A 115,343-nucleotide genomic window follows, 5' to 3' on the forward strand; every position below is an offset into this window, starting at 1 on the left:
GCCTCACCGCCGGCGGCCCACCGCTCCGATAGGTTGGCCGGTGTGCTGGTCGACGGAAGAGACATCCCGGTCACCGGGAGCGTCCTGCAACCGTTGACCCGGCGAACGAGCGACATCCTGCGGGTCGTGACCGCGGCGATCGTCCTGGGGGCGATCGTCGTCGGTTCGTTGGTGACCCGCAACGAGTGGACAGCGCTGGAGCGCTCGATCTCCGACATCGTCGGCGTGCTCACCCCGAGCCAGTCCAATGCCGTCTATCTCGTGTACGGCGTCGCCATTCTGGCTCTCCCGTTCACCGTGCTCGCCGGACTGGTGGCGGCACGCCGCTGGCGGCTGCTCGCGGGTTACGTCGCTGCGGCCGTGGTGGCCGCACTGGCGTTGTCGGTCAGTGGCAGCGGGATCTCCGCGCCGAAGTGGCACATCGACGAATCGACGCGCCTGGACACCCTGCTCTCGCAGATCCTCGACGATCCGCGCTGGATCGCCATCGTCGCGGCCGTGCTCACCGTCTCCGGCCCGGGGCTGCCGATCCGCTGGAAGCGGACGTGGTGGGTGCTGCTGCTGGCTTTCGTCCCGATCCATCTGCTCATCAGCACCGTCGTCCCCGCGCGCTCGCTGCTCGGTCTCGCCGTGGGGTGGCTCGCCGGATCGCTCGTGATCTGGGTGGTGGGCACCCCGGCACTCGAGGTGCCGCTCGCCGAGGCCGTCCGTGCCCTGAAGCGCCGGGGAGTCGACATCGCCGGGTTCGTCGTTCTGCGCCCGGCGGGTTCGGGTCCCCTGGTGCTCTCGGGACGGATCGGGCCGGTGGGCCACGACGTCGTCGTCGAGCTGTTCGGTCCCAATCAGCGCAGCCGCGGCGCCCTGCGTCTGCTGCGCCGACTGGTGACTCTGCGGTCGTCGGAGAGCCCGCCCCTGCACGCCTCACAGCGCCGCGCGGTGGAGCACCGCGCGTTGATGGGCATCGCGCTGAACGACCTGGGCGTGGCGGCCTGTGTCCCGACGGCGGTGTCGGCCCTCGAGCGTGGCTGGGTCCTGTACGCCCACAGCGTTCCCCGCGGTCGGCGCGTGGACCCCGAGCGTCCGGAGGATGCGCACGCACTGTGGCGGACTCTGGGAGTGCTGCGCTCCCGGCAGATCTCGCACGGAGACCTCCGGGTCGACGACATCCGGATCGACGAGGACGGCACCGCATTGCTCGGTGGCTTCGACACCGCGGAACTCGGCGCGTCGCAGGCCCAGTTGCACTCGGACGCCGCGCAGCTGATGCTGACCACCGCATCGCTGTACGGGCCCGACGTCGCCGTCGACGCCGCGATCGACAGGCTCGGCCCGGCGGACGTTCTCACCGCCTCACGCCGGCTCACGCCGTCCGCCATCCCGACCCGCGTGCGCCGGGCGGTGCACGACGCCAAGGGGGTGCTCACGGCGACGCGCGACACGGTGCTGGCCCGGACCGGGACCTCGGCGATCGCCACCGAGCAGGTGACGCGGTTCTCGCGCAATCAGGTCGTGCAGTTGGTCCTGCTCATCGCGCTGGTCTACGTCGCGTATCCGTTCATCAGTCAGGTCCCGACCTTCGCCTCCGAGCTGGCCTCGATCGACTGGTGGTGGGCACTGGTCGGTCTCGCGATCTCCGCCGCGACCTATTTCGGAGCGGCCGCGGCGCTGTGGGCGTGCGCCTCGGGCGCCGTGGGTTTCCTGAACACGACGATCATGCAGGTGGCCAACACGTTCGCGGCGACGACGACTCCGGCGGGTGTCGGCGGACTGGCGCTGAGCGTCCGCTTCCTGCAGAAGGGCGGGTTGACGCTCACGCGCTCGACCGCCGCGGTGGCCCTGCAGCAACTGGTGCAGGTGATCTCACACGTGACGCTGCTCGTGGTGTTCAGCGTCGCGGCGGGCCAGTCCGCCGACCTGTCCCGCTTCGTCCCGAGCGCCACGATCCTGTACCTCATCGCCGGTGTCGCGTTCGGCGCCCTCGGCGCCTTCCTGTTCGTGCCCACCCTGCGGCGCTTCCTGCGCACCGCGGTGCGGCCTCAGCTCGCGGAGGTCTACTCGGACCTCTCGGAGCTCGTGCGGCATCCGGCACGCTTCACCGTCATCGTGCTGGGCTGCGCTGCAACCACTCTCGGTGCTGCCTTCGCGCTGTGGGTGAGCATCGAGGCGTTCGGCGGGGGCACCACCTTCATCACGGTCACCATCGTCACGATGATCGGTGGGACGCTCGCCTCCGCAGCCCCGACGCCGGGTGGCATCGGCGCCGTGGAAGCCGCTCTCATCGGCGGTCTGGCGGCGTTCGGGTTGCCCGCCACCATCGCGGTGCCGTCCGTTCTGCTCTATCGCGTGCTCACGTGCTGGATCCCGGTGTTCCTCGGCTGGCCGATCATGCGGTGGTTGGCGCGCAAGGACATGATCTGATCCCGGCCGTCACGACATCCGCAGTGCCAGATAGAAGTTCACGCGGTCCTCGAGTCCGGAGAGATCCCGACCGGTGAGTTCCTCGATGCGCTGGATGCGGTAGCGCACCGAGTTGACGTGCAGGTGCAGCCGGGTCGAGCACGCCGTCCACGATCCGTTGCAGTCGAGGAAGGCTCGCAGAGTCGGGACGAGATCGCTCTGATGGCGGTCGTCGTACTCCACGACCGGATCCAGCAGACGCGAGCGGAACAGCCGTCTCATCTCGTCCGGCACGCTCGCCAGGAGCAGCACCAGGTCCGCCAGTTCGTCGTGCCCCACGATGCGGACCCCGTCGCTGCGGCCGGCCGCGAGCCGGCGGGCATACCTGGCTTCGTCGACGGCGCCGCGGAGTTCGCCCGCCGTCACCGCGCCGCTGACGCCGAGCGAGACGTCGCTGCCGGCAAGTCCGGGACCGAGGCGATCCATCCCCGACCGCACTCGCGGCGTCAGGTCGTCGTCGGTGGGAACGATCGCGACCACCTCACCGTCCGTCACACCGATCGCGCCGCCGCTCGGGAGCAACTCGCGCAGGACCACCCGGAGTTCGCCGGGGCGGAGGGGGCCACTCGCGACGGCCGCGGCGACCACCGCGTACCGAGCGTCGGTGTCGAGGCCGACCACCGTCATCTGGGCGAGGGTGTCCGCGACCGATCCGCCCGCGGTGATCACGCGGATCAGCTGGTGCGCCGAGCGTCCGGACGACCCGAGGCGGTCGTCGGTGCGCTCACGTTCGAGCGCGACGATCGACGCCACGTCCTCGGCGAGGGCGAGCCGCTCGGGAGTCCAACTGCGCCAGTCGCTGCGGAAGGCCACCATCGCGTCGGCGACGCGCGACGTCCGGTCACCGTCGACGGCGAGGAGGGACAGGCCGTGGGACACCACGGGAAGTGTTCGTGCCGTGAGGAAGTCGTGCGCCAGATCGTCGGGACGGATCTCGTCGGGAAGCGGATGGGACGAGGCCACGACGCGCCCGCCGGGGGTGAGCACCCAGCACTCCAGTCCGAGATCCTCGGACACCAGGTCGAGAAGTGGCCCGATGCCGTCCCCGGCGCCGGCGCCCGACACCAGGCGGCGGTGCCGGTCGAGGACCGACCGGAGATCGGTCGCGCGCTCGCGCGAGAGCGAGCGCACCACGCTCTCCGTGATCGTCGCGAAGGCCACGGCGGCGGACACCCGGAACAGGGGCAGCCCGTGTCGGCGGCACGACTCGACGAGATCGGCGGGCACCACGCCGTCGTACGAGGCCGCCAGTGCGGCGACGCCGGCACCGGTGATCGCACGGACGAAGACGTCCGAATCCTCGGGTCTCGTGTGCCACATCAGTCCGGTGAGGACCAGTTCTCCGCCCTCGAGATAGCGACCGGGATCGAGCATGTCGGTCGTCACGACCCATCGGATGACCGTATCTCGTCCGTCGTCGGACACGAGGGGGTCGAGTCCGAGATGGGGCATGTCGAGTAGGTCGTGCACCTTCATTCGGAGGAACCTACAGTGAATCGCGTGTGATGCGGGTCATAGTCTGTCGTTCCTGCGTCTCGTCCGCCGGACGGCGGGCGGGTGTACTTCTCCCATGGACTTTCTTCGGCCTCAGACCTGGGCGGACGCACTCGCCGTCGCAGCCGATCGACCCGATGTCGTCCCCGTGCAGGGGGGTACCGACGTCATGGTCGAGATGAACTTCGATCTGCACAGACCGACGGCGCTGCTCGACCTGAACCCGATCACGGAGCTCACCACCTGGGAGGAAAATCCAGACGGGTCGCTCCGCGTCGGTGCCGGCATGCCGTACGTGCGGATCATCGCCGAACTGGGCGATCGGCTGCCGGGAATCGCGCAAGCTGCGCGCACGGTCGGTTCGCCCCAGATCCGCAACAGGGGGACGGTCGGCGGCAATCTCGGGGGCGCATCGCCCGCCGGCGATCTGCACGCGCCGCTGCTCGCCTGCGGCGCGATCGTCGAGGCCGAGTCGGCCGCTCGGGGCACACGCATGATTCCGGCCGAGGAGTTCTACGTCGGCGTCAAGCGTCACTGCCTGGAACCGGACGAGCTGATCCGCGCGTTCCACGTGCCGCCGGCCACCGGGCCGCAGTACTTCTCGAAGGTCGGCACGCGCAACGCCATGGTCATCGCGGTGTGTTCGTTCTCGCTCGCCCTGTTCCCGGCCGAGCGACGTGTCGGGACGGGCATCGGTTCGGCCGCCCCGACGCCGCGGCGGGCCACCGCCGCCGAGGAGTTCCTCGCTGCCGAACTCGACTGGAACGGCCCGCTCGACGACGCCGTCGCCCGCCGGTTCGGCGACCTGGTCCGTGAGGCGGCGAGCCCGATCGACGACGTACGCGGCACGGCCGACTATCGGCGACATGCGCTGGCGGTCATGGCGAGACGCACTCTCGCCTGGTCGTGGCGCGACCACAGGAACAACGGAGAGGCGGCGTGAGCATGAGAGTGAACTGCACGGTGAACGGCACCGACCAGAGCGCGGACGACGTGTGGGAGGGCGAGAGTCTTCTCTACGTGTTGCGCGAGCGCATGGGCCTGCCCGGATCGAAGAACGCGTGCGAGCAGGGGGAGTGCGGTTCCTGCACCGTCTATCTCGACGACGTGCCGGTGTGCTCGTGCCTGGTGGCGGCCGGCCAGGTCGAAGGTCGACGCGTGCGCACCGTGGAGGGACTCTCCGACGGGGAGGCGCTGGGCCCGATCCAGAAGGCCTTCGTGGAGTGCGGCGCCGTCCAGTGCGGCTTCTGCACACCCGGGCTGGTGGTCCAGGCGCACGACCTCGTCGAGCGGGTGCCCGATCCGTCCGATGCGGAGATCCGCGAGGCCCTCGCCGGAAACCTCTGCCGCTGCACCGGTTACGAGAAGATTCTCGACGCCGTCCGACTCGCCGCCTCACGAAGGGCCGATTCCCGATGAGTGTTCGCATCGTCACCAACGCCTACATCGCACCCGTGGTCGGTGCCGAGATCCCGCACGGGTACATCGTCGTCGACGGGCCGCTCGTGACCGCGATCGGCGCGGGTCCCGCGCCGATCGATCCCGGCGCCGAGATCATCGACGCGCGTGGCGGACTGGTCACGCCCGGTCTGGTCAATGCCCATCACCACCTGTACCAGTGGGCGTCGCAGGGACTGGCGAAGGACAGCACCCTCTTCGAGTGGCTCGTGACCCTCTACCGGCCCTGGGCGAAGATGGACGCCGAGGTGGTCGGCGGGGCCGCGCTGGCGGGGCTCGGCTGGCTCGCGAAGTCCGGGTGCACCACCAGCACCGATCACCACTACATTTTCCCGAAGGGACGGGGCGATCTGTTCGCCGCCGAGATCGACGCGGCGGCGCGGATCGGAGTGCGTTTCCACCCCTGCCGCGGGTCGATGGACCGGGGCGTGTCGGACGGCGGGCTCCCGCCCGACGAGGTGGTGGAGAAGCTCGACGACATCCTGACCGCCACCGCGGATGCGATCGACACGTACCACGACGCGTCGTTCGGGTCGATGCTGCGCATTGCCGTGGCGCCGTGCTCCCCGTTCTCGATCAGCAAGGACCTGCTCGTGGAATCGGCAAGCCTCGCCCGAGCGAAAAGTGTTCGGCTGCACACACATCTGTCAGAGACGGTGGACGAGGAGGAGCACTGCCTCACCCAGATGGGCTGCACGCCCGTGCAGTACATGGAACAGGTGGGGTGGCTGGGCGACGACGTGTGGTTCGCCCACGCCGTCCACCTCCACGATTCCGACATCACCTCGCTCGCGGCAACGGGTACCGGCGTCGCGCACTGCCCCAGTTCGAACGCGCGACTCGGCGCGGGAATCGCCCGTGTCGCCGATCTGCTGCACGCCGGCGCGCCGGTCGGTCTCGGCGTGGACGGATCGGCGTCCGCCGAGATGGTCTCGCTCGCCGGCGAGATCCGTCAGGCCGTGTACATGCAGCGGGCACGCTACGGGCCGACCGCGCTGAGTGCCCGCCAGGCTCTCGAGGCCGCGACACTCGGTGGCGCCACGGTCCTCGGCCGGCAGGACGAGATCGGGTCACTCGAGGTGGGCAAGCTCGCCGACCTCGCGATCTGGCGTACCGACGGCTTCTTCGCCGCGATAGACGATCCCGTCGTCGCGCTCGCGTACGGGCAGACGCCGCCACTGGGCCACCTCATGGTCGGCGGTCGGACGATCGTGGAGGACGACACGCTGATCAGCGTGTCGCAGGACGAGGCGGCGGCGGCCGGAGCGAACGCACACCGTCGTCTCATGGCTCTCGCGAAGGACGTCCTGTGAGCGCCCCCGGACGGACGCGCCCCGGCGCCTTCCCCGGACCCGTGGACGCACCGGGCCTCGGACGCGTGGGAGACAGTCCGCTCCGCCCCGACGGGACCCTGAAGGTCAAGGGAGAGTTCGCGTACTCGTCCGATCTGTTCATCGACGGCATGCTGCACGGCGCCACCCTGCGGAGTCCGCATCCCCGCGCGCGCATCGTGTCCGTGGACATCTCGGCGGCGCTCGCCCTCCCCGGCGTGGAGGCCGTGCTCACCCACGAGGACGTGCCGGGACGCCCGTGTTTCGGCCTCGACGGCACCTGGGACCAGCCTGTCCTCGCCTTCGGCGAGGTGCGTCACGAAGGCGAGCCCATCGTCCTCGTCGCGGCGGATCACCCCGAGACCGCGCGCCGGGCGATGGAACGGATCGAGGTGGTCTACGAGGTGCTCGAGCCACTGTGCGACGCCCGCCGTGCCGCACTGGATCCGACCTACCCGAAGGTGCAGGAGCGCGGCGGAATCGCACGCCACCAACCGGTGCGCGTCGGCGACGTGGCCGCTGCGCGTGCGCGGGCCGACGTGATCGTCAGCAGCGACTTCTCGGTCGGCATCCAAGACCAGGCCTTCCTCGGACCCGAATCGGGTCTCGCGGTTCCCGGCGACGACGGCGGGGTGGACCTGTACGTCGCGACGCAATGGATGCACAACGACCTCGAACAGATCGGGCCGTGCCTCGGACTGCCGAAGGAGAAGATCAGGATGACGCTCTCCGGCGTCGGGGGAGCGTTCGGCGGGCGCGAGGACCTGTCCATGCAGATCCACGCGGCCATGCTCGCGATGTACACGGGCAAGCCGGTCCGGATGGTCTACAACCGCTACGAGTCGTTCTTCGGGCATGTGCACCGGCACCCGGCGCAGATGCACTACGAGTACGGCGCCACGAGCGACGGCCGGCTGTTGTTCGCGGACGTCGAGATCATCCTCGACGGCGGCGCCTACACGTCGGCCACGCTGAACGTCGTCGGCAACGCTGCGTCGCTGGGCGTGGGACCATACGTGATCCCGAACATCGAGATCGACGCGTACGGCGTCTACACGAACAACCCGCCGTGCGGCGCGATGCGCGGATTCGGCGCCGTACAGGCATGTTTCGCGTACGAGTCGATGATGGACCAGCTCGCCGAGGCGTGCGGTCTGAGCCCGGTCGAGGTCCGCCGCGTCAACGCCGTCGCACAGGGTTCGCTCCTCGCCACCGGTCAGGTGATCGAGGCTCCCGCGCCCCTCGCCGAGATGCTCCTCCGGGCCGAGGCGATGCCCATGCCCGCGCCACTGGACACCTCCGACATCCGCAACCTTCCCGGAGGCGCGTCGCAGACCACGCACGGTGAGGGCGTCGTGCGGGGAGTCGGCTATGGAGTGGGACTCAAGAACATCTGCTTCTCCGAGAACTACGACGACTACTCGACGGCGCGGGTCCGACTCGAGGTCATCGGCGGCGAGGTCACCGCTCTGGTGCACACGGCCGCCGCCGAGGTGGGACAGGGCCTGGTGACACTCGAGGCGCAGATCGCCCGCACCGAGCTGGGGGTGTCGCGCGTGACGATCCATCCTGCCGACACCACCGTCGGGAACTCCGGGTCGTCGTCCGCGTCCCGCCAGTCCTACATGACCGGCGGTGCGGTGAAGGCCGCGTGCGAGGCGGTCCGGGAGGCCGTGTTCGTCCTCGCCGGACTGCATCTCGGTCGCGCCGCGACGGACCTGACTCTCGACGGCGGCAAGGTCGTCTCCCGCACCGACGGCGTCCTGGCCACGATCGAGGACGTTCTCGGCGACCGGGTGGTCGAGCAGACCCGCGAGTTCCACCACCGTCCCACCACCGGCATGGATCCCGTGACCGGGCAGGGCGCGAGCCACACCCAGCTCGCGCTGTGCGTGCACCGCGCGGTGGTCGACGTCGACGTCGAGCTCGGTCTGGTGAAGGTCGTCGAGATGGCCGCCGTCCAGGACGTCGGCAAGATCCTCAACCGGCTCTCCCTCGAGGGGCAGATCCACGGCGGATCGGCTCAGGGACTGGGCCTGGCCCTGATGGAGGAGATCGTCGTCGTGGACGGGCTGGTGAAGAACCCGTCGTTCACCGACTACCTCATCCCCACCATCCTCGACATGCCGCCGATGAAGCTCGACATCCTGGAGAACCCGGACCCGCTGGCGCCGTACGGCCTTCGCGGCGCCGGCGAGCCTCCGACCCTGTCCTCCACCCCCGCAGTCGTCGCTGCCGTTCGCGACGCCACCGGTCTCGCCCTCACACGAGTACCGATACGACCCGAACACATCACGGACCCGGGAAGGCCCTGACCTCATGACGAAACTCGATCCCGCGACGACGGTGGGCAGCGGCGGACGCCGCTCCCGACTCGACACCTTCTTCTCCATCACGATGCGCGGCTCCACGATCACCCGTGAGATCCGCGGTGGCATCACGACGTTCGTCGCGATGGCCTACCTGATCGTGCTGATCCCGCTCATCATCGGCGACGCGCAGGACGTCACCGGTGCGACCCTCGATCCGGCACAGTTGAGCACCATGGTCGCGCTGTCGGCGGGGCTGACGACCGTGCTGATGGGCGTGGTGGGCAATGCGCCGCTCGCCATGGCGGCAGGGCTGGGAGTGACGCCGATCGTGGTGTTCCAGGCCGCGCCGTTCATGACCTGGCCCCAGGCGATGGGTCTCGTCGTCCTCGAAGGTGTCATCATCGTCGTCCTCGCGCTGACCGGTGTCCGCCAACTCATCATGGACGCGATCCCGCGCGTGCTGAAGCAGGCCATCGGAGTGGGCATCGGAGCGTTCATCGCTCTCATCGGTCTCGTCGACGCCGGGTTCGTCGGCTACGGCGACAACGCCTCCACCGCAGTCACACTCGGAATCTTCGGCAAGCTCGCAGGCTGGCCGGTCCTCGTGTTCTGCGTCGGCCTCGTGGTCATGATGGTGCTGTTCGTCCGGCGCGTCCCCGGTGCGATGCTCATCGGCATCTTCGTCGCCACCAACCTCGCCATCGTGCTGAACTCCGTGGTCGACATCGACCCACGCGCATGGGGTCCCGTGGTGCCCTCGGTACCCGATTCCATCGTCGCCACACCGCGATTCGACCTGCTGTTCGAGGTGGACGTGTTCGGCGGCTTCGCCCGCGCCGGCGTCGTCACCGCCTCGGTCGTGCTGTTCACGCTGGTGCTCTCAGGCTTCTTCGACGCCATGGGAACCATCCTCGGAGTGGGGGAGGAGGCCGGGCTCGTCGACAAACAGGGGCGGCTGCCCGGACTGAGCCGCATCCTCACCGTCGACGGCATCGGTGCCATCCTCGGCGGCGCGATCAACGGGTCCGCGAACACCGCGGTGGTCGAATCGGCCGCCGGAGTCGCGGAGGGTGCTCGCACGGGACTGGCCAGCGTGGTCACCGGTGGGCTGCTCACCAGCCTCATCTTCTTCACACCACTCGCCGGCGTCGTCCCGGTCGGCGCGGCAGCTCCCGCGCTGGTCCTCGTCGGCGCGTTGATGATGACTCACGTCCGCAAGATCGACTGGGAGGACACCGAGATCGCGATCCCTGCCTTCCTGACCATCGTGCTCATGCCTTTCACGTACTCGATCACGGTTGGTGTGGCGGCAGGGGTGTTGTCCTACACGATCATTCGCCTCGCCAAGGGAAAGGTGCGGCAGACGCACTGGCTGCTGTACGTCATGAGCGCGGTGTTCGTCGTGTACTTCGCACTGCACCCCATCGAGGAAGCGCTGGGCATCTCCTGATGCGGGACATCGCGGACCGGCTGATGGCCTGGCGCGACGCGGGGCTGTCCTGCGCCGTCGCGACCGTCGTCGCCGTCTCGGGCAGCGCGCCCCGGTCACCCGGTGCCGCGATGGCCGTCGCCTCCGACGGACAGGTGGTGGGGAGCGTGTCGGGCGGCTGCGTCGAGGGTGCCGTCTATGCGCTCTGCGAGGAGGTCCTGGAGACCGGCGTCGCGGTCCGCCGGAGTTTCGGCTACAGCGACGACGACGCGTTCGCCGTCGGTCTCACCTGCGGGGGCGAGATCGAGGTGTTCGTCTCGCCGGCGCCCGACCCCGCGGTCCTGCGGTCGTTCGACGGCGCCGTCGCCACCGTTCAGCTCCTCGACTCCGTCGGCACGGTCCTGGCCGTGAGGCCGGACCGGCACCTCGGATCGACCGGCTTCGCCGACGTCGACCGGATCGCTGTCGACGAGGCCCGCGCGATGCTGGACGCCGGCAGCACCGGAATCCGTTCCGTCCGATGCCGGCCCGGAGTGGAGATGTTTGTCGTGTCGTACGCCCCACCGCCGCGGCTGCTCGTGTTCGGGGCGATCGACCATGCCGGCGCCCTCGCCCGGCTCGGTACCTTCCTCGGCTACCGCGTGACGGTGTGCGACGCGCGCCCGGTGTTCGCCACACGGGCACGGTTTCCGGACGCCGACGAGGTGATCGCCGAATGGCCGCACTCCTATCTCGCGCGCACGGACGTCGACGCGCGCACGGTGGTATGCGTCCTGACCCACGACGCGAAGTTCGACGTGCCGCTGCTCGAGGTCGCGCTCAGGTTGCCGGTGGCGTTCATCGGGGCGATGGGATCGAGGCGGACCCACCGTGACCGGCTGGCACGGCTGCGCGAGGTGGGGATGACCGAGACCGAGCTGTCTCGGCTGCGCTCGCCCGTCGGCCTAGACCTGGGTGCGAGTACGCCCGAGGAGACCGCGGTGGCCATCGCGGCGGAGTTCGTGGCAGCGCGGCGCGGAGGCAGCGGCATGTCCCTGACACTCGGGGACGGCCCGATCCACCACGCGACCGTGCCCGACCGTCGTCAGGCGTAGCCGAGTTGTGTGCAGTGATCCGCGGTGGGCGCGGATCACTGCACACAGGCGGACCGGGAACGACCGTGCCGCCCTGCGCGTCGAACCACTCGTGATCGACAGACTGCTCGCGGCTCAGGACGGCGTGGTCACGTCCGCACACGCTCGAGCTGCCGGCCTGAGCTCGGACGCTCTCGAACGACGAGTCCGCTCGGGACGGTGGCGACGGGTGAGTCCCGGCGTGTACGTCGCCCTCGACCGACCGTTCACCGACACAGCGCGGGTGCGGTGCGCAGTGTGGTCGACCACCAGCGGAGTGCTCACCGGGACGAGCGCCGCGTTCTGGTTGGGCCTGACGACGCATCTCCCGCCGCTGGTCGAGGTCACCGTTCCGCTCACCGCGTCGGGACGCCCCGCGCCGGGGGTTCGGTTGCGCCGCCGCACTCTCGATGCGGCAGACATCGTCGAGGTCCGCCGTGTCCGCGTCTCCGGTCTGGCGCTGACGGTGCTCGAGGCATCCGTCGTTCTCGGCCAGGAGGTCATGGACCGGCAGCTGCAGCGGCACGCGACTCTTCTGGGCCTACGGCGGGCGCAGGACCGCAATCGCGGACGACACGGCAGCACGAAAGCAGAGCGGTTGTTGCGGGCGGCCGAGTCCGGCGCTCGATCGGAGGCGGAGCGACTCGTTGTTCGCCTGCTCACCGTATCCGGGCTCCGCGGGTGGGTGGTGAACCATCCGTTCGGCGGGTACGTGCTCGACATCGCGTTCCCGTTGCAGCGCTTGGCGATCGAGATCGACGGGTGGGCATTCCACTCCGACACCGCGGCCTTCCAGCGTGACCGTATCCGGCAGAACGTGCTGAGCGCGTCGTGGACGGTGCTGCGCTACACCTGGCGCGACCTGACCGAGCGTCCCGGCGACGTGATCGCGGAGATCCGCGCGCTCGTCGATCGTGTGCAGTGATCCGCGGTATCCGCGGATCACTGCACACAAGCCAGCGCTACTCGGTGGGACGTGAGGACGACCAGCGTTCCCGGGCCGCGGTGGCCGAGGCGTCGTCGAGCTCACCGAACAGCCGCAGCCGCGACAGTCCGCCGTCCGGGTAGACGTCCAGACGCAGGTGCGTCGCGGCAGGCGAGGCATCCAGGGCGAACCGGTGCCGGGTGTCCGGAGCCACGGCCGTCCGCGGTAGCAGTTCGTGCCACGCGCCCTCGTCGTGGACGTCGGCGGTGCGCGCGTCCACGGTGGTGATCCGGACCCACCCGGGCGCGTTGCCGACGTAGTAGCTCGTGTCCACTTCGAGGTGGCGGGGAACACCCGCGGCCGCCAGTGCGAACACCGCGAAGTCGTTGCCTCCGTGTCGTCGTCGCGCGTTCTCCCAGCCCTCACCCATGTTGCGGGCGCGGCCCGGCATGATGATGTTGGCCGGCGAGGAGTAGAACGCGTCGGAGCACTCCGTCAGGACGGCGCCGTTCTCCGCGGCGAGCAGGTCGACCGTCCCCGTCAGGAACCTCGGGTCCGGGACCACCTCGCCGTGCACCCGGAGTCGGGCCACGCCCCCGTCGGGAAAGATGTTGAGGCGCACATGTGTCCACCGGTGATGATCGTCGACGCTGTAGGCGTTCGCGGTTCCGCCGAGTGCCGGCGATCTCTCGACGAGGGTGTGCCAGTCGGCCTTCTCCAGCTCCTCGCTCGACGGGTGGCCCTCGACGCAGGCTCCGTCGACGGACACGAACGGCGGGTAGTTGCCGAGGAAGTGTGCCGTGTCGACGATGACGCCGTGCACGATGCCGGCGGCACCGAGTCGAACGATCGCCCAGTCGTGTCCGTCGTCCCGGCGGCGACGGGTCTCCCACCCGTCGTAGACCTTGCCCTTGTGCCCGAAGTCGTGGGGATCGAAGAACGGGGGTTCCGGCCGGATCAGGTTCTCCCGCTGGGCGAACAGTTCGTCGTTCGCCGCGCTGACGCTTCCTCCCAGGGCGCGGGAGGCGAGGTCGACATGGGCGGTGAACGCAGCGGTGGTCATGAAACTCCTTCGGTGAGGTACGAGGTGGCGATGGTCGCGCCGATCCGCCGGAGCAGCGTCGGAGCGCGGCGCATCGACGCGGCGAGATCGGGTTCGAGATCGGCGAGCGAGTAGGAGCGGACGATGCCGTGGTCGAGTAGGCGATCTGGTGCGAGCGTGATTCGGCCGGCGACGGCGATCACCGGGATGCCTTCGTCGCGGGCGACGTGGGCGACGCCGACCGGGACTTTGCCGTGCAGGCTCTGCTCGTCCAGCGATCCCTCACCGGTGACCACGAGGTCCGCCGACGCCAGTCGGCGACGGAAGTCGACCAGGTCGAGCACGGTGTCAATTCCGGACCGCACCGTCGCTCCGAGCACTGCCATCGCGCCGAAGGCAGTTCCGCCGGCTGCGCCCGCACCGGGCCGATCGGCGTGGGCAGCGCCCGCGACCTCCGCCCATCGCGTCATCGCCTGCTCGAGGACACGCACTGCGTCCGGGCCGGCGCCCTTCTGTGGTGCGTACACGGCGGTGGCGCCCGCAGGGCCGAGCAGTGGATTGTCGACGTCGCACGCGAGTTGGAAGGAGACACCGGCCACCGCGGACGTCATCGCGTCGAGATCCAACGTCGCCGCCTCGCGCAACGCCTCACCGCCGCCGGTGATCTCACGGCCACGGGCGTCGAGGATACGCACACCCAGTCCGCGGAGCATGCCGGCGCCGCCGTCGGTGGAGGCGCTGCCGCCCAGCCCGATGACGATGGTCCGGGCGCCGTCGCCGAGAGCGTGTCGGATGACCGTCCCGAGTCCGAAAGTACTGGTGTCCAACGCGTTCGGGGCACCGCCGGGCAGTAGCGACAGTCCCACCGTCGACGCGAGTTCGACGACCGCGGTGGCTCCCCGCCGCGCGTACGAGGAGTCGACAGGCGTGCCCGTCGGACCGGTCGTGGACACGGGCACGCGGTCCCACCCGGCGGCGACGGCGGCGTCGACCGTGCCGTCGCCGCCGTCCGCCACCGGCAGTCGCACGACGTCCCACGACGGTGCGGCGGTCGCGATGCCCTCGGCCAGGGCATCGGCGACCTCGATCGCCGTCGCCGATCCCTTGAACTTGTCGGGCGAGAGGAGAACGCGCGGCATCCTCAGTCCAACATCAGCAGTGCCGTGGGTGCATCGGCGGACGATCGCGCGAGATCCTCGAACTCGCCGACATTGTCCAGCTCGGTGCCCATCGCGATGTTCGTGACGCGCTCCAACACGATCTCGACGACGACGGGGACCTTGTGCTCGGCCGCCAGGGTGCGGGCCGAGGCGAGTGCGTCCGCGATCGCATCCGGGTCGGTGACGCGCAACGCCTTGCAGCCCAGCCCCTCCGCGACGGCGACATGATCGACGCCGTAGCCCTTGGGGATGCCCGGTTCACCGTCGACCGGGTCGTGGTGATTGATGTTGTCGAAACCGAGCTGCACACAGAAGTCCATGTCGAAGGCACGCTGGGCCTGTCGGATCAGACCGAGGTACGAATTGTTCACCAGCACGTGCACGTAGGGCAGGTTGAACTGCGCGCCGACGGCCAACTCCTCGATCATGAACTGGAAGTCGTAGTCGCCCGAGAGACCCACGACGGGGGTGCTCGGGTCCGCCGCGACCACACCGAGCGCGGCGGGGATCGTCCACCCCAGTGGACCGGCCTGGCCACAGTTGATCCAGTTGCGCGGCTCGTACACGTGCAGGAACTGTCCGCCCGCGATCTGCGACAGCCCAATCGTCGTGACGTAGCGGGTGTCCCGGCCGAAGACGCGGTTCATCTCCTCGTACACGCGCTGCGGCTTGATCGGGACGTCGTCGAAGTGCGTGCGACGCTGCATGGTCCGCTTCCGCGTCGCGCACTCCTCCACCCAGCCCGTGAGGTCGCGGAGCGCACCGGCCGCGCGGCGGTCACGTGCGACGGCCACGAACTGTTCCAGTGCTGCCGCAGCGTCCGAGATGATGCCGTAGTCGGGGGCGAACACCCGTCCGATCTGAGTCGGCTCGATGTCGACGTGGACGAACGTCCGCGTCCCGCGGTAGGTGTCCAGGCCACCGGTGTGTCGGTTGGCCCACCGGTTCCCGATGCCGATGACGAAGTCCGAGGCGAGCAGCGTCGCGTTGCCGTAACGGTGCGAGGTCTGGAGCCCGACCATCCCCGCGGCGAGGCGATGATCGTCGGGAATGGTGCCCCAGCCCATCAGCGTGGGGATCACGGGGACGTTCAGGATCTCGGCCAACTCGACCAGGAGGTCCGATGCGTCGGCGTTGACGATGCCTCCGCCGGCGACGATCAACGGTCGCTCGGCGGCGAGCAGCATGTCGATCGCCCTCTCCGCCTGTGCCCGCGAGGCACGCGGCTTGTGCACCGGCAGTGACTGATACGTGTCGGGGTCGAACTCGATCTCGGCCATCTGCACATCGATGGGCAGGTCGATCAGGACGGGCCCCGGGCGCCCGGACCGCATCAGGTGGAACGCTTGCGCGAAAGCGCCGGGCACCTGCGCGGGCTCGAGGACCGTCATGGCCATCTTCGTCACCGGTGCGGCGATCGACGCGATGTCGACGGCCTGGAAGTCTTCCTTGTGCAGTCGGGCCGCCGGTGCCTGGCCCGTGATGGCCAGTACGGGAACGGAATCCGCCATCGCGGAGTAGAGACCGGTGATCATGTCGGTGCCGGCGGGCCCGGAGGTGCCGATGCAGATGCCGATGTTTCCGGCCTTCGCCCGCGTGAACCCCTCCGCCATGTGGGACGCGCCCTCGACGTGGCGGGCCAGCACGTGCCGGATGCCGCCGTGCGCCCGCATGGCCGAGTAGAAGGGGTTGATCGCAGCGCCGGGCAGACCGAACGCAGTGGTCGCACCCTCGAGTTCGAGAATCTTCACCGCGGCGTCGGCCGCGCGCATGCGGGTCATCGGCTCGCCTTCCCGGACAGCTGCTCGACGCCGCGGAACAGGGCCGAGTGGTCGAGTCCGCCGTCACCGTTCGCGCGTGCCGACGCCATCAGTTGGGCGAGCAGGGCACCCATCGGCGTGACGACACCCGCCTCGCGTGCCGCGGAGCCGACGATGCCGAGGTCCTTGTGGTGCAGGTCGATCCGGAACCCGGGCTCGAACGATCGGTCGAGCATCTTCTGTGCCTTCTGCTTCAGGACTGCCGATCCGGCGAGGCCGCCCCCCAGAACCTCGACGGCGGCGCGCATGTCGACGCCGTAGGCCTCGAGGAAGACGATCGCCTCCGCGAGCACCTGGATGTTGCCGGCCACGATCAATTGGTTGGCGGCCTTGACGGTCTGCCCGGAGCCGTTGGGTCCGACGTGGACGACGGTCGAGCCCACCACGTCGAGAATGGGTTTGGCCGACTCGACGTCCTCGGCGCTGCCGCCGACCATGATCGACAGAGCTCGGTTCTCGGCGCCGGCCTGACCGCCGGACACAGGCGCGTCGATGATGCGGAACCCTCGTGACCGGGCCTCCTGCGCCAGCGCGCTGGTGACGTCCGGTCGGATGCTGGAGAAGTCGATGATCAGGGCGTCTGCAGGTGCGTTGTCGAACACCCCGCCCTCGCCGGTGAGGACGTCCTGGACGTCGGGGGAGTCGGGCACCATGACCGCGATGACGTCCGCGCCGGTCACCGCCTTGGCGATCGATTCGGCCGCGGTGCCGCCGGCCTCGACCAGTGGTGCGGTGCGGTCGGGTGTGAGGTTGTACCCGACCACCTGATGGCCGGCATGTGCGAGGTGGACGGCCATGGGGCTGCCCATGATGCCGAGTCCGATGAATGCGATGGTGCTCATGGCGGATCCTTATGTGGAGTGCGAGTGGGTGAGCCAGTCGAAGGCGGTGTCCCGAGCGGCCTTGTATTCGAGTCCGATGACACCGCGGTAGCCGTTCTCGGCGAGGCGCGCGAGGTGCGCGTCCAGATCGAGGGCGCCGCTGCCGGGTGCACCGCGACCGGGCGAGTCAGCAATTTGGACGTGTCCGATCAGGGCGGCCCGGGTGTCGATGACCGCGGCGACGTCGTCACCGTTGACGTCGAGGTGGTACAGGTCGGCGAGCAGTCGGAGCGAGTCGACGCCGCGGGCGGCGACCCGATCGATCACGGCGACCGCGTCCGCGGCCGTCGTCAGCGGGTAGGCGGGAGCTCCGCTCACCGGCTCGATCAGGACGACTCCACCGAGTCGGGCGACGGCGGTGCCGGCGGCCACCAGGTTGTCGGTGGCGACGCGGTCCTGTTCGACGGGATCGACCCCCTCGAGCCGATTGCCGTAGAGCGCGTTGAACGCTCGGGTACCGAGTCGCTCACCGATTCCGACCGTGACGTCGATGTTGTCGCGGAACGCCGCGATCTGTGCCGTGTCTGACAGGATTCCCCGATCACCGGCCGGCATGTCGCCCGCGGCGAAGTTCAGCCCGGTCAGTCGGACCCCGGCATCCTCGACCGCGGTGACGAAGGCGTCCACCTCGCGGTCGGCGGGCACGGGAGAGGCGAAGGGCCACCAGAACTCGACGGCGTCGAATCCGAGATCCCGAGCGAGCCGAGGGCGCTCGAGGAGGGGCACCTCGGTCAACAGGATCGAGCAGTTGACCGCGTACGTCCACGTCTCGCCGCCGCTCACGAGACGTCGCCGGACGACGGGGCGGTGAGCCCGCGGTACCGCCGCCAGCTGCCGGCGGCGGTGATGTCCGTCAGGCCCGTGTGGTCGTCGAGCAGTATGCCGGGCCGAAGACCCACGGCGAGAACGGAATCACCGTTCTCGAGCTGCACGACCGTCAGTTCGAGCTCGGGTGGCTCGTCGGGCAGGAACCGAGCGCGGATGTCGTTCATCGGGACGTCGTACAGCTCACCCTCGATGGCGGCGCCGCCGTCCGGGGCGAGCATCAGGGCCGGGAACTCGTCCCGTACCGAGTAGAAGCGGTAGTCGGGTGTGGTGCGCACGGTGCCGAGGAAGGTGTGGGCGGCGACGTTGTGGTGCAGAACGCCACCACGCATAGCGTCGCCGTTGCAGAAGAGTCGAGCCATCGAATGGACCTCCAGAATCCGTATTGTGGAATAAATATTCCGCGGATGCGTCGAGTGTCACGGGTCACAGTGGGGATGTCAACCCCTGGACCGCGCCGTGCGAGGCGCTGCGGATCGAGGGTTGACAGCGCGTGTGACCGCTGTCACTCTTCGTTTTATGGAATTGCTGTTTCGCGATACGGAATCCAAGACCCCCGCGAATGACGGCGGAGAAGAGCACCTCCGTCACTGCCTCGACATCCCCCGGTGGGGCCGGGCGCTGCTCGCGCTGACGCCCTTCGCGGACGAGAGATCGCTGCACACCGCGGTGATGTCGGTGGCCGCCCCGTTCACGCCCGCCGAGATCGACGGTGCGCTCCGGCACCATCCGCGCATCGGGGACCGGCCCGTCGGTGACGACGCCGGCGCCGCGTTCGCACGCTCGGAGCAGTCCGGCGTGGACAGCTCCGATGCGCGGGTCGGCGCTCGGCTCGCAGCCGGCAACGAGGAGTACGAATCGCGATTCGGTCGGGTGTTCCTCGTCAGAGCGGCCGGCCGGAGTGCCGCCGACGTGCTCGCCGAGCTCGATCGGCGGCTGGGTCACGACGAGTCGACCGAACTCCGCGAAATCGAGGACGCTCTGCGTCAGATCGCCGCTGTGCGGCTCCTGGGACCGGGTGTCCTGTGACCGAGCCCGCTCACGTCACGACGCACGTACTCGATGCAGCCGATGGGGTTCCCGCACAGGGCGTGTCGGTCGTACTGGTGCGTGAACGCGACGGCGTGACCCTGGCCTCGCGCGTGACGGACGCGCAGGGGCGCATCACCGATCTCGGTCCCGCCCGCCTCGAACCGGGCGTCTACCGGCTGACCTTCGACACCGCGTCCTACTTCACGCGCGGGGGCCGTCCGACCTTCTACCCACGGATCGACATCGCCGTCGACATCCGTTCCGCCGACGAGCACTACCACGTACCGATTCTTCTCAGCCCGTTCGCGTACACGACCTATCGAGGGAGCTAGACATGAGCACGATCGTTCTCGGAGCCAACCAGTACGGCAAGGCCGAATGCCGCCTCGTGCGCATCGACAGGGAGACCCCGCGCCACCGCATCACCGACATCTCGGTCACGTCGCAGTTGCGAGGAGATCTGTCCGCGGCGCACACCGACGGCGACAACGGTCATGTCGTCGCGACCGACACACAGAAGAACACCGTGTACGCGTTCGCACGCCACGGGATCGGTGCCATCGAGGAGTTCGCGCTGCGTCTCGGGCGGCACTTCACCACCGATTTCGACTGGATCACCGGCGGCCGCTGGGAGATAGAGCAGTACTCGTGGGACCGCATCCCGACGGGACCGGAAGGGCACGATCATTCCTTCGTCCGTGCTGGCGACGAGAAGCGCACCACCATCGTGACCGTGGACGGCGACGACACCTGGATCGTCTCGGGCCTCAGCGATCTGGTGGTGCTCAAGTCGACGGGCTCGGAGTTCTGGGGCTTCCCCACCGACAGATACACCACTCTGCAGGAGACGACGGATCGCATCCTCGCCACCTCGGTGAGTGCACGGTGGCGGTACCTCACCACCGAGCTCGATTTCGACAAGACGTTCACCGACGTCCGCTCCATCATGCTCGAGACCTTCGCGACGGTGCATTCACTGGGGTTGCAGCAGAGCCTGTTCCAGATGGGGACGAACGTTCTGGAGGCGCATCCCGAGATCGGCGAGATCAGATTCTCGATGCCCAACAAACACCACTTCCTCGTCGACCTGGAACCGTTCGGGCTCGACAACCCCGGCGAGGTGTTCTACGCCGCGGACCGGCCCTACGGGCTCATCGAGGCCACCGTCGAACGTGACGACGCCCCCGACGCCGGCCGGGCGTGGGACACCGTTCCCGGATTCTGCTAGGAGACGGCGATGACACGCGCAGCGCACGATCCCGCCCGCCCGGAGGACGAGCGGCTGAGTCTCGGCAAGACGTACGTCTACGGCCTGCAACACATCCTGACGATGTACGGCGGGGTCATCGCGCCTCCGCTCATCGTCGGCGGCGCCGCCGGTCTGTCCGGTACCGACATCGCGATCCTGGTGTCGGCGGCCCTGTTCGTCAGCGGCGCGGCGACTCTGCTCCAGACACTCGGGTTGCCGTTCGTGGGCGCCAAGCTACCTCTGGTGCAGGGCATCTCGTTCGCCTCCGTGTCCACGATGGTGGCCGTCGCGAGTGGGCCCGGTGGGCTGAACGCGGTGTTCGGCGCCATCATCGCCGCCGGTGCCATCGGCATCCTCGTCACACCGTTCTTCAGCAGGATCGTCCGCTTCTTCCCACCGGTGGTCACCGGCACCATCATCACGGTCATCGGAATCTCGTTGCTGCCCGTGGCCTGTCGGTGGGCCATGGGTGGGACGGAGTCCGCGCCGGACTGGGGGTCGACCTCGAACATCGGGTTGGCCGGTGTCAGTCTCCTCGTCGTCCTCGTCGTCAGCCGGTTCGCGCAGGGCACAGTGTCGCGCCTGTCCATCCTGATCGGCATCGTCGTCGGCACGATCGTCGCGTCGCTCCTCGGCGAGGCCGACTTCGGTGACGTGGGCACGGGCGCGATCTTCAGTCTCCCGGAGCCGTTCGCCTTCGGGACGCCCGTCTTCCAGATCGGGGCGATCATCTCGATGGTCGTGGTCATCCTGGTGATCATGACCGAGACGACGGCCGACATCCTCGCGGTGGGCGAGATCGTCGGCACCGACGTCGATTCCCGCCGCGTCGGGGACGGTCTCCGGGCCGACATGCTCGCCACCACCGTTGCCCCGATCTTCGGGACGTTCCCCGCGAGTGCCTTCGCACAGAACGTCGGCCTCGTGGCGGTGACGGGCATCAAGAGCAGGTTCGTGGTGGCCGCCGGTGGATCGGTCCTGCTGGTGCTGGGGTTGTTTCCCGTCCTCGGACGTCTCGTCGCCGCGGTACCACTGCCCGTGCTGGGCGGCGCCGGCATCGTGTTGTTCGGTTCGGTGGCGGCGAGCGGCATTCGCACCCTGTCGAAGGTCGACTTCGACGGCAACCTGAATCTCGTGATCGTGGCCGTGGCCATCGGATTCGGCGTGCTTCCCATCGCCGTGCCCGGATTCTGGTCGGCGTTCCCGGAGTGGGTGCACGTGGTGTTCGACTCGGGAATCAGCGCGGCGAGCATCGTCGCGGTGATCCTCAACATCTTCTTCAACGAGATCACTGCCGGTCGACGGTCGTCGCCGTCGGTGGTCGCAGCGGCACCACCCATCGTGGTCGAGCGAAGGGAATGAGCCGTTTCTTCCGCCTGGTGGAATAGGCTCGGCGGCATGGAGTCCAGTGGCGGCGTGCAGTCGGTCGAGCGCGCGTTCGACCTTCTCGAGATCATGGCCGGTGCGGGCGGGTCGGTCGGTGTCAGCGAGCTGGCCGAGGCGGCCGAGCTGCCGATGCCGACCATCCACCGTCTGCTCAAGACCCTGGTGGCGCTGGGATACGCACGCCGACTCCCGTCGCGCCGGTACGCCCTGGGGACACGGCTCATCGCCCTCGGTGAGCGATCCGCCAAGCTCATCGGCTCGTGGGCTCGTCCCTATCTGGCGGAGCTCGTGTCGATCACGCACGAGACGTCCAACATGGCGTTCCTCGAGGACGACATGGCCGTGTACGTCGCGCAGGTGCCGTCCGAGCATGCGATGCGCATGTTCAACGAGGTGGGTCAGCGCGTGTTCCCGCACAGCACCGGGGTGGGAAAGGCGTTGCTCGCGCAGCTACCCGACGAGGAGGTGCTCGCACTGCTCGCCCGGACGGGGATGGCGCCGAAGACGGTGAACACCCACACCACACCCGCGGCGCTCCTCGCAGATCTCGCCGTGATCCGCGAGCGCGGGTACTCCGTGGACGAGGGGGAGCAGGAGGTGGGGGTGCGGTGCTTCGCGGTTCCGGTGATCGGCGCCCCGACACTCACCGCGATCTCGATCGCGGGCCCGTCCGCCCGCGTCACCCCCGACACCGCGAACGACTATGTGCCACTGCTCGTCTCGGCCGCCGAACGACTGGCGAAGGACCTGGCCGCGGACGGTCTCGGTCGCCGCTGACTAGACTCGATCCATGGCTGAACTGTGGGTCGATCGCACCGGGACACGTCGTTACACCGGCAAGAGTTCGCGCGGTGCCGAAGTGCTCATCGGGTCCGAGGACGTCGAGGGTGTCTTCACTCCCGGTGAGCTGCTCAAGATCGCTCTCGCGGCGTGCACGGGCATGAGCTCCGACCGTCCCCTCGCCCGCCGGCTCGGTGACGACTACGACGCGACCGTCCGGGTGTCGGGCGTCGCCGATCGTGACGAGGAGCGCTACCCGCGGCTCGAGGAGGTGCTGACGGTCGACCTCAGCGCCCTCGATCCGGAGGCCAGGGAACGGTTGCTCACCGTCGTCACCAAGGCCGTCGACAAGGTGTGCACGGTGGGGCGCACGTTGAAGGCGGGCACCGAGGTGGACCTCCGTATCGAGGTCGAGGAGTGACGGCAGTCGACCTCGAACGGCTGAGCGCGTGGGTCCACGGCAGTGTCCAGGGCGTCGGTTTCCGCTGGTGGACGCGGTCGCGCGCGTTGGAACTCGGGCTCGTCGGATCAGCGACCAACACGTCCGACGGCCGGGTGCACGTGGTCGCCGAGGGAGATCGAGCGGATCTCGAGGCGCTGCTCGCCGCACTGCGATCGGGTGACACCCCGGGCTCGGTGACCACCGTGGTGGACAACTGGGAATCCGCGCGCGGCGGACTCGACGGGTTCGTCGAACGCTGAGAGAGCAGGGCTGGGTAGTCTGAACCGCCATGCACCTCAAGAGTCTGACGCTGAAGGGCTTCAAGTCCTTCGCCTCGGCGACGACTCTGCGTTTCGAGCCCGGCATCACCTGCGTCGTGGGGCCCAACGGATCGGGCAAGTCGAATGTCGTCGACGCCCTGACCTGGGTCATGGGGGAGCAGGGCGCGAAGGCGCTGCGCGGCGGCAAGATGGAGGACGTCATCTTCGCCGGCACGTCCGGCCGCGCCCCGCTGGGCCGGGCCGAGGTGACGCTGACCATCGACAACAGCGACGGCGCGCTGCCGATCGACTACTCCGAGGTCTCGATCACCCGCCGCATGTTCCGCGACGGTGCCGGCGAGTACGAGATCAACGGCAGCTCGTGCCGACTGATGGACGTCCAGGAACTGCTCAGCGACTCGGGTATCGGCCGTGAGATGCACGTCATCGTCGGTCAGGGTCGACTCGCCGCCATTCTCGAGTCGCGGCCGGAGGACCGTCGCGCCTTCATCGAGGAGGCCGCCGGCGTCCTCAAGCACCGCAAGCGCAAAGAGAAGGCCGTCCGCAAGCTCGACTCCATGCAGGCCAACCTCGCGCGTCTGACGGACCTCACCACCGAACTGCGTCGGCAGCTCAAGCCCCTGGGCCGACAGGCCGAGGTGGCCCGGCGCGCGCAGACCGTGCAGGCGGACCTCCGCGACGCGCGCCTGCGCATCGCCGCCGACGATCTGGTGACACGCCGGACCGAACTGGCGGAACAGTCGCACGACGAGACGAAGGCTCGCGAGGAGTACGCCGCGGTCCAGGACGCGTTGGCCGAGGGCGAGGCGGTGCTGGCCGAGGGCGAGCAGGACCTCGCGCGACTCACCCCGAGCGCGGAGGCGGCGGCGCAGACGTGGTTCCAGCTGTCCGCTCTCGCCGAGCGTGTCGGCGCCACCGTGCGCATCGCGACCGAGCGGGCACGTCACCTCGGTGACGAGCCGGAGGACCGCCGCGGTCCCGACCCGGACGAGCTCGAGCAGCGTGCGGACCGGGTCGCCGAGGAGGAGCTGCAGCTGACCGAGGCGGTGGAGTTCGCGCGCGCCACCCTCGATGCCGCGAGGGAGCAGCTCGCGGAACGGGAAGCGGCCGCGGCGGACGCGGAGCGCGCCCACGCCGCTGCCGTGCGCGCCGTCGCCGACCGCAGGGAGGGCCTCGCGCGGCTCTCCGGTCAGGTGGACGGGCTGCGCGCTCGGGCCGAGTCGTACGACACGGAGGTGGCCCGTCTCGCGACCGCGATCGAGGACGCGAGGCACCGCGGCGACGCCGCACAGGCCGAGTTCGACATCGTCCAGGAGAAGGTCGGCGAACTCGACGCCGGTGAGGCGGGACTGGACTCGCAGCACGAGAATGCTGTCGAGGCACTGGCCATCGCCGACGCCCGCGTCGCGGAACTGCAGACGGGAGAACGGGAGTCGAGCCAGCGAGTGGCATCGCTGCGCGCCCGGATCGACGCTCTCACGATGAACCTGGAACGCGGCGACGGCGGTGCGTGGCTGGGGGAGAAGCAACAGCACGGCGTCGTCGGCAGGTTGGGCGATCACCTCACCGTGCGGCCGGGGTACGAGGTGGCTGTGGCCGTGGCGCTGGGAGCCGCGGCCGACGCCGTGGTGGTCTCGTCGGTCGAGAACGCCCGCGAGGCGGTGTCGGCGCTCAAGAGCGAGGACGCCGGCCGCGCGGCGATCGTCTACCCCACGGGCGCGGCGTCCGAGGAGCGGACGATCGGCTCCGGCACCTCGATCCTGTCGGTGATCGAGGCGTCCGAGTCGGCGCGCGGCGCGCTCGCCTCGTTGTTGGCGGGCACCAGCGTCGTCGACACGCTGGAGGAGGCCACCGCCCTGGTCGAGGACAGCGCCGACGTGCGCGTCGTGACACGCGGCGGCGACCTGGTGGGGCGCGGGTGGATCACCGGTGGGTCGGACCGCCGACCCAGCACGCTCGAGGTGCAGGCGGCCATCGACGAGTCGGTGACCGAACTGGCGGCGACGGAGCGTCGGACCGAGGAACTCGCCGCGGCGCTGTCCGGGGCGCTCGCCGAACAGGCGGACCGCCGGGAGGCCGCCGATCAGGCGTTGGCCGCGCTCACGGAGTCCGACGCCGCGATGTCCGCGGTGTACGAGCAACTCGGCCGACTGGGCCAGGTCGCCCGTGTCGCGCATGCCGAGTCGACCCGGCTGCAGTCCCAGCGCGAACGGGCCGAGCATCAGCGGGACGAGGCGGTGACCGCGCTCGCCGAACTGGAGGAGCGCGTGCGCCGGGCCGAGGACGACCAGGGCGGCGACGCCGACGGGGACGGTGAGGCGGAGGAGTGGGCGCGGGCCCGCGAGGACGCTGCCGCAGCGGTCACCGAGGTGCGGTCCGTCGAGGTCGACGCCAGATTGTCCCTACGCACCGCCGAGGAGCGCGCCGACTCGGTCCGCGGCAAGGCCGACCAGCTCCGTCGGCAGGCACGGATGGAACGAGAAGGCCGTGCGCGGGCCGAGCGGGCACGGGCACGCCGCGTGCAGTCCGCTGCGGTGGCCGCCGCGGTCGCCGAGGCCGGGACTCGTGTCGCCGGACGGCTGGAGCGCGTCGTGGCGGACGCTGCCGTGCGCCGCGACGAACTGGCTCGCCGTCGTTCCGACCGAGCGGCCGAGCTGGACCGGACGCGGGAACAGGTTCGCGCCCTCGCCGCGCGCGCCACGCAGTTGACCGACGCGGTGCACCGCGACGAGGTGGCCAAGGCGCAGGCGGTGCTCCGCATCGAGCAGCTCGAACAGAACGTGGTGGAGCAGTTCTCCATCGCGCCCGACGACCTGATCGCCGAGTACGGACCCGACGTCACGCTGCCGCCGACCGACCTCGAGATGGCGGAGTACGAGCAGGCGAAGGAACGCGGCGAGCAGGTGGTGGCCCCGGCCCCGATGCCGTTCGACCGCGCGGAGCAGGAGCGCCGGGTCAAGCGTGCGGAGAAGGACCTCGCGACGCTGGGCAAGGTCAACCCGCTGGCTCTCGAGGAGTTCGCCGCCCTGGAGGAGCGCTACAACTTCCTGTCCACCCAGCTCGAGGACGTGAAGTCGGCGCGCAAGGATCTGTTGGGCGTGGTCGCGGACGTCGACGCCCGCATCCTGCAGGTGTTCACCGAGGCCTACGCCGACGTCGAGCGCGAGTTCGTCGGCGTCTTCGCCAAGCTCTTCCCGGGCGGTGAGGGCCGACTGGTACTGACCGACCCCTCGGACATGCTCACCACCGGCATCGAGGTCGAGGCCCGTCCGCCGGGCAAGAAGGTCAAGAGGTTGTCGCTGCTGTCCGGCGGCGAGAAGTCGCTCACCGCGGTCGCGATGCTCGTCGCCATCTTCCGGGCCCGGCCGTCCCCGTTCTACGTCATGGACGAGGTCGAGGCGGCGCTGGACGACACGAACCTCCGTCGCCTCATCGGCCTGTTCGAGCAGCTGCGGGAGAAGTCGCAGCTCATCGTCATCACGCACCAGAAACCCACCATGGAGGTGGCCGACGCGCTGTACGGCGTGAGCATGCGCGGCGACGGCATCACGACGGTGATCTCGCAGCGGTTGCCCAAGCGTGCCGTCCTCGAGCCCGCGGGGGAGGTGGCGACTCCCGAGCCACCGTCCTGACAGGATGGTCGACGTGACTACCGAACTGTGGATCGTCGTGGCGGCCGTCCTCGCACTGCTCGTCGTCGTTCTCGTCGTCGGGTTGGTGTTGCAGCGTCGTCGCCGCATCTCCCTGGCCCGTCCGGACACCACCGAGCAGGTCCGCGAGGTCGACCGATCGGGTGGCTACAAGGCCGGGACCGGATTCGACTTCTCGCAGGGCACGGCGGCTCCGCCCACGCCGGCGCCCCGGAAACCGATCCCCGAACCCACCCTCGAGCGCACCGACACCGACGATCAGCCGCGGGTCGGTGACGACGCGTCGGTTCCTCGCGACGCACCCAAGCGGGGCATCACCGACATCTCGCTGCCGGACCCGGTGCTCGACGAGCCCGCTCCGGCCACGGAGGCACCGCCTGTCGAGACCCCGCCCGTGGTCGTCCCTCCGGTGCAGGAGGAGACGCCCGCAGAACCGGCGAGCTCCGCTCCGGTGCTCGACGAGATCGAGCCCACGTCGGGCCGCCTCACCAAACTGCGCGGTCGACTGTCTCGATCGCAGAACGCCGTGGGCCGGTCGTTGCTCGGACTGCTCGGTGGCGGCGACCTCGACGAGGACTCGTGGGAGGAGGTCGAGGACACCCTCCTCGTCGCCGACCTGGGGAGTGCGGCGACCGCCGAGATCGTCGCGACGCTGCGTGAACAGATGGCCGTGCGCAACGTGCGGACGGAGCCCGAGGCCCGCGCCCTGCTGCGAGAGGTGCTGATCGAGCAGCTCACCCCGTCGTTCGACCGCTCGATCCGTGCGCTGCCGCACGGTGACCGGCCGTCGGTCCTGCTCGTCGTCGGCGTCAACGGCACCGGCAAGACCACGACGACCGGCAAGCTCGCCCGCGTCCTGGTGGCGGACGGTCGTCGGGTCGTGCTGGGCGCGGCCGACACCTTCCGCGCCGCGGCGGCCGACCAGCTGCAGACGTGGGCCGAGCGCGTGGGCGCCGAGGTGGTGCGCGGCAAGGAGGGCGCGGATCCGGCCGCCGTCGCGTTCGACGCCGTGACGCGCGGCATCGCCGACGGAGTCGATGCCGTGCTCATCGACACGGCGGGCCGACTGCACACCAAGACCGGACTGATGGACGAGCTGGGCAAGGTCAAGCGCGTCATCGAGAAGAAGGCGCCCGTCGACGACGTCCTGCTCGTGCTCGACGCGACCATCGGTCAGAACGGTCTCGCGCAGGCCCGGGTCTTCGCTCAGGTCGTCGACATCACCGGCGTCGTGCTGACCAAGCTGGACGGCACCGCCAAGGGCGGCATCGTGTTCCAGGTGCAGCGTGAACTCGGTGTCCCGGTGAAGCTCGTGGGCCTCGGTGAGGGCGCCGACGACCTCGCTCCGTTCGAGCCCGGCGCGTTCGTCGACGCTCTTCTGGGCTGATCGCGAGCCCCGCTCGGGCCGCCGAGAATTCGACTCTCGTCGAGTCCTCGGCGGCCGAACCGGGCGAAAAGACCGAGACGCAACACGGTCGCAACATGATTCGGCTGTGCGTTCACACCGACGAAACACCGCAGTGTCGTCGCCGAAACGTCGAGTGAGCACCCTTCTCCTCAGGTCGTCAGCCGCCATCGGCTGGGGCGAGGAAGAAGGAGGAGGCTCAAGGTGGATTTTCCCACTATCGGTGCGCCCGACACCGGTGACACCGCATGGATGCTGACAAGCGCGGCATTCGTGTTGCTCATGGTTCCGGGTCTTGCGTTCTTCTACGGCGGCATGGTCCGCGCGAAGAGCGTGCTGAACATGATCATGATGAGCATCAGCGCGATGGGCGTCGTCGGCGTTCTCTGGGTGCTGTACGGCTACTCGGTCACGTTCGGCGAGGACAAGGGCAACCTGATCGGTGACCCGTTCCAGTACTTCGGGCTCAAGGGCCTGATCGGCGGAACGTACCTCGCGTCCGAGGACGAGGCCGGTGTGCTCACCGATGCCGCGATCCCGCTCGTCGGCACCATCCCCGCGACCGTGTTCGTCTCCTTCCAGGCCATGTTCGCGATCCTGACGGTCGCGCTCATCTCCGGCGCTGTCGCGGACCGCATGCGCTTCGGTCCGTGGCTGCTGTTCGCCGGACTGTGGGCGACCCTCGTCTACTTCCCGGTCGCGCACTGGGTCTTCTCCTTCGACGAGGTCACCACCACGACCGGTGGCTGGATCGCCAACAAGCTCGCGGCGGTCGACTTCGCCGGCGGTACCGCCGTCCACATCAACGCGGGTGCCGCGGGTCTGGTGCTCGCCGTCATCCTGGGCAAGCGCAAGGGATGGCCGGGTACTCCGTTCCGCCCCCACAACCTGCCGTTCGTCATGCTGGGTGCCGGCCTCCTCTGGTTCGGTTGGTTCGGCTTCAACGCCGGTTCCGCCGTCGGCTCCAACGGCATCGCCGGTGCCACCTTCGTCACCACCATCGCGGCCACGGCCGCAGCCATGCTGGCCTGGCTCCTCACGGAGCGCATCCGTGACGGGCACGCGACGAGTCTCGGTGGTGCATCGGGCATCGTCGCCGGACTCGTGGCCATCACCCCGGCCTGCTCCTCGGTCAACATCCTCGGTGCACTCGTCATCGGCGTCGTCGCCGGTGTGCTCTGCGCACTGGCCGTCGGCCTGAAGTTCAAGTTCGGTTTCGACGACTCGCTCGACGTCGTCGGCGTCCACCTCGTCGGCGGTCTGGTGGGCACGCTGCTCGTCGGACTGGTCGCCACCTCCGAGGCACCGGCCGGTGTCGAGGGGCTGTTCTACGGCGGCGGATTCGACCAGCTGTGGCGTCAGGCAGTCGGTGCCGGCGCGGTGCTGCTCTACTCTCTGGTGGGTACGACCATCGTCGCGCTCATCGTCAAGTACACCGTGGGCCTCCGGATCGACGACGATGGTGAATCCATGGGAGCCGACGAATCGGAACATGCCGAGACCGCCTACGACTTTGCGGCACTCGGTGGGTCAACACTGGGACGCGTTCCCAGCAAGGAGGCGTGAGACATGAAGTTGATCACTGCAATCGTCAAGCCGTTCACTCTCGAGGACGTCAAGACGGCTCTCGAGCAGGCAGGCGTTCTCGGTATGACCGTGAGCGAGGTACAGGGGTACGGCCGACAGAAGGGCCACACCGAGGTCTACCGCGGTGCCGAGTACTCCGTGGACTTCGTTCCCAAGGTGCGCGTCGAGGTCGTCGTGGACGATGCGGCCGTGGACAAGGTCGTCGAGGTCATCGTCGAGGCAGCCCGTACCGGCAAGATCGGTGACGGCAAGGTCTGGGTCTCGCCCGTGGAGGCCGTCGTGCGCGTGCGCACCGGCGAGCGTGGCTCCGACGCTCTCTAGTTCCCGTCAGTCCGGCCGCGGATCCGCCTCGTTCGACGGGGCGGATCCGCGGCCGATCTGTTTCTCGGCGACACGACACCAGAAGGAGTGAGCCCCGTGGGAGGTTCCGAAGCAGCGGCGGATCTCGTCCGAGCGCGCGAGCAACTGCTCGCCGGCCAGGGCCGGAATCGACGACTGGACGCGACGGCGCTGCGCCAGGCGCTCGTCGATCTCCACGAGTTCTGGCTGACCACCAAGGGTTCCGAGGTGGGTATCAAGCCGGACAGCGGATTCGCCATCGTCGCCGTCGGCGGGCTGGGTCGTCGCGAGATGCTGCCGTACTCGGACCTGGACCTGGTGCTGTTGCACGACGATCTCGATCCCGCGCTCGTCAGCAGTGTGGCCGACCAACTCTGGTACCCGCTGTGGGACGCGCACATCAAGCTCGATCACAGTGTCCGCACGGTTCCGCAGGCTCTGGACGTGGCCGCCCACGACATGACCGCGGCCCTCGGTCTGCTCGACGCCCGACACATCGTGGGCGACGCCGAACTCAGTTCGATGTTGATCGACGGGATCCGGCGTCAGTGGCGCATCGGGATCCGCGATCGGTTCGACGAGTTGCACGCGCTGACCCGCACTCGCTGGGGGCGTAGCGGCGAGATCGCCCACCGGGCCGAGCCCGATCTCAAGAGTGGACGCGGCGGACTGCGCGACGTGCAGCTGCTCGACGCGCTCTCCATCGCGCAGCTCACCGACGCGATGCCGGGCCTCGGGCCCGAATCACCGGGCGGTGGACTGGATTTCGCTCACCGACGGATCCTCGACGTCCGTACCGAGCTGCACCGGGTGGCGGGCCGTGCCCGTGATCAGCTGCGAGCGCAGGACGCGGACGAGATCGCCGCCGCGCTCCGAATCGGCGATCGGTTCGATCTCGCACGCGTACTGAGTGATTCGGCGCGCACCATCGTCTACTCGACGGACGTGGGCCTGCGTACCGCCGGGAATGCCATACCGCGACGCGGACTCTCGCGTCTCCGCCGGGTACCTGTGCGTCGGCCCCTGGACGAGGGGGTCGTCGAGCACGCCGGCGAGGTGGTGCTGGCGCGGGACGCCCGCCCCAACAAGGATCCGGGACTGATCATGCGTGTCGCAGCGGCCTCCGCGGTGACAGGGATGCCGATGTCCGCGTCGACCCTGGGCCGGCTGTCCGACAGTGCACCGGAACTGCGCGAGCCGTGGCCGAAGGAGGCACTGAACGACCTGCTGGTGGTCCTCGGATCCGGCCGCCGCGCCATCGACGCGATCGAGGCTCTGGACCGGACGGGCCTGTGGGGGCGTCTGCTTCCCGAGTGGGGGGCGGTGCGCGACCTGCCGCCGCGCGACGCCGTGCACACCTGGACCGTGGATCGCCATCTCGTCGAGACCGCCGCTCACGCGAGCGGTTTCACCACCCGGGTCGCGAGGCCCGACCTGCTGGTCCTCGGGGCACTGCTGCACGACATCGGCAAGGGCCGCGGGGGAGACCACAGCATCGTCGGCGCGGATCTGGCCACGCAGGTGGGCAAGCGGCTCGGTCTGTGGCCGTCGGACGTCCGGCTGCTCGAGGCGATGGTGCGCCACCATCTGCTCCTGCCGGACACCGCGACCCGACGCGACCTGGACGATCCCGCGACGGTGCAGCGGGTGGTCGACGCGCTGGACGGCGATCCGATCCTGCTCGAACTCCTGCACGCGCTGGCCGAGGCGGACTCGCTCGCGACGGGACCCGGTGTCTGGGGGGACTGGAAGTCCTCGCTCATCGGTGAGCTCGTGCGGCGCTGCCGCATGATCATGGCCGGTGAATCACTGCCGACGCCCGATCCGATCGACGCGGCGCTCGCGGCCCGCGCCGCCGAGGGCGGAGTCGACGTCGATCTGCAGCCGTCGGACAGTCCGCACACGTTCGAGGTGACGGTGACCGCGCCGGACAGGCTCGGCCTGCTGTCCAACGCGTCGGGCGTGCTCGCTCTGGCCGCGCTGCGGGTGCTGTCCGCGTCCGTGGTCAGCGCGAACGGGTTCGCGATCAACCGCTTCGTCGTCACGCCCACTTTCGGGGCGCCGCCCCAGCCCGGCCTGCTGCGCCAGGAGCTCATCCGGGCACTCGACGGGGACCTCGACCTGCTCGCGCAACTCGACCTCAAGGAGGCCGGGGCACGGATCGCCGCGTCGGACGGCGATCTCGGAGCGCTCGACTCGTCGGAGGTGCTGCTGTACGCGCAGGCGCCGCCGCGGGTGCTGTGGTTCGACGGTCCGGACGGTGACTCCGTGATCGTGGAGGTCCGCGCCGAGGATCGGCTCGGGCTGCTGTGCCGGCTCTCGTCCGTCTTCGAGAAGCACGGTGCCGACGTGCGCTGGGCCAAGGTCACCACCCGCGGATCCTCGGTGGTGGACGCGTTCTGCGTCGACACCAGCGGGGCGTCGGAGGGCGGCGCCGGATCGCGGGCACAGCGCGAGGAGCTCGAACGCGCGCTGCTGGCCGTCGTCCCCGCCCTGCGTCCGAAGGAGCCCGAGTCGGACGACTGAGGTACGCGTCGGGCCGGGCCACCGCCGGGTCGATCGACCGTTAGTCTGGTCGACGGAGTCTTCACTTCTCTCGCGATGTTCAGGAGTATCGGTGTTCGAATCACTGTCCGACAGATTGACCGGAAGCCTCAAGGATCTGAGAGGCAAGGGTCGGCTCTCGGGCGCCGACATCGATGCGGTGTGCCGCGAGATCCGCCTGGCACTGCTCGACGCCGACGTCGCGCTGCCGGTCGTGCGCGCTTTCATCACTCGGATCAAGGAGCGCGCGAAGGGCGCCGAGGTCTCCGCTGCTCTCAACCCCGCGCAGCAGGTCGTCAAGATCGTCAACGACGAGCTCGTCGGCATCCTCGGTGGCGAGACTCGGCGGGTGGAGTTCGCGAAGAACCCGCCGACCGTCATCATGCTGGCCGGTCTGCAGGGCTCCGGTAAGACGACACTCGCCGGCAAGCTCGCCAAGTGGCTCAAGGACCAGAACCACACCCCGCTCCTCGTGGCCTGCGACCTCCAGCGCCCCGGTGCGGTGAGTCAGCTCCAGATCGTCGGCGAGCGTGCGGGCGCCGCCGTCTTCGCGCCGCATCCGGGCACGTCGATCGGCGGCGGCGAGAATGCCCTCGGCGTGACCGCGGCCGATCCGGTGGAGGTCGCTCGCGCCGGTGTCGCGGAGGCCAGGGCCAAGCAGTACGACGTCGTCATCGTCGACACCGCGGGCCGTCTCGGTATCGACACCGAGCTCATGGGCCAGGCCGCCGGTATCCGCGACGCGACGAACCCCGACGAGATCCTGTTCGTGCTCGACGCGATGATCGGCCAGGACGCCGTCAGCACGGCGCAGGCCTTCCAGGACGGTGTCGGCTTCACCGGCGTCGTGCTGACCAAGCTCGACGGCGACGCCCGCGGTGGCGCCGCGCTGAGCGTCCGCGAGGTCACCGGTCGACCGATCATGTTCGCGTCGACGGGCGAGAAGCTCGAGGACTTCGAGATCTTCCACCCGGATCGCATGGCGAGCCGCATCCTCGGCATGGGCGACCTGCTCAGCCTCATCGAGCAGGCCGAGACCGTCTTCGACGCGAAGCAGGCGGAGGACACCGCCGCGAAGATCGGGTCCGGCCAGTTGACGCTCGAGGACTTCCTCGAGCAGATGATGGCGATCCGCAAGATGGGACCGATCGGCAACCTGCTCGGCATGCTGCCCGGTGCCGGTCAGATGAAGGACGCCCTCGCGTCGGTGGACGACAAGCAGCTCGACCGCGTGCAGGCCATCATCCGCGGTATGACACCCGCCGAGCGGGCCGATCCGAAGATGATCAACGCCTCCCGTCGTCTGCGCATCGCCAACGGTTCCGGTGTGAAGGTCTCCGACGTCAACCAGCTCGTCGACCGCTTCTTCGAGGCCCGCAAGATGATGGCGTCGATGGCCGGCCGCATGGGCATGCCCGGCGCGCGCAAGCAGGTTCAGCGCAGCAACAAGAAGGGCAAGAAGGGGAAGAAGGGCGGTCGCGGACCCACACCGCCGAAGGGCGTGCGGGGAGGCTTCCCCGGTATGCCGGGCGGAATGCCCGCGGGGATGCCCGATCTGTCCTCGATGCCGAAGGGCCTCGACCAGCTTCCGCCGGGCCTCGAGGGCATCGACCTGTCGCAGCTGAAGCTCCCCAAGAAGTAGGGCGGAGCACGCGGTGCGCATCTCGCCGAGTCTGCATCTGCGCGGCGTCGTGCTGCCCGGCCACGACGAGGTGGACGTCTGGGTGCGAGACGGCCTCATCTCACTGGATCCGGTTCCCGGTGCCACCACGGTGGCGCGGGGCGGCTGGATCGTTCCGGGTCTCGTCGACGCGCACTGCCATGTCGGTATCACGTACGGCGGCGGGCACGAGGATCACGACGGCACCGTCGCGCAGGCCACCACCGAGCGCGAGGTGGGTGCGCTGCTGCTGCGTGACGCGGGATCGCCCGTCGACACCCGCGCACTCGACGACCACGAGGATCTGCCGCGCATCATCCGTGCGGGTCGGCACATCGCGATGCCCAAGCGCTACATTCCCGGCCTCGCCGTCGATCTCGAGGACGAGTCGCAACTGCCCGAGGCCGTGGCTCAGCAGGCGCGCCTCGGCGACGGGTGGGTCAAGCTGGTCGGCGACTGGATCGACCGCGAGGTCGGCGACCTCGCACCCTTGTGGGACGACGCGGTCCTGCGCCGGGCCATCGACGCCGCCCACGCCGAGGGCGCCCGGGTCACTGCGCACGTCTTCGGCGAGGACGCGCTGCCCGGGCTGATCGGTGCCGGCATCGACTGCATCGAACACGGCACCGGCCTGACCGACGAGACCATCGAGATGATGGTCGAGCACGGAACCGCACTGGTGCCCACGCTCATCAACATCGAGACCTTTCCGTCGATCGCCGACTCGGCCACCCGCTATCCGCGCTACGCCGATCACATGCGCGATCTGCACGCCCGAGTGGCGGACACGGTGGGGCGCGCGCACGACGCCGGAGTCCCGATCTACGCGGGCACCGACGCGGGCGGCAGCATCGAGCACGGGCGGGTGGCCGACGAGGTGGCGGCGCTGGTGGGCGTGGGCCTGTCGCCGACCGACGCCCTGGGTGCGGCCAGTTGGACGGCGCGGCGGTGGCTCGGGCGTGCGGGCATCGAGCACGGCGCACCCGCGGATCTGGTGTTCTACTCCACGGACCCACGAACCGGGCCGGACGTCCTGTCGGCGCCGGACGTGGTGGTGTTGCGCGGCCGGATCTGGTGACCGGGCTGGGATTATGACGCTCGGGCGGTGTCTGGCAGAATAAGTCGCTGTTCGCCCGTCTCCGGTTCCGTACCGAGCGGCGGTCACAACACCCATCCACCGCAAAACCGGGTGCGCATGCCGTGCGCATCGCTGAATTGCGCCGTGACCAGCGGTCGCGTCCCGCGACCACATCGAAAGAGGCTTCGTTTCACATGGCAGTCAAGATCAAGCTCACCCGTCTCGGCAAGATCCGCAACCCGCAGTACCGCGTCGTCATCGCCGACGCGCGTACCCGTCGCGGTGGCCGTGCCATCGAGACCGTCGGCAAGTACCACCCGAAGGAAGAGCCGTCGCTGATCGAGATCGATTCCGATCGCGTGCAGCACTGGCTGAGCGTGGGCGCACAGCCCACCGAGCCCGTCGAGGCACTCCTCAAGATCACCGGTGACTGGCAGAAGTTCAAGGGCCTGCCGGGCGCCGAGGGCACGCTCCGCGTCAAGGAGCCGAAGCCGTCCAAGCTGGACCTGTTCAACGCTGCGCTCGCCGCCGCCGACAACGAGCCCGTCGCCGAGGCCACCACGCCGAAGAAGAAGAAGGCCGCCAAGGCCGACGACGCCGAGAGCGCACCGGCAGACGAGACCGCCGACGCCACCGCCGAGTCCACCGAGAAGTAGGACCCACCTGTGAGCACCATGGTCGCCGACGCCGTCGAGCATCTGGTTCGCGGCATCGTGTCCAATCCGGACGACGTTCGTGTCGAGATGATCACCGGTCGCCGTGGCCGGACCGTCGAGGTGCACGTGCACCCCGACGATCTGGGCAAGGTCATCGGCCGTGGCGGTCGTACCGCCACCGCGCTCCGTACCCTCGTCTCGGGTATCGGCGGCCGTGGGATCCGTGTCGACGTCGTCGACACCGATCGCTGATCACCGACGTGGAGCTCGTCGTGGGCCGCGTGGCCAAGTCGCACGGCATCAAGGGCGAGGTCGTCGTGGAGGTCCGCACGGACGATCCTGACGAGCGGTTCGCTCCGGGATCCGTTCTGCACGGCCGTGCGCGTCGCGACGACAGCACGACCGACTACACGGTGGAAGCCGCCCGGGAGCATTCCGGGCGGCTTCTGCTGCGTCTGAAGGGAATCGACGATCGCAGTACCGCCGACGCGATGCGCGGCACCCTGTTCGTCGTCGACACCGCGGATCTACCCCCGTCCGACGATCCGGACGAGTTCTACGACCACGAGCTCGAGGGCATGACGGTGCAGTTCGCTCCGGATCACCAGTCGGCGGGCACGGTGATCGGCACGGTCAGCGAGGTGCTGCACTCCGCTGCGGGGGAGTTGCTGTCGATCACGCCGGCCGACGAGAACGTCGGCCGCGAACTGCTCGTACCGTTCGTGTCCGCGATCGTGGTGTCGGTCTCCCGCGAGACGCGGACCGTCGAGATCGACCCGCCCGAAGGGCTTCTGGACGGCGAGTGACCATGCGTATCGACGTGGTGACGATCTTCCCCGAGTACCTCGAGCCCATGCGTACCGCGCTGCTGGGCAAGGCCGTGCAGAACGGTCTGGTGACCCTCGGTGTCCACGACCTCCGGGACTGGACACACGACGTGCACAAGGCGGTCGACGACTCGCCCTACGGCGGCGGCCCCGGCATGGTCATGAAGCCGACGGTGTGGGGAGACGCGTTGGACGACGTCATGCGCGACGCCGACCCGATCCTGGTGGTGCCCACGCCCGCCGGAGTGCCCTTCACCCAGCGCACCGCCGAGAGATGGTCACGCGAGGATCATCTGGTGTTCGCATGCGGCCGTTACGAGGGCATCGATCAGCGAGTCTTCGACGACGCGGCGACCCGGGTGCGCGTCGAGGAAGTCAGCATCGGGGACTATGTGCTCATCGGCGGCGAGGCCGCGGTGCTGGTGATGACCGAGGCCGTGACGCGGCTGCTGCCCGGCGTCCTGGGCAATCAGCTCTCGCACCAACAGGACTCGTTCTCCGACGGTCTCCTCGAGGGGCCGGGATACACCCGACCGGCCACGTGGCGCGGCCTGGACGTGCCGCCGGTCCTGTTGTCCGGCAACCACTCCCGCATCGAACAGTGGCGGCGGGAACAGTCGCTCGAGCGTACCGCTCAGCGCCGGCCCGACCTCCTGCCCTGACGCGATCTCTCAGGCGACGACCCCGGTGGGGAACAGGATCTTCAGCGCGCCGGTGACGGTGACGCGCGCGTGCTTGGCGCCGTCGTCGTCCGTCACCGCGGTGTCCGCCGTCGTCTCCGCGCTGCCGCCGTCCGCGCCGTACCAGGGATCCTCCCGCGAGAGCACCGCCACCACGTAGCGCTCCCCGTCGCCGACGAACCCGGTGCTCAGGTGGATCCACCGACCGTCGACGCAGCACATCCAGCCTTGCTTGACCCCGCGGACCGTCTCGCCCGGGAGTGCCCGCGGGATGCCGAAGGTCTGGGGATAGCCGTCTGCCCCCTCGGGGGTGAACGCCTCGAGGTCTCCGACGACGGTCGCCCGGTCCGCCGGGTTCAGTCCGCCGGTGCCGTCGAGGACGGCGTCGTAGTACCGCACCAGGTCGGCCGCGGTGGTCCGGGTGTTCCACCAGATCCCGTCCGCCGACGCGATTGTGGCGGGCAGGCCGTAGCGGCCGGCGACGCGTGCCACGACGTCGGATCCACCGGCGGCGTCCCACAGGACCTGCGCCGCACTGTCGTCCGACGACGAGAGCATCGGCGCGATGAGGGCACGGGACTCCTCGTCGAGGGCGAACTCGCCGCGCGACGAGCGGTAGAGCAGATCGTCGGCGATGAACAACTTGACCACCGACGCCGTCTCGATCGGATCGTTGTCACCGGAACCCATGTACGTCCCGGTCTCCCGGTCGAGGAAGCCGATGGAGAGCGTCGCGCCGCGCGCGGCCGCGCCGTCGAGTGCCTGCTGCAGGCGGCCGGTGAGGTCCGGTGCCATCGGCATCTCGGGTTCGGGGAACTCCGGTGCGACCGGGATCGTCGTCGCCGCCGGCTCGGCCGGCTGCGCGCAGGCCGCCGCCATCGTGGTGGCGAGCGCCACCGCCGCCAACATGGTGGAGGCTCGTCGCAGGCGCGCCGAGGGAGTTGTCACGTGACTACCGTTCTGTCATCGAGTGCCCCCACATTCGAGAGTGGACGTACCGGGCGCGTCGGCGCTCGGAACCCGGGGCGGCACCGTCACTCCACGGTACCGGCGCGGTAGGGTCCATCGCCGTGACGACCGCTGTGAAATCTGTCAATCGCCGGATCGCCGAGGAGCTCGACGTCGCGGAGGAGCGCGTACGCGCCGCCGTGGACCTGCTCGACGGGGGTGCGACGGTGCCGTTCATCGCGCGCTACCGCAAGGAGGTCACGGGCACGCTCGACGACACCCAGCTGCGCACGATCGACGAGCGACTGCGATACCTGCGCGAGCTCGACGAGCGCCGCGCCGCGATTCTCGAGTCCATCCGCTCGCAGGGCAAGCTCGACGACGCGCTCGAGGACTCGATCGTGCTCGCGGACACCAAGGCGCGCCTCGAAGACATCTACCTCCCGTTCAAACCGAAGCGCCGCACCAAGGCGCAGATCGCGCGCGAGGCCGGCCACCAGCCCGTGGCGGACGCCCTGCTGTCCGATCCGACCACCGATCCGAAGTCCTTCGGCGAGGAGCAGCTCGCCGGTGCGCGCGCGATCCTCGTCGAGCACTTCGCCGAGGACGCCGACCTCGTCGGGTCGCTGCGCGAGCTGATGTGGACCCGTGGCCGGTTGACCAGCGCGGTGCGACCGGGCAAGGAGACGGACGGTGCGAAGTTCTCCGACTACTTCGCGTTCTCCGAGTCCTTCACCTCCGTTCCGTCCCATCGAGTACTGGCAGTCCTGCGCGGGGAGAAGGAGGAGGTGCTCTCCCTCACGATGGATCCGGAGCCGAACACCGACGAACCCGCACCCGGTACCGCGTCGGTGTACGAGACCCGCATCGCGGCGCGCTTCGGTATCGGCGACCACGGCCGTGCGGCCGATCGGTGGCTCCTGGACACGGTGCGATGGGCGTGGCGGACCAAGCTTCTGGTCAGCCTGGGCATCGACACCCGCATGCGCCTGCGGCAGTCCGCGGAGGAGCGCGCGGTCGACGTCTTCGCCTCCAACCTTAAGGACCTGCTGTTGGCTGCGCCCGCCGGCAGTCGCACCACCATGGGCCTCGACCCCGGGTTCCGCACGGGAACCAAGGTCGCGATCGTGGACCCCACCGGCAAGGTCCTCGCGTACGACACCATCTATCCGCACAAGCCCCAGGGCAAGTGGAACGAGGCGCTCGCGACGCTGGCCGCACTGGCGGCGAAGCACCGTGTCGATCTGCTGGCCATCGGCAACGGCACCGCGTCGCGTGAGACCGACGCGCTGGCGGCGGAACTCATCGCGAAGTACCCGGACGCGAACCTGACCAAGGCGATGGTCTCCGAGGCCGGCGCCTCCGTGTACTCCGCGTCCGCCTACGGGTCGCGCGAACTGCCCGATCTCGACGTCTCGATCCGCGGCGCGGTCTCCATCGCCCGTCGTCTGCAGGATCCCCTCGCGGAACTGGTGAAGATCGACCCGAAGTCGATCGGCGTGGGGCAGTACCAGCACGACGTCTCGGAATCCATGTTGGCGCGTTCCCTGGGCGCCGTCGTCGAGGACGCGGTGAACGCGGTCGGCGTCGACGTCAACACCGCCAGCGTGCCTCTGCTCGCGCGCGTCTCCGGCGTGGCCACCACTCTCGCCGAGTCGATCGTCGCGCACCGCGACGAGAACGGCCCCTTCCGATCCCGATCCGCACTGCAGAAGGTTCCGCGGCTCGGGCCCAAGGCCTTCGAGCAGTGCGCCGGGTTCCTCCGCATCACCGACGGCGACGACCCCCTCGACCGGTCGAGCGTGCACCCCGAGGCGTATCCCGTGGTGCGCCGCATCGTCGACAGGGCCGGCATGGGAGTCCGTGAGGTGATCGGCAACGAGCGGGTGCTGAGGTCCCTGCGCCCGCAGGACTTCGTCGACGACCGGTTCGGACTCCCGACCGTCACCGACATCCTGTCCGAGCTCGAGAAGCCCGGCCGCGATCCGCGTCCGGAGTTCGCCACCGCCACCTTCGCGGCCGGTGTCGAGAAGGTCGCCGACCTCGAACCGGGCATGGTGCTCGAGGGAGTGGTGACCAACGTGGCGGCCTTCGGCGCCTTCGTCGACGTGGGCGTGCACCAGGACGGACTCGTCCACGTCTCGGCGATGTCCGACCGCTTCGTCTCGGACCCGCACGACGTCGTCAAGTCCGGACAGGTCGTGCGCGTGAAGGTCATGGAGGTCGACCTGCCGCGCCAACGGATCGGCCTGTCCCTGCGACTGACCGACGAGATCGGCGGTACGGCAGCGGCATCGGCTCCACGGGGCGGGTCGGGAGGCCAGGGCGCGCGGAACAGGCAGAAGACCGGAGCCGGACCACGCAAGGGAGCGCAGTCCTCGGCACCGGCCGCGGCAACGGGATCGATGGCCGATGCCCTGCGGAAGGCGGGCTTCGGAAAGTAGAGGGTGTCGCGGCGGCGCGGATAGACTTCCTCGTCACAGGACGGGCACGGCAGGAAGGCGCTGCGATGGAGCGGTGGATGCACCACGTCTCCGACGAGGGGCGCATCCCGCTGCTGTTCTTCCTCGTCGGGTTCATCGCCGGGTTCGTCTTCATCCGGTTCAGCGTCCGCATGATCCGCGCGCAGGTGTCCTGGTGGCCGGGCAACGTCACGCCGGGCGGACACCACGTGCATCATGTCGTGTTCGGTGTGGTCGCCATGCTGGTCTCGGGTATCGCGATGATCACCGTGTACGTCGACGGCACCCAGACCACGGGCGCGGCGCTCGCGGCGTTCTTCGGTATCGGTGCGGCACTGGTACTCGACGAGTTCGCGCTCATCTTCTATCTGGAGGACGTGTACTGGGCCGAGCAGGGCCGCACCTCCGTCGACGCGGTCTTCGTCGCCGTGGCCGCCACCGTCATGCTGCTGTTCGGTCTCAAACCGCTCGAGTTCTTCGACGTGGCCGGCTTCCGTGACGATCCCAGCGTCGCGGTGCGGAGCATCATCGTCGTCCTGGCCGCGCTCAATCTCCTCCTCGCCGCGATCGTCCTCGCGAAGGGCAAGATCTGGACCGGGCTCGCCGGCCTGTTCTTCCTGCCGCTGCTCGTGATCGGCGCGATCCGGATCGGCCGGCCGGGGTCACCCTGGGCGCGCTGGCGCTACACCCGACGCCCACGGCGGATGGAGAAGGCCCTGCGGCGCGAGCGCAACCTGCGCCGTCCCGTCGTCCGCGCGAAGATCTGGATGCAGGACGCCATCGCGGGCACGCCCGACGTCGCGCACGTGCGCGCCGCTGCCGAGGACGAACTCGATCGCATCGTCCTTCCGGCGCCGGCGCCGGGGGAGTCGCGCCCCGATCGCGAATCGGTCGGCGCGGGCTGATCCGGCCGATTTCGTCGGGCACCTGTTCTCTGGCACAATCGTGGGGTTGCCTGACACCGGGCGTGCTACTCGCATGCCCGGCATCCGGTGGACACCTATTCGGAGTACGAACCAGTCGAGCGTCGACGGCATCCGCCGACGGCAGCCGCTCGGGTCCTCTGCTCGAGATCTCGTCACAGCAAGGATGAACCATGAACACCCTGGATTTCCTGGACAAGCAGTCGCTGCGCAGCGACATCCCCGAGTTCCGCCCGGGCGACACACTGAACGTGCACGTGAAGGTCATCGAGGGCTCCAAGGAGCGCGTGCAGATCTTCAAGGGCGTCGTCATTCGACGTCAGGGTGGCGGCATCCGCGAGACCTTCACGGTCCGCAAGGTGTCCTTCGGCGTCGGCGTGGAGCGCACCTTCCCCGTCCACACCCCGAACATCGCCCAGATCGACGTGCTGACCCGCGGTGACGTGCGTCGCGCGAAGCTGTACTACCTGCGCGAGCTGCGCGGCAAGGCAGCCAAGATCAAGGAGAAGCGCTGATCTTCGGCGTTCCACTCGCTGGACGGCCGGACACAGGGGACTCGTTCCCCGGTGTCCGGCCGTTCTGCGTCCCGGCCGTTCTGCACCGCGGCGCTGCCGCTAATCTTGACCCGTGACGGACGAGCGCGCGGGCGACGACAACGACGAGGCGCAGCGAACCAAGAAGCCACGGTCCTTCTGGCGTGAGCTCCCGATTCTCATCCTGGTCGCCCTGGTGCTCAGCTTCCTCTTGCAGACCTTCGTCGCGAGGGTGTACCTGATCCCCTCGGAATCGATGGAGCCGACCTTGCACGGCTGCACTGGTTGCACCGGTGACCGCATCGTCGTGGAGAAGATCGGGTACCGCTTCGGCGATCCGACGGCCGGTGACGTCGTCGTGTTCCGCGGACCGCCGTCCTGGGACGGCGACTACGTCTCCACGCGGTCGTCCAACGTCGTCGTCCGCGGCGCCCAGGAACTCGGATCCCTCGTCGGCCTGGTCGCACCGGACGAGAACGATCTGGTCAAGCGCGTCATCGCCACCGGCGGTCAGACCGTCGAGTGCTGCGACGAGCAGGGACGCGTTCTCGTCGACGGCAAGCCGCTCGACGAGCCGTACATCACCATGGACTTCGACTTCGTGCCCGGCACGCTCACGTGCGACACCCCGATCCGTTCCGGGCGGTGCTTCGGGCCCGTCACCGTGCCCGAGGGCAACGTGTGGGTCATGGGTGACAACCGCAGCAACTCCGCCGACTCGCGCTTCCACGTCGCCGACGAACTGCAGGGAACCATCCCGCTGGACAACGTGATCGGCAAGGCGCAGGCCATCGTGCTGCCGCCCGGTCGCTGGGGTCTCATCGACGATCCGGACATCCAGGGGCAGTGAGTTCGGGGCCCATGAAGTCGACCACGCGGCTCTCCCGGACGTCGTGGCCGCCGCGCACCGTCATCCGGCGTGCGGGTGGCATGCGCACCATGGAGTCGGCCCTTCTCCGGTCGGGGCTCGGGCCCGTGGCGGGCGTGGACGAAGCGGGTCGTGGCGCCTGTGCGGGCCCACTGGTCATCGCCGCGTGCATCCTGGGCGATCGCGCCCGCGCCGCACTGGACCTTCTGGACGATTCGAAGAAGCTGAGCGAGAAGACGCGGGAGGCGTTGTTCCCGAAGGTGATTCGCTGGGCCACGGCATACTCGATTGTCACCGTCCCCGCGGCCGAGATCGACCGCATCGGCATCCACGTCGCCAACATCGAGGGCATGCGCCGCGCGGTCGCCGGACTGTCGGTCGACCCCGGGTACGTCCTGACCGACGGTTTTCGGGTGCCCGGGCTTCCCGCGCCGTCACTCCCGGTGATCGGTGGGGACGCCACCGCGGCCTGTATCGCCGCCGCGAGCGTGCTCGCCAAGGTGCATCGCGACCGCATCATGCGGTCACTCGACGGAGACATCCCCGGCTACGACTTCTCCGTACACAAGGGCTACAACACGACGCTGCACAAGGACGCCCTCGCCCGTCTCGGGGCGAGCCGGGAGCACCGTCGCTCGTGGTCGAACGTCGCCTGCCTCGAGGATGCCGGCGCCGCACCGACGGTGTCGCCGTAGGAGCGGGGTCGATGGGAACACGAGGGCGCCGATGCGCGATGATGGCGGCATGAGTGCCGAGGATCTCGAGAAGTACGAAACCGAGATGGAACTGTCGCTGTACCGGGAGTACCGCGACATCGTCGGCCAGTTCACCTACGTGGTGGAGACCGAGCGTCGCTTCTATCTCGCGAACTCGGTGGAGATGATCCCGCGGAACGCGGACGGCGAGATCTACTTCGAGGTGCGGATGTCCGATGCGTGGGTGTGGGACATGTACCGACCCGCGCGCTTCGTCAAGCACGTCCGGGTGATCACGTTCAAGGACGTCAACATCGAGGAACTCGACAAGCCGGATCTGAGACTTCCTGAGTGACGGGGACTTCCCGAGTGACGGGGACTTCCCGAGTGAATCAGCGCTGATCCGTTCCCAGGATCCGCGCGTTGAGGTGCCACCCCTCGTAGCCGTCGTCCACGCCGCCGCGCTGGTCGTGCTCGATCGACGCGCGCGGAATGGACAGGATGCGTGCCGTCCGTAGCGCCCACGAGTAGTCGCCGCACCCCACCTCCCTGGTCGATTCCCGACCCAGCGCATCGTTCGACGTCCACAGCAGTGCATAGGGGTGAGCGGGCCGCCGATCGTCCGGCACGCGGCGGAGAAGGAACTCACTGCCGGACGGCGTCCCGCTCGCCGACGAGTCGCGTGCAGTGTTCATGACCCGATCATCGCAAACCCCAGGGCCGAGCGCCGCGCAACAGGGGGTTTCGGTGGTCCGTCATCCCCGGGTCGAGCGTCGTCCCCGGGTTTTCTGCGGCCGCAGGTCGGCGCCGCGGCACGGTCGCCGCGTGCCTGCACAGTCGTGCTCCGACACCGGGGTGCCCACCACCGGGCACCGGGTCGGCGAGGGGAGCCATGGCGACGAACGCGGAAATGGGCAGAGCGGGCGAGGAGGCTGCCGCGTCGTATCTGACGACGGTGGGTCTGCGCATTCTCGACCGCAACTGGCGGTGCCGGCACGGCGAGGTCGACATCATCGGCGTGGACGGCGACACCGTCGTGTTCGTCGAGGTGAAGACCCGCTCCGGCGACGGGTACGGCACTCCGGCCGAGGCGGTCACGCCGGCGAAGGCACAGCGCATCCACCGGCTGGCCGGGCTGTGGCTCGCCGAGCGGTCCGGTCCGTGGGTGCCGGTGCGGTTCGACGTCGTGGAGGTCGTGATCGCCGACGGCCGGGGGCCTCTGCTCTCGCATCTGAGGGCGGCGTTCTGATGGCGCTGGGACGGACGTTCTCGGTCGCCGTCACGGGCATCGACGGCATCCTCGTGGAGATCGAGGCCGACGTGGGGCGGGGCCTGCCGGGCGTGCACGTGGTCGGACTCCCCGATGCGGCGCTGCAGGAGTCACGGGACCGAGTGCGGGCCGCGGTGAACAACTCCGGCCAGAGCTGGCCCGCGTCCAAGGTGGTGCTCGCGCTGTCGCCGGCCACACTCCCGAAAGTGGGATCCGTGTACGACCTGGCACTGGCGTGCGCGGTGCTCGGCGCCGCCAAGGTGGTGCCGCCGGGTCTGTTGGCCTCGACGGTGCTGGTGGGTGAGCTGGCACTCGACGGGCGGGTGCGGAGCGTGCGCGGGGTCCTTCCCGCCGTGCTCGCCGCACGCGGAGCGGGATGGACCCGCGTGGTGGTGCCGCAGGACAGCCTCGCCGAGGCGGGCCTGGTCGGCGGGATCGAGGTCCTCGGGGCCGCGCATCTGCGGCAGGTGATCGAGTGGCTCTCGCACCGGTGCACTCTCCCGGAACCGATGCCGACACGGCCGGGTCCGGAGCCCCGGTACGGCGATCTCGCCGACGTGGTCGGACAGTCCGAAGCACGCTGGGCTCTCGAGGTCGCGGCCGCCGGCGCACACCATCTGATGTTCACGGGGCCGCCCGGTATCGGCAAGACGATGCTCGCGGGTCGGCTGCCCGGACTGCTGCCGCCGCTGACGGAGGGTCAGGCCCTGGAGGTGACGGCGGTGCACTCCGTCGCGGGGACACTCACGGCGGAGTGTCCGTTGATCACCACCGCCCCGTTCATCGCGCCGCATCACACCACCTCGGTGGCGGCACTGGTGGGCGGCGGAAGCGGCATGGCGCGACCGGGTGCGGTGAGCCGGGCGCACCACGGCGTGCTCTTCCTCGACGAGTGTGCCGAGATGTCGGTGCGCGTGCTGGAGGCACTGCGTACCCCGCTGGAGGACGGCGAGGTGCGCATCGCGCGGCGCGACGGGGTCGCCCGCTATCCCGCTCGCTTCCAACTGGTGCTGGCGGCCAATCCGTGTCCGTGCGCCTCGCCGCGGACCGCCGACTGCGTGTGTGCGCCGAACGCCCGCCGGCGCTACCTCGGCAAGCTGTCCGGACCACTGCTCGACCGGGTGGACCTGCGGCTGTCGATGCAGCCCGCTGCGACCGGATTGTTGACCGACGACGTGGGGGAGACGACCGAGGTGGTGCGCGGCAGAGTGACGGCAGCGCGGCAGGCGGCGGCGGAGCGGTGGTCCGAGTTCGGCTGGCGAACCAATGCCGAGGTACCCGGATCAGCACTGCGCCAGCGCTTCCGGCTCGAACGCGAAGCATTGATTCCGATCGAACGGGCGCTGCGGCGCGGTGGCATCACGGCGCGGGGCGCGGACCGCATCCTGCGCTTGGCCTGGACGCTCGGCGACCTCGAGGGGCGGATGTCTCCGGGACCCGAGTGCGTGGCGTCGGCGATGAGTTTTCGCGAACAGGGGAGTGGCGTGTGAGTGGAGCGCAGAATCCGGAGACCCTGGCGTGGGCGTACGTCTCGACGGTGGTGCAGGGTCCGTCGCGCGCCGTCGAGCAGCTCATTGCCTCGCGCGGAGTGGTGGACGCCGCGGCGACGATGCGCACCGGGGACGTTCCGAAGGCGGTGTGGGACCGCGTGTCGGCGCGGGCACATCTCGACACCGCCGCGGCGAGCCTCGACCTGATGGCTGCGATGGACGGTCGACTGGTGGTGCCGTCGGACGAGGAGTGGCCCGCCTGGCGGTTCCTCGGATTCGAGCGGCCGGACGGGGCTCTGCCCACTCGCGACGGCGGTGCGCCGTTGGCGTTGTGGGTGGTGGGTCCGGCGCCGGTGGCGTCGTCCACGGAGCGGGCGGTGGCCGTGGTGGGAACGCGCGCCGCGACGAGCTACGGGGAGCACGTGACGGGTGAGATCGCGGGAGACCTGGCCGTGGACGGGTGGACGGTGGTCTCCGGCGGCGCGTACGGCATCGACGGTGCGGCGCATCGCGCCGCGCTGGGCGTGGGCGGCTGCACGGTGGCGGTGCTGGCGTGCGGCGTCGACCGGGCGTACCCGGCGGGGCACGAGCGTCTGCTGCGGAGAGTGTCGGAGACGGGTGCGGTGGTGTCGGAGTATCCGCCGGGCACACCACCCGCCCGGTACCGCTTCCTCTCCCGCAACAGGCTGGTGGCCGCACTGTGTGACGGCGTGGTCGTGGTCGAGGCGGGATGGCGCAGCGGGGCGCGTAACACGGCGTCGTGGGCACGGGCACTGGGGCGACCGGTCATGGCGGTACCGGGGCCGGTGACGTCCGCGTCGTCGACGGGGTGCCACCGGATGATCCGCGAGGGCGAAGCGCGTCTGGTGACGGGTGCCCGGGACGTGGTGGCCGAGGCGGGTGCGGTGGGTGCGGGTGTCGAGGACGACGACGACCGGGACGCCCTGTTCGGCCGCGATCTCGATCGCCTGCCGCAGACTCCCGCCCGCGTGCTGGACGCGTTCCCGGCCACGGGAGCCCGAACGGTGCAGCAACTGTCCGTGGACTCCGGCGTGCCCGTGTCGGCGGTGCGGTCAGCGCTGGTGGTCCTCGAGATCGAGGGACACGCCGGCCGCGACGAGGCGGGATGGGTGCGCATCGAGAAGATCCGGTGAGGGCTGTGCCGGGAGCAGGTCCTCTGCCCGCAGGGAGGTGCCGGGCAGGATCGCGTCGCGCAGGTCCGGCTTGACGCCGCTGATGATCCAGGTGCACAACGCGGCGAGCTGAGCGGACACGAGCGGCGGTACCGCGTCCCCGATGTGGCGGTACATGTTCGACAGCGATCGCGCGCGGAACACGTAGTCGTCCGGAAAACCGTTCAGCAGGGCCAACTCTCGCACCGTGCACAGCCGGTCCTGCTCGGGGTGGGTGTAGCGGCCGTTGCCGAAGTGGGCGCACTCCCGTTTGACGGTGGGCGCGGGACGGTCCCACCACAGTCGGCCGTAGACGTCGGGGTGCGACCCCAGGCGGCCGGCGGCGACGAGGCGCTGCATCGCGGGCGTCAGGTGGTCGTCGCCGCCGGGGGCGGACCTGAGGTCGAGCCAGGAACCGCCGTCGTGGGGGAGGGCGTGGAGGCGGCGGCGGGTCGACTCGCGACCGATGCTGGGCGAGAGGTGCATCGGATCGCCGGACGCCGTCTCACCGGCCTCGACGCGGGGCAGGTGGCCGATCGCGCGCCGCACCGTGATCGCCTCCGGTGCGATGGTCGTGCCCTCCCACAATTCGGAAAGAGTGTGCAATTCGTGATCGCGCCGCACCGCGACCACCAGGGATCTCTCGCGTCGTTGCGGTAAGCCGACCGAACTGAGCATGTGCACCGAGGCATCGACGTCGTAGCCGAGGTGATCCAACCGCAGAGCCAACGCGTCGAGATGACCACGGAAATTACCGCCGACCAATTCTCGTGCGTTTTCCATGACGAGGACGATCGGGCGCAGAGCCTCGACGGAGTCGGCGACACGGGTCACGAGCGAATTGCGTGGATCGTCGGTGAGATGATTTCGAGGATTTGCACGGGAGAAGCCGGTGCACGGCGGGCACGCGCTGAGTACGTCGAGTGGTCGTTCGTTCAGACGAGGGGCGAAGAGTCGCGCCAACTCGGCCCCGGTGACAGCGGAAAGATCCACGGCGTGCGGCACCGTTCCGATATTCGCCTCGTAGGACGCATTGCATTCGAGAGATCCGCGCGCACTGCTCGGTTTACCCAGTTGTGCGTCCGCCGCGCCGACGACCTCGAACGCGCCGTGTCGTGCGAAGCCGCAACTCATTCCGCCCGCACCGCTGAAGAGATCGACGAAGGTCAGCGAACCGGACGGTCTCGTCGTCGACGACACGGCACGCGTTTCCGAGAAACTCTGTGCGGTCATCCGTGAACCCTTCGTGGCCGACGTCGACGGGAGTGGCCGCGTCGAGTATGCGTCGTCACAGTACCGGCGACCGCGGTGAGCCCGATCGTCCCGTGTCGGTCACGAACAACAGGTCGTCGAATTCACGACCGAGATGTCGTGATTCGGATGTTGTCAGGGCGGTGTCGGGTCGGTGTCACGATGTCGACCATCTCGGCTGTTATCTTGGAGGAAATTCTTTCTCCACCCGGTATCGAGGAGCGCAGAACAATGGCACGACGCACCACCGTCCAAATGATCGACGATGTCGACGGTTCACTCATCAAGGACGGGCAGGGCGAGACGGTCGAGTTCGCGGTCGGAGGCGTGTCCTATTCGATCGATCTCAACAGCAAGCACGCCAACGAGTTGTACGACCAATTCGCATTCTGGATCGAACACGCGGAGAAGGTGGGCGGCAAGAAGTCTCGCCGGAACGGGTCCGCCGCGGCGCCGAAGAAGGGCCGCCAGAATCTGCAGGACGTGCGGGCGTGGGCCAAGGAGAACGGCTTCGAGGTCAGCACCCGCGGGCGCATCAGCCAGGAGATCCAGGACGCGTACGACGCCGCACACTGACCTGTAGTGGGGCCGTCGGCGAATTAGGGTAGGCTTACCACGTCTTGCGGCCCCACCGGCGGCAAGGCCCGTACCCGATGGAGGTGCCCTGTGGCGCGACGACTGACCACCCTGACCGTTCTCCGCACCGAGCGGCTCACCCCGCACATGGTGCGCGTGGTGCTCGGCGGTGCGAACTTCGACGAGTTCGCGCCGTCCGAGTTCACCGACAGCTACGTCAAGCTGCACTTCGGTGACGCCGACGAGCCGACGTTGCGCACCTACACGGTGCGATCGGTGGACACGCAGGCCCGCGAAGTCGCCATCGACTTCGTCGTCCACGGCGACGAGGGTGTCGCCGGCCCGTGGGCGCTGAGCGCCGCGGCGGGGGACCAGCTCTCGTTCTTCGGTCCCGCCGGCGCGTACTCGCCTCGTGCGGACGCCGACTGGCACCTTCTCGCCGGCGACGAGACGGGCGTGCCCGCCATCTCCGCAGCACTCGCGGCGCTTCCCGAGGGAGCCGTCGCGCGAGTGGTGCTCGAAGCAGCAAGTCCGGAGGACCGCGTCGAGATCGCGGCGCCGACCTCTGCCGACATCCGCTGGGTGTACCGCGACCAGGATCCGGGTGGCTCACCGCTGGCCGCCGCCGTCCGTGCGGTGGAGTGGCTGCCCGGTCAGCCTCATGTCTTCGTGCACGGTGAAGCGCAGTCCGTGATGCACGAGATCCGGCCTTACATCCGCAAAGAGCGTGGCGTGACTGCGGAATGGGCCTCGATATCGGGATACTGGCGTCGTGGCCGCACCGAGGAGGGATTCCGCACCTGGAAGCGAGAACTCGCTGCCAGCGAATCCTGACGATCTCGCGCTCCTCGCGAGATTCACCGAGCATCTCGCTCTGCAACGCAACCGCTCCGAGCACACCGTGCGCGCCTACGTCGGCGACGCCCGTGCTCTGATCGGCTTCTGTCGAGACGCGCACGGTGATCCGTCCGCGGCACTCGACGACGTGATCACTCTTCGCTCCCTGCGCTCGTGGCTCGCCTCGATGTCGGTCGCGGGAGTGTCCCGCTCGACTCTCGCGCGTCGAGCGAGTTCGGCGCGCACCTTCACCGCGTGGTCGTGCACCGTCGGAGCACTCACCGCGGACCCGGCGGTGCGGCTGTCGGCACCGCCGTCGCGTCGGACGCTCCCGGGCGTGCTGCGTGAGCGTGACGCTCGGGACGCGATGACGGCCGCGACATCCGGTGCCGAGCAACAGGATCCGATGGCCCTGCGCGACAGGGTCGTCGTCGAGCTCCTGTACGCGACCGGAATCCGGGTCGGCGAACTGTGCGGTCTCGACGTGGACGACGTGGATCTCGACAGACGGGTGCTCCGCGTCCTCGGCAAGGGCGACAAGGAGCGCGTCGTACCGTTCGGCGCGCCCGCGGAGGACGCGGTGGTGCAATGGTCGACCGTGGGCCGCCCCGCCCTGGTCACACCGGACTCCGGCGCGGCCCTGCTCCTGGGGCGTCGCGGCGGACGCCTGAACCAGCGGCAGGCGCGCTCGGTGGTGCACGAGGTGCTGTCCGCCGTGCCCGGTGCCCCGGACCTGGGTCCGCACGGCCTCCGACACTCCGCCGCGACCCACCTGCTCGAGGGCGGCGCCGATCTCCGCGTCGTGCAGGAACTGCTCGGGCACGCGTCGCTCGCCACGACGCAGATCTACACCCATGTCTCCGTGGAGCGGCTGCGCGCGGTCCACGATCAGGCACATCCGCGAGCCTGACGTCGGGTCCTGTCGACCACCTCGCACGCTCGTGCACGTTTGGTACCGTCTGCACGGGGGATGTGACCGTGCCGGCGCTGTGAACCACACCGTTCGTCCCTGATCGGCAATCGGAGCAGACCGTCGACAGGAGGGTGGGACCGTGGATCGTCGAGACGACAGCCCGCACTCCTCTGGTCCCGGCAGCCGGGCGGGTACGAACGGACCCTGGTCTCCGCCCGAACCGGAACGATTCTCTCGGCCGTCCGTTCCGCCCTCCCACGTTCCCGCACCGCACCATCCGGGCCTCGCCGATCCGCGACGCGACTCGGCCGCCTTCGGTGCGGAGAGTCCGGTGCGCCGACCCGGGTCGCCCTTCGTCTCGCCGGCCCCGTCCTCCACTCGGCCGGGGTGGCGCCGCGCCCTGGATCGCGTCCTAAGCAGTGGGCGACCGGGTGACCGTGGTGCGGTCGCCTCCGAGGCGGAGCGTCGCCACCAGATCGACCGCATCCGACAGCCGTTGCGAAGCGATTACCGGATCGCCTTCCTGTCCCTCAAGGGCGGGGTGGGCAAGACGACCGTCACCGTCGGGCTGGGGTCGGTGTTCGCCTCCCTGCGACGCGACGACGTCATCGCCGTCGACGCGAACCCCGACTTCGGAACGCTGGGGGAGCGCGTCCCGCGGCAGACGATGTCCACGGTGCGCGATCTCCTCGCTGCCCGGCCGACCATCCGGAGTTACGCCGACATCAGGGAGCACACCTCCCAGTCGTCGAGTCGTCTCGAGGTCGTCGCGGGGGAGCGTGACCCGGCCGCGTCGGAGGCGTTCACCGAACAGGACTACCGCGCGGTCATCGACACCCTCCGAGCGCACTACAACCTGATCCTCACCGACTGCGGCACGGGCATCATGCACTCGGCGATGGAGGGGGTGCTGTCGCTGGCGCACGCACTGGTGCTCGTCAGCTCGCCGGCGGTCGACGGCGCCAAGAGCGCCGCCGCGACCCTCGACTGGCTCGGGCTGCACGGGTACGCGCACCTCGTCGAGCGGACCGTCGTCGTCATCAGCGCCCACCGACCGGGCGCCGCGAGCATCGACATGGACGAACTCACCCGGCACTTCCTCGCGCGCTGCCGCGCCGTCGTGGTGATTCCCTTCGACGATCATCTGGCGGAGGGCTCCGTCGTCGATCTCGATCGACTGCGCCCCCGCACGCGCGCCGCCTTCATGGACCTGGCGGCGATGATGGCGGACGATTTTCCCGACGCGGAGGGCCGGCACGCGTCCGCGCCGCAGTCGATGCCGCAGCGTCACCGCGCGTACTGAACCCGCGTCACTCGGGCTCGGCCAGGGGTTTCAGCACCACCACACCGCGGTCGACGAGAGCCGTGGGATCGAGGTAGTCGCCGCCGCGACGCGCTCCCCAGTGCAGGCACCACGCGGCGACGCACCCCTGGTGACCTGCCTCGAGGACACCGATCGGCTGACCTCGTCGCAGCCGGGTGCCGACCGAGACGGTGGGCGTGACCGGTTCGTACGTGGTCCGGAGGCCGCCGGCATGGTCGATCGAGACGACGGGGCGGCCGGCGACCGCACCTGCGAACACGACGACGCCGTCCCCGGCCGCGACGACGGTGTGTGTCGGATCGGAGCCCGCGTCGAGGTCGACGCCGCGATGGCCCGGCAGCCACCGCTCGGGTGGCGGGTCGTACGGGGTCACCACGGCGGGACGGGGCTGCAGCGGCCAGTCGAACGGGCGTCCGTCCGTGTCCGCGGCGGCTACGGATCCGGACGCCAGCAGGGCTGCCGTCAGCGCCGCGGACACGAGCGCCGAACGCGGCGACCAACGGCGGGCGGAGCGGAGACAGGTCATCCCCGCACTCTCGCGGACCCGACGACAGTGGTCCCGCGTCGAGCCACCGCACCCGGGGACGGACCGTCCTCCGTGCACAGGCGGTCGACCCGGTTATGACCTGCGGCGTCGCGGACGTACACTGACTTCTGCGGCCTGTCCACACGGGTCGACTTCGCGCGCTCGTCGCGCTTCGGTACGGAACGGCACCTGTCGATCCTCCACCGGAGCACGGGTTCGTCGGCTGGTCCTGCACTGCAGGTCCGACGGACGACGAGCGCCAGGGCACGACACACCAGCGGTACGGCGGACCCACGGGTTCGGCGATCGACGGTGCTCGCGCATCAACCGGCACACGAAAGAGAGATCCACAGCTATGGCTGTCGTTACCATGAAGCAGCTGCTCGACAGCGGCACGCACTTCGGGCACCAGACCCGTCGTTGGAATCCGAAGATGAAGCGATTCATCTTCACCGATCGCAACGGCATCTACATCATCGACCTGCAGCAGACGCTGACGTACATCGATCAGGCGTACGAATTCGTCAAGGAGACCGTCGCCCACGGTGGCACCGTTCTCTTCGTCGGGACCAAGAAGCAGGCACAGGAGTCCATTGCGGCCGAGGCGACTCGGGTCGGAATGCCCTACGTGAACCAGCGCTGGCTCGGCGGCATGCTCACCAACTTCACCACTGTCCACAAGCGTCTGATCCGGCTCAAGGAACTCGAGTCGATGGAGCAGACCGGTGGCTTCGAGGGCCGCACGAAGAAGGAAATCCTCATGCTCACGCGTGAGATGACCAAGCTCGATCGCACCCTCGGTGGTATCCGGGACATGTCCAAGGTCCCGTCGGCGATCTGGATCGTCGACACCAACAAGGAGCACCTCGCGGTCGCCGAGGCTCGCAAGCTGAACATCCCGGTCATCGCGATCCTGGACACCAACTGCGACCCCGACGTCGTCGACTACCCGATCCCGGGCAACGACGACGCGATCCGTTCCGCAGCACTCCTCACCAAGGTCGTGGCGTCCGCCGTGGCCGAGGGCGTGCAGGCGCGTGCCGGCCGCAACGCCGGTACGGACGAGAAGCCCGAGGTCGGTGCCGGCGAGCCCCTGGCCGAGTGGGAGCTCGAGCAGCTCTCGCAGGCCTCCCCGGCCGCCGAGGCGACGCAGCAGGCCGCTGCCGAGACCCCGGCAACCACCGACGCACCTGTCACGGAGGCTCCGGCCGCCGAGGGCGCGAACGGTGCGGCGGCTCCCGCCGAGACCGAGGCACCCGTCGCGGACGTTCCCACCGCGCAGAATTGATCACGGTCGAGACCCGGTGTGCCCGTTAGTGGCGCACCGGGTCTCGTTCTGATTCACCCCCTCTCTCGTCACACACGAGACGCATCACCCGTGCGTCTCCACGAGCAATGCAAGGAGGCTCGCCCACGATGGCGAACTACACTGCCGCCGACGTCAAGCGGCTCCGTGAGCTGACCGGCTCCGGCATGTTGGACTGCAAGAACGCGCTCGCCGACAACGACGGCGACTTCGACAAGGCCGTCGAGCAGCTCCGTATCAAGGGCGCGAAGGACGTCGGCAAGCGCGCTGAGCGTTCCACCGCCGAGGGTCTCGTCGTCGCGAAGAACGGTGTCCTCCTCGAGATCAACTCGGAGACCGACTTCGTCGCCAAGAACGAGGAGTTTCAGAACTTCGCGCAGTCCATCGCGGACGTGGCGGCCGAGGGCAAGCCGGCCGACGTCGACGCCTTGAAGGCGCTGCAGCTCGACGGCAAGACCGTCGACGCCGCACTGCAGGAGCTCTCGGCCAAGATCGGCGAGAAGCTCGAGATCCGTCGCGTCGTCTCCTTCGACGGTCCGGTCGCGACCTACCTGCACAAGCGCAGCTCTGACCTCCCGCCCGCCGTCGGTGTCCTCGTCGAGTACACCGGTGAGGGCGAGGCCGCAGCCGAGGCCGCTCGCGGCGCAGCGATGCAGGTCGCCGCGCTCAAGGCCAAGTACGTCACCCGCGACGAGGTCCCCGCCGACATCGTCGAGGGCGAGCGACGCATCGCGGAGCAGACCGCCCGCGAGGAGGGCAAGCCCGAGCAGGCACTGCCCAAGATCATCGAGGGTCGCGTCAACGGCTACTACAAGGACGTCGTGCTGACCGAGCAGTCCTCGGTCCAGGACAGCAAGAAGACCGTCAAGGCTCTTCTCGCCGACGCCGGAGTCACCATCACGCGCTTCGTGCGTTTCGAGGTCGGCTCCAACTGAGCCTCGTGACACCCGAGTGACGTCATGACCGTGCCGTCCACCCCGATGGGTGGACGGCACAGTCATGTGCGCCCCGTGCCGACGCATGGGGCAAGATCAGGCGCAACAGTGTCGTGCGGACACCGACCCGCACACGCCCCACGGACAGGAGCCTTCATGACCGAGTCGTCGCCCGCCCGCACCGGATTCTCCCGAGTGCTGCTCAAACTGGGCGGTGAGATGTTCGGTGGTGGCCAGGTCGGGCTCGATCCCGACGTGGTGCAGAAGGTGGCGGAGGAGATCGCGGACGTCGTCCGTTCGGGTGTCCAGGTCGCCGTCGTCATCGGCGGCGGGAACTTCTTCCGCGGAGCCGAGCTCCAGGTGCGCGGTATGGACCGGTCCCGCTCCGACTACATGGGCATGCTGGGCACCGTCATGAACTGCCTCGCCCTGCAGGACTTCCTCGAGAAGCAGGGCATCACCACGCGCGTGCAGACGGCCATCACCATGGGGCAGGTCGCCGAGCCGTACATCCCGCTGCGCGCCGAACGCCACCTCGAGAAGGGGCGCGTGGTCATCTTCGGAGCCGGCATGGGCATGCCCTACTTCTCCACCGACACCACGGCGGCGCAGCGTGCGCTCGAGATCGGCGCGGAAGTGGTGTTGATGGCCAAGGGCGTCGACGGGGTCTACTCCGCGGACCCGCGAGAGGATCCGACCGCCACGATGTACACCGAGATCTCGCACCGCGAGGTCATCGAGAAGGGGCTGAAGGTGGCCGATGCCACAGCCTTCAGCCTCTGCATGGACAATGGGATGCCGATCATGGTCTTCAATCTGCTCACCGAGGGAAACATCGCGCGAGCGGTGTCGGGTGAGAAGATCGGAACCCTGGTCAAGTGAGTCACCACGTGCAGTCGCTGCACACTCGAGGTTTTCGGAAGGAACGGTCGTGATCGACGAAGCGCTCTTCGACGCCGAAGAGAGAATGGAAAAGGCCGTCACGGTCGCGCAGAACGATCTGTCGTCCATTCGGACGGGTCGCGCGAACCCGGGGATGTTCTCGAAGATCGTGGTCGAGTACTACGGCTCGCTGACCCCCATCACCCAGCTCGCGGGCATCAACGTGCCCGAGGCGCGCATGGTGATCGTCAAGCCGTACGAGCAGGCCCAGTTGGGCCCCATCGAGACTGCGATCCGCAACTCGGACCTGGGGTTCAACCCGTCCAACGACGGACACATCATCCGGATCTCGATCCCGCAGCTCACCGAGGAGCGGCGCCGCGAGTACGTCAAGCAGGCCAAGAGCAAGGGTGAGGACGCGAAGGTGTCCATCCGCAACGTCCGCCGCAAGGTGATGGACGAGCTCAAGCGCATCCAGAAGGACGGCGAGGCAGGCGAGGACGAGGTCACGCGTGCGGAGGCCGAGCTCGACAAGACCACCGCGAAGTACGTGGCGCAGGTGGACGAGATCGTGAAGAACAAGGAAGCGGAACTGATGGAGGTGTGACCTCCGCACGTCCCGGTGGCCCAGATGAAGTGAAACGAGAAGCAGTGTCCGTATCGGCCGACAACGGTTCGACCGCCGATCCCGCCCCGAAGACCTCGCGGGCGGGCCGCGACCTCCCCGCGGCGATCGCGGTCGGCGGCGCACTGGGCGTGTCGCTCATCGTCGTCCTGGTCCTGGTTCCGCTCGTGTTCATCGGCATCGCCGCGGCCGCGGTCGCCGTCGCCTCGTGGGAGGTGACGAAGCGGCTGCGGGAGTCCGACATCTCCGTGCCCCGGATCCCGGTGATCCTCGGAGGTCAGGCGATGATCTGGCTCGCGTGGCCGTTCGGCGCACTGGGCGCGCTCAGTGCGTTCGCCGCGACGGTACTTGTCACGATGGTCTGGCGCCTGTTGTCCGGTGGTCTGGACGTGGCACCGAAGAACTACCTGCGCGACTGCGCGATCTCGATCTTCGTCCTGTCGTGGCTGCCGCTGTTCGGTGCGTTCGCGGCGTTGCTGACCCTCGAGGACGACGGCGGCTCGCGCGTCCTCGTGCTCATGATCGCGGTGGTGTGTTCGGACGTCGGCGGCTACGCGGCCGGAGTCCTGTTCGGACGGCACGCGATGGCGCCGGCCATCAGCCCGAAGAAGTCCTGGGAGGGGCTCGGCGGATCGCTGCTCTTCAGTGTCGTCGGGTGCGTCCTCACCGTCACGTTCCTGCTGGACGCGAACCCGTTCGTGGGGGCCCTGCTGGGCGTGCTCATCGTCTTCTCCGCGACGCTCGGCGACCTGGTCGAGTCGCAGGTCAAGCGGGAGCTCGGGATCAAGGACATGGGGACGATGCTTCCCGGTCACGGCGGACTGATGGACCGCCTCGACTCCGTTCTGCCCAGCATCCTCGTGACGTGGATCGTTCTGACGATCTTCGTCTGATCCTGTGCCCGGTCGCGACGGCGTGATCGCCAGTCCGAACATCTGGAACTGGCCCGATGTGTACGAGGCCGAGAATCGCGCCCAGGACGTCACCGGCGAGATCGAGGCGGTGCTGCGGGATCTCACGCCGTGGGCGGGACGCGACGTCGTCGACGTCGGATGCGGAACCGGATTCCATCTGCCTTTGTTCGCCCGCGAGGCACGGTCCGTGGTCGGTGTCGAACCACACCCACCACTGATCGAGCGTGCTCGGCACCGGGTCGCGGGCTCGGCTGTGCGGGTGCTCCGGGGGACTGCGGATCGGCTGCCGCTGGAGGACTGCTCGGCGGACGTCCTGCACGCCAGGACGGCCTACTTCTTCGGGCCGGGATGCGGGCCGGGCATCACCGAGGCCATGCGCGTCCTGCGCCCCGGGGGTGTGGTGGTGGTGGTGGATCTCGACGCCACGGTCGATCCGTACGGAGGATGGATGCGCCGCGACCTGCCGCACTACGACCCCCTCACCGTCGAACGATTCTTCGCCGCGCAGGGTTTCGACCTGCGCCGGGTCCGGACGCGGTGGTCGTTCGCGGACCGCGAGGAGGCCGCTGCGGTGCTGGGAATCGAGTTCTCGCCGCGGGTGGCCGCTCGCGCGCTGCGGCAGCTCACCGGCACGTCCGTCGAGGTCGGATACCGGGTGCACACTCGTCGCAGACCGCATGGACTCGAGACGGCCTGAGCCGCCGCGTCGGCGATCAGGAATCGAGAAGCAGCCCCGATGCGCACCGGCTACCGTGTCCGCTGACCCGTTCGCTGCACCACGAAGGACATCAGCCATGGCCACGAAGTCGAGTACCGCACGGCACGTCGCCGACACCCACGATGTCATCCGGGTGCAGGGGGCGAGAGTCAACACTCTGCAGAACGTGAGCGTCGACCTCCCGAAGCGCCGTCTGACGGTCTTCACCGGCGTGTCCGGATCGGGCAAGAGTTCGTTGGTGTTCGGCACGATCGCCGCCGAGTCCCAGCGCATGATCAACGAGACGTACAGCGCGTTCGTGCAGGGGTTCATGCCCAGTCTCGCGCGGCCCGACGTGGATCTGCTCGACGGTCTGACGACGGCCATCATCGTGGACCAGCAGCGGCTCGGCGCCGATCCGAGGTCCACCGTCGGTACCGCCACCGACGCCAACGCGATGCTGCGCATCCTCTTCAGCCGTCTCGGACAGCCGTACGTGGGCTCCCCGCAGGCGTTCTCGTTCAACGTGGCGTCCATCTCCGGTGGGGGAGCGGTGACGGTGGAGAAGGGCGGACGTCAGACGAAGGAGAAGCGCACCTTCAGCATCACCGGCGGGATGTGTCCGCGGTGCGAGGGGCGCGGCTCCGTCTCCGACATCGACCTCACGGCGCTCTTCGACGACAGCAAGTCGCTCAACGAGGGTGCGATCACGATCCCCGGCTACAGCATGGAGGGGTGGTACGGGAGGATCTTCCGCGGCTCCGGCTACTTCGATCCGGACAAGCCCATCGCGAAGTTCACCAAGCGCCAGCGCGAGGACCTGCTGTACCGGGAGCCGACCAAGATCCAGGTGGACGGCATCAATCTCACGTACTCCGGTCTGATTCCCCAGATCCAGAAGTCGTTCCTGTCCAAGGACGTCGACGCGATGCAGCCGCACATCCGGGCGTTCGTCGAACGCGCGGTGACCTTCGCCGTGTGCCCGGAGTGCGACGGCACGCGGCTCAACGAGGGTGCACGGTCCTCGAAAATCGACGGCGTGTCGATCGCCGACGCGTGCGCCATGCAGATCAGCGATCTCGCGACGTGGATCCGCGGAGTGTCGGCACCGTCCGTGGCCCCGCTGCTCACCTCGCTGGGAGACACCCTCGACTCGTTCCGGGAGATCGGACTGGGCTATCTGAGTCTCGACCGGCCGGCGGGCACGCTCTCCGGTGGTGAAGCGCAGCGCACCAAGATGATCCGACACCTCGGATCGTCGCTCACCGACGTCACCTACGTCTTCGACGAACCCACCACCGGACTCCATCCCCACGACATCGCCAACATGAACGATCTGTTGATCCGGTTGCGCGACAAGGGAAACACGGTGCTCGTCGTCGAGCACAAGCCCGAGACGATCGTCATCGCCGACCACGTCGTCGATCTCGGACCCGGCGCCGGAACGGCCGGTGGCACGGTGTGCTTCGAGGGCACCGTCGAGGGGCTGCGGACGAGTGACACCATCACGGGCCGGCACTTCGACGACCGCGCCGCGGTGAAGGACGCGGTGCGCACGTCGACCGGAGCGGTGGAGATCCGCGGCGCCGATTCGCACAACCTGAAGTCGGTGGACGTCGACGTGCCCCTCGGTGTCCTGGTGGTCGTGACCGGGGTCGCCGGGTCGGGCAAGAGTTCGTTGATTCACGGCTCGCTCTCGGGCCGCGAGGACGTCGTGGCCGTCGATCAGGGCGCGATCCGCGGCTCGCGGCGCAGCAACCCCGCGACCTACACGGGCCTCCTCGAGCCGATCCGGAAGGCCTTCGCCAAGGTCAACGGAGTGAAGCCGGCTCTCTTCAGCGCGAATTCGGAGGGAGCGTGCCCGACGTGCAACGGCAACGGGGTGATCTACAGCGACCTCGCGATGATGGCCGGAGTCGCCACCGTGTGCGAGCTGTGCGAGGGCCGACGGTTCCAGAACTCGGTCCTCGAGTACCACCTCGGCGGCCGCGACATCAGCGAGGTGCTCGCGATGTCGGTGGCGCAGGCACAGGAGTTCTTCGCCGGCGGTGACGCTGCGCTACCGGCGGCGCATCGAATCCTGACCCGGCTGAACGACGTGGGCCTGGGCTATCTGAAGATCGGTCAGCCGCTGACCACACTGTCCGGCGGCGAGCGTCAGCGGCTGAAGCTGGCGACGCACATGGGGGACAAGGGCGGCATCCTGGTCCTCGACGAGCCCACGACGGGACTGCATCTCGCCGACGTCGAGCAGTTGCTCGCCCTGCTCGACAGGCTGGTGGACGCCGGGAAGTCGGTGATCGTCATCGAACATCACCAGGCCGTGATGGCCCATGCGGACTGGATCATCGACCTCGGACCGGGCGCCGGGCACGACGGTGGCACCGTGGTCTACGAAGGAACACCCGCGGACCTGGTCGCGGCACGGTCCACCCTCACGGGTGAACACCTCGCCGCGTACGTCGAGCGGTGACCGTCAGCCGATCGAGAAGACCGCGGCCTGAGCGGTGATCTTCTTCGCCTTGGCCAGGCGGGGGAGATCGCTGCCGTCGCGCACGCCGGAGCCGTCCTCACCGAGCTGGGCGATGACGTCCCGAGCCCACGCCACATCGGCAGCGCTGGGTGCGAGTTCGCGGTTGACGATGGGGCCCTGATCGGAGTGCATGCACAGCTTGCCGGTCATGCCCATGGAGACGGTGAGCTGGCTGTCGCGGCTCAGCATGCTGTCGTTGACGGCGAGGGTGGGGCCGTCGATGGGGCCGGGAAGCCGGGCGGCGCGGCTCGACACGACGAGCCGGGCGCGCGGGTAGGCCATCGCCATCGGGTCGTCGCTCATGCCGGTGTCGCGCCGGAAGTCGCCGCTGCCGAACGCCAGGCGGAAGGTGGCCTCGGCGCGCGCGATCTCGGGGGCAGCCTCGAGACCCATGGCCGACTCCACCAGCGCCACGATCCGGCAACCGTGACCCAATCGGTCGGCGGTGGCCTCGACCTGGCTTCCGCTCTCGGTCTTGGCGAGCATGACGCCCTCGAGGGTGTCGATGCCGCGCAGCGCGTCGAGATCGTCGGCCCAGTACGGCGTGGTGGCGTCGTTGATGCGTACCCAGGCGCGGCCGCCGGCACGGAGCCAGGACACGACGGCATCGCGTGCGGCGGGCTTCGCGCCCGGTGCGACGGCGTCCTCGATGTCCAGGATCACGGCGTCGACGGCGGACTCCGCGGCCGGGGTGAAGAGTTCCGGCTTGCTCGCAGGAACGAGAAGCCACGAGCGCGCCTTGTCGGCGGCCACTCCAGATAGCACGGGGTTCTCCAGGAAGGTCGTCACGTGTGCAGTCCTCGCTCGGTGTGTCGCTCGTGGGTCGCGTCGAGCTGCGACTCGTACCGTTCGACCACCACTGTGCACGGCAGACCACCACACGTGAAGGTTGTGTCAATAGTGTTCACGTGCGCGACGGAACACCGACGGCCGCGACGTGAGATCGCTCACGACGGCGGCCGAGAAACTACTTGCGCTTGGCGGCCCGGCGGACCTGCAGGATGCGCACTCCACCCGCGGTGGCCATGACGAGCGCACCGGCGACCGCGGCGAGGAGCATGCCGATGCCGATGGGCAGGTCGAAGGTCCAGCCGAACAGGTGAATCGGGACGCTGTCGAGGTTCTGGATGATGAACACCATCAGGACGACCAGGATGATCGCGCCCACCACGAGACCGGTGTAGAGCGCCGCCGCACGGGTGTGCTTGACGCCGTCGGGCGTCTTTCCCTGCGCCAGGCGGGTGTCCGTGGGCCCGGTCTGCTCGACGGGGAGACCCGCGGCGGTGGAGGAGGTGTCCAGAGGAGCGTCCGTGCCGGTCAGGGCGTTCGGATCGGATGCGTCGTGCGATGAGCGGGCCATGTACAGATCATGCTGTACGGAGGTGGCGAATGCACGTCTGCCCCGACCGTGCCCGACAGTGTCGCCGAACAGTGAGAGAATGGTGCTCACTATGGCACCCATCGCTCTCCCTCTCGTGTTCGACGCTCCCCGTCGCGGCATGCCCGCGAAGCACCTCGCCGACCTCGACGCGGACCAGCGTCGAGCGGCCGTCGCCGAGCTGGGCCTGCCGGCGTTCCGCGCCGACCAGCTGGCGCGGCAGTACTACTCCCGGCTGGAGGCGGACCCGGCGAAGATGACCGATCTTCCGGCGTCGGTCCGCGAGAAGGTCGGGGACGCGCTGTTCCCGACGCTGCTCACGCCCGTCAAGCACATCGCCTGCGACGGCGGGGACACGCGCAAGACGCTGTGGAAGGCCGCCGACGGCACACTGCTCGAGTCGGTTCTCATGCGGTACCCGGATCGCGCGACGCTGTGCATCTCGAGCCAGGCCGGGTGTGGCATGGCCTGCCCGTTCTGCGCCACCGGCCAGGCCGGCCTGCAACGCAACCTCTCCACGGCCGAGATCGTCGACCAGGTGCGGAGCGCTGCGGCGGATCTCCGCGACGGTGCGGTCGAGGGCGGCGAGGGGCGACTGTCCAACGTCGTCTTCATGGGGATGGGGGAGCCGCTCGCGAACTACAAGCGCGTCGTCGCGGCGGTCAAACGGATCGTCTCGCCCGCGCCGGAGGGCCTCGGCCTGTCACAGCGCTCGGTGACGGTGTCCACCGTCGGGCTCGCGCCCGCGATCCGCAAGCTGGCCGACGAGGGTCTGACGGTGACGCTGGCCGTGTCGCTGCACTGCCCGGACGACGAACTGCGCGACACGCTCGTCCCCGTCAACAACCGCTGGCCCATCGCCGAGGTCCTCGACGCGGCGCGCTACTACGCCGACACCACGGGGCGACGGGTCTCGATCGAGTACGCGCTGATCCGCGACATCAACGATCAGCCGTGGCGAGCGGACATGCTGGCCAAGAAGCTCAAGCGCGCCCTGGGGGCGCTGGTCCACGTGAACCTGATCCCGCTCAATCCGACACCCGGCAGCGAGTGGGACGCCAGTCCGAAGCCGGTGGAGCAGGAATTCGTGCGACGCGTCCGTGCGCACGGAGTCTCGTGCACCGTGCGTGACACGCGGGGTCAGGAGATCGCGGCGGCCTGCGGGCAGCTGGCCGCCGAGAACTGAGCCGTCAGGAGCGGCGCGGCTTGCGGCGGAGCAGGATGTCGCGGACCAGCAGGCCTGCGATGGCCACGGCGAAGCCGACGAGCCAGATGTCCTCGACCCGGCCCGTGTGGTTACCGATGATCATGACCAGCAGGATCGCGACGGTGACCCAGCCCGCGATGCGCGAGGTACGGGGGCCTTCGCCGCTCCACCCCCACTCCGCGGACGGCACCTCGGCGGTGCTGACCTTGGTCGTGGGAACGCGCTCGACGTCCGAAGCCTGGTTGCGGCTGATGTCGGTCACGGCCGATCCTCCTGAAAGTCTGTGATGCAGGTGGTCCCTGGTGGGCTGAATCCTAGCGCGCTGTACGACCGGCCGTCGTAGGGGCAGTCGCCACGACGTGTCAGGCGGTGAGGGCCGCTATGTAGCGACCGGTCGCGATGCGCTGGGTCGCCCTGTTGAGGGGCCCGCCCAGTGCGACGACCCTGTTGCCGGGCCGCGAGAAGGCGCGGATGTGGGCGGTCACGGCGTCGGTGACCGGATCGTGTCGGACGGTGAAGCGCTCCTCACCCGACTCGGGGTGACCCGGCAGCGTGCCGTACGCGAAGCCCCGGTGGTGCGACTCGTCGATCACCTCGACTACCCGGCACGGGATGCGGACCGGACCGAGTAGCAGGACCACCACGGTGTCGACGGTCGCCGACGCCGCGCTCGACCGCACCCGCAGCCCGGCGCCGCGATGCATGTCCCACTCGACGATGCGGCGTCCGGCCCGCTCGAAAAGTTCGAGGCCGGTCCCGATGCGCTTCTCTACGTCGACGTGGTGGTAACCCGCCGGCATCGACTCGTGCGCGGTCCCTCCGATCTCGGCGTACGTGAGGGGCGTCGAGAAGTACGAGTCCGGATCGGCGGACGGGAGCAGGGGCACGCCGTCCATCCTCACACGGTGAGCCGCAGTTGCCCGCTCACCGTGCTCTCAGTGAGGTCGTCCACACTGTCCAGGTGACGGAACAGAAGGCACGTGGGACCGACGGACCCGTGCGGGTGCTGGTGCTCGGCAGTACGGGGTCCATCGGCACCCAGGCGCTCGAGGTGATGGCGGCTCGACCGGACCGTTTCACCGTGGTCGGGCTGGCCGCCGGCGGAGGCAACGTCGATCTGTTGCGTCGACAGATCGCCGAGACCGGTGTCCGCGACGTGGCGGTGGCCGACGTCGACGCTGCGCGGACCGTGGACACGCCGGGGCTGCGCTCGGGGGCCGACGCGGCGACGTCGTTGGTCCGCGAGGTGCAGGCCGACGTGGTCCTCAACGCGCTCGTCGGGTCTCTCGGTCTGCCGCCGACGCTCGCTGCGCTGGAATCGGGAGCTCGACTGGCGTTGGCGAACAAGGAGTCTCTCGTGGCGGGCGGCTCGCTGGTCACGTCCGCGGCGGCTCCGGGCCAGATCGTTCCCGTCGACTCCGAGCACTCGGCTCTCGCCCAGTGCCTGCGCGGCGGTCGCGCCGACGAGGTGGCCCGACTGGTGGTCACGGCGTCCGGTGGGCCGTTCCGCGGCTGGGATCGCAAGGGCCTCGAGTCCGTGACGCCGGAGCAGGCCGGCAAGCACCCCACCTGGTCGATGGGGCCGATGAACACGTTGAACTCGGCCACCCTGGTGAACAAGGGCCTCGAGGTGATCGAGGCGCATCTGCTGTTCGGCATCCCGTACGACCGCATCGACGTCACCGTGCATCCGCAGTCCATCGTCCACTCGATGGTCACGTTCACCGACGGATCGACGCTCGCTCAGGCCAGCCCGCCGGACATGAAGCTGCCGATCGCGCTGGCACTCGGATGGCCTGATCGCATCGCCGGCGCCGCGACGGCCCTGGACTTCACCCGAGCCCACACGTGGGACTTCGAACCACTCGACGACGAGGTGTTCCCGGCGGTCGAGCTCGCGCGCACCGCCGGCGCGCTGGGCGGCTGCATGACGGCGGTCTACAACGCGGCGAACGAGATCGCCGCCGAGGCGTTCCTCGACGGGCGCCTGTCGTTCCCGCAGATCGTGGACGTCGTGTCCGACGTGGTCGACGCCGGACGCGGCGACTGGTCCGCTGAACCGTCTACGGTGGACGACGTTCTCGCAGCGGACACGTGGGCTCGGGGCACCGCCCGCACACTCGCCGCCACACGATCGAAAGGCTGAACGAGAAGATGGTGTTCGTTCTCGGTGTGATCGCCTTCGCGATCTGCATCGGCATCTCGATCGCGCTCCACGAGTGCGGGCACATGTGGGTGGCCAAGGCCACCGGCATGAAGGTGCGCCGCTACTACATCGGGTTCGGGCCCAAGATCTTCTCCTGGCGTCGCGGCGAGACCGAGTACGGACTCAAGGCGATCCCGGCCGGTGGCTTCTGCGACATCGCGGGCATGACGGCGGTCGACGAGCTCGCTCCCGACGAGGTCGAGCGCGCGATGTACAAGCAGAAGACCTGGAAGCGCCTCGCCGTGATGTTCGGCGGGATCGCGATGAACTTCGTGCTGGCGTTCGTGCTGGTGTACACCCTCGCCCTCGGCTGGGGTCTGCCCAATCGCGACACGACGGCCACCGTGGCGGGGACCCAGTGCGTGGCCCCGCAGAACGTCGAGGGCGACATGGCGCCCTGCTCGGGTCCCGGTCCCGCGGGTGCCGCGGGCATCCGGGACGGTGACGTCATCACCGCCGTGAACGGCGAGTCGACGCCCACGTTCGGCGACGTCGTCGCGGCGATCCAGGACGAGCGTGGATCGGTGTCCGTCACGGTCGAGCGGGCCGGTGAGACCCTCACCGTGCCCGTCGACGTGCAGGAGACGGACCGTCTCTTCGCCGTCGAGAACGGCGCACCCGACGCTACGGAGCTGCGCACGGTCGGCGCCATCGGCGTCGCCCGCACCCCACTCACCCTCGACTACGACGCGGTGTCCGCCATCGGCGGATCGGCCTCCTACACGGTGTTCATCGCGGGGCAGACGGTGCAGGCCATCGTCGATCTCCCCAGCAAGGTGGGGGCACTGTGGACGTCGATCACCGGTGGTGAGCGGGATCCGAACACTCCCATCAGCGTGGTCGGTGCCAGCGTCATCGGCGGTCAGGCGGCGGAACGCGGCCTGTGGGAGGTCTTCGTCACTCTGTTGGCGACCCTCAACTTCTTCCTCGGTGCCTTCAACCTGCTCCCGTTGCTCCCGCTCGACGGCGGTCACATCGCCGTGACCGTCTACGAGGGCATCCGGAACAAGATCCGCTCGCTGCGGGGGCTGGGCAAGGGTGCGCCCGTGAACTACCTCAAGCTGATGCCGGTGACGTACGTCGTCATTCTCATCGGCGGCGCGTTCATGCTCCTGACCCTCACCGCCGACATCGTGAACCCCATTCAGATCTTCCGCTAGAAGCGCAGGTCCGGCGTGACGGCGCGAACACACGGCGGTCCTCCGGGCGCGACTACAGTGGGGAGAGTCAGTCGGCACCAGATGCCGTCAGAAGCTCGAAAGGATCGAAGTGACCGTTGGACTGGGCATGCCGGCCGGACCCGTACCGGTGCTCACACCGCGACGGAAGACTCGTCAGCTTCAGGTGGGCAGCGTCGGTGTCGGCAGCGACTCGCCGATCTCGGTGCAGTCGATGTGCACCACCAAGACTCACGACATCAACTCCACCCTGCAGCAGATCGCCGAACTCACCGCCGCGGGATGCGACATCGTCCGCGTCGCGTGCCCGCGTCAGGAGGATGCGGACGCCCTGGCGACCATTGCGCGCAAGTCGCAGATCCCTGTCATCGCGGACATCCACTTCCAGCCGCGGTACATCTTCGCGGCCATCGATGCCGGGTGCGCCGCGGTGCGCGTGAACCCCGGCAACATCAAGGAGTTCGACGGCCGCGTCAAGGAGGTCGCGAAGGCGGCCGGTGACGCGGGCATCCCCATCCGTATCGGAGTCAACGCAGGATCCCTCGATCCGCGCCTGATGCAGAAGTACGGCAAGGCCACGCCCGAGGCGCTGGTGGAGTCGGCGCTGTGGGAGGCCGGCCTCTTCGAGGAGCACGGTTTCGGCGACATCAAGATCTCGGTCAAGCACAACGACCCGGTCATCATGGTCGAGGCCTACCGTCAGCTCGCCGCCAAGTGCGACTACCCGCTGCACCTCGGCGTGACCGAGGCCGGGCCGGCGTTCCAGGGCACCATCAAGTCCGCCGTCGCCTTCGGGTCGCTGCTGGCCGACGGCATCGGCGACACGATCCGCGTCTCGCTGTCCGCGCCGCCCAACGAGGAGATCAAGGTGGGGACGCAGATCCTGCAGTCCCTCAACCTCCGTCCCCGCAAGCTCGAGATCGTCTCCTGCCCGTCCTGCGGACGCGCACAGGTCGACGTCTACACCCTCGCCGACCAGGTGACGGCCGGACTCGAGGGCATGGAGATCCCGCTCCGCGTCGCCGTCATGGGTTGCGTCGTCAACGGTCCCGGTGAGGCGCGCGACGCCGATCTCGGTGTGGCGTCCGGAAACGGCAAGGGACAGATCTTCGTCAAGGGCGAGGTCATCAAGACGGTGCCCGAGGCGATGATCGTGGAGACCCTGATCGAGGAGGCGATGCGTATCGCCGAGTCGTACGAGTCCGACCAGGAAGCCGCCGGCGGATCGCCCGTCGTGTCGGTCAGCTGATTCTCCTCGTCTGCGGCGACATTTCCTGGCAGTGTCACCATGACAACGGGTGTGCTCGGTGTGGATCGGTGGTCACGGAGGTGGCGGGATGCTCAAGCTGCTCGGCGCTAAGGCGCTGACGAGCCGCGACACGAACGAGGTCGTCCGTGTGCTGCGCAGTGATCCCGTCGCATCGTGCATGGTGCTGGCACGTGTCGAGGAATCGGGCGTGGAGCCCCGCGACAACCACGGTGAACTGTGGTCACGCGGAGGTCCGGCATCGTCCCTGTGTTTCTCGGGAGCCAATCTCGTGCCGTTGTTCGGTACCTACGACGATCTCCGGAGTTTCGCCGAGCGCGCGTTGCGCTCTCCCCGCGTCTGCTCGTCGCTGGTGGGGCGAGCCGAACTGACGCTGCCGTTGTGGGACATGCTCGCCGCGGACTGGGGGACCCCGCGTGAGGTGCGTGCCGAGCAGCCACTGCTGGCGTTGACGAGCGCGCCCACCGCCGTGGACCCCTACGTCCGACGCGTCACCGTCGACGAGCTGGACGTGTACCTCACCGCTGCCGTGGCGATGTTCATCGAGGAGGTGGGCGTCGATCCGCGCGCGGGCGACGGCGGACGCGGCTATCGGCGGCGCATCGCCTCGTTGATCGCGGCGGGTCGCGCCTGGGCGAGGTTCGAGGAGGGCCGCGTCGTCTTCAAGGCCGAGGTCGGATCGCTGTCCACCTCGGTCGGTCAGATCCAGGGCGTGTGGGTGCACCCGCTCTACCGCGGGCGCGGGCTCGGCACCGCGGGAACCGCATCCGTGGCGGCCGCGGTGGTCGACAGCGGCCGCACGGCCAGCCTGTACGTCAACAGCTTCAACGTGCCCGCCCGCCGGGCCTACGAGCGTGTCGGGTTCGAGCGCGTCGCCACCTTCTCCACCGTTCTGCTCGACTGACACGCTGTCAGGGTGAGGGCCGCGGGCGTCCCGTCGCCCTACGATGAGGATCGATGACCTCTCGTGAACACGGCCGTGCCACCCGCGTCCTGATCGTGCTCGTCGCGGCGATCACCGCGGTGGCGGCCTCGGCGTGCACCCCGAAACCGCAGGGCCCCGAGTCCGCGGCCGATTCGTTCGTCTCCGCGCTGGCCGAGCGTGACAGTGCCGCCGCGGCGCAGGCCACGGATCGGCCGGACCTCGCGACCGCCGCCGTCGATCAGGCGTGGGACGGCCTGCAGGCCGAGTCGCTCGACGCGGCGACCGGCGCGGTGAGCGTGAACGGCGACACCGCGACCGTCGACTACACCTACACGTGGCACCTTCCGAAGGACCGCACCTGGACCTACGACGGGGCCCTGCAGATGGGCCGACGCGACGGGGCCTGGGTGGTCCGGTGGAACTCGACCGATCTGCACCCCAAGCTCGGGGACACCCAGTCGATGGTGCTGCGGTCCACGTCGGCGCCGCGGGCGCGGGTCAACGAGCACGCGGGGTCGGACGTCCTGGTCCCCGGGGTGGTCCAGGGGGTGTCCTTCGACGCCGCCGAGTCGACCGACGTGGTGGGCACGGCGCGCACCCTCGAACGCATCCTGAAGCCCTTCGACGCGTCGATCACGGCGCAGTCCATCGTGGAGTCGGCGACCGCGACGCAGGGCCCGTACCGCCTGATGACCCTCCGGGACGAGGACTACGACGCCGTCGCGCCCGGTCTGCTCGCGTTGTCCGGGGTGTCGGTGACGGAGCAGTCCGACCTGGTCTCCACCGATCGCACGTTCGCCCCCGACCTGGTGAGCCAGGTGAAGAAGACCGTGATGGACCGCGTCGACGGTGCCGCGGGCTGGAGCGTCGTGGCGGTCAACACCAACGGCGCGGACACCGGTGTGTTGACCGAGACGGCGCCGCAGCCGGTTCCGTCGATCAGTATCAGCCTCGACCGTCCGGTGCAGGTGGCCGCACAGAACGCCGTCAACGTGTCACGGGACCAGGCGATGATGGTGGTGATCCAGCCGTCGACAGGCGACATCCTCGCGGTGGCGCAGAACCCGGCGGCGGATCGCGACGGTCCCGTGGCCTCGACCGGCCTCTACCCACCGGGCTCAACCTTCAAGATCATCACGGCCGGTGCGGCGATCGAGGAGGGACTCGCGACGCCCGAGACCACCGTGCCGTGCCCGGGCCGCATCGTCATCGGCGAGCGCAGCGTGCCCAACTACAACGAGTTCTCCCTCGGGGACGTCTCGATGAACACGGCCTTCACGCGCTCGTGCAACACCTCGTTCGCGAAGCTCGCCAGTGAGATGTCCGCGAGTGCTCTCACCGACGCGGCGGCCATGTTCGGCGTCGGGCCCGACTACGGCGTCGTGGGTCTGCCCACCGAGTCGGGATCCGTCCCGCCCGCAGAGGAATTGGTGCAGCGCACCGAGGACGGGTTCGGACAGGGAAAGGTGCTGGTGTCGACGTTCGGCATGGCTCTCGCCGCCGCGACCGTCGCACACGGATCGACGCCCGTTCCCCGGCTGATCCAGGGGGAGGAGACCACGATCGACGGTGACCACCCGCAGATCGAGCCGGCCATGGTCGACGGACTCCGCGGGATGATGCGCTCGGTGGTCACGAGCGGCACCGCGGACCGGATCGCCGACCAGGGCGAGGTGTACGGCAAGACGGGTGAGGCCGAGGTCGAGGGCGGATCCCATGCCTGGTTCGTCGGATATCGCGGTGATCTCGCGTTCGCGACACTCGTCGTGCGCGGCGGCAGCTCGGACAATGCCGTAGCCGTGACGCGGGACATGATCACCGCGTTGCCCGCCGGATACTGACCGCGACCGGCGGCGACTACGCTGGTGCCATGTCCGTCCGCACCGTTCTCGAACCCGGCACCGTCTCACCCGTTCTCGATGTTCCCAAGTCCGTCGAGCGCCCCGAGTACGCGTGGAAGAAGACTGCGCGCGAAGGCCACGAGCCGTGGGTGCAGACCCCGGAGACCATCCAGAAGATGCGTCTGGCGAGCCGCATCGCCGCGCAGGCACTGCAGGAGGCCGGAAAGGCCGTCGAGCCGGGCGTCACGACGGACCGACTCGACCGTATCGCCCACGAGTACATGGTCGACCACGGCGCGTACCCGTCGACGTTGGGCTACAAGGGTTTTCCGAAGTCCTGCTGCACCTCGCTCAACGAGGTCATCTGCCACGGCATCCCCGATTCGACGGTCGTGCAGGACGGCGACATCGTCAACATCGACGTCACGGCGTACATCGACGGGGTGCACGGTGACACGAACGCCACCTTCCTCGCCGGGGACGTCTCCGAGGAAGCGCGCCTGCTCGTGGAGCGCACCCACGAGGCCACCATGCGGGCGATCAAGGCGGTCAAGCCGGGTCGCGCTCTGAACGTCGTCGGACGGGTCATCGAGGCGTACGCCGATCGTTTCGGGTACGGCGTCGTCCGGGACTTCACCGGCCACGGCATCGGCACCACCTTCCACAACGGCCTGGTGGTGCTGCACTACGACGAGCCCACCGTCGAGACGGTGCTGGAGCCCGGGATGGTCTTCACCATCGAGCCGATGATCACCCTCGGCGGCATCGACTGGGACCAGTGGAACGATGGCTGGACCGTCGTCACGCGGGACCGATCCTGGACCGCCCAGTTCGAGCACACTCTCGTCGTCACGGAGACGGGCGCCGAGATCCTCACCCTCCCTTGACCCTTCGCGGCGCCATTCTGGTCGCGGGAACCACCTCGGACGCGGGCAAGAGTGTCGTCGTGGCGGGGTTGTGCCGCCTCCTCGCTCGACGCGGTGTGAGGGTGGCGCCGTTCAAGGCGCAGAACATGTCCAACAACTCCGTCGTCACGTTGGACGGCGGGGAGATCGGTCGTGCGCAGGCACTGCAGGCCCGGGCATGCGGTCTCGAGCCCAGCGTGCGGTTCAATCCGATACTGCTGAAGCCGGGCGGGGACAGGACGTCGCAACTGGTTGTTCGCGGCCGGGCCACCGGCACCGTGGGCGCCGCCGACTACATGACGCACCGACAGCATCTGCGCTCGGTCGTGGCGGAGGAACTCGACGCTCTGCGGGCCGACTTCGACGTGGTGATCTGCGAGGGCGCCGGATCACCCGCCGAGATCAACCTGCGGGCCACCGATCTGGCGAACATGGGACTGGCGCGCGCTGCGAGCCTTCCCGTGATCGTCGTGGGCGACATCGATCGCGGGGGAGTGCTGGCCCACTTCTTCGGCACTCTGGCCGTGCTCGACGCGGCGGATCAGGCACTGATCGCGGGGTTCGTCGTGAACAAGTTCCGCGGCGATCCCGCGCTGCTGCAACCGGGACTCGACACCCTCGAGGCTCTCACGGGCCGACCGACGTTGGGCATCGTTCCGTTCAGCGACGAGTTGTGGCTCGACGCCGAGGACTCCCTCGGGACCGTGGCCGACGCACCGCTGGGCCGGCCCGCTCCTCCGATCGGATCGCAGTGGCTCCGCGTCGCCGCCGTGCGGTTACCGCGTATCTCGAACTCCACCGACGTCGAGGCCCTGGCGTGCGAACCGGGGGTGACGGTGCACTGGGCGACCGAGGCCTCCCGACTGGCAGATGCCGATCTGGTGGTGCTCCCCGGCTCCAAGGCCACGGTCCAGGACCTGGACTGGCTTCGTGGCACCGGTATCGCAGACGAGCTGGCGCGGCGCGTGGCTCGCGGTGCTCCGGTCCTCGGGATCTGCGGCGGTTACCAGATGCTGGGGAGAACGATCACCGACGCCGTGGAGTCGGGTGCCGGGCAGGTGCAGGGGCTCGGCCTCCTGGACCTCGACATCGCATTCGCTGCGGACAAGGTGCTCTCCCGGGTCAGCGGGCATGTCGGCGCGGTCCCCGTGACCGGCTACGAGATCCACCACGGCCGGGTGACCCGAAGCGGCGACGAGCCCTGGTTCACGGGCACCGGTGACGAACCCGAGGGCAGCGTTCGTGGACGGGTGCGCGGCACCCACTGGCACGGCCTCCTGGAGAACGACGACTTTCGTCGGGCCTTCCTCACGGAGGTGGCGGAGCAGGCCGGCCGCACCGGTTTCGTGGTGGCCCCGGACACCGATGTCGACGCGATGCGCACCGCCCAGGTGGATCTGTTGGCCGACCTCATGGAGAGCTCCTTCGACATCGATGCGCTTCTCACGCTCGTCGCCGAGGGCGCTCCCGCCCTGCCCGAACTGCGCGTCACGCAGTCGTCCGCCGCAGAATGACGCGTGTTCCCAGACCGGCCGCGGACGCGACGAGGAGTGGCAGCAGCACCATGGTCAGCAGCCGCGGTGCGTCGGCGACGGTCTCGATGACCGCGCCCCACCACCCCTGCCAGGTTACGACGAAGATCACGGCGCCGATCAGAACAGCTTCGGCCAGCACAGCCGTCCAGATGCCTGTCACCCGCCACCGCACGTAGATCGCGCCGGCCAGCATGCCGATGAGGTTGCACATCAGGAACGCCGCGATGAGGAAGAACAGTTCGATGGCGGCACTGCCCGCGAGAGGTGTTGCCAGAGAGAACGTCTGCATGCGCACACCGAAGCCGTCGGTCGCCGACTCCACCAGGGAGAGTGCGAACAGGCCGATCCCGAATATCAGGGCATGAACGACGGCGACCGCGACGGTGGCGGCGAAGAACTCTCTCCGTGTCACGCCCAGCCCGAGAGTGAAGGGAAACACCTGCGTGAGGATCTGAGCGAACAGAGTCAGGCCGAAGATGAAGACGAAGGTCGCCCCGCCGGTCTTGATCGACATGCTGCCATCGGGGACCAGGGAGAGAACGGCCCAGGTGATACCGACGATGACGGCCAGGATGCCGAGCGGCCACGCGAAGGCGAGCGTCCGGTAGTGGGTGTGGACGCGCATCACGGAGACGATGCGATCGCGAGCGGGGGCGGCGGGGGTGTCGAGCGCGGTGGTCATGACGGGACGTCCTCTCGGGTGTCGGACATGGCGGGCAGCGCGGTCCGACCGCGTGCGGTGCAGTGGACGACGAACTGTTGCAACGACACGGGTTCGATGCCGAGCCCGTCGGCAGCGGCCCGGACGAGGTCGGCGTCGCCGAGGGGCCCCAGTACGGTGGTGCGGGCCATCGATCCGAACGACTCACGATGCAGCACAGCGTGATCCGCCACGAGTCGCTCGACGGCGGTAGCGGATCCGCCGATGGTCACGGCGCGTCCGCGAAGGTTCTCCGCATCATCATCGACCACGACGGTGCCGTCGCTGATGACGACGACACGGTCGATGAGGTCGCTGACCTCGTCGATGAGATGGGTCGACAGCACGACGGTTCGCGGGTGGTCCGCGAAATCCGCGAGCAGGTGGTCGTAGAACATCTGCCGGGCCACCGCGTCGAGACCGAGGTACGGCTCGTCGAACAACGTCAACGGCGCGCGAGATGCCAGACCCACCACAATGCCGAGCGCCGACGTCATGCCGCGAGAGAGCTTCTTCACCTTGCGCCCACGGGGGAGGTCGAAGTCGTCGGTCAGTCGACGGGCAAGGTCTTCGTCCCAGTCACGCATCAACATCGCCGCGGACGACAGGACCTGGCGGACCGTGAAGTCCTCGGGGTACTTCTGGCTCTCCTTGACGAAGCAGACGTCGCGCAGGACGGTCGCATTCTCGTACGGGCGGGCGCCGAACACTGTCACGTCACCGCCGTCCTGCCACGTCTGACCGGTGAGGATCTGCATCATCGTCGTCTTGCCGGCGCCGTTGCGCCCCAACAGTCCGTGGATGCGGTGCTCCTGCAACTCGAAGGTGACGTCCTCGAGTGCGGCGACGTCGCCGAAGGTCTTGGTGACACCGCGGACGGTCGCCACTGCCGCGGTCATCGCCGTGCCTCCATGGTCACGGAATCGACAGTCGACGCTCGCGACTGGGCGTCGATCATGTCCTGGAGTTCGGCGGTGCCGAGGCCGAGTTTGCGTGCCTCGGCCACGAGCGGCCGAACGTACTGCTCGGCGAAGCCCTCGCGCCGACGGAAGCGGAGCGCATCTCGTGCGCCCGAGGTGACGAACATTCCGATTCCTCGCTTCTTGTGGAGAATTCCGGCCGTGACCAGATGGTTCAGGCCCTTGCCTGCGGTGGCGGGGTTAATGCGGTGGAAGGCTGCCAGCTCGTTGGTCGAGGGAACCTGGCTCTCCTCGGCGAGCGAACCGTCGATGATCGAGTTCTCGATCATCTCGGCGATCTGCAGGAAGATCGGCCGGCCGTCGTCCATCACCGGGACCACCGCGCCCGGAGGTGCCGCAGCCTCATTGGTTCATTACTCATGTAATGAACCGTACAACCTTCGGCTCGGTCGTGGCAAGGGCTGCGAACGTGCAGGGTCGGGTAGCGTCGGGTCCCATGCAGCAGCAGACCGTCTCCCTGCCCTCCGGCGATCTGACCGTGCGAATCGACGGGCCGGACAGTGGCCACGCGGTGCTGTTGCTCCCGGCCGACGACGACGGCGCAGACGTCTTCGACGACACGGCGGCGCGGCTGACGACATCGGATCTGCGCACTGTCACGCTCGAGCCCGGCGTGAGTCCGAACGACACCGATCTCGTGGCGCTGCTCGATGCTCTCGGGTTGCCGTGGGTCAATCTGGTCGGCAGGGGAGAGGGCGCCGACCGCGCCTGGTCGCTCGCCGCCCGCACGTTCGGGCGCGTGTCGAGCCTGGTCGTCATCGACCGGGGTCACCCGGCTGTTCGTGACGACTCCGGTTGCCCGGCAGTCGAGTTGCGTACGACGATGGTGGTCGTGGACCCCACCTTTGCGGAGGAGGCATCCGCGACGAGCCGCTACGTCTACGGCGACTACCGCGTCGTCACGCTCGACTCGTCGACCCCGGACGCCGCGGCCGCAGCACTGGCCACCGAGATCGTGATGCGCACCAGCGCCTGGTGATCATTCGCCGGGCGCGGTGAGGTAGTCGTTCCCCTGCGAGTCGCGGATGTGAACGATGCCGTTGCGAAGCTTCCGGTAATGCCACTGCCCCCGTGTCTTCAACCCGTGATGCCGGCGGCACAGGGGTTGAAGGTTGGCGGCGACCGTCCATCCGGCTCTCCGGGGGTCGGTGTGGTCGAACGGGACGACGTGATCGAGGTCGCAGTCCTCGCTGGGCACAGCACACCCCGGATGGACGCACGTCGGATACAGGGCTGTCACCAGCGACGCGATCGCCTCGGACGGCCGGTAGGTCAACGCCCCGGCCGGGGGTACGGCGAAGCCACCGTGGCCGTCGGGGTCGGCTACGGCGCGGTCCAGCGCCGATGGTGGGAGCGCGCGGAGACAGTCGACCTGCTCCCTGGCTTTGCGGGCTGTCGTGCTGCCCAGCTTCCCCGCGGTCGGTGTCCAGCCTGCGGGCATACGGCGGGTGCGGCGGACTTCCCGACCCGTGATCGGCACAGGCGGGTCGGGGACGGTGGGTGGGTCGTGCTCCGGGCAACGGCAGCTGCATCCCGCCCGCGGTTCAGTTCCGCGGGCTGCGGTGATGAGTGCTTGCCACGTCGCATCCCCGGCGATCCTCCGTGCAGTGTCCGCAGGAACCGGACCCCAGCCGACGAGGTGACCGGGTTCCCCTGCCAACCCCGCCGCCGTGGCGGCGTCGAGGACGATGACGGCATGATGGGCCGGTGCGGCCGGCGACGGCGCGTGGGCGCAACTCTCGTCAACGCAGTCGCACGGCAGAGGTGTGCCGGTGATGATCGCATGCGCAGCGTCGAACAACCGCGCCGGCAGCGAACTCGGATCGGTCACCCCTCGGGCCGCCTCGACGATGGCCCGCTTCATCCCGGCGATCTGCTCTGCGGGGCCACGAACCTTCAGCTCGGCTTGACCTCGCGCCAGCTTCCTGACCGAGACGTACCGTTCCGTCGTCGCGCGCTCCCGAGCGATGCGGTGCCACTCCGCGTCGAACTCCGCGAGAATCCGATCGACCGCCGCTGCCACCGCACCGGGAGTGCACCTCGACGCGGCAGCGATCACACGCTGCAGCAGCGCTTCGGTGGCGTTCGGAACCCCGGCCACCGACCGGCACACCGTCCGGAACGACGCATACGACAACCGGCCCGCATCGAACGCCTCCGCCACCGCAGGATGCGCGGTGCGGGTCAGGAACAGCCACTCGGTCACCGTGCGCGTCGACACCGACAACGCCGCCGCGACCTCCGCCACCGCACAGGTCTCAGCAGCCTCGGCGTCGAACACCCCACCCGGACCGAGCACCGCCGGCCGGCGCGACGACTCCTGCACGTACGCACACGACGCCCTGACTGAAAGCGCCAGAGCGGCCTGAGCATCACTCTTGGCAGCCGTCAGCTGGTCCACCGACAGTGTTGTCTCGTACATCGATTCACCCCCCGGTGACGTCCGAACGCAGCGCCCCCCGACGCCAGATCAGACGGTAGCTCACCCCACCGACACACTCCGGGCCAGGAATGTCACGCCAGACGGACACGCCAGTCTTCTACGTCGCACTGCCCGTCATCGCCGTTGCCCGCCGCGATCACGGTGCCGTCCGACCTCAGCCCGAGGGTGTGCGTCGGCCCGGCCGCCACTGCGACGATGTCTCGCCACGACGCGACATCGCACTGACCTCGATCGTCGTATCCCGCCGCGACCACGTGACCGTCGTCGAGCAGACCCACTGTGTGCCGACTGCCGGCCGATACGGCGACGACGCCGACCCAGTCGTTCGCATTCCCACCGCTCGCGCCGACGATCGCCACTCTTCCGTCGACGGTCAGAGCGACGGAATGGAGATGGCCCGCCGCGACCGACCGCACGTTCGTCCACTCTGTCACCGAACACTGACCTCGCGAATCGGTGCCTGCCGCGATCACGGTTCCGTCCGAGCGCAGTCCGACGGAGTGCCAGTCCCCGGCAGCGACCGCCACGACACCGGCCCACGACGACACCTCACACGCACCCTCGTCGGTGCGACCTGCGGCCCTGACGGTGCCGTCTGCAGCCACACCCAGTGTGCGTCGCCACCCCGCCGCAACGCCCACGATGTGCGACCAGTCGGTGACGTCGCACTGTCCGTGCGCGTTCCAGCCGGTCGCCACGACAGAGCCGTCGGCTCGCAGCCCCACGGTGTGCGACTGTCCGGTGTTGCGAGCGGTGTGCACGTTCCCTGCGGCCACGGCCACCACGTCGGACCATTCCTCGACGCGGTGACCCGTCACGTCACCCGCGAGAGTGACCGAGCCGTCGGCGCACAGTCCGACGGAGTGGCGACGTCCCGCGGCGAGGACATCCGCGTGTTGTCGCACCCGGCGTCCGATTCAGTCGAGATCGAGTCCGAGGAGCGCGTTCTCGACCACCTCGGGCAGTGCCGGGTGGATCCAGTACTGGCCCCGTGCGACGTCGCGGACGGACTGCCCGAACGTGAGGGCCTGGATCAGCGGTTGGATCACGGTCGGCGCCTGCTCACCGATGATGTGCGCGCCCAGCAGACGGCCGGTCGCGCGGTCGGCGATCACCTTGCAGAGACCCTCGTCGTCCTCCATCGCCCAGCCGTACGCGACGTCGGCGTACTTCTGGACCTTGACCGCGATGTCGTATCCCTGGTCACGAGCCTCCTGCTCGGTGAGCCCCACCTCGGCGATCATCGGATCGGTGAACACCGCGGACGGGACGTAGCGGTGATCGAAGCGCTTCCACCCCGTCGTGTCGGCCCACGACGGCTGAAGGACGTTCTCCTGCACCACACGCGCCTCGGCATTGGCGACGTGCTTGAGCTGGTACGGCGACGAGACGTCGCCGAGTGCGAAGACGCCCTCGGCCGACGTGCGGCCGAACTCGTCGACCGCGATGCGGCCGTCGTCGTGCAGGTCGATGCCCGCCTCGTCGGCGCCGAGCTGATCGGCGTTGGGAGCGCGACCGATCGCCACCAGCAGCGCGTCCCCGCGTACCTCGGTGCCGTCCGACAGGGACACCACGACGTCGTCGCCGTCCTGACGGACACCGGTGGCATCGACCGAGAGTCGGACGTCCCACTTGTCTTGCGCGAGCGTGGTGAACTGCTGCGAGATCTCGAGATCCGACTTGCGGAGGAGGCGCTCCTTGCGCGCCAGGACCGTCACGTGCGAGCCGAGGGCCGAGAACACGTGCGCGAACTCGGCGGCGATGTAGCCCGACCCGAGCACGATCAGCCGCTCCGGAAGGGACGGCAGCCGCATGATGTCGTCGTTGGTGTGGAACGTGACGCCACTGTCGCGGATGAAATCGGGGACGGTGGCACGCGAGCCGCTCGCGACGACGACCTTGTCGGCGGTGACGACACGGCCGTCACCGGTGTCGATACGGCGCGGTCCGACGAAGCGCGCGTGGCTGCTGAACAGCGTCACGTTGGGCGAACCTTCGCGGCGGTACTTCTCCCCGCCGTCCGCGATGGGGTCGATCCGGCCGAAGACGCGGTCCACGATGTCGGTCCACCGCACCTTGTCGATGTGGGCGTCGATGCCGTACTTCGACGCAGTGGTGACAGCGCGGGCCACCTCCGCCGCGTAGACGAACATCTTCGTCGGGATGCATCCCACGTTGATGCAGGTGCCGCCGAAGATGGACTCCTCGAACATCGCGACTGTCAACCCGTCGAAGCGCTCGTCGAGAATCGAGTTGCCGGAACCGGTTCCGATGATCGCGAGGTCGAAATGCTGGACATCGGACCCGGTGTCCGCCGTGGCGCTCACGATCCGGTCGCCAGTTCTGCGTGGTCGCCGCCCGAGGGCGCGTCGGACAACCCGCTGCCGCGGTGCCGCAGCCAGTCGTCCATCTCGGCGAAGGCGCGTTCCAGCGGCTCGGGTGTGGAGAGGAAGACGTCGTGGCGGGCGCCCTCGATCGGCACGATCGTCGTGCGGTTGCCCAGGCATCCCGCCCACCGCGCGATCTGTCGGACGTCGAGAACGGCGTCCGCGGCGTCGACGTCCGGCACGTAGGTCTTGGAGAAGCGGGTGACCTTGGAACGCAGGATCAGGGACGGTACGCCGATGTCGAGTCCCCGGTGCAGTTCCGCGTGGCCGCGACGGACCGCGCGGATCCAGCCGAGCTTGATGGGGAAGCCTGCCAACGGTTTCCACGACAGGTCGTAGTCCCACTCGCCGTTGCCACCCGAGCTGATGGAGAGTCCGTAGGTGTCCAGACCCTGGCCCGGCAACGCGCGCAGGGGAGCGACGCGGCCCAGGACACCGATCGCGACGGTTCCGACACTGCGCACGAGAGGCGGGCCCTGGAGGTCGAACCACGGACTGTTCAGCACCAGACCGGAGATGCCGGCGGCAGCGGCGCCCCCTCGGGTGCGTTCGAGACGATCGAGCCACAGCGGGACGATGAGGCCGCCCGTCGAGTGCGCCGCCATCAGGACCTCGGCGCCCGTCTCCTCGCGCACGATCGCCAGCGCCCGGTCGAGTTCCTCGTCGTACAGCGCCAGGTCGGACACGAAGTGCGGCGACTGCCCCTCGCCGATGGAGCGTCCGCACTTGCGCAGATCGAGTGCGTAGAACGCGTGTCCCAGATCGGCGAAGTGCTCGGCCAGATGGCGCTGGAAGAAGTAGTCGGTGAAACCGTGCACGTAGAGAACTGCGCCCTTCAGCGTCGCGGAACCCGTCACGGACCGCGTCAGGCGCACGAGAGTGGCCCGCACCTCGCCCTCGCCGTCCGGGTCGGAGCCGAGCGGTATGGTCAGTTGCTCGTAATCGTCACCGAGTACATCGGGCGCCCATGTAGTCACACTCACACAGTAATGGCCGCTTCGCAGGGGTGGCGAGGGGCACAATCGGGTACAGAGACGGTGACTGTCGCGGTGACGCGGCACGGCGCCGCGGACAGCAGCATCCGCACCGCACTCCCTGCCGGGAGTGCCGATGGACGAAGGAAGTCGATCCAGCAGTGGGCGAACACGATCAGAACAGTCAGTCCGGCACCAAGTCGGGATCGAAGGTGGAGAGGACCGACGTCGTCCTGATCGGCGCGGGCATCATGAGTGCCACGCTGGGCACGCTCCTCCGTCAGGTCGAGCCCACCTGGTCCATCTCCGTCTTCGAGCGTCTCGACGCCGCGGCCGCGGAGAGCAGCGACCCGTGGAACAACGCCGGTACGGGCCACTCCGCCCTCTGCGAGCTCAACTACACCCCGCAGGGCAAGGACGGCTCCGTCGACATCAGCAAGGCGCTGAACGTCAACGAGCAGTTCCAGGTCTCGCGGCAGTGGTGGTCGCACGCGCTGGAGGCCGGCGTGCTCGCCGACCCCAAGAACTTCATCAACCCCATCCCGCACGTCAGCTTCGTGCACGGCGAGGACAACGTGAAGTATCTGCGTGCGCGGTACGACGCGCTCTCGGGCAACCCGCTGTTCCCCGGTATGGAGTACATCGACGACGAGACCGAGTTCGCCCGTCGCCTCCCGCTGATGGCGAAGGGGCGCGACTTCAGTGATCCGATCGCGCTCAACTGGTCCGACGGCGGCACGGACGTCGACTTCGGCGCACTGACCAAGCAGCTCCTCAACCACCTCGCGGTGGAGGGCGCGTCAGTCAACTTCGGGCACGAGGTCCGCGACCTGTCCAAGAACTCCGACGGCACCTGGACCGTCAAGGTCTACAACGGGCGGACGGGCGTCACGCGCAAGATCGTCACCAAGTTCGTCTTCGTCGGCGCGGGCGGCGGCGCCCTGCACCTCCTGCAGAAGTCGGGCATCGCGGAGGCCAAGGGCTTCGGCGGTTTCCCCGTCAGCGGTGAGTGGCTGCGGTGCACCACTCCCGAGCTCGTCGAGCAGCACTCCGCCAAGGTGTACGGCAAGGCCTCGGTCGGTGCGCCCCCGATGTCGGTGCCGCACCTCGACACCCGCGTCATCGGTGGCAAGCCCGGGCTCCTGTTCGGGCCGTACGCCGGCTGGTCGCCCAAGTTCCTCAAGCAGGGCAAGATGACCGATCTCGTCAACTCGGTCAAGCCGAACAACCTGTTCTCGATGCTCGGTGTCGGTGTCACCGAGATGGCCCTCACCAAGTACCTCGTCACCGAGCTGCTGCAGTCCGAGACCGACCGCGTGGAGACGCTGCGGGAGTTCATGCCGTCCGCTCAAGGCAAGGACTTCGAGCTGGTCACCGCCGGACAGCGAGTCCAGGTGATCCGTCGCAAGGGTCGCGGCGGCGTGCTCGAGTTCGGCACCGCCGTGATCAACGCGGGCGACGGCACCATCGCGGGCCTGCTCGGGGCGTCACCCGGCGCGTCCACCGCCGTGCCGGCGATGCTGGACGTGCTGAAGCGCTGCTTCTCCGACAGGTACAGCTCGTGGGAGCCGACCCTCAAGGACATGGTTCCGTCCCTGGGCACCAAGCTGGCCGAGAACCCGCGTCTGTTCGACGAGATCTGGTCGCACACCACGCGAGTGCTGCAGCTCGACACGACCTCGGCCACCGGCCGGCAGGTCGCGCACTCCGGAACTGTGTGATACCACCATCACATGACGACGGCGACTGCAACACTCAAGCGATCCTGGGCACTCGACCTGTCGAACGAGACCCTCTACGAGCTGCTCAAGCTGCGCGTGGAGGTGTTCGTGGTGGAGCAAGCCTGCGCCTACCCCGAGCTCGACGGTAAGGACCTGCTCTCCGACACCCGCCACTTCTGGCTCGAGCGCGACGGCAGCGTGGTCTGCACACTGCGTCTCCTCGAGGAGCACGACGACGGCGAGAAGTCGTTCCGCATCGGGCGCCTGTGCACCCACCGCTCCTCGCGCGGGCAGGGCCACACCACGCGTCTGCTGCGGGCTGCGCTCGCGGAGGTCGGGTCGTCCCCGTGCCGCATCAACGCGCAGAGCTACCTGGTGGAGATGTACGCAAAGCACGGCTTCTACCCGGACGGCCAGGAAGTTCTCGAGGACGGCATCCCGCACACGCCCATGCGGCGCGGCGGCGGCAGTCCCTGGAGCGAAGGCGACAAGAACTGACTCGCCTGCACCGACACTGAACAACCGACGAACGTCTCGGAGAAGCCCGTGTGACTCGGGCGCGGTCCCGCCACTGTGACGTGGTCCGGCCTTCTTCAGGAGGTCGGATCACGGAGCCAGATCGCCGAGCGTTCGTGTCACTGCTGCGTGAGGAGACCACGCGCAGCATCGTCTCGACTCCTCGGCGCGGTCACCGAGGTCGAACAGGACCACACGCGTGAATCCCGGATATCCGTTCTCTGCCATCGTCGGTCAGGACCGACTGCTGTTGGCGCTCTCACTCTGTGCCGTTCACCCCGGCATCGGCGGCGTGCTCGTACGCGGTGAGAAGGGCACGGCGAAATCGACCGCCGTGCGTGCGCTGACGGCGCTGATGCCTCCCGTCACGGACTCGGCGGGCACCCGGCCCGCTCGGCTCGTCGAACTGCCCGTCGGTGCGACCGAGGACCGCGTCGTCGGGTCCATCGACTTCGAGCGCATCGTCCGTGACGGCGAACGCGCCTTCACCCCCGGCCTGCTCGCGGCAGCGGACCGTGGCCTGCTGTACGTCGACGAGGTCAACCTTCTCCACGACCATCTCGTCGATCTGCTGCTCGACGCGGCAGCCATGGGCCGGGTACACGTGGAGCGGGACGGTATCTCGCACTCCTACCCGTCGACCTTCGTGCTCGTCGGCACCATGAACCCCGAGGAGGGGGAGCTGCGCCCGCAGCTGCTCGATCGCTTCGGCCTCGCCGTGGACGTCTCCGCCTCCCGCGATGTCGACACGCGGATGACGGTCGTCCGTCGCCGACTCGACTACGAACGCGACGCCGTCGCGTTCGCCGAGGCGCATGCCGACGCCGACGCGGAGATCGCGGCCCGCATCGCCGGTGCGCGGGACCGTGTCGCCGACGTCGAGCTGCCCGACTCGGAACTGCGTCGTATCGCGGCCGTGTGTGCGGCCTTCGACGTCGACGGGATGCGCGGTGACCTCGTCGTCGCGCGCACCGCGACCGCTCACGCCGCGTGGCGGGGCGGCACCACGGTGACCGAGGACGACGTGCGCGTCGCCGTCGAACTGGCGTTGCCCCATCGGCGTCGGCGCGATCCGTTCGATGCTCCCGGACTCGCGGACGGCGAGCTGGACGACGCGATGTCGCAGGCGGACGAGGACGTGCGACGTTCGGAACCGGAGCCCGATCCCGATCCCGACCCGGACGGCGGCGGCGCACCCGATCCCGCTGCCGAGGACGGTGCTCCCGAACAGTCGAGCTCCGACGATGCACCGTCGGCCGACGAACCGCCCCCGCGGCCGTCGACCGGTGGCAGCTCCGGAACCGCCGCGTCCGGGGACGGCTTCGATGCCCGGCTCCTGCAGATCGACGGTGTCGGCGACGGCGCACCCGGCCGTCGCTCACGCGCGCGGGTGTCCTCGGGTCGTGTCGTGCGTGCGACCGACTTCACCGGCGGCTCACTCCATCTCGTCGGCACTCTGATGCGTGCCGCGGAGCGCAGGGGAGCGGCCGAGTCCGGCCGGTTGTCCATCGCGGGCGGTGATCTGCGCGGCGTCGATCGCGAAGGGCGCGAAGGCAATCTGATCGTCTTCGTCGTCGACGCCTCCGGCTCGATGGCGGCGCGCGACCGCCTGTCTGCGGTCACCGGTGCCGTCGTGTCGTTGCTGCGCGACGCCTACCGACGCCGCGACCGCGTCGCCGTCGTCTCGGTGCGGGGCAGCGACGCGGAGGTGATCCTCCCGCCGACCCGGTCGGTGGACGTCGCCGTCACCCGACTCCGCGACGTACGCACCGGTGGCAGAACGCCGCTCGCGTCGGGCTTCCTGACGACACGCGACGTCGTCGCACGTGAGCGGGTCCGGGAGCCGGGGCGTCGTGCCCTCGTCGTCACCCTGACCGACGGCCGAGCCACCGGTGGGCCCGATCCGGTGGGACGAGCCCGCCACGCCGCCGCACTGCTGGCCGCGGACAAGGTGGCCTCCGTGGTCGTCGACTGCGAGTCCGGCATGGTTCGCCTCGGACTCGCCCGTGACCTCGCGACCGCCCTGCGCGGCACCTACATCTCACTGCCCGAACTGTCGTCGGCGAGCGTGGCCGGCGTCGTCCGGGCCGCAGCCTGAGGAGATTCTCCATGCCACAGGGAGTTCCGGCACCCGGCACCGTTCCCGACGACGGCCTGACCACCAGGCAGCGTCGCAACCTCCCCATCCTCGCCGTCCACACGGGCCCCGGAAAGGGGAAGTCCACCGCCGCGTTCGGCATGGCGATGCGCGCCTGGAACCAGGGCTTCGACGTCGCGGTCTTCCAGTTCGTCAAGAGCGCCAAGTGGAAGGTCGGCGAGGAGTCGGTGTTCCGCACCCTCGGTGATCTGCACGACGAGACCGGCGTCGGCGGCGCCGTGGAGTGGCACAAGATGGGCTCGGGATGGTCCTGGTCGCGCAAGCGCGGCGACGAGGTCGACCATGCCGAGGACGCCCGCGAAGGGTGGGCGGAGATCGCGGCGCGCATCCGGGACGAACGGCACCGCTTCTACGTCCTCGACGAGTTCACCTATCCGCTGCACTGGGGGTGGATCGACGTCGACGACGTGGTGCGCACCCTCACCGACCGGCCCGGCAACCAGCACGTCGTCATCACGGGCCGCAACGCACCCACCGCGCTGCTCGACGCCGCCGATCTGGTCACCGAGATGTCGAAGATCAAGCACCCCATGGACGCGGGTCGCAAGGGTCAGCGCGGCATCGAATGGTGAACGATCTGCCCGCCGTCGTCATCGCGGCCCCCTCGTCCGGCAGCGGAAAGACCACCATCGCCACCGGCATCATGGGCGCACTGCGCGCCGCCGGCAGGCGGGTCGCTCCGTTCAAGGTCGGCCCGGACTACATCGATCCCGGGTACCACGCCGTCGCCGCAGGACGGCCCGGTCGCAACCTCGACGCCGTCATGACGGGCCGCGACGCGATGGTGCCCGCGCTGCGCTGGGGTGCGAGCGGGTGCGACATCGCGGTCGTCGAGGGCGTCATGGGTCTCTTCGACGGTCGCATCGACCCCCACGCCACCGGACCCGCTGCGGAGGGGTCCACGGCCGCGGTCGCCGCCGCGATCGGTGCGCCGGTGATCCTGGTGGTGGATTCGCGAGGGCACAGCCAGAGCATCGGCGCGCTGGTCCACGGGTTCTCGACGTACGACCCCTCGGTCCGCGTCGCCGGGGTGATCCTGAACCGGGTCGGCAGTGAGCGACACGAGGCGGTGCTGCGACAGGCCTGCGACCGGGTCGGCGTTCCCGTGATCGGGTCGGTGCCTCGCGCCGGCGCGCTCGAGGTGCCGTCGCGTCACCTCGGCCTGGTGACCGCAGCCGAGCACGGCTCCGCCGCGGTCGACGCCGTCGCGGCGATGACCGAGCTGGTGTCGCGCCATGTCGACGTCGACGCTCTCGCTCGCATCGCGGCGACGGCGCAGGTTCCGACGGCGGAGCCGTGGAGTCCGGACGCCGCGGTGGGGGTGCGGATCGAGGGTCCGCGTCCGGTGGTCGCCGTCGCCGGTGGCCCGGCGTTCACGTTCGGCTACGCCGAGCAACCGGAGGTGCTGCGTGCCGCGGGAGCGGACGTGGCGGTGTTCGATCCGCGCCACGACCGGTTGCCCGAGGGTGCCACCGGCCTGGTCGTCCCCGGCGGCTTCCCCGAGCTCCACGCCGCCGAGCTGGCCGCCAACGAGCCACTGCTGCACGACATCCGGGCTCTCGCCGACGACGGGTGGCCGGTGCACGGTGAGTGTGCGGGCCTCCTGTACCTGGCCACCTCGCTGGACGGGCACCGCATGGCGGCAGTGCTCGACCTCGACGTCGAGTTCGGGTCGAGGCTCACCCTCGGCTATCGAGACGCGGTGGCGCTGACGGGGTCGGTGATGTTCGACGTCGGCCAGCGCATCACCGGCCACGAATTCCACCGCACCCACGTCGTCCGGTCGGGATCGTTCGAACCCGCGTGGGCCTGGCGGCGCGACGGCAGCACTGTGCAGGAGGGATCCGTCGGCGCAGGCGGACGGGTGCACGCGTCGTATCTGCACACCCATCCGCTCGCGACGGCCCGGGGATTCGCTCGGTTCGTGGCGGCCTGCCGGCCGTCCACCGATCACGCCGCGAGCAGTCCCTCCAGGTAGTCCAGGAGCCGTGACACCTCCCGCGGGGCGCCGAGGACGACGACCTTGAGCCGGTCGCGTTGCGCGTCGTAGGCGGTGTTGACGCGCAACGGTTCACTGTCGGGACGCGCGTCCCCGGTGGCTCTCGCGAGCAGTGCGGTCAGCCGATCCGCGGTCTCGCGGTCGACGGTGTCGATGTCGACGATCGAGGTGACCTCGACGCGATGCTCGGTGCGCAGTGTGGAGGCGGCCTGCCCGGTGAACGTCTCGAGGTCCTCGCCGGAGATGCGGTACTGCTTGCCGATGCGGACGGCGGGAAGGCGCCCGGACCGCACGTAGCCGCGGACGGTGCGCACGTGCAGCCCCAGCATGTCGGCGACATCGTCGACCGAATACATCCGCACAGTCATCCAAACAACGTAAACATCCCCTGTCGCACACGTCAATTGGGACATCTACGTGCCCCGTGGCGGCTTTTCCCGGACATGTCGTCGGGAGACTTTTCCGACAGGTTGCCGGTGAACGGCGCGGAAATCGGGCATTGGTGGCAATCTGGATCGAATGACCGACATCGACCAGAGACTGATCCTGGGGCCGTTCGTCCGCTACGTCAGTACCGATCGCGCGACCTTCTGGGTGGAGACGTCGCACTCCTGCACCGTCACGGTCACCACGTCCTCGGGCGCCTCGGTGGACGAGCGCACGTGGGGTCTCCACGGGCACCACTACGCCCTCGTCGCCGTCGAGGATCTGCCGCAGAACTCCCTCGTCGACTACACCGTCGCGATCGACGGCGAGCAGGTGTGGCCCACTCCCGACCGCCGGGCCGTCGTGCACACGATGTGCGACGACGAGCCCGTCACCGTCGCTTTCGGATCCTGCCGGCGGGGTGACACCTACAGCGACGAGGCGTTGACGCGCATCGGCGCCGACGCTCTGGTCGGGCTCGCCGACCGTGTCGCGAGCGAAGAGCCCGACACCTGGCCGGATCTTTTGGTCTTCCTCGGCGATCAGGTCTACGCCGACGATCCGTCGCCCGAGATCGTCGAGCGCCTGCACGCCCGGCGCGAGGCCGGCGAGCGTGCTGCCGGCGCCCGCTCGGAGGAGGTCGAGGACGAGATCTGCGACTTCGAGGAGTACACCTGGCTCTACCAGGAGTCGTGGGGCGACGACCGCGTCCGCCAACTGATGGCCACGGTCCCGACGTGCATGATCCTCGACGACCACGATCTTCGGGACGACTGGAACTCCTCCGCGGACTGGCGCGCGGAGGTGACACAGGCGTCCTGGTGGGAGGACCGCGTGATCGGCGCCTTCTCCTCGTACTGGGTCTACCAACACCTGGGCAACCTGTCCCCGCGCGAACTCGAGGACGACGCGATGTACGCGGCCGTGCGATCCGCCGCGAGCGACTCCGAGCGTGAGACGCTGCTCGCCGAGTTCGCCCTGAAGGCGGACGCGGAACCGTCCTCGGCGCGCTGGAGCTATCACCGCGACATCGGCAACACGCGTCTGGTGATGATCGACAGCCGATGTTCGCGTGACCTGTCGCCCGAGCGCAGGGCCATGGTCGACGACGTCGAGTGGGCATGGGTGCGCGAGCACACGCTGAAGTCGGGCAAGGAGCACGTGCTCCTGGGTTCCTCGCTGCCCTTCCTCATGCTTCCGGGGCTGCACGCGGTGGAGCAGTGGAACGAAGCGGTGGCGCAGGGCGCGTGGGGGAAGCGGTTCGGTCGGATCGGGGAGAAGCTGCGTATCGCGCTCGATCTCGAGCACTGGGCCGCGTTCGGAAAGTCGTTCGGCGACATGGTGGATCTGGTCGACGAGGTGGTCGTGGGACCGGACGCGCCGAAGTCGGTCGTGTGGTTGTCGGGTGACGTGCACTGCTCCTACGTCGCGAAGGCGGAGACCCGCGTGTCGACGTCGACGTCTCTGTACCAGCTGACGATGTCGCCGTTCCGCAATCCACTGAACCTGCCGATCCGGGCGGTCAACCGCCTGGCGATCCGTCGCCCGGTGGCGAGGATGCTCGCGCGCCTGGCGCGCGGAGCCAAGGCGGAACCCGTGCACGCGGAGTGGAGCACGGAGGCGGGTCCCTGGTTCGACAACGGGGTGATGTCGTTGACCACGGACTCGCAGGCGCTGCGTCTCGAAGTGAACCACGCCGCGGTGGTGAACGGGCGTCAGACGCTCAGCACCACGGCTCGCTACGACCTCACGCCGTCCGGGGTGCGGCAGCGCTGATCGTGCCCGTGCCACGACAGGTAGGGTCTTCCGACGTGGACGCGACCGATTCTCCCTACCTCGCAGGGCTCGATCTGGCCGGTCGTCGCGTGGTCGTCGTCGGTGGGGGCAGTGTCGCGCAGCGGCGGCTCCCGCTGCTGGTGTCGTGCGGCGCGAAGGTCGTCGTCATCACCCGTGAGGCCACCCCGGCCGTCGAGGGCATGGCGAGCTTCGGTCAGATCGAGCTGGAGTTGCGCGACTATCGCGACGGCGATCTGCACGAGGCCTGGTACGCCATCGCCTGCACCGACGAGGCCGAGACCAACGCGGCCATCGTCGCGGAAGCGGCGCGCTCCCGGATCTTCTGCGTGCGCGCGGACGTGGCGAGAGACGGCACGGCGGTCACGCCTGCCAGCGCGGAGTACGACGGTCTGACCGTCGGCGTGCTCGCCAGCGGAGAGCATCGCCGGTCCGCCGCCGTGCGCAACGCCGTGCTGGACGGGCTGCAGTCCGGGGCCATCGCGGACGCACCGGAGAAGTCGATCGCGGGGGTCGCACTCGTGGGCGGTGGACCGGGGGACCCGGACCTCATCACCGTGCGGGGGCGCCGCCTGCTGGCGCGTGCCGACGTGGTGGTGGCCGACCGTCTTGCGCCGCCCGAGCTGTTGGCCGAACTGGGACCGCACGTCGAGGTGATCGACGCGTCGAAGATTCCGTACGGCCGGTTCATGGCACAGGAGGCCATCAACGACGCGTTGATCACGCATGCCCGCGCCGGCCGGTTCGTGGTCCGACTCAAGGGCGGCGATCCCTACGTCTTCGGCCGCGGATACGAGGAACTCGAGGCGTGCACCGCAGCGGGCATTCCCGTCACCGTCGTTCCCGGCATCACCAGCGCCATCTCGGTGCCGTCCGCCGCCGGTATCCCGGTCACCCATCGTGGCGTCACGCACGAGTTCGTCGTCGTCAGCGGTCATCTGCGCCCGGATCACCCGGACTCGCTGATCGACTGGCCGTCCCTGGGCCGGTTGCGCGGCACCATCGTGCTGCTCATGGCGGTCGAGCGCATCGGAGCCTTCGCGGACGTGCTCGTCGAGAACGGGCGCGCCGCGGACACGCCGGTCGTGGTGGTCCAGGAGGGCACGACGCGGTCGCAGCGGGTGGTGCGGGCAGATCTGACCACCGTCGCCGAGCGGGTGCGTGCGGAGAACGTGCGCCCCCCGGCCATCATCGTCATCGGACCGGTGGCGGGATTCGACGCCGCGGCCGTGATCGGCGCAGCCTCGTGACCCGGCCGATGACCTATCCCGTGACCGAGCGGGCCTTCGGACTCGCGATCATCGCGCTCAGCGGCATGCAGTTGATGGCCGTGCTCGACGGCACCGTGGTGAACCTCGCGCTCGCTCCGCTGCAGGCCGAACTCGGCCTCAGCGATGCCGGTCGCAACTGGGTGGTCTCGTCGTACGTACTGGCCTTCGGCGGGCTCATGCTCCTCGGCGGGCGCATGGGCGACGCCTTCGGACGCAAGCGCATGTTCCTCGTCGGAGTCGCGCTGTTCACGGTGGCGTCCGCGGCCTGCGGACTCGCGCAGAACGAGGCGATGCTGGTGCTGGCCCGCGTGATCCAGGGCGCCGGCGCCGCCGTCGCGTCGCCCACGGCGTTCGCACTGGTGGCCACCACGTTCGCGCCGGGGCCCGTCCGCAACCAGGCCATCGCCATCTACGCGGCCATGACCGGTGTCGGCTCCTTCTCCGGTCTCATCATCGGCGGCGCGCTCACCGAGGTCTCGTGGCGGTGGATCTTCCTCATCAATGTGCCGATCGGTCTCGCGATCCTGGCCCTGGGATGGCGCGCGCTCACCGAGACGGCCGGCGAACGGGCACCCCTCGACGTGCCGGGGGCGATCCTCGCGACGCTCGGATCCACCGGTGTCGTGTTCGGCATCGTCGAGGGTCCGGAACGAGGCTGGACGGACGTCGTCACCCTCACCGCGATCGTTGTCGGTCTGTTCCTGCTGCTCGCGTTCCTCACCGTCGAGCGGCGCGCCAGGAACCCACTGCTGCCCTTCGAACTCTTCCGCGACCGGGACCGCGTCGCCACCTTCGTCGCCATCTTCTTCTCCGGCGGCGCCCTGTTCGCGATGACCGTGATCGTCGCGGTGTTCGTCCAGGACGTGTTGGACTACAGCCCGCTGCGCGCCGGCATCTCGTTCATCCCGTTCGGTGGCGGCATGGCGCTCGCCGCCGTCGCGTCGTCGTGGCTGGCGCCGCGGGTCGCACCACGCTGGATCATCGCGACCGGCGCGGTCCTCACCGTCGGGTACCTGATCTTCGCGTCGACCATCACGGTGGAGTCGACGTACTGGAAGAACCTGTTCCTCCCCATCGGCGGCATCGGTTTCGGCGTCGGACTGGCGGTCATCGCCCTCCCGCTCTGCGCGATCGCCAACGTCGACCAGAAGAACATCGGGCCCCTCACCGCCATCTCGCTCGTCGCGCAGAACCTGGGTGGCCCACTCGGCCTCGCTGTGGTCAGCGCGATGGCGGCGTCAAAGACGCTCTCACTGGGCGGTCGGACGGGCTCGGCCGTCGACATGACCCGGCCGGAGATCGTCGCGTTGGGAGAGGGCTACACGTTCGCTCTTCTCGGCTGCGCCGTTCTCGCCGCGGTCGCCGCGGTCTCGGCGTTGTTCATCCGCTACAGCGCGGCCGACGTCGCCCAGGCCAAGGCAGCCCAGGACGCGGTTCACCGCTGACGGTCGGCGGGCAGGTCCGCCTCGTTCGCCGCCGCCCGCCCGGACTCCCATCCCGCGAGGTCCAGCCGGGGTCCACGGACCGACCGGGTGGCCGGGAACAGTCGCTCGACCTCTGCCTCGACGGCCACCGTCTGCGTCGCCAGCATCGGCAGCAATTCGCCGGACCGGCGACTCGCCTCCTCGAGGGCCAGCGCGTCCGACTCGGCGAGGCGTTCACCCAGCCGCACGGCATAGGCCCACAGGAACGCGGTGTCGAAGCCGGATGCGGCCTTCTTCCGCCGAGCCGGTCGGGGAGCGCGAGCCAGAGCGCGCGCCGCCTGCACCGAGAGGGAGGTGAAGAGCATCTCGGTCTGCTCCACGTCGACGGGTGCACCCACCACCGTCGCGAGGGCGTGATCGGTGTCCCAGACCACCCGGGTGCGGTTGACCGTCGCCACCACGTGCAGCAACTGGGCACGCGCATCCGCGTGCGGATTGTCGACGTGCACACGCCTGCTCATGACGTCGGTCCGGCCCTCGGCGAGCACGAGGGTGTCGACGGAGTACTTCGTCATCAGTTCCTGCGCCTTCGCGGTGAACGCATCGGCCTCCTCCTCGAACTCGGTCGAGTCCGCCTTGGCGAGAAGCCCCCTGATGCGCCCGAGCATGCCGGACCCGACGACGGTGTCGGGCGGCAGAAGGCGTGCGGTCCGGGCCGACGGCCACTGCGACGGCAGCGCGCCGATCCGGGTGAGTCGGGGCAGGCTCTGCCACCGCCCGAGCAGCGTGAGCACGGCGATCCACTGGTCACTGACGGCGATGTAGTCGGACGCACCGCCGAGGCGCAGACGCGCGGCGAGCAGACTCGGAGACGCGTCGACGGGCGACTCGACGTCCGGGCGCAGCGCCCGGATCGCCTCGACCTGGCGCACCCAGCTCTCGGGCGCGCGCGAGGTGGCGTCGGAGAGTTCGGCCTCGTGCAGGAGGGCCGCCGCGGCGAGTCCGGTGACCTCGGCGGTGCAGTGGCGGCGGACGACGTGCAGCAGGTCGAGCGGTTGCCACCCCTCCTCGTACAGCGCCGTGATCGTGGACAGGAGCGTGACGGACCCCTGAGCGAGGGGATCCGCGTCGGTGCAGGCGACCAACTGGTCCGCGACGTCGTCCACCACGCGTTGCGAGGCGGTGCGACCGACGGCGGCATCGGCGCCGCGCTGCAGCAGTTCCGGGACCGGGTTCATTCGGTCAGCACGATCACCTCGGTCGGCGATGCGACCTCGGCTCGGAGTCCTGCACGGACGGCGACCGCGGCGACGGCCCGTGCGCTCGTGGGTTCCGCGCGGGTGACGGTCAGCGCCCGTGCCAGCAGTCCCTTGTGATGCTTGTTGAAATGGCTGACGACGGTGCGGGATCCGTCGGGTTGCTCGGTGAGCACGGTGGCGGTGACCGCGCCGGGTATGGGGCCCAGGTCGCGGTAGATTCCCGAGCGCAGATCGACGACGAGACCGTCGGCCGCGGCGGTGACCGCCGCGGGCAGCACCGGCTTCCACAGGGCGCGGAGCGTGGGGAGCCCGGGCAGTGCGGACCCGCCCGAGAGCCGGTACGCCGGAACCGGATCGTCCGCTCGCACCGCACCGAAGAGGGCGGACCCGATCGCGAGGCGCTGCCGAGCCTTGGCCTTCTGCGCCCGGGTGAACGATGCCGCGTCCAACGCGTCGAACAACACTCCGGTGTAGCGCTCGAGAGCCGGTCTCGTCGCCGAGACCGTCAGGGCCGCATTGCGCTCGATCTCGTCGTCCTGCTTCGGCGAGAGTCCCAGGGCCGTGCGGGAGGCCGCGGGATCGTCGGCGAGGGACACGAGAGCGTTCACCAGCGTCGATCGGACGTCGGTGAGCTGCGGAAGCCACAGCCGGTCGAGATCGAGCGGATCACCGCGGCCGCCCGCGGACTTGGTTTCGGACGGTGGCAGAAGAACGAGCACGGCAGGAACGGTACCGACACACCCACGGACTAGGCTGTGCGCCTGTGATCACCCGTCTGTCCCACCTGTTCCTGCGCACGCTCCGCGACGATCCCGCCGATGCCGAGGTACCGAGCCACAAGCTCCTGGTGCGCGCCGGCTACGTCCGCCGCATCGCTCCCGGTGTGTACTCGTGGCTGCCGCTCGGGCTCCGGGTGCTGCGCCGCGTCGAGCAGGTGGTGCGCGAGGAGATGAACGCGATCGGTGGCCAGGAGATCTCGCTGCCGGCGCTGCTGCCGCGCGAACCGTACGAGGTGACCAACCGCTGGACCGAGTACGGCGACGGGCTGTTCCGGCTCAAGGATCGCAAGGGCGTCGACATGCTGCTCGGGCCGACGCACGAGGAGCTCTTCGCGCTGACGGTCAAGGGGGAGTACAGCTCCTACAAGGACCTGCCGGTCACGCTGTACCAGATTCAGACCAAGTACCGCGACGAGGAGCGTCCGCGGGCCGGCATCCTGCGCGGCCGTGAGTTCGTCATGAAGGACTCGTACTCGTTCGATCTCGACGAGGCGGGTCTGAAGACCTCTTACGAGGCCCACCGCGAGGCGTACCAGCGAATCTTCGAGCGCCTCGGTGTCAGCTACGTCATCGTCGCAGCCACGTCCGGGGCGATGGGCGGGAGCGCGTCCGAGGAATTCCTCGCGGAATCGGTCGTCGGCGAGGACACCTACGTGCGGTGTGTCGAGTCCGGGTACGCCGCGAACGTCGAGGCCGTCACGACGCCGGCTCCGCCGTCGATCCCCCTCGAGGGCCTGCCGCAACCGACGGTGCACGAGACCGGCGACACCCCGACCATCGCGACGCTCGTCGACTGGGCGAACGGTGCGGATCTCGGCCGCACGGTCACCGCGGCGGACACGCTCAAGAACGTGCTGCTCAAGACACGCGTCCCCGGCGGTGAGTGGGAACTGCTCGCCATCGGCGTTCCCGGTGATCGTGACGTGGACGAGAAGCGCCTCGAGGCCTCCCTCGCCCCCGCCGAATTCGTCATGCTGGGCGACGCGGACTTCGCCGCCAATCCGTTCCTCGTCAAGGGGTACATCGGACCGAAGGCCTTGCAGGACAACGGCGTGCGTTACCTCGTCGACCCTCGCGTCGTCGACGGCACGGCGTGGATCACCGGCGCGAACGAGAAGGGCAAGCACGTCGTCGATCTGGTCGCGGGCCGCGATTTCGTCGCGGACGGCACCATCGAGGCCGCCGAGGTGCGCGACGGTGATCCCTCTCCGGACGGCCGCGGCGCACTGGTGTCCGCTCGCGGCATCGAGATCGGCCACATCTTCCAGCTCGGTACCAAGTACACCGACGCCTTCGCGGTCGACGTCCTCGGCGAGAACGGCAAGCCCACCCGCTTGCTCCAGGGCTCGTACGGCGTCGGCGTGTCTCGCCTGGTGGCTGTCATCGCCGAGCAGATGCACGACGACAAGGGTCTGCGGTGGCCCGCGTCCGTCGCACCCGCCGACGTGCACATCGTCATCGCCAACAAGGACGTGGGCGCGCGCGAGGGTGCCGAGGCGCTCGCCGTCGAACTCGACGCGCACGGACTCGAGGTCGTCCTGGACGACCGTCCCAAGGTGTCTCCCGGTGTGAAGTTCAAGGACTCCGAGCTGATCGGTGTGCCGCTCGTCGTCGTCCTCGGTCGCGGCTGGGCGGACGGCACCGTCGAGCTGAAGGATCGCTTCACCGGTGAGGCTCGCGACGTTCCGGCCGAGTCGGCGGGCCGGGAGGTCCTGCGCGCGGTCGGGCGACCCGTGTGAGCACCTCGTCGTCGAGCGAGTCTCTCCCTGCCGTCCTGACCCGGCTCGTCGACGCTCGCCGAGTCCTGCTGATCGCGCCGACACACGGACGATCGGCCGCTCTCGCGGCCGACGCGGTCGGCGAGCGCGGCTCCGTCGTGGTGCTCGCCGCGGACGAGAGCGTCGCGGCCGTCCAGGCCGACACGGAGGCGGCACGAGGCCGGGTGGAGATCGTCGCCGGCGAACCCGCCGGATCGTTGCCGCAGCTCCGCACGGACGACGACACGACCTTCGGTGTGGTGTCCGCCGACGTCTCGCGGGCCGGTGCGGCCGAGGCCGTGCAGTACCTCGAGTGGGCGCTGGTGCTCGGTCGACCCGGGACCGCCGTGGTGGTCACCGGTGACGCCGACGGGGCGACGTGGACAGCGGTGCAGGACATGGTCGACGGTCACCCACGGCTCGCCGCGGCGTCGTGGACCGCGGGCACCGCGGTGATCGTCGCCGCCGTGACCGATCAACCCTGAGTCGAGGTCCCGACCGGCGGAGGGGTCAGGTCGCCGGAGTGCCGGGAAAGGCCACCGTCGACGGGAAGATGCCGAGAATCGCCTTCCACGCCGAGGCGCGCCGAGCTGAGTCCGTGAGGGCGACGATGCCGATGTCGCGGGTGTGCCCGGACTGGGCCCGTTCGACGACCGACCGCCAGGCGACTGCGGCGTCGTCCTCGACCTGCGCCGCGAGCCGTGCCGCTGCCACCGCGTCGGTCACCGGGAACGGCACCGTGTACCCGGCCGCGGGCTCCGGTGCGGTGACGCTGGCCGCGGTCAGGGCGTCGATGGTGCCGTCGCGCCGCGCTCGGTGGTCGGCGGCGTACTGCGCGACCATCGGATCGCGGGTGGGGTTCGAGAACGCCGCGATGACGCCGTAGGCGAAGACGGCGGCGAACTCCACGTTCAGCGCGTCCACGAGGGCCTGCTGCTCCGGGCCGAGATCACTCATCCGGCCACCGCCGCGGACGCCAGCGTGCACGCGGCACTGATCGACCCGAGCAGGCCCGCTCGGTAACCGGACAGCGCACGCGCGTCGTCCGCTGCGCTGCGGCCCGCGTCCGACAGCGCCGTGGACAAGTCGGTGAGTGCCGGAGCCGGCACCGGCTCGGCAGTGCCGGTCGCCGCAGCGGCGGTCTCCGACACCGTGGGCGGGGGAGTGAGACGTGCGATCTCGGTGTCGAGCGCGTCGGCGTGGGCGGTCCGCTGATCGGCGATCACGGTGAGAGTGTCGACCGCCGCCGGGTTCTGCGCGATCGCCGCCGTTGCGGCGGCGGCGTCCCGGCGGGCCCGGGCGGCATGGGCCGCGAGCGGATCGGGCTGCGCCGCCTCGTCGTCCTGCGCACCGTCCGAGCACGCGACCGTCGAGGCGAGGATCGTCGTGCCCGCTACCGCCGCTCCCGCACCGCGCAACATCGTGCGCCGCGAGAGCGTCGGGAGACTGCGGCCGTGCAGGAAGACCGGTCGGTGCGGAACTGTCGGTGGCACCCGGTCATCGTGCCAGACACGGACACCGTCCCCGCGCCGGACACGAGCACTCTCGGCGCGACGACGCAGCGTGTCGGGAGACGCGCCCCGGTCGCGGTATCGTGGTCCCTTCCCAGTTCGCCGGTGGCGAGCTGTACAACTTCAGCGAGGAGTGGTCGAGCGATGCCGGTTCCATCCAGGGAGAGGGTCGTCGCACTCCTCTCCGCACACGTGGCGGGCCCGGGGTTCACCGACGGCGATCTCGATCTCGAAGACGTCACCGTGTCGAAGGCCGGTGCTCACAGCGTCGTCAAGGTGATCGTCGACCGGGATTCCGGATTCGAGCTCGACGCGCTCGCTCGGCTGAGCCACGAGATCTCCGACATCCTGGACGCGGCAACCGAATTCGGGGACACCGCGTACAACCTCGAGGTGACCACGCCCGGTGTCGACCGACCCCTGACCGAGCCTCGCCACTGGCGTCGTGCTCGCGGCCGGATGGTCACCGTCGTGCTCGGGGACGAGACGATCGACGCCCGCGTCGGGGAGCTCAGGACCTCGGAGGGCGGTACGACCGAACTGGATCTCGTTCTCCGCTCGCGCACCGGTCCGACGCTGCGCACCGTGCCGCTCGACTCGGTCACGTCGGCCACCGTGCAGGTGGAGTTCAAGAAGCCCAATCCTGCGGAGCTCGAGATGGCGGGCGGCGTCACGCCCGGACGCTTCGATCCGCTGAACCCGCCGGAGGAGCCCGTCTCCGGTGACGAAGACGACGACACAGACGACGAAAGCCGATAACGACGTGAACATCGACATGACTGCCCTCCGCGCGATCGAGGCGGAGAAGGGCATCACCATCGACGCGGTGATCGAGACGCTGCAGAGTGCGCTGCTCACCGCGTACAAGCACACGGCCGGTCACCGGTCCGACGCCTACATCGACGTGAATCGCAAGAGTGGCGAGGTCCGCGTCATGGCACGCGAGACCGACGAGAACGGGAACTTCGTCTCCGAGTGGGACGACACCCCCGAAGGGTTCGGTCGCATCGCCGCGACCACCGCGCGTCAGGTCATCCTGCAGCGACTCCGAGACGCCGAGAACGAGAAGTCGTTCGGTGAGTACTCGACGCACGAGGGCGAGATCGTCGGCGGTGTCATCCAGGCCGACGCACGGCTGAACGCACGCGGCACGGTCGTGGTGCGGATCGGCAGCGACTCCGAGGGCGTGGACGCGACCATCCCGCCGGCGGAGCAGGTGCCCGGTGAGACGTACGAGCACGGCGACCGGATCAAGTGCTACGTCGTGGGCGTCACCCGCGGCAATCGCGGCCCGCAGGTCACCCTGTCCCGGACGCACCCCAACCTGGTCCGCAAGGTGTTCGCGCTCGAGGTGCCGGAGATCGCGGACGAGTCCGTGGAGATCGTGTCGGTGGCCCGCGAGGCGGGACACCGGTCGAAGATCGCCGTGCGGACGTCGGTGTCCGGCCTCAACGCCAAGGGCGCGTGCATCGGTCCGATGGGCCAGCGTGTCCGCAACGTCATGAGCGAGCTGGCCGGCGAGAAGATCGACATCATCGACTACGACGACGATCCCGCCGTGTTCGTCGGGAATGCGTTGTCACCGTCGAAGGTTGTCTCTGTCACGGTCGTCGACGCGGCTGCCCGCGCCGCTCGTGTGGTGGTGCCCGACTATCAGTTGTCGCTCGCGATCGGCAAGGAAGGTCAGAACGCGCGGCTCGCCGCGCGCCTGACCGGGTGGCGTATCGACATCCGGAGCGACGCCGCGCCGACCGAGGACGATCACTGAGTCGGCGCGCGCGAGCGGGCGACGTTCCGAACCGGACCGAATCCGCGTTAGACTGTGACACGGCTCGACACGCGTTGTCCGACGACACCGCGTCCGCACCAGCTGGACCGGTGCGTACGTGCGTAGGATGCAGACAGCGCGAGTCGCCTTCCGCCTTGGTGCGGATCGTTGCCGGCGTCTCCGACACCGGCACGGTCGGTGCCGTGGTCGATCATCGCCGCAGACTGCCCGGCCGGGGTGCATGGTTGCATCCCGACGCGACTTGTCTGCAGCAGGCGGAGCGACGTCGAGCATTCGGGCGTGCCTTGCGCGTGACCGGTCCGCTGGACCTGTCCGCGCTTGCCCGAGAGTTCGCACCGTGACGGTGTGGACCACACCCGATCGACCGGCCGAACGGTCGCGGCACCTCGCCGCGCCACGAGGAGAACAGGTACACGAATTCATGAGCACACCGTGAAGCACCGACGATGAACATCGTTTCGAGATAACCCGAGGTCGTGCGGGCGCCTGCCATAGGAGCCGCGCTCGACCTCTCAGTGAGGAGAGCAGTGGCAGGCAAGGCCCGCGTGCACGAGTTGGCTAAAGAACTCGGTGTCACCAGCAAGGATCTACTCGCTCGGCTGAAAGAGCAGGGCGAGTTCGTGAAGTCGGCGTCGTCGACCGTGGAAGCACCGGTCGCGCGACGTCTCCGTGAGTCGTACCCGTCCGCGTCCGGCGACGCGGCACCGTCGACCGGCGCCCGTCCGTCCGGAAACGGCGCAGGCCCGAAGCCGGGCGGCCCCCGCCCCGGTCCGAAGCCGGCTCCGGCGGCCCCCGAGGCACCGGCCGCAGCAGCACCCGAGGCGCCCGCCGCGCAGGCTCCGGCCCCGTCGGCTCCCGCCGCCCCGGCACCCGCTGCCCCGGCTCCGACACCCGCAGCACCTGCCGCTCCCGCGGCACCGGCTGCTCCGGCGGCACCCGCCCCCGAGGCACCGGCAGCGTCGGCGCCCACAGCGCCCACTGCTCCCGGCCCCAAGCCGGGACCGAAGGCACCGCGCGTCGGCAACAATCCCTACTCGTCCGCACCCGTCGAGCGCCCCGCGCCGCGTCCCGCTCCGGGACAGGCCGGTCCGCGACCCGGCGCCCCGCGTCCGGCTCCGGGCCAGGGTGGACCTCGTCCGGCCGGCGGCGCACCCGCTCAGGGTGGAGCAGGTCGTCCCCCCGCAGGTCAGGGTGGACCTCGCCCCGGCGGACCCCGTCCCAATCCCGGCTCCATGCCTCCCCGCCCGAACCCGGGTGCCATGCCGAGCCGCTCGGCTCGCCCGGCTCCCGCAGCCGGCGGTCGTCCGGGTCGTCCCGGCGGCGCACCGGGCGGTCGTCCCGGCGGTGCCGGTGGCGGCGGCGGTTACCGCGGTGGCGGCGGCGGTGCACCCGGCGCTCCCGGTGCCGGCGCACCTGCCGGTGGCGGCTTCCGTGGTCGTCCCGGTGGCGGTGGCCGTCCCGGCCAGCGCGGCGCCGCGGCAGGCGCGTTCGGTCGTCCCGGCGGCGCAGTCCGTCGTGGCCGCAAGTCGAAGCGGGCGAAGCGCGCCGAGTACGAATCCATGCAGGCTCCCGCAGTCGGTGGCGTGCGGTTGCCCCGCGGCAACGGTGAGACGATCCGCCTCGCTCGCGGCGCATCGCTGTCCGACTTCGCGGACAAGATCGACGCGAACCCGGCTGCACTCGTGCAGGCGCTGTTCAACCTCGGCGAGATGGTGACGGCGACTCAGTCGGTCAACGACGAGACGCTCGAACTGCTCGGCGGCGAGATGAACTACGTCGTCCAGGTCGTGAGCCCGGAGGACGAGGACCGCGAACTGCTGAACTCGTTCGACCTCACCTACGGCGAGGACGAGGGCGGCGAGGACGAGCTCGAGCAGCGTCCCCCCGTGGTCACCGTCATGGGTCACGTCGACCACGGCAAGACGCGACTGCTGGACTCGATCCGTAACGCCACCGTGCGTGAGGGCGAGGCCGGTGGCATCACGCAGCACATCGGTGCCTACCAGGTCCTCACCGAGCTCGAGGGCAACGAGCGTCTGGTCACCTTCATCGACACCCCCGGTCACGAGGCCTTCACGGCCATGCGTGCCCGTGGTGCCAAGGCCACCGACCTCGCGATCCTCGTGGTCGCGGCCGACGATGGCGTCATGCCGCAGACGGTGGAGGCGATCAACCACGCCCAGGCAGCAGACGTGCCGATCGTGGTCGCGGTCAACAAGATCGACAAGGAAGGCGCGAACCCGGACAAGATCCGGCAGCAGCTGACCGAGTACGGCCTCATCGCCGAGGAGTACGGCGGCGACACGATGTTCGTCGACATCTCGGCCAAGCAGGGCACCAACATCGATGCCCTTCTCGAGGCAGTGCTGTTGACGGCCGACGCGGCGCTCGATCTGCGCGCCAACCCGGACATGGACGCACAGGGTGTCGCCATCGAGGCACATCTCGACCGTGGTCGCGGACCGGTAGCCACCGTGCTCATCGCTCGCGGAACCCTGCGTGTCGGTGACTCGATCGTCGCCGGCGATGCCTACGGCCGCGTCCGTCGCATGGTCGACGAGCACGGCGAGGACGTCATCGAGGCGCTCCCGTCGCGTCCCGTTCAGGTCATCGGCTTCACGTCGGTGCCGGGTGCCGGTGACAACCTGCTCGTCGTCGACGAGGACCGCATCGCCCGTCAGATCGCGGACCGCCGCAACGCTCGCAAGCGCAACGCGCTGGCAGCGAAGTCGCGCAAGCGGATCAGCCTCGACGATCTCGATGCCGCGCTGAAGGAGACGTCGCAGCTCAACCTGATCCTGAAGGGCGACAACTCCGGCACCGTGGAGGCGTTGGAGGAGGCGCTCGTCGGTATCGCGATCGACGACGAGGTCGAACTGCGCGTCATCGACCGCGGCGTGGGTGGTGTCACCGAGACCAACGTCAACCTGGCGTCGGCGTCCAACGCGATCATCATCGGCTTCAACGTCCGTGCCGAGGGCAAGGCGACGGAGCTGGCGAACCGCGAGGGCGTGGACATCCGGTACTACTCGGTGATCTACCAGGCGATCGACGAGATCGAGAAGGCGCTCAAGGGTCTGCTCAAGCCGGTCTACGAAGAGGTCACGCTGGGCCAGGCCGAGATCCGCGCGCTGTTCCGTTCCTCGAAGGTCGGAAACATCGCCGGTTGCCTCGTCACCTCGGGTCTGGTGCGCCGCAACGCGAAGGCTCGACTGCTGCGTGACAACAACGTGGTCGCCGAGCTCGTCACCATCTCGTCGCTCCGGCGCGAGAAGGAGGACGCCACCGAGGTCCGCGAGGGCTACGAGTGTGGTCTGACGGTGACGTACTCCGACATCAAGGTCGGAGACGTCGTGGAGGCATACGAGCTTCGGGAGAAGCCGCGCGACTGATCGACGAGAACGTACGGGTGTGGCCCGCGGCATGTCCGCGGGCCACACCCGTTCGTCGAAGACGGTGTCCGACCCTGCTATCGATGAGGTGCTCGTGTTTCTCGGTGCTCTCGAACTCGACATCCTGCTCGGCGACGTACATTCGCTGAAGGAGAAACGTTCGGTGATCAAGCCCGTCGTCGCTGCCCTGCAGCGCTTCGGTGTGTCGGCCGCCGAGACCGGGGAACAGGAGCGTTACCGTCGTTCGATGGTGGGTGTCGCCATCGCCACCGGGGACGTCGCCCACCTGCACGAGGTACTCGACTCGTGCGAGCGACACGTGGCCGAGAGGCCGGAACTACAACTACTCGCAGTTCGGCGCCGAGTGTTCGGGCCAGAGGACTGATGGACGAAGGAGACGCATCGTGGTGGACCAAGCCCGCGCTCGTAAACTGGCCAAGCGCATCGGTGCGATCGTCGCGACGGCCATCGATCACGAGATCAAGGATCCGCGGCTGTCGTTCGTGACGGTCACCGACACCAAGGTGACCCCGGACCTGCACGACGCCACCGTCTACTACACCGTGCGCGGCGAGACGCTCGACGCCGAGCCCGATTTCCAGGCTGCCGCTCTGGGTCTGGAGAAGGCCAAGGGCGCTCTGCGCACCAAGGTCGGTGCCGGTACCGGTGTGCGCTTCACCCCGACGCTGACCTTCCGTGCGGACACGGTGCCCGACACCGCGCGCCACATGGAGGAACTGCTCGAGCGTGCCCGCCAGATCGACGACAAGGTGGCTCAGGCCGCTGCGGGGGCGCAGCCCGCCGGTGATCCGGATCCGTACAAGGTGCCTCGAAGCGACACCGACGAGCTCTGAGACCCCGGTGACCGACACGCTGCGCGCAGACATGCAGAAAGCCGTCCGTCTTCTCGAGGACGCCCGGACGGTGACTCTGCTGTGCCACGTGCAACCCGACGCCGACACCATCGGCAGTGCGCTCGCCCTGGCCGTCGCGCTCTCGCGACGCGGCGCGCGGCCGACCGTGTCCTTCGCGGCGCCCGCCTCGTTGCCCGAGTCGATGATCGGTCTGCCGGGAGCGGAGTTCCTGGTGCCGCCCGCCGAGGTCCCGACGGACGCGGACCTGGTGGTCACCGTGGACGCCGGCAGTCGAGGCAGGCTCGGGTCACTGGGTGACCGGTTGGACGGCGCCGTGTCCCTGGTCGTCGACCATCACCGGTCCAACACCTTCTACGGCACGCATCACGTGATCGATGCGAGTGCGGAGTCCACCACAGCGGTGGTCGCCGTGCTGTTCGACGAGTGGGGCGTCGAGATCGACCGGGACCTCGCGCACTGCCTGTTCGCCGGCCTCGTGACCGACACCGGATCGTTCCGCTGGGTCCGGCCGGGCTCCCACCTGCTGGCCGAGCGACTTCTCGCGACCGGGATCGACGGCGCCGCCATCTCGCGCCGCCTGCTCGACACCCACCCCTTCGCCTGGCTGCCGATGCTGGGCGCCGTCCTCGGCTCGGCGCGCCTGGTGCCGGACGCGGCCGGCTCGCGAGGGCTCGTCTACGCGATCGTGCGGCTCGAGGACTCTCGCGGACTGCGTCCCGAGGAGATCGAGAGCGTCGTGGACATCGTGCGCACCACCGCGGAGGCCGAGGTGGCCGCCGTGTTCAAGCAGAACGAGGCGGGCTGGGCCGTGTCGTTGCGCGCGAAGAGCAGTGTCGACGTCTCCGTCGTGGCGTCCGCGCTGGGAGGGGGCGGCCACAAGTTCTCCGCCGGCTACACCGCGACGGGCCCGATCGAGGACGACGTCGACGCCCTGGTCGCCGCGCTCGGGTGACCGATCGCTCCGCCGTGGACGGGCGGGTGTCCGCTCGCACCCTGTTCGGCCTCGCGTTCCCTGCACTCGGCGTCCTGGTGGCCGAGCCGCTGTACCTGCTCTTCGACTCCGCGGTGGTGGGTCGACTCGGTGCGCTCCCACTCGCGGGTCTGGCCGTCGGTGGCCTCGTTCTCGCCCAGGTGAGTACGCAGCTGACGTTCCTCTCGTACGGGACGACCGCGCGCGCGGCACGGCTGCACGGTGCGGGCCGGGACGACGACGCCCGCAACGAGGGCGTCCAGGCCACGTGGCTCGCAGTGGTGCTGGGCCTCCTGCTGATCCTGGTGGTCCAGCTCTTCGCGAATCCGATCCTGTCGGTGCTGGGCGGTGGGGGAGACATCACCGCCGAGGCCACCACGTGGCTCCGGGTCGGCGTGCTCGGCACCCCGTTGATCCTCGTCACGCTCGCCGGGAACGGGTGGATGCGCGGCGTGCAGGACACCGTGCGGCCGTTGCGGTACGTGGTGGCGGGGCTCGCACTGTCGGCCGTGCTGTGTCCCGTCCTCGTGCACGGTCTGATCGGCGTTCCGGCCCTCGGCCTCGTCGGATCCGCCGTGGCCAACGTCATCGGCCAGGCCGTCGCCGCGACGCTGTTCGTCTCCGCCCTGATGCGCGGGCCGCGGACCTGCTCGCTCCGGCCGGATCTCGCGATCATCCGCCGCCAGCTCGTCCTCGGCCGGGACCTCGTGCTCCGCTCGTTCGCCTTCCAGGCCTGCTTCCTGTCCGCGGTGACCGTGGCGTCCCGCTTCGGTGCCGGTGCGGTCGGGGCCCATCAGGTGGTTCTGCAGTTGTGGAATCTCGTCGCGTTGATGCTGGACTCGTTGGCCATCGCCGCACAGTCCCTGGTCGGCGCCGCGTTGGGAGCGGGCCGTGGCCGCGCCGCGTCGATGCTCGCCTCGCGGGTGACCGCGTGGTCCGTCGGTTTCGCCGTGGTGCTCGCAGGACTGTTCGCCGCCACCCACGCCGTGATCCCGCCGCTCTTCACGTCCGACTCGTCGACCCTGACGAGCATCGACGGCATCTGGTGGTTGTTCGTCGCGCTGATCCCCGTCGCCGGCGTCGTGTTCGCCCTCGACGGTGTGCTGCTCGGGGCCGGGGATGCCGTCTTCCTGCGGAACGCGACTCTCGCGAGCGCCGTCGTCGGATTCCTACCGCTGATCTGGCTCGCGGCGATCCTCGACTGGGGGTTGCCGGGAATCTGGGTGGGCCTGATGGTGTTCGTCAGCCTGAGAGCGGTCTCCGTGGTCTGGCGGACCGCGTCGGGCGCCTGGATCAGAACGGGGACCGATACCGTCGGGAGCCGAACATCAACCGCAGAAGGGTCGTGAGTGTGCCAGCCAAGTTGTGGGCCGTCAGCGACATCCACGTCGGTCACAAGGGCAACCGGCCCGTCACCGAGGCCATCGAACCGGAGAGCCCCGAGGACTGGCTGATCGTCGCCGGAGACGTGTCGGAGAAGACGGACGACATTCGCTGGGCGCTCGCCGAGCTGAGGTCGAAGTTCGACACCGTGATCTGGGTGCCGGGAAACCACGAGCTGTGGACCACGGTCAAGGACCCGGTACAGATGCACGGTGAGGCGCGCTACGACTACCTGGTCACGATGTGCCGGGAACTGGGTGTGCTGACGCCCGAGGACCCGTTCCCCGTGTGGGAGGGGGAGGTCGGGCAGGCCGGAGGCCGGTCGGGATATGTGGGCCCTGTCACGCTGGTGCCGATGTTCGTGTTGTACGACTACTCTTTCCTGCCCGCGGGCACCACGAACAAGCTCGACGGTCTGGCCCTGGCGCGCAGCCGCAACGTGGTGGCCACCGACGAGTTCCTCATCACCCCGACGCCCTACGCATCCCTCGACGCGTGGTGCGCGGCGCGGCTGGCGATCACCGAGAAGCGGTTGGCCGAGGTGGACACCTCGATCCCGACGGTGCTGATCAACCACTGGCCGCTGGTGCGGCAGCCCACCGAGGTGCTGTTCTATCCCGAGTTCGCCCTCTGGTGCGGAACCACGGCGACCAAGGACTGGCACACCCGCTACAACGCCCTGTGTGCGGTCTACGGCCACCTCCACATCCCACGGACGACGTACTACGACGGCGTCCGATTCGAGGAGGTGTCGGTGGGCTACCCGCGCGAGTGGAAACGCCGCGGACTCCCGGATCAGGTGCTGCGACAGATCCTTCCGGTCCCCGAGTACCCGCCGGGATCGTTGAACAAGTTCGGCGGCCACTTCACGGTCACGCCGGAGATGGAAGCGGAAGTGGAGAAGATGCGAGCGGAGAAGCGACTGTGACGACGGCACGAGAGACCTCCCTGCTCGGCGGGCTGCTCGCGCGCGGCGTCGTCGCCGAGGAGCTGTTCGAGGATCCGCCCGGTCTCACCCCGCACCCCCGCGAGGCGCATCTCGTGGAGAAGGCCGTCGACAAGCGCAAGCGCGAGTTCACCTCGGCGCGGCACTGCGCCCGACTCGCGATGGGCCGGCTCGGACTCGAGCCCGGTCCGATCCTGCGCGGCGAGATGGGATCGCCGGTGTGGCCGGGCGGCGTCGTCGGCTCGCTCACGCACTGCGACGGCTATCGCGCCGCCGCCGTGGGCTACGCGTTGCAGGTCCGCTCGGTGGGCATCGACGCGGAACCGCACGAACCGCTGCCGGACGGCGTGCTGAAAGCCGTGAGCATCGAGGCCGAGCGTGAGGTCCTGGCCACCCGCACCGACGACGAGGTGCAGTGGGACAAATTGCTGTTCTGCGCGAAGGAGGCGACGTACAAGGCCTGGTACCCGCTGACCGGGCGGTGGCTCGGATTCGAGGACGCGCACATCACCTTCGAGCGCGATGCCGACTCGGCGGGACGCTCGACCGTCACCGGTACCTTCCGCTCCCGGCTGCTGGTCCCCGGCGACACCACCAGCGGCGCACCGCTCACCTCCTTCGACGGACGCTGGGCCGTCTCCGACGGCCTCGTCGTCACTGCGATCACGGTCTTCTGACGGCCGGCCTCCGGCCTTCCCGCGATCTTCTGACAGACTTCTCCCTCGTGCCAGCTCACCCCAAACCCCCCACAGGACTCGACGGCGCCGGACTTCTGGTGGTGGACAAGAGTGGCGGAGTCACCAGCCACGACGTCGTCTCCGCCTGTCGCAAGGCCTTGAAGACGCGCCGCATCGGACACGCCGGCACGCTCGATCCCATGGCGACGGGGGTGCTGGTGCTCGGTGTCGAGCGAGCGACCAAGATGCTGGGTCTGCTCTCGCTGACCACCAAGGAGTACACCGCGACCGTCCGCCTCGGAGCCGCCACCACCACCGACGACGCCGAGGGCGAGACGGTGTCGACGGCGGACACGAGTGCGGTGACGGACTCCGGGATCGACGAGGCCGTCGCCGCGCTGACCGGGAAGATCAGTCAGGTCCCGTCGAGTGTCAGCGCCATCAAGGTGGACGGCAAGCGCGCCCACGCTCTCGTTCGGGAGGGCGAGGACGTCGTGCTCGAACCGCGCACGGTCACCGTCTCCCGCTTCGACGTCCTGGAGCGTCGCCGGGGGAGCGACGTGATCGATCTGGACGTCCACGTCGAGTGCACGTCCGGGACCTACGTGCGGGCGCTCGCGCGAGACCTGGGTGCGTCCCTGGGCGTCGGCGGCCACCTGACCGCGTTGCGGCGCACCCGGGTCGGACCGTTCACGTTGGAGCACGCCCGCACTCTCGACGAGGTGCGGGACGACCCGCACGTGAGCCTCGACATCGACGCTGCCGCTCGCACGGCGTTCCCGCACCGGACGGTCACGTCGGACGAGGCCGAATCGTTGAGCCAGGGACGCTGGCTCGACCCGATCGGGATGCCCGGCATCTACGCGGCACTGGACGAGAACGGCCACACCATCGCCCTGGTGCAGGAACGCGGCAAGCGGGCCAGCACCGTGATGGTCGTGCGGCCGGCCACGCTGCGCCCCTGAGTTCGTCGGGGCGGTCCGGCGTCAGTCCGTGGTCATCCAGATCGCCTCGGCGGCAACATGACCCAGGTCGAGTACCGTGTCGGCCACCTGCACGGCCACGGTCCCGGCGAAGTCGCGGCGCTCGACCATCGTGATCGACAGGTCGAGGGTGATGCCGATGGAATCGAAGTACCGCAACATGTCCGGATCCGAGTCGGAGATGCGGGTGACGTGGCCCTTCTGGCCCGCGACGAAATCGCTGAGCGGTACCGCCGGCGGCGCGGGAATGGTGCCGTCGATGGTAGGGATGGGATCACCGTGCGGGTCGCGTGACGGCCGACCGAGTTTGGCGTCGATGCGCTCGACGAGCAGGTCCGACACCGCGTGTTCGAGCACCTCGGCCTCGTCGTGCACCTCGTCCCAGCCGTAGCCCATCTCCTCGACCAGCCAGGTCTCGATGAGCCGATGCCTGCGGACCATGCCGATGGCGGCGCGCCGCCCGGCCTCGGTGAGTGTGATGGACCCGTAGCGGGCGTGGTCGACGAGGCCCTGATCGGCGAGTTTGCGTACGGCCTCGGAGACCGTGGACGGCGAGACGCACATCCGGGAGGCGAGCATCTTGGTGCTCACCGGCTCGTCGGAGTACTCGCTCGCGGTCCAGATGACCTTGAGGTAGTCCTGCGCGACGGTGGAGAGGGCAGGGGCTGGCACGCCGACAGCTTAGCCGTCGGTGCGCCGGACGTGACCGGTCGATCGTCGGCCCGTAGGCTCCTGGTCGTGGAGAGATGGCGAGGTCTCGACGATGTCCCGGCCGACTGGGGCAGATGTGTTCTGACGATCGGCGTGTTCGACGGCGTACACCGCGGCCACGCCCAATTGATCGACCGCGCCGTGACATCGGCGGCGGCACGCGGAGTGCCGAGTGTGCTCATGACCTTCGATCCGCATCCGATGGAAGTGGTGCGTCCGGGCAGTCACCCGGCCCAGCTGACCACCCTCACCCGGCGTGCCGAACTGGCCGAGGAACTGGGCATCGACGTCTTCTGCGTCATGCCTTTCACGCCGGAGTTCATGAAGCTCACCCCCGATCGCTACATCCACGACATCCTCGTCGAGCGGCTGCACGCCGCCGAGGTCGTGGTGGGGGAGAACTTCACGTTCGGCAAGAAGGCCGCCGGCAACGTCGATCTGCTCCGGTCCGCCGGCACGCGGTTCGGGTTCGCGGTCGACGGTGTCACTCTGCTGGCCGAGGAGTCGGTCACGTTCTCCTCCACCTACATTCGCGCCTGCGTCGACGCCGGTGACGTCGCGGCCGCCGCCGACGCGCTCGGTCGACCCCACCGAGTCGAGGGCGTGGTGGTGCACGGTGACGGCCGTGGCCGCACCATCGGCTACCCCACGGCCAACGTCAAGCCGCCCATGCACGCCGCCATCCCGGCGGACGGGGTGTACGCGTCGTGGTTCACGGTGCTCGGACCCGGACCGATCATGGGTACCGTGACTCCCGGAAAGCGTTGTCGCGCAGCGGTGTCGGTGGGGACCAATCCCACGTTCTCGGGACGCACCCGCACGGTGGAGGCGTTCGTCCTGGACGGCGACGCCGATCTCTACGGGCAGCACGTCGCGGTGGACTTCGTCGAGCGTCTGCGCGGCATGGAGGCCTTCGCCTCGGTGGACGAGCTGATCGCGCAGATGGATCTCGACGTCGACCGTGCCCGCGACATCCTCGCCGCCCTGGACGCCTGAATGAAGAGGTGTCGTTCGGGCCTCGGCCACTGAGGTAGGATGGACGACTGTTGTTCGCTGCGGTCCGCGGCGGCTGCAACACCGCGCCCTCGGGTGCGGCACCATCCACGCGCGGACGGCACTGCATCAGGAGTTTCACTGTGGCTTTGACCACCGAACAGAAGAAGCAGATCCTCGGCGAGTACGGCGTCCACGAGACGGACACCGGATCGCCGGAAGCCCAGGTGGCGATGCTCACCAAGCGCATCCAGGATCTCACCGAGCATCTCAAGGTGCACAAGCACGATCACCACTCGCGTCGCGGCCTGCTGCTGCTCGTGGGTCGTCGTCGTCGTCTGCTCAAGTACGTGCAGAAGGTCGATGTCGCGCGGTACCGCTCGCTCATCGAGCGTCTGGGACTGCGTCGATAATTTCCGTCATGGTTCACGCGATCGCGCCGGCGAGGCAGCCCACGGCTGTTCCTCGTCGGCCGTTCGTCGTGGACCGGTAGTGTCACAGCAGTACTCCCTCTCCGGGAGTGCACAGCACCACAGGTAGGCCGCCGACTCGGCGGTGAGCACCATCAGCCGTTCGTCCCCGACACACGTCGCGGTGTCGGTCTTCGGTAGTGGTCTCTCGGTTTACGGACGCGCGGAGCGCGACCCGGCCCGGGGGACTTCGATCGTGGGCCGCCTCCGCTCGCACGTCGACTCGGGGACGCCGCACCGGACCACCGGGTTCGAGTGCGCGCCCGGGTGGGCACGGCGAAGACGAGAGGACGAGAAGACTTCCATGTCAGAGACCACCACGAACACCGCAGCGGCCACCGAGGTCGACGAGGGCGTGTTCGAGACCACCGCCGTCATCGACAACGGGTCGTACGGCACCCGCACCATCCGCTTCGAGACCGGCCGGCTGGCCAAGCAGGCCGCCGGCGCCGTCGTCGCATACCTGGACGACGAGACCATGCTGCTCTCGGCCACCAGCGCCTCGAAGCACCCCAAGGACCACTTCGACTTCTTCCCGCTGACGGTGGACGTCGAGGAGCGGATGTACGCCGCCGGCCGCATCCCCGGATCGTTCTTCCGTCGTGAGGGACGCCCCAGCACCGACGCCATCCTGACCTGTCGCCTGATCGACCGGCCGCTGCGTCCGACGTTCGTCGACGGACTGCGCAACGAGATCCAGGTCGTCATCACCGTGATGAGCCTCGATCCGAAGGACCTGTACGACGTCGTGGCCATCAACGCCGCGTCGGCGTCCACCCAGCTCGCGGGCCTGCCGTTCTCCGGCCCCATCGGCGGCGTCCGTGTCGCCCTGATCGACAAGCAGTGGGTCGCGTTCCCCACCAACGAGCAGCTCGAGAAGGCCGTGTTCAACATGGTCGTCGCCGGCCGCGTCGTCTCGGGCACCGGTGCGGACGCCGACGTCGCGATCATGATGGTCGAGGCCGAGGCGACCGAGAAGGTCATCGCCCTCGTCGAGGACGGCGCGCAGGCGCCCACCGAGGCCATCGTGGCCGAGGGCCTCGAAGCAGCGAAGCCGTTCATCGCATCGCTGTGCGAGGCGCAGAAGCAGCTCGCCACGGCGGCCGCCAAGCCCACCGGCGACTTCCCGCTCTTCCCCGCGTACCAGTCCGACGTGTTCGAGGCTGTCGAGGGTGCGGCTCAGATCCCGCTCAACGAGGCACTCACCATCGCTGGCAAGACCGAGCGCGAGAGCAAGCTCGACGAGGTCAAGAATCAGATCCTCACCAGCGTGGGCGACCGGTTCGAGGGCCGCGAGAAGGAGATCGGCGCAGCGTTCCGCTCGCTGACCAAGAAGCTCGTGCGTCAGCGCATCCTGCGGGACCAGTTCCGCATCGACGGCCGCGGCATCACGGACATCCGTGAGCTCTCCGCCGAGGTCGCCGTCATCCCGCGCGCCCACGGCAGCGCGTTGTTCGAGCGTGGCGAGACCCAGATCCTGGGCGTCACCACCCTCGACATGGTCAAGATGGCCCAGCAGATCGACTCGCTCGGACCCGAGACCAGCAAGCGCTACATGCACCACTACAACTTCCCGCCGTACTCCACCGGCGAGACCGGACGCGTCGGATCGCCGAAGCGTCGCGAGATCGGCCACGGAGCCCTCGCAGAGCGCGCGCTGCTCCCCGTGCTCCCCAGCCAGGAGGAGTTCCCCTACGCCATCCGTCAGGTCTCGGAGGCGCTCAGCTCCAACGGCTCCACGTCGATGGGCTCGGTCTGTGCGTCGACGCTGGGCATGCTCAACGCCGGTGTGCCGCTGAAGGCACCGGTCGCCGGCATCGCCATGGGTCTGGTCTCCGACCAGGTCGACGGTGAGACCCGCTACGTCGCCCTCACCGACATTCTCGGTGCGGAGGACGCGTTCGGCGACATGGACTTCAAGGTCGCCGGCACCCGCGAGTTCGTCACCGCCCTGCAGTTGGACACGAAGCTCGACGGCATCCCGTCGCAGGTTCTGGCCGGTGCGCTGTCGCAGGCCAAGGACGCGCGCGTCACGATCCTCGACGTCATGGCCGAGGCCATCGACGCTCCGGACGAGATGAGCCCGTACGCACCGCGCGTCACCGCGATCAAGGTCCCCGTGGACAAGATCGGCGAGGTCATCGGGCCCAAGGGCAAGATGATCAACTCGATCACCGAGCAGACCGGCGCCAACATCTCGATCGAGGATGACGGCACCGTCTACGTCGGTGCTGCGGACGGCCCGTCCGCACAGGCCGCGATCGACATGATCAACGCCATCGCGAACCCGCAGCTGCCCAAGGTCGGCGAGCGGTTCCTCGGAACCGTCGTCAAGACCACGGCATTCGGCGCGTTCGTCTCGCTGCTCCCCGGTCGTGACGGCCTGGTGCACATCTCCAAGCTGGGCAGCGGCAAGCGCATCAACAAGGTCGACGACGTCGTCAGCGTCGGATCGAAGCTCCGCGTGGAGATCGCCGACATCGACAACCGCGGCAAGATCAGCCTCGTCCCGGTCGAGGACGACGCGGCAGCCGCCGCGCCGGCCGACGATCAGGTCGCCACCTCCGACGAGGTCAGCGCTGAGTAAGAAGTACACGAACGCGGCGGCGCGGTCTGCGGAGCTCTCGGGCTCCCGGCCGCGCCGCCGTGTGCGTACACCCGAACCGTCCGGCGTCCGCCGCACGGTGTTGCCGGGCGGCGTCCGAGTCGTCACGGAGTTCGTTCCCGGCGTGCGGTCCGCCTCGGTCGGCGTCTGGGTCGCCGTCGGTTCGCGCGACGAGGGCCGCACCGTCGCCGGTGCCGCGCACTTCCTCGAGCACCTGCTGTTCAAGGCCACCCCCACCCGTACGGCTCTGGACATCGCGCAGGTGATGGACGGAGTCGGCGGCGAGCTCAACGCGTTCACGTCCAAGGAGCACACGTGCTTCTACGCGCACGTGCTCGACGAGGACCTGCACCTCGGACTCGACCTGGTGGCGGACGTGGTGCTCCGCGGTCGCTGCCGCGCCGAGGACGTCGATGTCGAACGCCAGGTGGTGCTCGAGGAGATCTCGATGCGCGACGACGACCCCGAGGACCTGCTCGGTGACGCCTTCCTCACCGCGCTGTTCGGTGACCACCCCATCGGTCGTCCCGTCATCGGATCGGTGGAGTCCATCGAGTCCATGACGCGGAATCAGCTGCACTCGTTCCACACTCGGCGCTACACCCCGCCGCGCATGGTGGTGGCGGTCGCCGGCAACGTCGACCACGACGACGTGGTGGCGGGGGTCCGTCGCAGTTTCGCCGACCGGATCGCCGGTGCCGCCGAACCGGCACCGCGGCGTGGGGGAGCGGGCCGCATCACCGCGCGCCCGGCCCTGAGCCTGACGACGCGGGACAGTGAACAGGCGCACCTGTGCCTGGGCGTGCGGGCGTTCGGACGCCACGAGGGTCATCGGTGGGCGTTGTCGGTTCTGAACACCGCCATCGGTGGAGGGCTCAGTTCGCGTCTGTTCCAAGAGATCCGGGAGGAGCGCGGTCTCGCGTACTCGGTGTACTCGTCGGTGGACACGTTCTCCGACACGGGTGCGTTCTCGGTGTACGCCGGATGCCAGCCCGAGAATCTCGGCGAGGTCACCTCGGTGATCCGCGACGTGCTCGCGTCGGTGGCCACCGACGGCATCACGGACGCGGAGTGCGCTCGCGCGAAGGGGAGCATGCGCGGGGGACTGGTTCTCGGACTGGAGGATTCCGGATCGAGAATGAACCGGATCGGTCGCAGCGAGCTCAACTACGGCGACCACAGGTCGGTGGAGGAGACGCTCGCGCGCATCGATCAGGTGACCAACGACGAGGTCCGCGATGTCGCCCGGACCCTGCTGGCGCGGCCCATGGCGGCCGCCGTGGTCGGGCCGTTCTCGAAGGTGACGAAGCTCCCGGCCTCGGTACGCGGAGCCGTGGCCGGGAGCTGAGGCGTCTCAGGCCAGGTGAACGGTGGCCATCGCCTTGTGGCCGAGGATGCGCTTGCCCTTGTAGCGGGCGTCGATGGAGACCACCGCAGTCCGGGTCGCCTCGTCCTTCGACTTCACCGTGCCGTCGATGACGATCTC

General features: G+C 69.2%; 109 protein-coding genes (1 of these 109 only partly in view). 80 read left to right on the top strand and 29 right to left on the bottom strand.

Going from position 1 to position 115,343, the window contains the following annotated elements; translation table 11 throughout:
• The first annotated feature begins 42 nt into the window (after window positions 1–42).
• On the top strand, window positions 43–2,418 hold the full coding sequence (locus OHB23_RS12930; RefSeq protein ID WP_328809662.1) for a lysylphosphatidylglycerol synthase transmembrane domain-containing protein: 2,376 nt from the start codon (window positions 43–45) through the stop codon (window positions 2,416–2,418).
• A gap of 9 nt (window positions 2,419–2,427) precedes the next feature.
• Here the strand turns inward: OHB23_RS12930 and OHB23_RS12935 are convergent, their stop codons facing one another.
• Window positions 2,428–3,933 (bottom strand): PucR family transcriptional regulator, encoded by a 1,506-nt coding sequence (locus OHB23_RS12935; protein ID WP_261781972.1) that lies wholly within the window; start codon window positions 3,931–3,933, stop codon window positions 2,428–2,430.
• A 94-nt stretch (window positions 3,934–4,027) separates the two neighbouring features.
• Between OHB23_RS12935 and OHB23_RS12940 the strand changes: the two genes are divergently transcribed.
• From OHB23_RS12940 to OHB23_RS12970, 7 genes are all read left to right on the top strand, one after another.
• Window positions 4,028–4,894: an FAD binding domain-containing protein gene (locus OHB23_RS12940; protein WP_328809663.1), complete on the top strand. Its 867-nt coding sequence runs from the start codon at window positions 4,028–4,030 to the stop codon at window positions 4,892–4,894.
• A gap of 2 nt (window positions 4,895–4,896) precedes the next feature.
• Window positions 4,897–5,370 carry a (2Fe-2S)-binding protein gene (locus OHB23_RS12945; RefSeq protein WP_027504988.1) on the top strand — a complete coding sequence of 158 codons (474 nt, stop codon included), beginning with the start codon at window positions 4,897–4,899 and terminating at the stop codon, window positions 5,368–5,370.
• Window positions 5,367–6,722, top strand: a complete 1,356-nt coding sequence (locus OHB23_RS12950; protein ID WP_328809664.1) for an 8-oxoguanine deaminase — start codon at window positions 5,367–5,369, stop codon at window positions 6,720–6,722. Before OHB23_RS12945 ends, OHB23_RS12950 begins: the two co-directional genes overlap by 4 nt.
• Window positions 6,719–9,055, top strand: coding sequence for a molybdopterin cofactor-binding domain-containing protein (locus OHB23_RS12955; RefSeq protein ID WP_328809665.1), 2,337 nt, complete (start codon window positions 6,719–6,721; stop codon window positions 9,053–9,055). The genes OHB23_RS12950 and OHB23_RS12955 overlap by 4 nt, the downstream gene beginning before the upstream one ends.
• 4 nt (window positions 9,056–9,059) lie before the next feature.
• Window positions 9,060–10,502, top strand: a complete 1,443-nt coding sequence (locus tag OHB23_RS12960; protein ID WP_027504991.1) for an NCS2 family permease — start codon at window positions 9,060–9,062, stop codon at window positions 10,500–10,502.
• A complete protein-coding gene (locus OHB23_RS12965; protein WP_328809666.1) occupies window positions 10,502–11,575 on the top strand; it encodes an XdhC family protein in 1,074 nt (357 codons plus the stop codon). Before OHB23_RS12960 ends, OHB23_RS12965 begins: the two co-directional genes overlap by 1 nt.
• Window positions 11,576–11,666: 91 nt before the next feature.
• Window positions 11,667–12,518: a type IV toxin-antitoxin system AbiEi family antitoxin domain-containing protein gene (locus OHB23_RS12970; protein WP_328809667.1), complete on the top strand. Its 852-nt coding sequence runs from the start codon at window positions 11,667–11,669 to the stop codon at window positions 12,516–12,518.
• Window positions 12,519–12,555: 37 nt separating this feature from the next.
• Here OHB23_RS12970 and alc read toward each other — a convergent pair whose 3' ends face one another.
• From alc to OHB23_RS13000, 6 genes are read right to left on the bottom strand one after another with little or no spacing between them, the layout of a single operon-like run.
• Entirely contained in the window at window positions 12,556–13,581 is a 1,026-nt protein-coding gene (alc, locus tag OHB23_RS12975; RefSeq protein WP_222637734.1) for an allantoicase, read from the bottom strand.
• A complete protein-coding gene (locus OHB23_RS12980; RefSeq protein ID WP_328809668.1) occupies window positions 13,578–14,699 on the bottom strand; it encodes a glycerate kinase in 1,122 nt (373 codons plus the stop codon). The genes alc and OHB23_RS12980 overlap by 4 nt, the downstream gene beginning before the upstream one ends.
• 2 nt (window positions 14,700–14,701) lie before the next feature.
• Window positions 14,702–16,501: a glyoxylate carboligase gene (gene gcl, locus OHB23_RS12985; protein ID WP_328809669.1), complete on the bottom strand. Its 1,800-nt coding sequence runs from the start codon at window positions 16,499–16,501 to the stop codon at window positions 14,702–14,704.
• The gene (locus OHB23_RS12990) at window positions 16,498–17,382 is read right to left on the bottom strand and encodes a 2-hydroxy-3-oxopropionate reductase (protein ID WP_328809670.1); all 885 of its coding nucleotides are present in this window, start codon (window positions 17,380–17,382) and stop codon (window positions 16,498–16,500) included. The genes gcl and OHB23_RS12990 overlap by 4 nt, the downstream gene beginning before the upstream one ends.
• A 9-nt stretch (window positions 17,383–17,391) precedes the next feature.
• Window positions 17,392–18,204 (bottom strand): hydroxypyruvate isomerase family protein, encoded by an 813-nt coding sequence (locus OHB23_RS12995; RefSeq protein ID WP_328809671.1) that lies wholly within the window; start codon window positions 18,202–18,204, stop codon window positions 17,392–17,394.
• Window positions 18,201–18,608 carry an allophanate hydrolase-related protein gene (locus tag OHB23_RS13000; protein WP_328809672.1) on the bottom strand — a complete coding sequence of 136 codons (408 nt, stop codon included), beginning with the start codon at window positions 18,606–18,608 and terminating at the stop codon, window positions 18,201–18,203. The genes OHB23_RS12995 and OHB23_RS13000 overlap by 4 nt, the downstream gene beginning before the upstream one ends.
• A gap of 157 nt (window positions 18,609–18,765) precedes the next feature.
• On the opposite strand from OHB23_RS13000, the gene uraD reads away from it, so the two are divergent.
• From uraD to trmD, 18 genes are all read left to right on the top strand, one after another.
• Window positions 18,766–19,275 (top strand): 2-oxo-4-hydroxy-4-carboxy-5-ureidoimidazoline decarboxylase, encoded by a 510-nt coding sequence (uraD, locus tag OHB23_RS13005; protein WP_328809673.1) that lies wholly within the window; start codon window positions 18,766–18,768, stop codon window positions 19,273–19,275.
• Window positions 19,272–19,610 carry a hydroxyisourate hydrolase gene (gene uraH, locus OHB23_RS13010; RefSeq protein ID WP_027505001.1) on the top strand — a complete coding sequence of 113 codons (339 nt, stop codon included), beginning with the start codon at window positions 19,272–19,274 and terminating at the stop codon, window positions 19,608–19,610. The genes uraD and uraH overlap by 4 nt, the downstream gene beginning before the upstream one ends.
• A gap of 2 nt (window positions 19,611–19,612) precedes the next feature.
• Complete coding sequence (pucL, locus tag OHB23_RS13015) at window positions 19,613–20,506, top strand: factor-independent urate hydroxylase (protein ID WP_328809674.1); 894 nt, start codon at window positions 19,613–19,615, stop codon at window positions 20,504–20,506.
• 9 nt (window positions 20,507–20,515) lie between these two features.
• Window positions 20,516–21,889, top strand: a complete 1,374-nt coding sequence (locus OHB23_RS13020) for a nucleobase:cation symporter-2 family protein (protein ID WP_328809675.1) — start codon at window positions 20,516–20,518, stop codon at window positions 21,887–21,889.
• Window positions 21,890–21,925: 36 nt separating this feature from the next.
• Window positions 21,926–22,690, top strand: coding sequence for an IclR family transcriptional regulator (locus OHB23_RS13025; RefSeq protein WP_027505003.1), 765 nt, complete (start codon window positions 21,926–21,928; stop codon window positions 22,688–22,690).
• A gap of 13 nt (window positions 22,691–22,703) precedes the next feature.
• On the top strand, window positions 22,704–23,114 hold the full coding sequence (locus tag OHB23_RS13030; protein WP_027505004.1) for an OsmC family protein: 411 nt from the start codon (window positions 22,704–22,706) through the stop codon (window positions 23,112–23,114).
• A complete protein-coding gene (locus OHB23_RS13035) occupies window positions 23,111–23,395 on the top strand; it encodes an acylphosphatase (RefSeq protein ID WP_027505005.1) in 285 nt (94 codons plus the stop codon). Before OHB23_RS13030 ends, OHB23_RS13035 begins: the two co-directional genes overlap by 4 nt.
• A 29-nt stretch (window positions 23,396–23,424) precedes the next feature.
• Window positions 23,425–27,048 (top strand): chromosome segregation protein SMC, encoded by a 3,624-nt coding sequence (gene smc / locus OHB23_RS13040; protein WP_307092616.1) that lies wholly within the window; start codon window positions 23,425–23,427, stop codon window positions 27,046–27,048.
• A gap of 4 nt (window positions 27,049–27,052) precedes the next feature.
• A complete protein-coding gene (gene ftsY, locus OHB23_RS13045) occupies window positions 27,053–28,453 on the top strand; it encodes a signal recognition particle-docking protein FtsY (RefSeq protein ID WP_328809676.1) in 1,401 nt (466 codons plus the stop codon).
• 222 nt (window positions 28,454–28,675) lie between these two features.
• Window positions 28,676–30,037, top strand: coding sequence for an ammonium transporter (locus OHB23_RS13050; protein WP_027505008.1), 1,362 nt, complete (start codon window positions 28,676–28,678; stop codon window positions 30,035–30,037).
• Window positions 30,038–30,040: 3 nt separating this feature from the next.
• On the top strand, window positions 30,041–30,379 hold the full coding sequence (locus OHB23_RS13055; protein WP_027505009.1) for a P-II family nitrogen regulator: 339 nt from the start codon (window positions 30,041–30,043) through the stop codon (window positions 30,377–30,379).
• Window positions 30,380–30,436: 57 nt separating this feature from the next.
• Window positions 30,437–32,923, top strand: coding sequence for a [protein-PII] uridylyltransferase (locus tag OHB23_RS13060; RefSeq protein WP_328811639.1), 2,487 nt, complete (start codon window positions 30,437–30,439; stop codon window positions 32,921–32,923).
• 91 nt (window positions 32,924–33,014) lie between these two features.
• Window positions 33,015–34,583: a signal recognition particle protein gene (ffh, locus tag OHB23_RS13065; RefSeq protein WP_056445067.1), complete on the top strand. Its 1,569-nt coding sequence runs from the start codon at window positions 33,015–33,017 to the stop codon at window positions 34,581–34,583.
• A gap of 31 nt (window positions 34,584–34,614) precedes the next feature.
• Window positions 34,615–35,679 (top strand): amidohydrolase family protein, encoded by a 1,065-nt coding sequence (locus OHB23_RS13070; protein ID WP_328811640.1) that lies wholly within the window; start codon window positions 34,615–34,617, stop codon window positions 35,677–35,679.
• A gap of 194 nt (window positions 35,680–35,873) precedes the next feature.
• Entirely contained in the window at window positions 35,874–36,335 is a 462-nt protein-coding gene (rpsP, locus tag OHB23_RS13075) for a 30S ribosomal protein S16 (protein ID WP_027505018.1), read from the top strand.
• Between the two features lie 9 nt (window positions 36,336–36,344).
• Window positions 36,345–36,587, top strand: a complete 243-nt coding sequence (locus OHB23_RS13080; protein ID WP_027505019.1) for an RNA-binding protein — start codon at window positions 36,345–36,347, stop codon at window positions 36,585–36,587.
• Between the two features lie 8 nt (window positions 36,588–36,595).
• On the top strand, window positions 36,596–37,141 hold the full coding sequence (rimM, locus tag OHB23_RS13085; RefSeq protein WP_328809677.1) for a ribosome maturation factor RimM: 546 nt from the start codon (window positions 36,596–36,598) through the stop codon (window positions 37,139–37,141).
• Window positions 37,142–37,143: 2 nt separating this feature from the next.
• The gene (gene trmD / locus OHB23_RS13090; protein WP_056445343.1) at window positions 37,144–37,824 is read left to right on the top strand and encodes a tRNA (guanosine(37)-N1)-methyltransferase TrmD; all 681 of its coding nucleotides are present in this window, start codon (window positions 37,144–37,146) and stop codon (window positions 37,822–37,824) included.
• Between the two features lie 9 nt (window positions 37,825–37,833).
• Here the strand turns inward: trmD and OHB23_RS13095 are convergent, their stop codons facing one another.
• Window positions 37,834–38,790, bottom strand: coding sequence for a serine hydrolase (locus OHB23_RS13095; RefSeq protein WP_328809678.1), 957 nt, complete (start codon window positions 38,788–38,790; stop codon window positions 37,834–37,836).
• A 122-nt stretch (window positions 38,791–38,912) separates the two neighbouring features.
• Here OHB23_RS13095 and OHB23_RS13100 point away from each other — a divergent pair, with 122 nt between their 5' ends.
• The 6 genes from OHB23_RS13100 (at window position 38,913) to OHB23_RS13125 (ending at window position 44,626) form a co-directional block, all read left to right on the top strand.
• Entirely contained in the window at window positions 38,913–41,234 is a 2,322-nt protein-coding gene (locus OHB23_RS13100; RefSeq protein WP_328809679.1) for a Tex family protein, read from the top strand.
• 65 nt (window positions 41,235–41,299) lie between these two features.
• The gene (locus OHB23_RS13105) at window positions 41,300–42,157 is read left to right on the top strand and encodes a hypothetical protein (protein WP_373428283.1); all 858 of its coding nucleotides are present in this window, start codon (window positions 41,300–41,302) and stop codon (window positions 42,155–42,157) included.
• 191 nt (window positions 42,158–42,348) lie between these two features.
• Window positions 42,349–42,690 (top strand): 50S ribosomal protein L19, encoded by a 342-nt coding sequence (gene rplS / locus OHB23_RS13110; protein ID WP_027505024.1) that lies wholly within the window; start codon window positions 42,349–42,351, stop codon window positions 42,688–42,690.
• Between the two features lie 112 nt (window positions 42,691–42,802).
• Complete coding sequence (lepB, locus tag OHB23_RS13115) at window positions 42,803–43,558, top strand: signal peptidase I (protein WP_222630753.1); 756 nt, start codon at window positions 42,803–42,805, stop codon at window positions 43,556–43,558.
• Window positions 43,559–43,569: 11 nt separating this feature from the next.
• Window positions 43,570–44,271 carry a ribonuclease HII gene (locus OHB23_RS13120; protein ID WP_328809680.1) on the top strand — a complete coding sequence of 234 codons (702 nt, stop codon included), beginning with the start codon at window positions 43,570–43,572 and terminating at the stop codon, window positions 44,269–44,271.
• Window positions 44,272–44,320: 49 nt separating this feature from the next.
• Window positions 44,321–44,626: a DUF2469 domain-containing protein gene (locus OHB23_RS13125; RefSeq protein WP_027505026.1), complete on the top strand. Its 306-nt coding sequence runs from the start codon at window positions 44,321–44,323 to the stop codon at window positions 44,624–44,626.
• Between the two features lie 37 nt (window positions 44,627–44,663).
• Here the strand turns inward: OHB23_RS13125 and OHB23_RS13130 are convergent, their stop codons facing one another.
• The gene (locus OHB23_RS13130) at window positions 44,664–44,966 is read right to left on the bottom strand and encodes a hypothetical protein (protein WP_204867859.1); all 303 of its coding nucleotides are present in this window, start codon (window positions 44,964–44,966) and stop codon (window positions 44,664–44,666) included.
• Window positions 44,967–45,163: 197 nt separating this feature from the next.
• Between OHB23_RS13130 and OHB23_RS13135 the strand changes: the two genes are divergently transcribed.
• The 3 genes from OHB23_RS13135 to dprA are packed head-to-tail and all read left to right on the top strand — an operon-like array spanning window position 45,164 to window position 48,185.
• Entirely contained in the window at window positions 45,164–45,520 is a 357-nt protein-coding gene (locus tag OHB23_RS13135) for a YraN family protein (protein ID WP_027505028.1), read from the top strand.
• Entirely contained in the window at window positions 45,520–47,031 is a 1,512-nt protein-coding gene (locus OHB23_RS13140) for a YifB family Mg chelatase-like AAA ATPase (protein WP_307108750.1), read from the top strand. Before OHB23_RS13135 ends, OHB23_RS13140 begins: the two co-directional genes overlap by 1 nt.
• Entirely contained in the window at window positions 47,028–48,185 is a 1,158-nt protein-coding gene (gene dprA, locus OHB23_RS13145) for a DNA-processing protein DprA (protein WP_328809681.1), read from the top strand. Before OHB23_RS13140 ends, dprA begins: the two co-directional genes overlap by 4 nt.
• Here the strand turns inward: dprA and OHB23_RS13150 are convergent.
• Window positions 48,105–49,436, bottom strand: coding sequence for a DNA cytosine methyltransferase (locus OHB23_RS13150; RefSeq protein WP_328809682.1), 1,332 nt, complete (start codon window positions 49,434–49,436; stop codon window positions 48,105–48,107). The two genes, dprA and OHB23_RS13150, sit on opposite strands and share 81 nt — an antisense overlap.
• 249 nt (window positions 49,437–49,685) lie before the next feature.
• Here OHB23_RS13150 and OHB23_RS13155 point away from each other — a divergent pair, with 249 nt between their 5' ends.
• From OHB23_RS13155 to OHB23_RS13170, 4 genes are all read left to right on the top strand, one after another.
• Window positions 49,686–50,030, top strand: coding sequence for a histone-like nucleoid-structuring protein Lsr2 (locus OHB23_RS13155; protein WP_027505031.1), 345 nt, complete (start codon window positions 49,686–49,688; stop codon window positions 50,028–50,030).
• Between the two features lie 90 nt (window positions 50,031–50,120).
• Window positions 50,121–50,864, top strand: a complete 744-nt coding sequence (locus OHB23_RS13160) for a siderophore-interacting protein (RefSeq protein ID WP_027505032.1) — start codon at window positions 50,121–50,123, stop codon at window positions 50,862–50,864.
• Window positions 50,848–51,777, top strand: coding sequence for a tyrosine recombinase XerC (locus OHB23_RS13165; protein WP_328811641.1), 930 nt, complete (start codon window positions 50,848–50,850; stop codon window positions 51,775–51,777). The genes OHB23_RS13160 and OHB23_RS13165 overlap by 17 nt, the downstream gene beginning before the upstream one ends.
• A 334-nt stretch (window positions 51,778–52,111) precedes the next feature.
• Window positions 52,112–53,083 carry a MinD/ParA family ATP-binding protein gene (locus OHB23_RS13170; RefSeq protein ID WP_442972983.1) on the top strand — a complete coding sequence of 324 codons (972 nt, stop codon included), beginning with the start codon at window positions 52,112–52,114 and terminating at the stop codon, window positions 53,081–53,083.
• 7 nt (window positions 53,084–53,090) lie between these two features.
• Here OHB23_RS13170 and OHB23_RS13175 read toward each other — a convergent pair whose 3' ends face one another.
• A complete protein-coding gene (locus OHB23_RS13175; RefSeq protein WP_328809683.1) occupies window positions 53,091–53,630 on the bottom strand; it encodes a M23 family metallopeptidase in 540 nt (179 codons plus the stop codon).
• A gap of 355 nt (window positions 53,631–53,985) precedes the next feature.
• Between OHB23_RS13175 and rpsB the strand changes: the two genes are divergently transcribed.
• The 7 genes from rpsB (at window position 53,986) to OHB23_RS13210 (ending at window position 61,462) form a co-directional block, all read left to right on the top strand.
• The gene (gene rpsB / locus OHB23_RS13180) at window positions 53,986–54,918 is read left to right on the top strand and encodes a 30S ribosomal protein S2 (protein ID WP_056445046.1); all 933 of its coding nucleotides are present in this window, start codon (window positions 53,986–53,988) and stop codon (window positions 54,916–54,918) included.
• Between the two features lie 128 nt (window positions 54,919–55,046).
• On the top strand, window positions 55,047–55,871 hold the full coding sequence (gene tsf, locus OHB23_RS13185) for a translation elongation factor Ts (RefSeq protein ID WP_027505036.1): 825 nt from the start codon (window positions 55,047–55,049) through the stop codon (window positions 55,869–55,871).
• Between the two features lie 156 nt (window positions 55,872–56,027).
• Window positions 56,028–56,753, top strand: a complete 726-nt coding sequence (gene pyrH / locus OHB23_RS13190; RefSeq protein WP_027505037.1) for a UMP kinase — start codon at window positions 56,028–56,030, stop codon at window positions 56,751–56,753.
• A gap of 49 nt (window positions 56,754–56,802) precedes the next feature.
• On the top strand, window positions 56,803–57,360 hold the full coding sequence (frr, locus tag OHB23_RS13195; protein ID WP_027505038.1) for a ribosome recycling factor: 558 nt from the start codon (window positions 56,803–56,805) through the stop codon (window positions 57,358–57,360).
• A gap of 44 nt (window positions 57,361–57,404) precedes the next feature.
• On the top strand, window positions 57,405–58,271 hold the full coding sequence (locus OHB23_RS13200; RefSeq protein WP_037185291.1) for a phosphatidate cytidylyltransferase: 867 nt from the start codon (window positions 57,405–57,407) through the stop codon (window positions 58,269–58,271).
• Window positions 58,272–58,293: 22 nt separating this feature from the next.
• Window positions 58,294–58,989 (top strand): class I SAM-dependent methyltransferase, encoded by a 696-nt coding sequence (locus OHB23_RS13205; protein ID WP_222631482.1) that lies wholly within the window; start codon window positions 58,294–58,296, stop codon window positions 58,987–58,989.
• Between the two features lie 97 nt (window positions 58,990–59,086).
• Window positions 59,087–61,462: an excinuclease ABC subunit UvrA gene (locus OHB23_RS13210; protein ID WP_328809684.1), complete on the top strand. Its 2,376-nt coding sequence runs from the start codon at window positions 59,087–59,089 to the stop codon at window positions 61,460–61,462.
• A 3-nt stretch (window positions 61,463–61,465) separates the two neighbouring features.
• Here the strand turns inward: OHB23_RS13210 and OHB23_RS13215 are convergent, their stop codons facing one another.
• Together OHB23_RS13215 and OHB23_RS13220 are read right to left on the bottom strand one after the other, a co-directional pair.
• Window positions 61,466–62,311, bottom strand: a complete 846-nt coding sequence (locus OHB23_RS13215; RefSeq protein ID WP_197027755.1) for an HpcH/HpaI aldolase/citrate lyase family protein — start codon at window positions 62,309–62,311, stop codon at window positions 61,466–61,468.
• A 178-nt stretch (window positions 62,312–62,489) separates the two neighbouring features.
• A complete protein-coding gene (locus OHB23_RS13220; RefSeq protein ID WP_027505043.1) occupies window positions 62,490–62,882 on the bottom strand; it encodes a LapA family protein in 393 nt (130 codons plus the stop codon).
• Between the two features lie 91 nt (window positions 62,883–62,973).
• On the opposite strand from OHB23_RS13220, the gene rlmN reads away from it, so the two are divergent.
• A complete protein-coding gene (rlmN, locus tag OHB23_RS13225) occupies window positions 62,974–64,086 on the top strand; it encodes a 23S rRNA (adenine(2503)-C(2))-methyltransferase RlmN (protein WP_027505044.1) in 1,113 nt (370 codons plus the stop codon).
• A gap of 4 nt (window positions 64,087–64,090) precedes the next feature.
• Here the strand turns inward: rlmN and OHB23_RS13230 are convergent, their stop codons facing one another.
• The gene (locus OHB23_RS13230) at window positions 64,091–64,369 is read right to left on the bottom strand and encodes a DUF2631 domain-containing protein (RefSeq protein ID WP_037185298.1); all 279 of its coding nucleotides are present in this window, start codon (window positions 64,367–64,369) and stop codon (window positions 64,091–64,093) included.
• Window positions 64,370–64,469: 100 nt separating this feature from the next.
• The gene (locus OHB23_RS13235) at window positions 64,470–65,003 is read right to left on the bottom strand and encodes a DUF1990 family protein (protein WP_051613190.1); all 534 of its coding nucleotides are present in this window, start codon (window positions 65,001–65,003) and stop codon (window positions 64,470–64,472) included.
• A gap of 107 nt (window positions 65,004–65,110) precedes the next feature.
• On the opposite strand from OHB23_RS13235, the gene dxr reads away from it, so the two are divergent.
• The 7 genes from dxr (at window position 65,111) to OHB23_RS13270 (ending at window position 73,943) form a co-directional block, all read left to right on the top strand.
• Window positions 65,111–66,253 (top strand): 1-deoxy-D-xylulose-5-phosphate reductoisomerase, encoded by a 1,143-nt coding sequence (gene dxr / locus OHB23_RS13240; protein WP_442973043.1) that lies wholly within the window; start codon window positions 65,111–65,113, stop codon window positions 66,251–66,253.
• Window positions 66,254–66,261: 8 nt separating this feature from the next.
• Window positions 66,262–67,473: a M50 family metallopeptidase gene (locus OHB23_RS13245; protein ID WP_222630776.1), complete on the top strand. Its 1,212-nt coding sequence runs from the start codon at window positions 66,262–66,264 to the stop codon at window positions 67,471–67,473.
• A gap of 103 nt (window positions 67,474–67,576) precedes the next feature.
• Window positions 67,577–68,740 carry a flavodoxin-dependent (E)-4-hydroxy-3-methylbut-2-enyl-diphosphate synthase gene (gene ispG, locus OHB23_RS13250; RefSeq protein ID WP_155956970.1) on the top strand — a complete coding sequence of 388 codons (1,164 nt, stop codon included), beginning with the start codon at window positions 67,577–67,579 and terminating at the stop codon, window positions 68,738–68,740.
• Window positions 68,741–68,828: 88 nt separating this feature from the next.
• On the top strand, window positions 68,829–69,662 hold the full coding sequence (locus OHB23_RS13255; RefSeq protein ID WP_027505050.1) for a GNAT family N-acetyltransferase: 834 nt from the start codon (window positions 68,829–68,831) through the stop codon (window positions 69,660–69,662).
• A gap of 53 nt (window positions 69,663–69,715) precedes the next feature.
• Window positions 69,716–71,524, top strand: coding sequence for a penicillin-binding transpeptidase domain-containing protein (locus OHB23_RS13260; RefSeq protein ID WP_307108758.1), 1,809 nt, complete (start codon window positions 69,716–69,718; stop codon window positions 71,522–71,524).
• Between the two features lie 29 nt (window positions 71,525–71,553).
• Complete coding sequence (gene map, locus OHB23_RS13265) at window positions 71,554–72,411, top strand: type I methionyl aminopeptidase (RefSeq protein ID WP_222645338.1); 858 nt, start codon at window positions 71,554–71,556, stop codon at window positions 72,409–72,411.
• The gene (locus OHB23_RS13270; protein WP_328809686.1) at window positions 72,408–73,943 is read left to right on the top strand and encodes a cobyric acid synthase; all 1,536 of its coding nucleotides are present in this window, start codon (window positions 72,408–72,410) and stop codon (window positions 73,941–73,943) included. The genes map and OHB23_RS13270 overlap by 4 nt, the downstream gene beginning before the upstream one ends.
• Here the strand turns inward: OHB23_RS13270 and OHB23_RS13275 are convergent.
• Genes OHB23_RS13275 through OHB23_RS13285 form a run of 3 tightly spaced genes read right to left on the bottom strand, consistent with a single transcriptional unit; the run spans window position 73,918 to window position 75,955 of the window.
• Complete coding sequence (locus OHB23_RS13275) at window positions 73,918–74,646, bottom strand: ABC transporter permease (protein WP_222637699.1); 729 nt, start codon at window positions 74,644–74,646, stop codon at window positions 73,918–73,920. The two genes, OHB23_RS13270 and OHB23_RS13275, sit on opposite strands and share 26 nt — an antisense overlap.
• Window positions 74,643–75,563 carry an ABC transporter ATP-binding protein gene (locus tag OHB23_RS13280; protein WP_328809687.1) on the bottom strand — a complete coding sequence of 307 codons (921 nt, stop codon included), beginning with the start codon at window positions 75,561–75,563 and terminating at the stop codon, window positions 74,643–74,645. The genes OHB23_RS13275 and OHB23_RS13280 overlap by 4 nt, the downstream gene beginning before the upstream one ends.
• Complete coding sequence (locus OHB23_RS13285) at window positions 75,560–75,955, bottom strand: GntR family transcriptional regulator (RefSeq protein ID WP_328809688.1); 396 nt, start codon at window positions 75,953–75,955, stop codon at window positions 75,560–75,562. The genes OHB23_RS13280 and OHB23_RS13285 overlap by 4 nt, the downstream gene beginning before the upstream one ends.
• Window positions 75,956–76,080: 125 nt before the next feature.
• On the opposite strand from OHB23_RS13285, the gene OHB23_RS13290 reads away from it, so the two are divergent.
• Window positions 76,081–76,623, top strand: coding sequence for an alpha/beta hydrolase (locus tag OHB23_RS13290; RefSeq protein ID WP_307092670.1), 543 nt, complete (start codon window positions 76,081–76,083; stop codon window positions 76,621–76,623).
• Here the strand turns inward: OHB23_RS13290 and OHB23_RS13295 are convergent, their stop codons facing one another.
• The 4 genes from OHB23_RS13295 to OHB23_RS13310 all read right to left on the bottom strand — a co-directional run bounded on the left by OHB23_RS13295 (window position 76,624) and on the right by OHB23_RS13310 (window position 81,451).
• Window positions 76,624–78,066, bottom strand: coding sequence for an HNH endonuclease signature motif containing protein (locus tag OHB23_RS13295; RefSeq protein WP_328809689.1), 1,443 nt, complete (start codon window positions 78,064–78,066; stop codon window positions 76,624–76,626).
• A gap of 92 nt (window positions 78,067–78,158) precedes the next feature.
• Entirely contained in the window at window positions 78,159–78,992 is an 834-nt protein-coding gene (locus OHB23_RS13300; protein ID WP_328809690.1) for an RCC1 domain-containing protein, read from the bottom strand.
• Window positions 78,993–79,004: 12 nt separating this feature from the next.
• Window positions 79,005–80,414, bottom strand: coding sequence for a mycothione reductase (gene mtr / locus OHB23_RS13305; RefSeq protein ID WP_328809691.1), 1,410 nt, complete (start codon window positions 80,412–80,414; stop codon window positions 79,005–79,007).
• The gene (locus OHB23_RS13310) at window positions 80,411–81,451 is read right to left on the bottom strand and encodes an alpha/beta hydrolase (protein WP_328809692.1); all 1,041 of its coding nucleotides are present in this window, start codon (window positions 81,449–81,451) and stop codon (window positions 80,411–80,413) included. The genes mtr and OHB23_RS13310 overlap by 4 nt, the downstream gene beginning before the upstream one ends.
• Before the next feature lie 158 nt (window positions 81,452–81,609).
• Here OHB23_RS13310 and mqo point away from each other — a divergent pair, with 158 nt between their 5' ends.
• The 5 genes from mqo to OHB23_RS13335 all read left to right on the top strand — a co-directional run bounded on the left by mqo (window position 81,610) and on the right by OHB23_RS13335 (window position 87,821).
• Window positions 81,610–83,169 (top strand): malate dehydrogenase (quinone), encoded by a 1,560-nt coding sequence (gene mqo, locus OHB23_RS13315; protein WP_081821172.1) that lies wholly within the window; start codon window positions 81,610–81,612, stop codon window positions 83,167–83,169.
• 12 nt (window positions 83,170–83,181) lie between these two features.
• Window positions 83,182–83,667 (top strand): GNAT family N-acetyltransferase, encoded by a 486-nt coding sequence (locus OHB23_RS13320; RefSeq protein ID WP_027505061.1) that lies wholly within the window; start codon window positions 83,182–83,184, stop codon window positions 83,665–83,667.
• A gap of 217 nt (window positions 83,668–83,884) precedes the next feature.
• Window positions 83,885–85,783 (top strand): VWA domain-containing protein, encoded by a 1,899-nt coding sequence (locus OHB23_RS13325; protein WP_328809693.1) that lies wholly within the window; start codon window positions 83,885–83,887, stop codon window positions 85,781–85,783.
• 11 nt (window positions 85,784–85,794) lie between these two features.
• Window positions 85,795–86,415 (top strand): cob(I)yrinic acid a,c-diamide adenosyltransferase, encoded by a 621-nt coding sequence (gene cobO, locus OHB23_RS13330; RefSeq protein ID WP_027505063.1) that lies wholly within the window; start codon window positions 85,795–85,797, stop codon window positions 86,413–86,415.
• On the top strand, window positions 86,409–87,821 hold the full coding sequence (locus OHB23_RS13335) for a cobyrinate a,c-diamide synthase (protein WP_328809694.1): 1,413 nt from the start codon (window positions 86,409–86,411) through the stop codon (window positions 87,819–87,821). Before cobO ends, OHB23_RS13335 begins: the two co-directional genes overlap by 7 nt.
• Here OHB23_RS13335 and OHB23_RS13340 read toward each other — a convergent pair.
• Window positions 87,794–88,210, bottom strand: a complete 417-nt coding sequence (locus OHB23_RS13340) for a helix-turn-helix domain-containing protein (RefSeq protein WP_027505065.1) — start codon at window positions 88,208–88,210, stop codon at window positions 87,794–87,796. The two genes, OHB23_RS13335 and OHB23_RS13340, sit on opposite strands and share 28 nt — an antisense overlap.
• Window positions 88,211–88,361: 151 nt before the next feature.
• On the opposite strand from OHB23_RS13340, the gene OHB23_RS13345 reads away from it, so the two are divergent.
• The 3 genes from OHB23_RS13345 to OHB23_RS13355 are packed head-to-tail and all read left to right on the top strand — an operon-like array spanning window position 88,362 to window position 92,778.
• On the top strand, window positions 88,362–90,044 hold the full coding sequence (locus tag OHB23_RS13345) for an alkaline phosphatase D family protein (RefSeq protein ID WP_027505066.1): 1,683 nt from the start codon (window positions 88,362–88,364) through the stop codon (window positions 90,042–90,044).
• Window positions 90,045–90,079: 35 nt separating this feature from the next.
• Entirely contained in the window at window positions 90,080–91,312 is a 1,233-nt protein-coding gene (gene cobA / locus OHB23_RS13350; RefSeq protein ID WP_222630836.1) for a uroporphyrinogen-III C-methyltransferase, read from the top strand.
• A gap of 8 nt (window positions 91,313–91,320) precedes the next feature.
• On the top strand, window positions 91,321–92,778 hold the full coding sequence (locus tag OHB23_RS13355; RefSeq protein WP_222630838.1) for an MFS transporter: 1,458 nt from the start codon (window positions 91,321–91,323) through the stop codon (window positions 92,776–92,778).
• Here OHB23_RS13355 and OHB23_RS13360 read toward each other — a convergent pair.
• Window positions 92,769–93,995, bottom strand: a complete 1,227-nt coding sequence (locus tag OHB23_RS13360; protein WP_328809695.1) for a DUF2786 domain-containing protein — start codon at window positions 93,993–93,995, stop codon at window positions 92,769–92,771. The genes OHB23_RS13355 and OHB23_RS13360 overlap by 10 nt on opposite strands.
• Window positions 93,992–94,735 (bottom strand): peroxide stress protein YaaA, encoded by a 744-nt coding sequence (gene yaaA, locus OHB23_RS13365; RefSeq protein ID WP_056445002.1) that lies wholly within the window; start codon window positions 94,733–94,735, stop codon window positions 93,992–93,994. Before yaaA ends, OHB23_RS13360 begins: the two co-directional genes overlap by 4 nt.
• Before the next feature lie 44 nt (window positions 94,736–94,779).
• Between yaaA and OHB23_RS13370 the strand changes: the two genes are divergently transcribed.
• Complete coding sequence (locus tag OHB23_RS13370) at window positions 94,780–96,534, top strand: proline--tRNA ligase (RefSeq protein ID WP_056444999.1); 1,755 nt, start codon at window positions 94,780–94,782, stop codon at window positions 96,532–96,534.
• The gene (locus OHB23_RS13375) at window positions 96,531–97,037 is read left to right on the top strand and encodes a hypothetical protein (protein ID WP_056444993.1); all 507 of its coding nucleotides are present in this window, start codon (window positions 96,531–96,533) and stop codon (window positions 97,035–97,037) included. The genes OHB23_RS13370 and OHB23_RS13375 overlap by 4 nt, the downstream gene beginning before the upstream one ends.
• Before the next feature lie 25 nt (window positions 97,038–97,062).
• Here OHB23_RS13375 and OHB23_RS13380 read toward each other — a convergent pair whose 3' ends face one another.
• Window positions 97,063–97,509 carry a ferritin-like domain-containing protein gene (locus OHB23_RS13380; protein WP_027505072.1) on the bottom strand — a complete coding sequence of 149 codons (447 nt, stop codon included), beginning with the start codon at window positions 97,507–97,509 and terminating at the stop codon, window positions 97,063–97,065.
• Complete coding sequence (locus OHB23_RS13385; RefSeq protein WP_328809696.1) at window positions 97,506–98,045, bottom strand: hypothetical protein; 540 nt, start codon at window positions 98,043–98,045, stop codon at window positions 97,506–97,508. The genes OHB23_RS13380 and OHB23_RS13385 overlap by 4 nt, the downstream gene beginning before the upstream one ends.
• Window positions 98,046–98,207: 162 nt before the next feature.
• On the opposite strand from OHB23_RS13385, the gene rimP reads away from it, so the two are divergent.
• The 11 genes from rimP to truB all read left to right on the top strand — a co-directional run bounded on the left by rimP (window position 98,208) and on the right by truB (window position 109,060).
• Window positions 98,208–98,822, top strand: a complete 615-nt coding sequence (rimP, locus tag OHB23_RS13390) for a ribosome maturation factor RimP (protein ID WP_328809697.1) — start codon at window positions 98,208–98,210, stop codon at window positions 98,820–98,822.
• A 4-nt stretch (window positions 98,823–98,826) separates the two neighbouring features.
• Entirely contained in the window at window positions 98,827–99,831 is a 1,005-nt protein-coding gene (gene nusA / locus OHB23_RS13395) for a transcription termination factor NusA (RefSeq protein WP_027505075.1), read from the top strand.
• A 158-nt stretch (window positions 99,832–99,989) separates the two neighbouring features.
• On the top strand, window positions 99,990–100,193 hold the full coding sequence (locus OHB23_RS13400) for a YlxR family protein (RefSeq protein ID WP_373425284.1): 204 nt from the start codon (window positions 99,990–99,992) through the stop codon (window positions 100,191–100,193).
• Window positions 100,194–100,379: 186 nt separating this feature from the next.
• The gene (gene infB, locus OHB23_RS13405) at window positions 100,380–103,244 is read left to right on the top strand and encodes a translation initiation factor IF-2 (RefSeq protein ID WP_328809698.1); all 2,865 of its coding nucleotides are present in this window, start codon (window positions 100,380–100,382) and stop codon (window positions 103,242–103,244) included.
• A 94-nt stretch (window positions 103,245–103,338) separates the two neighbouring features.
• The gene (locus tag OHB23_RS13410; RefSeq protein WP_027505078.1) at window positions 103,339–103,629 is read left to right on the top strand and encodes a DUF503 domain-containing protein; all 291 of its coding nucleotides are present in this window, start codon (window positions 103,339–103,341) and stop codon (window positions 103,627–103,629) included.
• Between the two features lie 19 nt (window positions 103,630–103,648).
• A complete protein-coding gene (gene rbfA, locus OHB23_RS13415; protein WP_027505079.1) occupies window positions 103,649–104,098 on the top strand; it encodes a 30S ribosome-binding factor RbfA in 450 nt (149 codons plus the stop codon).
• A gap of 31 nt (window positions 104,099–104,129) precedes the next feature.
• Window positions 104,130–105,071: a DHH family phosphoesterase gene (locus OHB23_RS13420; protein ID WP_051613254.1), complete on the top strand. Its 942-nt coding sequence runs from the start codon at window positions 104,130–104,132 to the stop codon at window positions 105,069–105,071.
• Window positions 105,068–106,438 carry an MATE family efflux transporter gene (locus OHB23_RS13425; protein WP_328809699.1) on the top strand — a complete coding sequence of 457 codons (1,371 nt, stop codon included), beginning with the start codon at window positions 105,068–105,070 and terminating at the stop codon, window positions 106,436–106,438. The genes OHB23_RS13420 and OHB23_RS13425 overlap by 4 nt, the downstream gene beginning before the upstream one ends.
• Window positions 106,439–106,440: 2 nt before the next feature.
• Complete coding sequence (locus tag OHB23_RS13430) at window positions 106,441–107,400, top strand: metallophosphoesterase family protein (RefSeq protein ID WP_328809700.1); 960 nt, start codon at window positions 106,441–106,443, stop codon at window positions 107,398–107,400.
• A 20-nt stretch (window positions 107,401–107,420) separates the two neighbouring features.
• Window positions 107,421–108,095 (top strand): 4'-phosphopantetheinyl transferase family protein, encoded by a 675-nt coding sequence (locus OHB23_RS13435; protein ID WP_056445312.1) that lies wholly within the window; start codon window positions 107,421–107,423, stop codon window positions 108,093–108,095.
• Window positions 108,096–108,142: 47 nt separating this feature from the next.
• The gene (gene truB / locus OHB23_RS13440; protein WP_056444968.1) at window positions 108,143–109,060 is read left to right on the top strand and encodes a tRNA pseudouridine(55) synthase TruB; all 918 of its coding nucleotides are present in this window, start codon (window positions 108,143–108,145) and stop codon (window positions 109,058–109,060) included.
• 21 nt (window positions 109,061–109,081) lie between these two features.
• Here truB and OHB23_RS13445 read toward each other — a convergent pair whose 3' ends face one another.
• Window positions 109,082–109,750 (bottom strand): metal-dependent transcriptional regulator, encoded by a 669-nt coding sequence (locus OHB23_RS13445; RefSeq protein ID WP_027505084.1) that lies wholly within the window; start codon window positions 109,748–109,750, stop codon window positions 109,082–109,084.
• A gap of 66 nt (window positions 109,751–109,816) precedes the next feature.
• Between OHB23_RS13445 and OHB23_RS13450 the strand changes: the two genes are divergently transcribed.
• From OHB23_RS13450 to OHB23_RS13465, 4 genes are all read left to right on the top strand, one after another.
• On the top strand, window positions 109,817–110,785 hold the full coding sequence (locus OHB23_RS13450; protein WP_222630856.1) for a bifunctional riboflavin kinase/FAD synthetase: 969 nt from the start codon (window positions 109,817–109,819) through the stop codon (window positions 110,783–110,785).
• Window positions 110,786–110,925: 140 nt separating this feature from the next.
• On the top strand, window positions 110,926–111,195 hold the full coding sequence (gene rpsO, locus OHB23_RS13455; RefSeq protein ID WP_027505086.1) for a 30S ribosomal protein S15: 270 nt from the start codon (window positions 110,926–110,928) through the stop codon (window positions 111,193–111,195).
• A 361-nt stretch (window positions 111,196–111,556) separates the two neighbouring features.
• A complete protein-coding gene (locus OHB23_RS13460; protein WP_328809701.1) occupies window positions 111,557–113,839 on the top strand; it encodes a polyribonucleotide nucleotidyltransferase in 2,283 nt (760 codons plus the stop codon).
• Between the two features lie 61 nt (window positions 113,840–113,900).
• On the top strand, window positions 113,901–115,205 hold the full coding sequence (locus tag OHB23_RS13465) for a M16 family metallopeptidase (protein WP_051613192.1): 1,305 nt from the start codon (window positions 113,901–113,903) through the stop codon (window positions 115,203–115,205).
• A 6-nt stretch (window positions 115,206–115,211) separates the two neighbouring features.
• Here OHB23_RS13465 and OHB23_RS13470 read toward each other — a convergent pair whose 3' ends face one another.
• Window positions 115,212–115,343: the end of a fused (3R)-hydroxyacyl-ACP dehydratase subunits HadA/HadB gene (locus OHB23_RS13470; protein ID WP_056444959.1), read on the bottom strand. It continues 951 nt past the right edge of the window; 132 of the gene's 1,083 nt are visible here — the last part of the coding sequence; its start codon lies off the right edge, out of view; the stop codon is at window positions 115,212–115,214.

The sequence above is a fragment of the Rhodococcus sp. NBC_00294 genome (assembly GCF_036163995.1).
In the GTDB taxonomy this organism is placed as follows: Bacteria; Actinomycetota; Actinomycetes; order Mycobacteriales; family Mycobacteriaceae; genus Rhodococcoides.

Excerpts from the sequence above, each read along its gene's own strand:
- OHB23_RS13220 (WP_027505043.1), bottom strand. The coding sequence starts at position 62,882 with ATGGCCCGCTCATCGCACGACGCATCCGATCCGAACGCCCTGACCGGC.
- OHB23_RS12945 (WP_027504988.1), top strand. The coding sequence starts at position 4,897 with ATGAGAGTGAACTGCACGGTGAACGGCACCGACCAGAGCGCGGACGAC.
- rpsP (WP_027505018.1), top strand. The coding sequence starts at position 35,874 with ATGGCAGTCAAGATCAAGCTCACCCGTCTCGGCAAGATCCGCAACCCG.
- OHB23_RS13245 (WP_222630776.1), top strand. The coding sequence starts at position 66,262 with ATGGTGTTCGTTCTCGGTGTGATCGCCTTCGCGATCTGCATCGGCATC.
- map (WP_222645338.1), top strand. The coding sequence starts at position 71,554 with ATGTCCGTCCGCACCGTTCTCGAACCCGGCACCGTCTCACCCGTTCTC.
- OHB23_RS13320 (WP_027505061.1), top strand. The coding sequence starts at position 83,182 with ATGACGACGGCGACTGCAACACTCAAGCGATCCTGGGCACTCGACCTG.
- trmD (WP_056445343.1), top strand. The coding sequence starts at position 37,144 with ATGCGTATCGACGTGGTGACGATCTTCCCCGAGTACCTCGAGCCCATG.
- OHB23_RS13345 (WP_027505066.1), top strand. The coding sequence starts at position 88,362 with ATGACCGACATCGACCAGAGACTGATCCTGGGGCCGTTCGTCCGCTAC.
- OHB23_RS13020 (WP_328809675.1), top strand. The coding sequence starts at position 20,516 with ATGACACGCGCAGCGCACGATCCCGCCCGCCCGGAGGACGAGCGGCTG.
- gcl (WP_328809669.1), bottom strand. The coding sequence starts at position 16,501 with ATGACCCGCATGCGCGCGGCCGACGCCGCGGTGAAGATTCTCGAACTC.
- OHB23_RS13290 (WP_307092670.1), top strand. The coding sequence starts at position 76,081 with ATGCAGCAGCAGACCGTCTCCCTGCCCTCCGGCGATCTGACCGTGCGA.
- OHB23_RS13120 (WP_328809680.1), top strand. The coding sequence starts at position 43,570 with ATGAAGTCGACCACGCGGCTCTCCCGGACGTCGTGGCCGCCGCGCACC.
- OHB23_RS13380 (WP_027505072.1), bottom strand. The coding sequence starts at position 97,509 with ATGAGTGATCTCGGCCCGGAGCAGCAGGCCCTCGTGGACGCGCTGAAC.
- rpsB (WP_056445046.1), top strand. The coding sequence starts at position 53,986 with ATGGCTGTCGTTACCATGAAGCAGCTGCTCGACAGCGGCACGCACTTC.
- OHB23_RS12965 (WP_328809666.1), top strand. The coding sequence starts at position 10,502 with ATGCGGGACATCGCGGACCGGCTGATGGCCTGGCGCGACGCGGGGCTG.
- OHB23_RS13335 (WP_328809694.1), top strand. The coding sequence starts at position 86,409 with ATGGTGAACGATCTGCCCGCCGTCGTCATCGCGGCCCCCTCGTCCGGC.
- OHB23_RS13055 (WP_027505009.1), top strand. The coding sequence starts at position 30,041 with ATGAAGTTGATCACTGCAATCGTCAAGCCGTTCACTCTCGAGGACGTC.
- OHB23_RS12960 (WP_027504991.1), top strand. The coding sequence starts at position 9,060 with ATGACGAAACTCGATCCCGCGACGACGGTGGGCAGCGGCGGACGCCGC.
- OHB23_RS13235 (WP_051613190.1), bottom strand. The coding sequence starts at position 65,003 with ATGGACGGCGTGCCCCTGCTCCCGTCCGCCGATCCGGACTCGTACTTC.
- OHB23_RS13125 (WP_027505026.1), top strand. The coding sequence starts at position 44,321 with ATGAGTGCCGAGGATCTCGAGAAGTACGAAACCGAGATGGAACTGTCG.
- pyrH (WP_027505037.1), top strand. The coding sequence starts at position 56,028 with ATGACCGAGTCGTCGCCCGCCCGCACCGGATTCTCCCGAGTGCTGCTC.
- OHB23_RS13130 (WP_204867859.1), bottom strand. The coding sequence starts at position 44,966 with ATGAACACTGCACGCGACTCGTCGGCGAGCGGGACGCCGTCCGGCAGT.
- OHB23_RS12990 (WP_328809670.1), bottom strand. The coding sequence starts at position 17,382 with ATGAGCACCATCGCATTCATCGGACTCGGCATCATGGGCAGCCCCATG.
- rplS (WP_027505024.1), top strand. The coding sequence starts at position 42,349 with ATGAACACCCTGGATTTCCTGGACAAGCAGTCGCTGCGCAGCGACATC.
- OHB23_RS13340 (WP_027505065.1), bottom strand. The coding sequence starts at position 88,210 with ATGACTGTGCGGATGTATTCGGTCGACGATGTCGCCGACATGCTGGGG.
- OHB23_RS13175 (WP_328809683.1), bottom strand. The coding sequence starts at position 53,630 with ATGACCTGTCTCCGCTCCGCCCGCCGTTGGTCGCCGCGTTCGGCGCTC.
- rlmN (WP_027505044.1), top strand. The coding sequence starts at position 62,974 with ATGGCACCCATCGCTCTCCCTCTCGTGTTCGACGCTCCCCGTCGCGGC.
- OHB23_RS13260 (WP_307108758.1), top strand. The coding sequence starts at position 69,716 with ATGACCTCTCGTGAACACGGCCGTGCCACCCGCGTCCTGATCGTGCTC.
- alc (WP_222637734.1), bottom strand. The coding sequence starts at position 13,581 with ATGACCACCGCTGCGTTCACCGCCCATGTCGACCTCGCCTCCCGCGCC.
- rimP (WP_328809697.1), top strand. The coding sequence starts at position 98,208 with ATGCCGGTTCCATCCAGGGAGAGGGTCGTCGCACTCCTCTCCGCACAC.
- OHB23_RS13155 (WP_027505031.1), top strand. The coding sequence starts at position 49,686 with ATGGCACGACGCACCACCGTCCAAATGATCGACGATGTCGACGGTTCA.
- smc (WP_307092616.1), top strand. The coding sequence starts at position 23,425 with ATGCACCTCAAGAGTCTGACGCTGAAGGGCTTCAAGTCCTTCGCCTCG.
- OHB23_RS13420 (WP_051613254.1), top strand. The coding sequence starts at position 104,130 with ATGCAGAAAGCCGTCCGTCTTCTCGAGGACGCCCGGACGGTGACTCTG.
- pucL (WP_328809674.1), top strand. The coding sequence starts at position 19,613 with ATGAGCACGATCGTTCTCGGAGCCAACCAGTACGGCAAGGCCGAATGC.
- cobO (WP_027505063.1), top strand. The coding sequence starts at position 85,795 with ATGCCACAGGGAGTTCCGGCACCCGGCACCGTTCCCGACGACGGCCTG.
- OHB23_RS13000 (WP_328809672.1), bottom strand. The coding sequence starts at position 18,608 with ATGGCTCGACTCTTCTGCAACGGCGACGCTATGCGTGGTGGCGTTCTG.
- OHB23_RS13355 (WP_222630838.1), top strand. The coding sequence starts at position 91,321 with ATGACCTATCCCGTGACCGAGCGGGCCTTCGGACTCGCGATCATCGCG.
- OHB23_RS13360 (WP_328809695.1), bottom strand. The coding sequence starts at position 93,995 with ATGAACCCGGTCCCGGAACTGCTGCAGCGCGGCGCCGATGCCGCCGTC.
- OHB23_RS13460 (WP_328809701.1), top strand. The coding sequence starts at position 111,557 with ATGTCAGAGACCACCACGAACACCGCAGCGGCCACCGAGGTCGACGAG.
- OHB23_RS12950 (WP_328809664.1), top strand. The coding sequence starts at position 5,367 with ATGAGTGTTCGCATCGTCACCAACGCCTACATCGCACCCGTGGTCGGT.
- OHB23_RS13140 (WP_307108750.1), top strand. The coding sequence starts at position 45,520 with ATGGCGCTGGGACGGACGTTCTCGGTCGCCGTCACGGGCATCGACGGC.
- OHB23_RS13295 (WP_328809689.1), bottom strand. The coding sequence starts at position 78,066 with ATGTACGAGACAACACTGTCGGTGGACCAGCTGACGGCTGCCAAGAGT.
- OHB23_RS13280 (WP_328809687.1), bottom strand. The coding sequence starts at position 75,563 with ATGACCGCGGCAGTGGCGACCGTCCGCGGTGTCACCAAGACCTTCGGC.
- OHB23_RS12935 (WP_261781972.1), bottom strand. The coding sequence starts at position 3,933 with ATGAAGGTGCACGACCTACTCGACATGCCCCATCTCGGACTCGACCCC.
- OHB23_RS13030 (WP_027505004.1), top strand. The coding sequence starts at position 22,704 with ATGGCTGAACTGTGGGTCGATCGCACCGGGACACGTCGTTACACCGGC.
- OHB23_RS13255 (WP_027505050.1), top strand. The coding sequence starts at position 68,829 with ATGCTCAAGCTGCTCGGCGCTAAGGCGCTGACGAGCCGCGACACGAAC.
- OHB23_RS12940 (WP_328809663.1), top strand. The coding sequence starts at position 4,028 with ATGGACTTTCTTCGGCCTCAGACCTGGGCGGACGCACTCGCCGTCGCA.
- OHB23_RS13275 (WP_222637699.1), bottom strand. The coding sequence starts at position 74,646 with ATGACCACCGCGCTCGACACCCCCGCCGCCCCCGCTCGCGATCGCATC.
- OHB23_RS13105 (WP_373428283.1), top strand. The coding sequence starts at position 41,300 with ATGGAGCGGTGGATGCACCACGTCTCCGACGAGGGGCGCATCCCGCTG.
- OHB23_RS13210 (WP_328809684.1), top strand. The coding sequence starts at position 59,087 with ATGGCCACGAAGTCGAGTACCGCACGGCACGTCGCCGACACCCACGAT.
- OHB23_RS13150 (WP_328809682.1), bottom strand. The coding sequence starts at position 49,436 with ATGACCGCACAGAGTTTCTCGGAAACGCGTGCCGTGTCGTCGACGACG.
- OHB23_RS12980 (WP_328809668.1), bottom strand. The coding sequence starts at position 14,699 with ATGCCGCGCGTTCTCCTCTCGCCCGACAAGTTCAAGGGATCGGCGACG.
- uraD (WP_328809673.1), top strand. The coding sequence starts at position 18,766 with ATGGAATTGCTGTTTCGCGATACGGAATCCAAGACCCCCGCGAATGAC.
- OHB23_RS13135 (WP_027505028.1), top strand. The coding sequence starts at position 45,164 with ATGGCGACGAACGCGGAAATGGGCAGAGCGGGCGAGGAGGCTGCCGCG.
- ftsY (WP_328809676.1), top strand. The coding sequence starts at position 27,053 with ATGGTCGACGTGACTACCGAACTGTGGATCGTCGTGGCGGCCGTCCTC.
- OHB23_RS13025 (WP_027505003.1), top strand. The coding sequence starts at position 21,926 with ATGGAGTCCAGTGGCGGCGTGCAGTCGGTCGAGCGCGCGTTCGACCTT.
- tsf (WP_027505036.1), top strand. The coding sequence starts at position 55,047 with ATGGCGAACTACACTGCCGCCGACGTCAAGCGGCTCCGTGAGCTGACC.